Genomic DNA, 115,343 nt, shown 5'->3' on the forward strand with positions numbered 1-115,343 from the left:
CACCGACGTAGGCAAGCCCCCCATGATTCCGGCCAAAGCGATGGCACCTGAATCATCGGCAATTACCAAAGTACCGTCATTCAGAGTCAACTCCTTGTCATCCAGGGTCACCAGTTTCTCACCGGTTTTGGCTTTGCGAACTTGAATGCCGCCTTGCAATTTATCCAGATCAAAAGCATGCATCGGCTGGCCTAACTCAAGCAACACATAATTGGTAATGTCCACCACCAAGCCCAGTGTACGAATGCCACCGCGCTGCAATTTCTGCATCATCCACAATGGAGTTTTTGCTTGGGCATCATAGTCGGTGACCACGCAGCCCAAATATTTTGGACAGGCCTGTGATTCTGCAACCGTGACTTTTTGCGGACAAGTTCCTGCATACTCAATGTCGGCAGATTCAAACGGGCTTTTGATTTCAACTTCACTAATGGCTGCAACATCGCGAGCAATCCCTTCTATGCTTAAACAATCGGCACGGTTGGGCGTCAGGTCAACGTCAATCATGCTGTCGTTCAAATCGAGATAATCGCGTACATCCATGCCAATCGGTGCGTCGTCCGGCAAGACCAGTAATCCATCGACACCATCATCTTCCAGACCGATTTCAGTCGCACCACACAGCATGCCGTTAGAGGGTACGCCTCGCAACTTAGCCTTTTTGATTTTGAAATCACCGGGCAATACGGCACCCACTTTTGCGCAACACGCCTTCATGCCGCTTACCACGTTTTTAGCGCCACATACGATCTGTAAAAGATCCTGCTCGCCCACATCTACTTGTGTGACATTCAGCTTATCCGCATCCGGGTGTTTTTCAACCGAAACCACCTGCCCAACAACCACGTTGCTGAACTCACCGGCAACCGGCTCAACATTGTCCACTTCCAGACCCGCCAAACTTAGCGCTTCTGCTAATTCATTGGTAGACCAATCAGGATTAGCCCACTCTCTTAACCAATTTTCACTCAATTTCATAATATTTTCTCAACAGGCCTGGTCTATTTAAATTGCTTTAAGAAACGGAGGTCATTTTCAAAAAATTGACGTAAATCCTTCACGTTATAACGCAACATCGCCAAACGCTCTACGCCAAGACCAAACGCCAAGCCCGTGTATTCTTCCGGGTCAACACCGACATTTTTAAGCACATTAGGATGCACCATCCCACAGCCCAATACTTCAATCCAGCGTCCATCGCCAAATAGATTAGTGGCAATATCCACTTCCGCCGAAGGTTCGGTAAACGGAAAATAAGAGGGTCTGAAACGTACTTTGAGTTCATCGTCTTCAAAAAACTGTTTTAGGAATTCGATTAACAAAGCGCGTAACTGCGCAAAACTGGCTTCTTTTTCTATGATCAACCCTTCCACCTGATGAAACATCGGGGTATGGGTCTGATCGGAATCGCATCGATAAACACGTCCCGGCGCAATCACACGCATGGGCGGCTGCTTGGCTTCCATGGTACGAATCTGAACCCCGGAAGTATGGGTACGCAAAACGGTATTTTCATTGATGTAGAAGGTGTCGTGCATGGCACGAGCCGGATGCGTTTCGGGAATATTCAGCGCTTCGAAGTTGTGCCAATCGTCTTCGATTTCCGGCCCGGTCTCGACATCGAAGCCGGCTTTCGAAAACAGGGTCTCAATACGACGCAATGTACGCGTGACAGGATGCAAACCACCCAAATCCACGCCTCGACCCGGCAAAGTCACATCAATCGACTCTTCGGCCAACTGTTTGGCCAGCTTGGCGTCATCCAACTCTTTTTTCTTGGCATTCAGCAAACTTTGCACTTGTTGCTTAGCCTGATTGATCATCTGGCCAGCTTGGGGACGCTCTTCCGGGGTTAACTGCCCCATGGTTTTCATGATTTCGGTAAGCGAACCTTTTTTGCCCAGATACTCAACTCTGAGCTCATCAAGTTGCGCCAACTCACTGACTTCAGAAATCGCTTCCTGAGCCTGTGAAATAATAGCTTGAAGTTTTTGTTGCATAATCAGAAATGCCTTAATCGGATCGATTTAAAAAGAATCTTTATCACAGATTTTATCTATAAAACAGTCTACTTGTGTCGACTCATAAAAACCTTTAATCAAACGACAAATAGAATCTTTTATAGATAAAAAAATCAAAAAAATAGGGGACAAAAGTTAAATTTCTAACTCATGCCCCCTATTTTGGGATATTGCAGGCTGAAAAATCAGCCCAGCATACACAGCCTCAGCGATTAAGCGATGGCTGCTTTTGCTTTCTCAGCAATGGCGGTAAACGCAGCCGCATCATGGATAGCGATATCAGAAAGCACTTTACGGTCAACCGCAATGCCTGCCTTATTCATACCATCGATTAAACGGCTATAAGTCATTCCGTTCATGCGAGCCGCAGCATTGATACGTGCAATCCACAAACGACGGAATTGACGCTTACGCTGACGACGGTCACGATAGGCGTATTGACCTGCTTTGATTACAGCTTGCTTAGCAACGCGAAAAACCTTGCTACGTGCACCGTAATAACCTTTTGCTGCTTTTAATACTTTATTGTGTCTACGACGGGCGATGACACCTCTTTTAACTCTTGCCATTTTTCAATCTCTCCTTAAGCGTACGGTAACATACGGCGAACCATCGCCACATCGTGATCGTGAATCATACTAGCGGCACGTAACTGACGTTTACGCTTAGTCGATTTTTTAGTCAAAATGTGACGTAGGTGAGATTGTTTGCACTTAAAACGGCCAGAACCCGTCTTCTTGAAGCGCTTTGAAGCACTACTGTTTGTTTTCATTTTTGGCATTAGCCCAAACTCCGCATTTAAGTGATCTCTTAAACATTAAGAACCACTTCATTTTTAACAATAATAGCCAATGACTATCTTTCGGAACAACGAACAGCACTGAGGGAGCTGCACCGGTAACGCATTCGGCCACAATAAAGCGTCCAAAAACGTCCCAGTTGTTGTGTGGCAGCAATTACTAAATGAATTACTTACCTTTTTTTGAAGGAGCAACCATCATTTGCATCTGACGGCCTTCCATTTTCGGCATTTGTTCAACGGTCGCAACCTCTTGAATATCATCCCGAATACGCTCCAACATTTTCAATCCCAGTTCCTTATGGGTAATTTCACGGCCTCGGAACCAGATGGTTACCTTGACGCGATCTCCCTTATCTAGGAATTTCATCAGGTTGCGTAGTTTGACCTGATAATCTCCCTCCTCAGTTCCTGGGCGAAACTTCACTTCTTTTACTTGCACTTGCTTTTGCTTTTTCTTAGCTTCGTGCTGTTTTTTCTGTTGCTGGTAAAGATATTTACCGTAATCCATAATCCTACAAACAGGCGGTACGGTTTTTCCAGAAATTTCGACTAGGTCTAATTCTGCGTCCCTCGCAGCTTCAAGCGCCTCTTTTAGGGGAACAACACCAGCCTGTTCTCCATCTGCATCAATTAAACGAACTTCAGGAGCGGTAATGGCCCCGTTAATATTATCCTTAGGTGCTTCAGGTTGCTGTGGTCTTCCACGGCCTCTACGAATTGCGATAGCAATATCCTCCAGTTTTGTAATTTCTTAAATGCAGTCGGTCAAATCTCAACTTTCCACGATTCGTCCCAGATTGGCAATATCGGTTGTTAACAGCTCCACTAACTCTTCAAAGGCGAAGCTGCCCATATTTTTCCCACCTCTGGCACGAACATTGACAGTACCGTTTTCCATCTCTTGGTCACCTACGACCAAAATATACGGTACTCGCTGCATAGTGTGTTCGCGAATTTTAAACCCAACCTTCTCATTTCTCAAGTCTGTTTCGACTCTAAACCCATGTTTTTTCAATTTTTTAGCAAAATCGCCTACATATTCATTATGAACCTCGGAAATCGACGCGATTACTAATTGAACTGGAGACAACCAAGTTGGGAACTTGCCTTCATAGTGTTCGACCAGAATTCCTACGAATCGTTCGAGCGATCCGAGAATCGCACGGTGAATCATCACCGGATGATGTTTTTCATTATCCGCACCCACATAGACCGCATTAAGACGTTCAGACTGGGTCATTGAGAAGTCCAACTGAATGGTTCCGCACTGCCACACACGACCGATGCAATCTTTCAACTGAAACTCAATTTTAGGCCCGTAAAACGCACCCTCTCCTGGCTGCAAAGCATAATCCAAACCGGCGTTCTTTAAAGTTGCTTCAAGGGCCGTTTCCGCCAAATCCCACACTTCGTCTGCCCCTACACGTTGCTCGGGTCGGGTTGAAAACTTAACGGCGATATTATCAAAACCGAAATCAGCATAGGTTTCAAAGACCAAATCAATACAGGCCTGCACTTCTTGCTGGATCTGATCTTCGGTACAGAAAATATGGGCATCATCCTGTGTGAACGAGCGCACACGCATTAAACCATGCAGTGTTCCAGAGGGCTCGTTACGATGCACCAGACCAAACTCCGCAATACGGATTGGCAAATCACGATAACTGTGCAAGTGACGATTATAAACCTGAATATGCCCCGGACAGTTCATGGGTTTCACTGCATAATCACGGTTTTCGGTTTCCGTGGTGAACATATTGTCTTGGAATTTATCCCAATGCCCGGACTTTTCCCATAAAGAACGATCCATAATCAAGGGCGTGCGAATCTCTTCATAGTCATTCATGACCAATTGTTCACGCATATACTCTTCAACAACTCGGTATAAAGTCGTTCCTTTAGGATGCCAAAAAGCCATCCCCGGCGCCAGATCTTCCAGATGGAACAGATCCAATGTTTTACCTAATTTACGATGGTCGCGCTTTTCAGCCTCTTCCATCATATGCAAGTATTCTTTAAGTTCGTCCTTACTGGCAAAGGCCACGCCGTAAATACGCTGAAGCATCTTGTTGTCAGAATCTCCGCGCCAATAGGCACCGGCCACATGAGTCAGCTTAAACGCCTTGATGAATCCCATGTGTGGAACATGGGGCCCTACACACATATCGATGTATTCTTCATGGTGATAAAAACCGAACTCGGTCTCGTCCGGCAGGTCTTTGATCAACTCAAGTTTGTAATCCTCACCACGCTCTTCAAACATCTGAATTGCATCGGCCCGAGGCGTCATTTTCTTAATGACTGCATACTTGGTTTTAGCCAAAGCTTGCATGCGTTTCTCGATCACTTTTAAATCATCCGGACCGATCTTGGTCTCCATGTCGATGTCATAGTAAAACCCATTATCGATAACCGGACCAATCGCCATTTTCACATCCGGGTACAGCTGCTTAAGCGCATGCCCCAAAAGATGAGCGCAGGAGTGGCGCATAATATGCACACCATCATCGTCCTTTAAGGTCACGATTTCCAGAGAAGCATCATCCGTAATCACATCACTCGCATCTTTCAACTGACCATTAACACGACCAGCCACCGTGGCTTTTGCCAAACCGGTTCCAATACTCTCAGCCACTTGCATGACTGAAACTGCTTCATCAAATGTTTTGGTAGATCCGTCGGGTAACGTAATGATTGGCATCGATTTATTCTCTGTTGATATACAAATTAAAAAATAAGCCATATATTTTAGCATTTTCTAATTTGTTCTTGTAAAGATTGATGACTTTAAATTTAAAACTCACAAAGAGATGACGGCTAAATCAACAAACTGTTTTTGTGACTGGCCATCCATGCATAAATTAAGGGCACAGCTGTTCAAATCATCCCTGCATCTTGTGCCGTATCAAAAGCCTGACGAATAATTTCATCGAAATTCTCGTAGGCCAATCCGAAAAACTCAAGGGCGGCCAACAAACTCTCGGAAGGCTCTTCACGATGGGCTTCTGAAAGATCCGCCACACCATTATCGACATCTAAAAGGAAAGCGGCCTGTTCGGCCAGATACGTCAGGTAAGCATGAGCCTGAAAAGGTTCCGTCGCCTTGTGTGGCGAATGATGGTTGGCCACCCCCATCACCACTTCTTGTGGGAATTTCCATTGCTGAAGCAGGCGGGCACTCATCATCGCATGATGCGTTCCGAACACCTCCACCTCCGAAGGCGCTAAACGATCAATGTCATACTCGGTTAATTTCATGACCTGAAGATACTTATCCCGATCCTCCACAGCCAACAGATAGATACCAATATCATGCATCAGACCGCATAAAAAAGCCTCTCCCGTATTGACATGTAAAGCCTTCGCCAACTCCTGGGCGACAAAAGCGGACAAGATCGCATGTCGCAAAAAGTGCTTTTCACTGAATGGTGGCTTACTCTTAAAGGTGGATTTGTAGTTAATTGCATGCGCCATCAGACGCACATCCTGTGTCCCGATTCTGGTGACGGCCTCAGACAGATCTGTGACTTTGGTTCCCATCGAGTACTTGGCCGTGTTGACCACGCCAATCAGGCCTGCGGCCAACCTGGGATCCTGTGCGATCAATTTCACCAGATCATTGATATGGATATCTTCACCACTTGCCAACAGACGCTCCAGTTTCATCAGAGCATCGGGAAAGTGGGGCAAATCATCCAGCGCCTGTAGACGCTCGATAATGACCTTGCTCACATTTGGTTTTTTAACTTCTGTCGCTGACATCTCTCATCCTAAGTACGTTAAACGGCTTATCAAAAACACATTCAATTCAAAAACACACTCTAATTTTCACATAAAACGGAATAAAAATGAGATAAAATACTCCGTGTTTTAAAAACAGTGGCTGTCCATAACAGCAACAATCACTTTTACGCCAAGGGGTGGCAAATCGCCTGAGATCTTCGTCTGCCGAAGGAACCCTATGAACCTGATCCAGTTAATACTGGCGTAGGGACAGGCCGCAATACATTACCAGTTCAATGCAATTCTTTGCTCACCAGCAAAGGTTCATCACCAATGTTCGCCCTGTCCTTTTATTTACAATAAAAGGAATCTTAATGAAGCTTAAACCCAGCATTATTGCCATTAGCACATTAATCGCAAGCACATCAGCCGTTGCCGAAGAACTCAACACTATCGTTGTAGAAGCTGACTTTAGACCAACCCAAGTTGATGAGAGCACTTCAAGCGTTTCGGTCATCTCAGGCACCGAAGCAGAACAATTAGGTGCAACCCATATGGAGACCCTGATCAACCAAGTTCCCAATATGAATGCAGCGGCAGGCGCATCCCGCCAACAATTCTTCCAGATCAGAGGGATTGGAGAGCGTTCGCAGTATGAATACCCGGTCAACCCATCTGTCGGGTTAATGATTGACGGCATGAACTTTAGTCATACGGGAGCTGCAGCTACCCTATTTGACACGGAACAAGTAGAAGTATTAAGAGGTCCACAAGGGACACGTTTTGGTGCCAATGCATTGGCAGGCATCATAAACATCCAGAGCAAAGAAGCCACTGAAACACCAGAGCACGAAATTGAAATGACATACGGCAACTTCAATTCCAGTCGTCTCGGCGCGGTTTTAAGCGGGCCGATCATTGACAACAAAGTTCTCGGTCGCATCGCCATCCAGCAAAGTCGCTCAGATGGTTACATGGAAAATGACTACCTGGATAAAACTGACACACAAAACCAAGATGAAATTACTGCAAAAGCACATTTAAAAATCATGGCCAACGATAAGCATACTATCGATTTGCGAGCCACGCATCTTAACATCGACAATGGCTATGACGGCTTTAATATGGAAAATGATTTGACCACTATTACCGATGAGCCAGGCAAAGATAAACTAAAAGCAGATGCAGTTGCGCTTAAAAGTGAGTACAAACTGAATCCGAAAGTGAATATGGTCACCAAATTAAGTCACATGAGCTCTTCTTCTCTATATTCTTTCGACGCTGACTGGGCCTACCCTGACTACCAAGGTGGGTGGGATCAATACTTTGCTGAATATGACCGTTCCCGAACTGAAAACACCTTGGAGTTTAACTGGCTATCCTCTCCAGAAGGAAAAATCTTCAACAATTCGACTGACTGGGTTTTTGGCCTTTATGCGTCAAACTATAGTGAGGATATGATTTATGAAAAAAGCTGGTCAAGCAGTAATGAAGAGTTTGAATTGGATACCCAAAACAGAGCTGCATTTGGCCAGTTCGATATCGCTTTAAATGATAAAGCGACACTGACAACCGGTTTACGTGTTGAGCAATATACAGCAAACATCAGCACCAATACCGGCATTAAAGATAATCATAATGAAACACTTTTTGGTGGCAAAATTGGTCTTACTTACCAAGCTAATGACAACCATCAGGTATTTGGTAGCTTTTCACGTGGCTACAAAGCAGGAGGCTTAAATGTAGAACCAAACTTACTGGTAAGCCAACTACCTTACGATACCGAGTATATGTGGAGTTTAGAAGCAGGATTAAACTCCAAATTTGCTAATCGCTTATCAACTCGCCTGAATTTCTTTTATTCAAAACGAGTCGATCAACAAGTCAAAAGCTCGGTGCAAACCGACCCGAATGATCCGCAAACTTTTACTGATTATTTCACCAATGCGGCATTAGGTGAAACCTATGGTTTGGAGTTCATGGGTAACTGGCAAGCCACAAATAATTTACGCTTGATGTCGTCTTTGGGTTTATTAAAAAACAAATTCATTGATTACACTAATCCTGAAGCAGGAGAACTGGATGGTCGTGACCAAGCACACTCACCCAATTATCAGTTCAGCCTAACGGGAGAATATGAAATCAACAATAACTGGCTTTGGATGGCGAACATGCAACGTAAAGATGCTTTTTACTTTTCCAACAATCATGATTCACAATCTAAGTCCTATACTCTTTTCAACACCAGCTTAGAGTATAGTAACGACGATGTAAGCGTGAACTTCTGGATACGTAACCTCATGAACACTGAATATGATGTTAGAGGTTTTTTCTTTGCGGTTGATCAAAGCACTTGGGAACCAGCTGAGTATACACAGCTAGGCGAGCCTAGAACCTTTGGTGTGACAGCACGTTATTTCTTCTAAATCCATCAGGGCTCTTTGGAGCCCTGCCTAATAGGAATTAGACATGCAAATTTCTGTTGAAGTCAGCCTATACCCACTACAAGAATCGTATATAAAGCCCATCACACAGTTTATTGAACGCCTCGAAACACATTCTGACCTCATCGTGTCTCATGGCATCATGAGCTCAACCATTCTGGGAGATTATCAACAGATAATGGCGATATTAACGACAGAAATGGAACAGAGCCTAAAAGCGATTCCTGAAAGTGTTTTCATCATCAAACTTTCCGGTGGTTGCCGCTAAGAATGAACTTGCTCTAAAGGAACTTAACATGCCTAAAACAAAAGGATATGAAGCTCACGCCCAACACTATGATGCCTGGTTTGACAAGAATCCGGACATCTATCAAGCCGAAATAGCCGCAATCAAACAGCTTTTACCTTCAGGTAAAGGCATTGAAATCGGCGCTGGAAGTGGGCGCTTTACGCAACCCCTTGAAATTGATACCGGTGTTGAACCCGCTGAAAAAATGCGTGAAATCGCTCAACAACGTGGTCTAAATGTGATGGCTGGCGTTGCGGAAGCCCTGCCGGTTGACAATGACAGCTACGATTTTGCGATTTTTGTGACATCAACCTGCTTTTTGGACGACCCGCAACTGGCTTATGAAGAAGCGTTTCGTGTCGTCAAAAAGCAAGGGGCGATTGTGATCGCTTTTCTGGAAAAGAATTCAGAACTCGGCAAAGTTTACGAGGAACATAAACACAACGACCCTCTATTTTGTGATGCCACCTTCTACAGTTATGCCGAAATAGAATCCATGCTTAAAAAAGCCGGTTTCGACCATTTCAAATCGATGCAGACCATTCTGCCGGAATCCAAAGACCATAAACCCACCGACATTTTGGTGGGACACGATTCAGGCGCCTTTGTGGTGGTTCGAGCGGATAAAAAGTAAAAGGAAAAACAATGAATGTATCTATTGATATCAGCATGTACCCTCTTAATGAGCAATACTGCCAACCGATTTTGGACTTTATTAACCAAATCGAACAAAACCCGAAACTGAAAATTGAACGCAATGCCATGAGCACCCAGGTATTTGGAGACTATCGCACGGTGATGGCCGAAATCAGCGAAGAAATGTTGATTGCGCTGGAAAAACTGCCGACCACCGTCTTTGTTTTAAAACTGGTTGGTACCGACCGCTCCAACGCACGGATCCGTAGCTGTGAATGATAGCGATAGCAGTCTTTACCTGACCATCTGGCAAAGTTTTCTCAGCTTGTCTGGTTGGGAGGTGCTCGCCACCCTACTGGGCATCGCTTATGTGGTGCTCGCCACTCGCGAATCCATCTGGTGTTGGCCGGCTGCGTTTATCAGCACACTCATCTATACCTTTCTGTTCTGGGAAGGCCAGTTGCCGATGCAGGCGCTACTTAACGCCTATTATTTGCTGATGGCCGTTTATGGATGGTCATTATGGCGAAAACACCCTAATCATAAAAACGACCTAACCATCACCACCAGGCCTGTTCATTTTCATCTAACATTTATTGCAGTCGGAAGCTTGCTGACCCTGCTGACCGCTTATTATCTGGAAAATGTTATCGAATCCCGACTCCCCTATCTGGATGCGGCCGTGACCGTATTTTCAGTGATGAACACGGTTCTTATGGCTCGTAAAATCCTGGAAAACTGGCTTTACTGGCTGGTCATCGATGCGGCGGCCATCGCACTCTATTGGCAAACCGGATACTACGTGACCATCACCATGTTTGCGGTCTATCTTGTATTGGCGGTCATTGGCTATCTGAACTGGAAACAACACTACCTGGGTTTGCATGCGCCTATTAAGGCGAGCTGAGGCTTTTTGTTTGCAACAAAGCAAAAGACTCGGGAACCGCCATCCATTTCTCAAGGGAGAACTCTCCCAGCACCCCCATCAAAAACAACAACAAACGGTAAACTGTTCTGACTTCAGAAAGATCCGGCAACTGAAGATAACGTTGGTAAGAGATGGCGAAGACCTCCACCCAATCCGTCTCCAAAAGATATTCCAACAATACCAATTCGAGTTCACGGCGCCCCCAGACCATTGCATCCAAATCGACTAAAGCGTGTAGCCGTCCTGATTTCGATAAAAACTGATCCCAACGTAAATCCGGCATAATCGGCACAAAGCCCTCTGTCGAGGCTCTATCAATTCGTTTGAATTGATCCAATTGCTTTTCATAAGGCTGTAACGAAACCGCTTGCTGTTGAGCCAGCTCCGTGATCACTGAATGCACTCTTTGCCCCCACCCTTGCGCATCCAAGCCAGCGGCAAACAAAGAACCATAAGACTTGGAAGACTGCTGATGCAGACGCCCCAGATGACTCCCCAAATCCGCCGCCATGTCTGCGTTCACCTGACTCGATACCAAAGCATCGCCTTCAAGCTTTTGAGTAAGCAAAACACTGGCGTACTCCGGACCACCCGATTGCGCCAAATGCAGCTTGGGGATACTCAAAACACTCCAAGACTCAAGCAGGCGATAGACTTCTGGGTAGGCCTCGATTTCCTGAGGGTAACGCAATTCAAACAGGCGCTGCATCCCCTGCCAAAAAGGGGAACGACTGACATTAGACAGTGGACAAAGTTTCAATACCCCCTTTTCAAGCTTACCGGCATTCAACCAGCTGACTTGCCACAATTGATTGGTACTGTCCTCGAAAGCTTTCGGCAAAAACTCTACGGACTCAAATGCTGGCAATTCGGCCAATTGTGAAGCATTCAAATAATGTGAAATAGTCGTTCCATTCATAGGAACCATCATAACATCGAAAACTGGATGTCAATCGGCTGCGGACACCAAAATTAAACATAATCGTTACTCTTGGCGCCTCTCCTTCAATCGTAAACACCTTACTTTGAAATGTTCACCTAAAATCCCCTATGTCTTAATAGGGCATTTTAGATATAATGGTCTGCTGAACTATTTAAATTCATCTTAAAATTAACAAGACTACGGCAAGCCCTGAATTACAGATTGTCATAAAAATAGCTTAAAGGAACCCATTATGAATTTTGATCAAGCTCGATTTTTCATGGTAGAACAACAAATTCGTCCGTGGGATGTACTTGACCAAAAGGTTCTAGACCCGTTTCTTAATATTCCAAGACACCAGTTTGTGGAAGAGTCCAAACAAAGCCTGGCCTACAGCGACGTCGAACTGCCGATCGGGCACGACGAATTCATGATGGCACCCAAAATTGAAGCCAGACTCCTACAAGCTTTGGACATCGACGAAACCGATACGGTTTTAGAAATCGGAACTGGCAGTGGATTCCTGACCGCCGTCATGGCCACACTGGGTAAATCGATCACCACAGTTGAAATCCATGCCGATCTGCAAGAAGTCGCCAAAAAACGTCTGGCTAGTTACAACAACATCGAATTCAAACTTGGGGATGCCAGCCACGGATGGGAAGACGGTAAACAGTACGATGTCATTATCCTAACCGGTTCAGTTCCTGAGATTCCGCAGGCCTATAAAGAGCAATTAAACCTGGGTGGTCGCCTAGCAGTAATCGCTGGCCAGTCCCCGGCAATGACTGCGCAGATTTTAACCCGCATCAGTGAAGCCGAATGGGAAACAGAAACATTGTTTGAAACCGACCTCAAACCCCTGATGAATGCGCAATCATCTGAACCCTTTTCGCTATAAATTACGAACCTAAGCGTAAAAATCAAAGCCAGACTCACCTGGCTTTTTTTATTTTTGAGCCTTTCACCTGACCACACCGTAAACACAAACGCAGTCAACACACCAAACCCAATAAAACAGACCGTTTAGCCTCAATAAAATATTTATATTACCCATTCACCAAATAAGACTTTATACTTAAATATGGACATCATATTTTTGTCATAAATATTTTCATCAAAATCTGATAAAACATTTTAAATTCCAAATTTTTGGAAACTTCCTACAATACCCATAACCATAAGCCATGCTTATACTCCATAAACTACACTAATCATAAGGAAATTCATATGGACTTGATTAGCCTTTATCCCACCTGGTACGAACCCGCTGTTGGTTCCGGCTGGGTCGTTGCGCTGATTGCAACCTTCCATGTGTTGGCCTCCCACACCTCTGTGGGGGCTGCACTCTTGTTTGCCTACCTCTCCCATAAAGCCTACCGTGAAGATCGTGATGACCTGCTGGATTTCGTTAAGAAATACGGTCTGTTCCTACTTGTCTTCACTTATGTGGCCGGGTCAATCACCGGGCCGGGCATCTGGTATTCCACAACCGTGGCAAGTCCAAATGGAATCGGGGCGCTGATCCACTCGTTTGTGTGGAAGTGGGCGACCGAATGGGTTTTCTTTGTGATTGAAGTGGTCGGGGTATACATGATTGTTTACCTAGTCGGACGCGTGGACAAGAAAACCCACATGAAAATCTCAGTGATTTTCGGTATAGCCTCTTTGGCAACCATGGTCATCATTGTGGGAATCTTGTCCTTCATGATGGTGCCAGGTAAAGAAATTTGGTTTGAAGAAGGGGGTTACCTAAATGGTTTCTACGGAACCAACACCTTTATCCAAACCGGTATGCGCATGGCCTTCATGTTTACCATGACCGCCGTTGTGGGTGGCATTGTTGTCGCTGGTATCAAAGATGTAGCCTTTAAGAAAGAAATGGCGCGCAAACTGGGTTGGCTAGGGATCATCTCCACCTTGATCGGTGCCGCCATGTTGCAATGGTATCTGACATCGGTTCCAGATCAAGCTCTACTGGTAATGGAAAACCGTCTACCGGATTACTTTGTACCAAGTATCGTTGCCGTATTAGCGGGTACCTTGGCTTACTTCATCATCACTATGCTGCAGCCTAAAACACTGGTTGCCGGTTTTGCAGGCTTTATGACCATCACCATTTTGGTTGCTGGCCTTTGGCCAGAAGAAACCGCTCGTGAATCGATGCGTAAACCTTGGGTAGCGGGACAATACGTCTACTCTAACCAGGTCATCGGTCGTGACGTTCCGGGCATGGACATCAAGTCTCAACTTCCAACCATCGAAAAAGTCGGAATCCTGAAAGCTCACCCTTTCACTCCAGACGAATTGAAGGAAGTGAATGACAGCAACTTGATTCAAACCGGTGAATATATCGCCATGGTGTACTGTTCAAACTGTCACTCACCAAGTGAGACCGGTATTCGACCATTGCACCGTTACTTCCCGGATGGCGTCACTCAGGCGCGAATGGAGAAGTATGTAAAAGGCGCTTTGACAACCGGAAACATTGCTTATATGCCTAAAATGCCAATGCTTGATTCCGAAGTGAAAGCACTCTCTGCATTTTTGGTCATGAATAACGAAGGTGGACAACCTGCTGTGGTTGCTGCCATTAAACAAGAAGTGGATGCTCGTAACCGTGCTTTGGCTGAAAAACAAGCTCAAGACAAGGTTGCGTCTCTGACTCTTCCACAGGAGGTGAAATAATGGACGCTTCTCAAGTCTCTCAAGTTACCGAGATGATGTACGCCTTGCGCAACCCAGCAGGCGTACCCACCTACCCGATTATCTTCATCGGCCTAGGCGTACTGACCTTTGCCCTGCATATCCTGTTCGTACAGCTTATGCTGGGAACCTCGGCCATCACCCTTTACGGTGCGTTCAATAGCAACCCGTATTGGCGTCGTCTGGGTGCCGCCATGCTCGAAATTTCTAAGGTTTCGGTATCGGTCGCCATCGTAATCGGGGTAGCCCCGTTACTGTTTGTTCAGGTTATTTATGACCCACACTGGTACACCTCTAACGTGTTGTCGGCTAAATGGGTTATCGCGTTTATCTTTATCCTGATCTTAGCCTACTGGGCCATGTACTTTTACTATTTCCAAAATGGTAAGAATGCTGACAAAACGGTAACGCCAAAATCACGCTGGTCAATGATTGTGAGTCTGGCTTTAATGCTGGTTGTCGGTTTCATCATGCACAGCCTGACGACTCAGATCCTTCACCCTGAACTTTGGAAAGAGTGGTACATGCAAGATGGCGTTCTGGACTATTCCGGTTCTCAATTGCATGCCTATAATCCATGGAGATTTGCCTTCTTCATCAGCATGGCCATTCCCGTTGCTGGTGGGATGCTGGTCACCTACCGTCGCTTCAAGTCGGTGCGTGAAGATGCCGATCACGACTACCTGAACTGGGCCGCTGATTTAGGTAAAAAATGGATCAAAGTCGGTTCTGTTATCTCTGCAGCGCTTTATGTAGGTTGGATGATGAACCTTCCAGAAACGGCTGGTGATTTTGCAACCTCTTTCTGGGGGTACGCCGGCGGTATCGCGGTTATCTTCTATGCTTTGTGGGCGATGATTCGCTTGAAAGGTGAAGCACGTTTTTGCAGCTACATGGCTTTACCAATGGCTTTGGTGATTGGATTGATTGTGGCGATCTCTCGTGAAATGCTTCGTTATGGGATTTTGAATGACTTCTTCCACTACGACTTCATGGACTACAAAGTGGTAATGGACTGGTATTCAACCGGCCTGTTCTTCCTGACCTTTGCAATTGTGGGTGGATCGGTTCTGGCTTACTTCCTAACCATCGCATGGAAAACCGGACAAACCGTTGGCGTCTACACCCCTAGCGCGGCAGTCGATAAGATGGGAACCGTCGCTATCTGGATCATGGTACTTTGGATGATACAGTTCTTTGTCATCGGTTTCTGGATCTGGGCAAAATAAGGAGTCAAACATGAAATTACAAACTATATTCGCATCCGCCTTAGCTTTTGCCTTCATTCAACCTGCTGCGGCCGAAGGTCAAAACCCAATTGCCAGTGGCTCAGCCATGGCTTGGCAATGCGCCCCCTGTCACGGCACTAACGGACAGGAATTTTTGGAAGCTATGCCGCCATTGGCTGGCATGCCCGCTAAACAGTTCACGGAGGCGATGATTGCCTACCGTGAAGGGACTCGTCCAGCCATCATCATGGATCGAGTCGCTCGCGGCTTTAACGATGCCGAGATTGAAGCCATGGCAGTCTGGTTTGAAAAGCAGCCGGTCAAACAATGGGAAAACACCAGCCTGACAGAATCACAGAACGCTCAAAAGGCTAACTCGACAGGAGGTCAGAAATGAGCCAACTAGAAAACAAGACATTTGATCAAAAAATCACACGTCGAGATCTCATCAAGGTATTTGGCGCGACTGCCGTGGCCGGAACGGGTATTTTTGGCGCGAGCAGCAAAGCCTTCGCCAAAAACGCGCAACACGTTGTTGTGTTGGGTGGCGGTGTTGGGGGTTCCACTTTCGCAAAATACCTGCGTTTTGCCGACCCCGATGTCAAAATCACCATCATCGAGCAGTATCCGGAATACATCACCTGCTTGCGAAGCAACGATGTCATTGTGGGCATGCACACATTGGATGAACTGACCTTCAACCTCGACACCATCAAATCGAAATACAATGTTAATGTTGTGATCGACAAAGTGATTGGTGCTGATTATGACAAGAAAACCGTACGTACCGAAAAAGGTGAAACCTTCTCTTACGACAAACTGGTGGTCTCTCCGGGTATTGACTTCAAGTTTGAAGATTACGAAGGCTATGATGCGGAAATGGCCGAAGGCAAATTTCCACATGCCTACAAAGCCGGACCTCAGACGCTAGAATTGAGAAGACAGCTGTTGGCGGTACCGAAAGGCGGTACAGCGATTATCGCTCCGCCACAAAACCCGTTCCGTTGCCCTCCTGGGCCTTATGAACGTGCTTCATTCTTTGCTGAGCACTTCAAAAAGCATAATCCAACCGCTAAATTGATTGTGTTGGATCCGAAAGACCGCTTCACCAAAGACGGCCCTTTCAAAAAAGCTTGGGAACGTCTCTACGGTTATAAAACGGATAACGCCTTGATTGAATGGGTTTCCGGTTCGGATGGTGGACGTGTTGTTCGTCTGGATGCCGAAAACATGATGGTTGAAACCGATGGTGGAGACTACAAGGCTGACTTGATCAACATCATACCTAATCAGCGTGCCGGCGTTTTGGCACAAAAAATTGGGCTGACCAATGATTCTGGTTGGTGTCCGATTGAGCGCAACACCATGGAATCCTCTCTGCACAAAGACGTGTACGTTCTGGGTGACAGCAGCATTGCCGACGCTATGCCAAAATCAGGTTACTCTGCCAATTCCCAGGCCAAAGTTTGCGCCCGAGCGGTGGCGGACACCCTAAAAGGTGAGCAACCTGGTACGGCGATCTACTCTAACGTCTGCTACAGCCTGGCTGGAGAGAACTACGGAGTGTCGATTGCGGCTATCTATGAAGTACGCGACGGACTGATTCAGCCTAAAGGTGAATCCGCTGGAGTGTCGCCGATTACCGATAAAGTTACGCAACCCATTCTTGAAGCCGTTTATCAGAAAAACTGGCAAAGAGAATTTGTTAAAGACGTATTCTCTTAATGGCTAATGGTGAGGAAAACAAAATGCTTAGAAAAACAATATTAACCATCGCCATGGCAAGCGTTTCGACACTTGCGCTTGCCGGTCACGATAGCAAACCAACGGCGAACCCTTGGACAAATTTTGGACTTGAAAACAAGATTCAAAGCATGCCCAAAGGGGACCCGATCCGTGGAGAAGAAGTGCACACTCAAATGATGTGTAACGCTTGTCACGGTGAAAAAGGGGAATCTCCTTCCCGCAATTATGCTTCTTTGAACGGTCAACCTTCAGAATACACCATCAAAATGATGCTGGATTACCAGGATGGTCGCCGCTGGGAAGATTACAAGCAAGCCAATGTCATGGTTAAAATTTCGCGTGCTTTGGACGAACAGCAAATCGCCGATGTTGCCGCATTCTATGCACAACAACCGCTGAACAGCTGGAGTTACGCTAAAGAAGTCGATCAAGAGATGTTTGCAAAAATGGATCGCGTCGTTCGCAAAGGTGACGTCTCACGCATGATTGTTCCCTGCGCTTCCTGTCATGGAGCCAAAGGTGAAGGTAATGGCATTGTTCCGGCTTTAGCCGGTCAAGTACCTGAATACTTTATTCGTACCATGAAAGCTTACCAAGGGAAACACCGTAATAACGATGTCAACGAAGGTATGTCGCAATTCACCCACAAGCTGACCGATGCGGAAATTGAAGCCCTGGCCGAATATTATGCCGCGCTGGGTCAAGCACAATAAGGAGCTAAACATGAATGGAATCAAAGCAATCTTATGGGGTCTTGTTCTGACATTTGGCTCAATCGCACTGATGTGGTGGCTTAGCACCTTGACAGTGGTCTCATTGTAACCAAAAAACCTCTCCTAAAGCCCCTCCCAAAACCTTGTTTTGGGAGGTCCTTCACCTGAATTCTTTGCAAAACCAATTTCCACTTCTCACTCAATCGTTTTTGTAAAGCAGTCCGGTCAACCAACATTTATTGTTGAACAACGGTAACGGAATCACAAAAAATGACCTTTAAATACAAAATGGAAGCGCGCGACCACGAATGCGATGTTCAGGGTGTGGTCAACAATGCCCATTATCAGCACTACTTCGAACATGCTCGCCACGTATTTCTCAAACAGAACGAACTCGACTTTGCCGCCCTTGCGCGCCAACACATCAATCTGATGGTCAAAAAAATAGAAATTGAATATCTACACTCGCTGTCAGCCCACGATCAGTTTTACATTACGGTCCACGTAAACAAACTGTCGAAAATTCAATATCGCTTTAGTCAGTCACTCCATCTGCAGAACAACCATACACTGATGGCACGCGCCAATACCGATGTGGTGACGGTAGGAGAAAGACATAAACTTCTTAGGCACTCGCCGCTGGAATCGCTAATTCATGCAACCCAGACGCCCTAGCAAGACAAAAACCCAATGGAATTATTATGAAAATTGCACTCACCAGCCCAAACGCTCGCACCCTGTCCGGACATGCCGGAAAATGCCCAGGATTTTTAGTATTTGAAATCACAGATCGCCAAATCATCCAGCAGAGCCATATCAAACTAAACAAGGAACAGGTGCTTCGCAACCTGAAAGGGGCTTTATCCAACCAGGCCGACCACCCCTTATCTGACATCAACGTTTTTGTGACCCAAAGCCTAGGAGAGGGCTTGCAAAGACGCCTGACCGAGCAAAACATTGAAGTATTCCAGACCCAGGAAAACGACCCGATCAACGCACTTAAGACACTCAATCTGGTCGACTGATAGCCTGTTTAAAATCAACAGGCCTGTCCAAACCTGATATACCGAACAGTCAAAGGTAGGCACAGCGACTTTCTATTTACTTTGAAAATTCACCCTCTTCCAGCTTCTGTTTTGATTTCGTTTTTGCAAAGCCCGCCCCTTTTTTGGTTTTGGCTTTTAATTGCAGCGCCTCAACAATTTCAACATAATCCAGACCAGCCTGATGCATACTGACAAAACAGACTACGATTACGGCAATCGTATTCGGAACCTCACCTTTTTTCTTGTAGGACTGCAGGTTCTTTTCACTTACTTTAATCAACTTGCTGAACTTCGGTAACGAGATACCCGCATCCAGCAAGTGTTTTTTGAACTCAATAAACGTCATAGCCTTTTCCTTATCCGATTTAAGCATTATATCCCCTGAACCAAAGTCAAACTTGCATTCCTAACACCAATTCATTACCATTAGTAATAATTTATTACTAAATAAGATAATATTCAGTAATAAATTACCCACTCATTTCAAAGGAACAAAAAAAATGGCAAAAGCAATTAAGAAAAAATCAGTCAAAAAATCAGCTACCAAAGCCACCATGAAGTTGGTTGCCAAAAAAGACCTGAAAAAGAAAGACGCTAAGTCTGTCATCAACAAAGCCAGCAAGAAAGTGATTAAAAAAGGCTTTTCAAATAAGAAGAAAATGAAAGCCGCCGTCAAAAAAGCGGTCAAGAAAGCGGCCTAACCCCAGATTAGCCCGGTAATCCCCCCATTTAAAGCCAGCAAGATGCTGGCTTTTTTATGCTAGATCCCCAGGTGTTGACACAGGCAGACCAGGCCTGTTCAGATTTTATGCCGTTTTTTTCAAATCGGCCTCCAGGGCCTTACGCTCATCAATCCATGCCTTTTGCTCAAAATCTACGTTCATACAGTTATAACAATGCTCTTTAAAAAGACCCATTTTTACCAGCAACCAGTGGAGTTTGCAGCCTAAACAAAGCCCAAATACCGCTTCTAACCACATGAATACAAAACATACCCCCACCAGCATTGGAATAAAATCAGGCATCCAATTCCGATCAGTTGGCAAGAGTTCCATGAAAAACACGTTATTTATGAAACGTGCGACACTGTCTGGATTAAAAAACATCAGGCAGGAGACAATTAATGTTGCGCCAATCAACCAAGCAAAACGTTTAGGCTTTAAAGGCTCCCATTTAGGGCGAATATTGCGTGTTAAAAAGGTGGCAAGATGAACGCTGGGCGAAAGATAAGCGGTTTTAACAAACATTCCCGCCAGCATTTCAAACAGGCCATATAACAGCACTAAACTGGGAAGGGTGTACTCAAAGGCGGTGCGATGGGCCTGTACGTTAAAAATGGTGCGCCACTCTTCGGTCATATCAAACGTCTCTTCCACAAATGTGTTGGGTAATACCGTCCAAGTTGGCGCCAATACGGTTGTGAACAGCACAATCACCATATAAATGGGCAATATCAACATGAGACCCGCACGCATTTGTACTGCATATTTATTAATAAAAACAATCTCTTCGGATTGATTCCTAAACCACAAATGCTTTAAATGATAACGCAACATTACATCTATCCTCCGTCAAAATTTTTATTTAATAAAACACTTTTAGCTTAAGAAGTGTAGTGAACATTATCAATTAGTGTAAACCCTAAAAAAACCTAGGGTTATGACAAACCAGAATAAAATAAGTGTAATTTTAGATAAAAAATAGAGAATACGGCGAATGTCACTCACCTTTTAAACGCAAAAGCCAGCAAAAGCTGGCTTTGATGCGATCTCTTAAACGATTGTTTTGTAAGTGAACAGGCCTGCTCTTTTAGACTACTATTACTGAGCAAGATTCTGTTTTTTTCGAATCGTATTAATATTAATGAGCATGGCAATGGAGATCACCAAGGCCACAACAAAGAACCCGGAAAACACATACAGAGTTTCCGCATAAGAGCCGGTTGCATCTTTAACCATCGAAATAATCAGCGGCCCTACCAGGCCTGCTGCGGCCCAAGCGGTTAATATATAACCATGAATCGCGCCCAATTCTTTGGTTCCGAAAATATCTCCAATGTAGGCTGGAATCGACGCAAAGCCGCCTCCATAACAAGACATGATGAAATATAAAACAAATTGAAAAAGGATAATCTCGGCAATGGATGGCAAAGCGTAAAACGCAACGGCCTGGGTGGCAAAGAAAATAATATAGACAACGGGTCTGGTTAAATAATCAGATAACGACGCCCAGAAGATTCGGCCCGCACCGTTGAAAATCCCCATCAAACCGACGGCCGCCGCGGCCACCAACGCGGATACACCCAACACCTCTTGCAATAATGGTGATGCCACACCAATAATCGCAATACCGCAGGTGACGTTAATAAACAACATCAACCACAATCCATAGAACCGCGGAGTTTTGACGGCTTCATGAACCCCCAACATAGCCAGATCTTGTTTAATTGTCTTATGGCCGGACTCAACCTTTTTCTTGAAGCCTTCGGGCATATACCCCTCTTCCGGTTTTTCTAAATAAAGTGCCGAGGCGAACATAATGACGAAGTAAGTCACCCCCAAGACAATGAAGGTTGAAGCAACGCCAATTTCTGAAATTAAGACTTTGATGGTTGGCCCCCATACGGCAGAGGCAAAACCAAAACCCATGATCGCCAGTCCCGTCGCCAAACCCCTTTTATCAGGGAACCACTTAACCAAGGTGGATACTGGAGCGATATAACCAATCCCCAGGCCACAGCCACCCAATACGCCATAAAAGAAGTATAGAAGCATTTTGGATTCCATTAAGATGGCCAGACCCGAACCTATCGTACCTAAACCGAATAACACCGCGGCAATAATCGCGGATACTTTCGGGCCATTCTTCTCAACGAACTTACCCATTAAAGCGGCGGACAAACCCAAAAAGAAAATCGCGATACTGAAGGCGATCGTCACATCGGTCAAGGTCCAATTCATCTCTTCTTTAATCGGATTAACGTACACGCTCCACGCATAAACAGAACCGATACAAATATGAACCCCAACCGCAGCTAAGGCCATCAACCACCTATTTTTTCCCATATAAAACCCCTCCAATAATTTATCGCAAACTCTTTAATATTAACTCAAGCCAATATCGTGGAAAACCGGCGGCGTGTCTATATATAAGACCCACTATCAGAACCAAAGATTCTTACACCCTTATAAAAAATCACAATCCACCCCAATCAACTCTAAAAATGCTCTGTCCAAAACCAAAAAAGCCGAGTCATTTCTGACTCGGCTTTCTAACAACGTCTATGTTTTAGGAAGCGTTTTTTTCAAGTTCAAGGCGTTTAAAGGTGACGCTTAGCACACTAAGCGAGCCTTTAAACAAGCAGAAATTGTAAAAACAAGCTCCTAAAAATTAGTTTTTGTCTTGGTCGACGATCTTGTTGCTGGCAATCCAAGGCATCATTGCACGCAGTTTCTTACCAACCACTTCGATACCGTGCTCTTCGTTGTTACGACGTGCAGCGGTCATGGATGGGTAACCCGCTTGACCTTCAAGAATGAACTGCTTAGCGTACTCACCAGACTGGATGTTTTTCAAGGCTTGACGCATTGCCGCACGTGACTCGTCGTTGATAACGCGAGGACCGGTGACGTATTCACCGTACTCTGCGTTATTGGAGATCGAGTAGTTCATGTCGGCGATCCCACCTTCGAACATTAGGTCAACGATCAATTTAAGCTCGTGCAAACATTCAAAGTAAGCCATTTCCGGCTCGTAACCCGCTTCAACCAAAGTGTCGAAACCGGCTTTAACAAGTTCAACCGCACCACCACACAGAACAGCCTGCTCACCGAATAGGTCAGTTTCACACTCGTCGCGGAACGTGGTTTCGATGATACCGGTACGACCACCCCCTACACCCGAAGCGTAAGATAAAGCGATTTCTTTAGCGTTACCAGAAGCGTCTTGCTCAACCGCAATCAGGTCAGGAATCCCGCCGCCGCGAACGAATTCGGAACGAACAGTGTGACCCGGTGCCTTAGGAGCGATCATGATGACGTCTAGATCTTTACGTGGCTGGATTTGGTTATAGATGATGGCGAAACCGTGTGCGAATGCAAGTGTCGCACCCTGCTTGATGTTCGGCTCGATCTCTTCTTTATATAGAACAGACTGGAACTCATCCGGAGTTAGAATCATTACAACATCAGCACCGGCAACCGCAGTCGCAACGTCAGCTGTCTTTAGGCCGTAACCTTCGGCCTTTTTGATGGAAGAAGAACCAGGACGCAGACCAACGGTTACGTCAACACCCGAATCCTGAAGGTTGGCTGCATGAGCGTGACCTTGAGAACCGAAACCGATGATGGCTACTTTCTTACCCTGGATGATTGAAAGGTCACAATCTTTATCGTAATAAACTTGCATTTATCTATTCCTATCTTTATTTTTTGAATTCTTAATGATTGACGACTGAGAAGACCTATCCGATCTTTTGGTTTCAGCCGTCAAATTAACCACTTAAATTAATTGTGGGAATTATCTACAAACCCGTTACAGGTGTAAACACTTTTCTCCACGCATCACGCCAACAGTACCGGAACGCACGGTTTCCAAAATAAGGCCCGGATCCAACGCGTCGATAAACGCATCCAGCTTCTTACTTTCTCCCACCATCTGCACAGTATAGGTGCTTGCGGTAACATCAATGATGTCACCGCGGAAGATATCCGCCAAACGCTTATACTCTTCACGCGCCTCACCGATGGCATTGAGTTTGATTAACATGAGTTCACGCTCAATATGCGCGCCTTCGGTTAAATCCAATACCTTAACCACATCAATCAGACGATTCAGGTGTTTGACGATCTGCTCGATCTGTTGCTCGGTACCACTGGTGACCAAGGTCAGGCGAGACAAGGATTCATCTTCAGTCGGCGCGACCGTTAAGGCATGAATGTTATAGCCTCTGGCAGAGAACAATCCCGACACACGCGACAAGGCACCCGATTCATTTTCTATTAACATTGAAATTACATGTTTCATCGAGACACCCCTACACCAAAATCATTTCGTTCAAGCCTGCACCGGCCGGAATCATCGGATAGACGTTTTCCTGCTGATCGGTAATGATATCGATAAACACGAAACGATCTTTATTTTTGTCCGAAAACGCTTCTTCCAACTGAGCCTTCATGGTTTTAGGGTCTTCGATACGCATGCCAACGTGACCATAGGATTCCGCCAACTTCACAAAGTCTGGCAAAGACTCCATGTAAGACATGGAATAACGACGCTCATAGAAGAACTCCTGCCACTGACGAACCATGCCCAAGAAACCATTGTTCAGACAGACCACCTTAACCGGCAACCCATACTGCAGACAGGTCGAAAGTTCCTGAATGTTCATCTGGATTGAACCTTCACCGGTCACGCAGATAACGGTGGCATCCGGGAAGGCCATTTGCGCCCCCATGGCTGCCGGCAAACCGAAGCCCATGGTGCCTAAGCCGCCTGAATTGATCCAGCGACGTGGCTTGTCAAACGGATAGTACTGCGCGGCAAACATCTGGTGTTGCCCGACATCGGAAGCCACATAAGCGTCACCATTAGTGACTTCCCATACTGCTTCCATCGCCGCCTGAGGCTTGATTTTTGAACCTGCGGTATCGTAACGCAGACATTTGGTGGCACGCCACTGTTCAATCTGTTGCCACCACTCCGCCAAGGCTTCTTCGTCAACCTTCTGCTTGGTCTTGTCCAAAATAGCATTCATTTCGGTCAACACTTGCTTAACCGGTCCGACGATCGGAATGTCGACGATCACGTTTTTAGAAATCGACGCAGGGTCGATGTCGACATGAACAATTTTTGCATCCGGGCAGAACTTTTCCAAATTACCGGTCACACGATCGTCAAAACGCGCACCGATGGCAATAATCACATCACTATGATGCATCGATAAGTTCGCTTCATAGGTTCCGTGCATGCCCAGCATGCCTACCGACTGTTTGTCGGAAGCCGGAAATGCCCCCAAGCCCATCAAGGTCTGGGTAATCGGAAATCCTAACTTATGCGTCAACTTGATTAATTCCTCAGAAGCGTCACCCAAGATTACACCGCCACCGGTGTATAAAATAGGTCGCTTAGCGGAAAGCATCATTTCCACAGCTTTTTTAATTTGTCCACTATGGCCCTTAGTTACAGGTAAATAGGAGCGCATCTCAACTTCTTGTGGATAAACATAGGTGCTTTTGGCGTTTTGGATATCTTTTGGAATGTCGATCACAACTGGGCCTGGTCGGCCCGTTGTTGCCAAATAAAACGCTTTTTTGAGCGTACTGGCAAGCTCATCAACACTCTTGACCAAGAAGTTGTGTTTTACGATTGGTCTTGTAATCCCTACGGTATCAATCTCCTGGAATGCATCCAAGCCGATCAGTGCGGTTGGCACCTGACCGGTAATGCATACCATCGGAATCGAATCCATATAGGCGGTTGCGATTCCGGTCACGGCATTGGTTGCACCGGGACCCGACGTTACAAGCACCACTCCTGGTTTACCTGTAGAGCGCGCATAGCCGTCTGCAGCATGCACTGCAGCCTGTTCGTGACGCACCAAAATATGGCTTAATTTTTTAGCGTCCGTATCCAGGGCATCGTAGATAGGCAAAACTGCTCCACCCGGATACCCCCATATATGCTCTACTCCCTCGTCCTCGAGATAATTTACGAGGATCTGGGCACCAGTCATTTCCACAACAATGGTCCTCCAAATAAAACTTAACAAACCCAACCCGACAAAACCCTTTAAAAACAAAGGGAAAACGAATTGAATCGCAAGCTATAAACGTTTCAAATACCCGCCCAAGTTTGATGACGGGAAAAGGCGTAATTATATAAAATTTTGAGTTGCTTTAGAACTCTAAGGGGCGCTTTTTTAGACATTTTTGCCAAAATAAACCCCACGGAGCGACCCTAAAGAGAAACTTTACGAAAAAAGTAAAATTCCTACAGGCGAGATGGAAGGTTAAATTTCCGATTTGAATAGATGCTCACGATAATGTTTGAGTTCACCGATGGATTCCAAGATGTCGGCCAACGCCAAGTGCGCGCCGCTTTTTTGATGCCCTTGATAAACTTTCGGTGCCCAGCGTCTCGCGAGCTCTTTCAAGGTGCTGACATCCAGATTACGGTAATGGAAAAAAGCCTCCAGAGCCGGCATCTGCTCGACCATGAAGCGTCGATCCTGACAGATGCTGTTGCCACACATCGGCGATTTTCCGGCAGGTACGTACTGTTTCAAAAAATCGAGGGTTTGCTGTTCGGCTTGTTGCATCGTGATGCCACTTTCCTGGACGCGTTTGGTCAAACCGGAATTCCCATGATGCGTGGTACACCACTCATCCATCGAATCCAGATCAGTCTGTTCGGTTTGCACCGCAATGACCGGCCCCTCTGCCAAGATGTTCAATTCGCTGTCGGTCACGACTGTGGCGATTTCGATAATTCGATGAGTCTTGGGGTCCAAACCGGTCATTTCCAGATCAATCCAAATTAAATTTTTATCCGACTTCATAAATCTTTCTCTTTTCACTTACAATATCGGCTATCTTAACCCATAAAAGACTCAACCAAAAACAAGAAAGGGAACCATGAACTGGATTACGCAACTGTTTCTGACCGCCTTGATTTTAAACCTGCTGATTGAAGCCTGGCTAAACATCAAAAACCAATTTCACATTGGCAAACACCGTGACAAAGTCCCCGAGGAATTTGAGCAAGCGGTCACGCTAGAGGCTCATCAAAAGGCGGCCGATTACAGTCGAGCCAAACTTCAACTTGGTCGTTTTGGCCTGTTTTACGATGCGGCCATCCTGGTTTTCATGACGATTGGCGGCGGCTTTCAGGATCTCTACAATCTCTGGTTGAACACCCAACTCGACCCTATCTGGCGCGATACCGGTTTTCTGCTGTCGACCTTGTGGTTCCTGTCGTTATTGCACCTGCCATTTTCGATCATCAGCACGTTCAAAATCGAATCCGACTTTGGTTTCAACAAAACCACCGCCGGCAAGTTCATCAGCGACCTGGTCAAGCAATGGTTACTGATGCTGGCTTTAGGCTTGCCGCTCATCTGGGTGATTCTATCAATCATGAACGCCTATTTTGAACAGGCCTGGTGGTTTTACACCTGGGTGGTGTGGATGGCTTTCCAATTGGTGATCATGTGGGCCTACCCAAAGTGGATTGCGCCAATTTTCAACAAATTCACCCCCCTAGAAGATGAGGCTATGCAAACCCGCATCAATAACCTGCTGGAGCGCACCGGATTTGAATCAAACGGCATCTTCGTGATGGACGGCTCGTCGCGTTCAGGTCACGGCAACGCCTACTTTACCGGTTTCGGTAAAAACAAACGCATCGTCTTTTTTGACACTCTTTTAGAAAAGCTCTCACCAGAAGAAGTCGAGGCTGTGTTGGCTCACGAGCTTGGCCACTTCAAACACGGACACATCAAACAACGCCTGCTTGAAAGCACCCTGCTGAGTTTAGCCGGCTTGGCATTACTGGGCTGGCTGGCGCAACAGCCGGAATTTTATGCGGGGCTTGGAATGGCCACGCAAACACCAGCCGCGGCACTGTTACTGTTTATGACTGCCGTGCCCACCCTGTTTTTCTTTTTAGGACCACTTAGCGCCATCAAAAGCCGCAAACATGAATTTGAAGCCGATGCTTTCGCCGCTAAACACGTCGGAGCGCACCATTTGGTTTCGGCACTGCTTAAGATGTACCGTGACAACGCCAGCACCCTGACTCCAGATCCAAATTATTCGGCCTATCATGACAGTCACCCGCCGGCTAAGATCCGCATCGACCACTTGAATTCATTACCCGTCAACGCCCAAGAAGTTTCATTGGAGGTTAAAAAATGACAACGGCTAACAACGTAATCCACGAACTGGTGAACCAACATTGTGAAGAGATTCCTAAAGGCAGCAAAGCACTGATCATTCCCAGCATCGAAAGTAACCTAAGCCAATTACATGAATGGGAAGCCCCGCTTGATTATTCCAAAATCAGCAAGACTTACAGCTTTAAAAACTACCACCAGACCATTGCCTTTGTAAATGCCGTGACCTGGATTTCAAATCGAGAAGACCATCACCCCGAAGTCTGTTTTGGCTACAACCAATGCACCGTGACCCTGACGACACATAATGCCAAAGGGCTGACCATGAACGATATGATCATGGCCGCTAAAATCGACGCCTTGCTGGACTAACTGAATCCATATGGCCAAGCGCAAACTCACCACCCAACAAAAACGCCGCGTCAGTGGCAAACGCCAGAAATCATCTCTGGAACAGAATCGTGCCAGAGAGCTGGATGATAAAAGCCTGCTGGGTGAAGAACAGACAGGCCTGGTCATTACCAGTTTCGGTAAACGCGTGCTTGTTGAAGGTGAAGACGGTGAAAAGCATAACTGTGCCATACGCCAACACCTAGGCAAACTGGTGGCCGGCGACCGCGTCATCTGGCAAAGCGATATGGAAGCCAACAGTGGTGTAGTGGTGAGTGTGTTACCACGTTCGCACGAACTAAGCCGTCCGGGGTTTCGTGGTCAAACCCGCATGGTGGCCGCCAATATCGATTTTATCGGCGTGGTCACTCCAGTGGTACCGGGAATCCATCCCGATATGATTGACCGCTATCTAGTGGCGGCCCAACAGCTTGACATTCCCGTTGTGATTATCATCAACAAAGTCGATTTATTGCAATCCGATGACGAATGGGAAGCCGTTGCCGAGCTGCTTGAACCTTATGATGAGATGGGAATTGAACTGGTGGCCGCGTCCTGCGTCTCACAGGAAGGCTTAAACGACCTAAGAGCGATCATGTCGAACAAAAACTCAGTTTTCGTCGGCCCTTCCGGTGCCGGAAAGTCGTCTCTGATCAACGCATTGATTCCCGATTTGGACATCCGCACCGGAGAGCTTTCAGACGCTTCCGGTTTAGGCAAGCACACCACAACCAACAGTATCTTGTACCATCTTCCAGAATCGACTCCCGGGCTGGACGACGGCGGGAATCTGATCGACTCACCGGGCGTACGTCAATTCAGTCCCATGCCTTGCAGCCTGGCGGAATTGGAATCGATGTACCCTGATTTTGCACCGTTTCTTGGACAGTGTAAGTTCAATAACTGCACACACACGATCGAACCTCAATGCGCCATTAAAGCGGCGGTTGAAAACGGTGACATTGCCTATTCACGTTACCAAAGCTTCCAACGCCTTAGAGAGGAGTTTAAAGCGCAAATCCAGGCGGATTCCAACTAAATCGACTTGATTTAGGCCAAACACAAAATGAACAGGCCTGTCCCGAGCCGACAACATAAGCTGGAAAGGACTGATTCTCTGTTTTATTTCGACCCTTTAAGTTTGTTGACTGGTGAACCACACCGACACACCATAAAGCAACAAGGTCGCCCCCATGATGGCCGCCACCCAAAACAGAAACACCCAAGCGATGTGCGTGGGTTTGTTAACCAGGCGTAATACGAACCAACTGATGATCGTCATCACAACGACTAAAATCCATAATCGAAACAAATCATTCTCCCAATGCGTTATTTATCGTAGCTATAAAAACCTAGCTTTTGTGCCGCAAAACTTTCCGGCTTGACACTCTCCTAAACATTAAACGTCACTTTATCAAAGGTTGAGTCAAAAGCTTATGGTTTTATTCACAATTCCGCCCTTTTTTAAGGATTACTCAAGGTTTCTATCTTGACTAAACAGGGCTTTTCGTTTGTAATTGCACCCAGGGTTAAACCCGAGTTTTTTATCAAGTGCTTTAGGAGAGTACATTATGAAAAAAGTAATCATTGCACTAGCGACTGCTGGTCTAGTTTCTTTCGGTGCTGCGGCACAAGCTGGTGATGCAGCTGCAGGTCAAGGTGCTTATGCAACTTGTGTTGGTTGTCACGGTGCTGCCGGTGAAGGCGGAGTAGGTCCTAAACTAGCTGGTCAGCCAGCTGCGGACATCGCTGCTAAACTGCACAAGTACAAAGCGGGTGAGCAAGTAGGTCCTATGACTTCTATGATGGCTCCAATGGCTGCTGGTCTTTCTGACGCAGACATCGAAAACATCGCTGCTTACACTGCTTCTCTATAATTTAACATAGAGTTTCAGCGACATGCCGCCCACAGGTTCTACCTTGGGCGGTTTTTTTTTGTAAATTTCCCAAGCTTAGGCAAGCTCGCACTTGACCCTAACGCCATCTTCGATTTTAATGATGGGCGATTAACTAAATAACTCACGGGTACAGAATAATGAAAAAATTACTTGTTGCAGCAATGACTACTGGTGTATTGATGAGCGCCTCAGCACATGCCATTGAAGAGCCTGCTAAGGCCAAAACCTGCGTTGGTTGCCACGGTGCCGATGGTAACAGCATGGTTCCGAACTTTCCTAAACTGGCCGGACAACACGCCAGCTACCTTGAAAAACAACTGAAAGATTTCCGTGATGGCTTCCGTAAGGATGCAACCATGGTGCCTTTTGCCAAAGGCCTAAGCGACCAGGAAATCAAAGACCTGGCCGCCTATTACGCAGCGCAAACGGCCAAGTAATCTTGCTTTCAGGCTTCAGCAAAACGGGCAGGCCTGCTTAGGAAGCTCTGATTGAATCATAGGTTCCTTAGTTTGATGCAATAAAAAAGGCACTCAATTGAGTGCCTTTTTTATATCTGTTGTCCCGTCCTGAAATAGGTTGACACATTGGAGACCTATCCATGGACATTCCGCATAGAAAAAGAACCCAACGTGATTACACTCTAGGCTTTAAATTATCCGTTGTAGAACAAGTAGAAAAAGGCACGTTTACCTACAAGCAAGCTCAAAAACATTACGGCATCCAAGGCCGTAGTACTGTATTAACCTGGTTGAGAAAACATGGTAATCTGGACTGGACAAAACTCCATAAGGAACCGACCGTGTCAAAACCCCAATCCAAGACTGCCCCCGAAACCCCAGCACAAGCCATCAAACGTCTAGAGCGCCAGCTATCAGACGAACAGCTCAAAAATAGCATTCTAAATGAAATGGTCGATCTTCTGGATAGTCAGTACGGAACGCAGCTCAGAAAAAAGCACTTAGCCAAACAATTGAAAAAAGACGGCAACAAAAAAGAGTCAGTCTAACGCACCTGTGCCAATTGTTTGGCTTATCAAGACAAGCCTATTACCAAGCTAAGACTCGAGATGAAAAGCGCTATGAGCAATGGCAACGCATAGAAAGTATTGTGCTGGATATTAGAAGAAAACTACCACGACTCGGCACGAGAAAGCTTTATCATCATATTAAAGACACACTGGAATCACTCGATATTAAAATAGGCCGAGATGGCCTATTTAGCTGCTTACGCAGCTTGGGTCTGTTAGTGAAACCCACAAAGAGTTACATCAAAACAACCTATAGTAAACACTGGATGAAAAAGCATCCCAACCTTTACGTTGAGCCAAACTTAACGCAACCTGAACAAGTGTTTGTCAGCGACATCACCTATGTAGAAAGTGAACAAGGCATTCACTACCTGTCATTAGTAACGGATGCCTACTCACGCAAGATCGTTGGACATAAGCTCAGCCACGATATGAAAGCTGACAATATGGTTCAAGCCTTTGAACAATCCGTAAAAGGTAAAGACTATAAAAACCAGCTCATCCACCACTCAGACAGAGGCTCACAATACTGCTCAGAGCGTTATCAATCGAGCTTAAGAAAACATGGTGTCAGGCCATCGATGACCGATGGCTATGACTGCTATCAAAATGCACTTGCCGAGCGAGTGAACGGAATTTTAAAGCAAGAGTTTTTACTGTATAAATGTAAAACCTTTAACGAACTTAAAATCCTGATTGACGAATCAGTAAGGCTTTATAATGAATACAGACCGCACCTGAGTCTTGGAATGAAAACGCCAGAAGAAGTGCACAAAAAAGGCCAGTTACTTACGTAACTGACCTTATTTAAAACCGTCAACGTATTTTAGGACGGGACATGTTACTAAAACCGTTTACAGTAACACCTTCTCAATACCGCCCGCTTCGAGCTTGGCTAGGAATTCTTTATTCCATTTGTCGCCGTAACGGTTTTTCATTAGCTCCACCACGATGTAATCGGTATCCATCCCGGTATTGTCGGCATAACGCCCCAGCCCTTGCTGGCAAGCAGGACAGGAGGTCAACACCTTGACGCTGCCATCTGAAATCTTGTCTTTTCCAGTCAGATCAATCAAACCCTGTTTGAGTTCGGCTTCTTTCCTAAAACGCAACTGACGGGCAATATCTGGACGTGCCGTGGCCATGGTTCCCGCCTCGCTGCAACAGCGGTCACTAAACTGAACTTCCGACTGCAACAGATCCTTGGCCACTTGCGTGCCATCCATCTGCTTCATAGGATCATGACACGGCGCATGATAAAGGTATTGCTTGCCAGTCGCCCCTTCCAGCCCCATGCCCTTTTCAGTCAAGAACTCATGAATATCCAGCAGACGACAACCTGGGAAAATACGCTCGAACTCATATTTGGTCAACTGATCGTAACAGGTACCGCAAGAGACGATCACCGTTTTAATATCCATGTAGTTCAATGTATTGGCGACACGATGGAACAAGGCACGGTTCTCCGTCGTGATTTGCGAGCTGGTTTGCGCCAGACCCGCTGCCGCTTGAGGATAACCACAGCAAAGATAACCTGGTGGCAATATGGTTTGCACCCCTGCATCGTACAACGATGAAATGGTCGCCAGGCCAATGTCGCTGAACAGACGCTCAGAACCACACCCAGGGAAATAAAAGACCGCTTCGGAATCTTCGGTAGTTTTCGCCGGATCGCGCACAATCGGAATCTGGGTCGCATCTTCCAGACCCAGTACATTGCGGTAACTGCTTTGGTTTGGACCGGTATCCAAAGGTTTGCGTACAAAGTTGATTACCTGCAATTGTACCGAAGCCGGTTGACTGGAACTGGCTGGCAAGACTTTTTTGCGGCCAACCAGGCCTGTCCATTTTGCCAATTTGTGCCCCAAGGTAATGGCTATTGAGCCCCAACCAATCATGGTTTTGCGTAACACTTTGATGGTCATGGGATTTTTGGTGTTCAGGAACAGTAGCGCGGCTTTCACCATCAGGCTGTTCTTTTTCTGTCCCATATTGGTCAGAATCGTCCGCATGCGGATCGACACGTCGCCGAAATCGATGTCCACCGGACATGGCGCTTCGCACTTGTGACAAGTGGTACAGTGGTCAGCCACATCGTTCATGGCATCGAAATGATGCAAGGAGATACCACGCCGTGTCTGCTCTTCATACAGGAAAGCCTCGATGACCTGACCCGTCGCCAAAATCTTATTGCGTGGCGAGTACAGCAAGTTTGCCCGTGGGATATGCGTCTGACAGACCGGTTTACACTTACCGCAACGTAAACAATCCTTGATGTCATTATTCAGCTCATCCAGCTCGGTCGCTTCCAGAATCAACGCCTCTTGCTGAACCAATTGCAATGACGGCGTATAGGCCTTCTGCAAACCGGAACCGGGCATCAACTTACCTCGGTTGAAATGGCCTTGAGGATCGATTTTTTGCTTATACTGAACAAAATCGGCGATTTTGTCGGCTTCCAGGTATTGGAATTTGGTCAAACCGATTCCGTGTTCACCGGAAATGACCCCACCCAGTCGGTGCGCGATATCCATAATACGATCCACTACCTTATCGGCAAGGTGGATCATTTCATAGTTATTGGAATGCACCGGAATATTGGTATGGATATTACCGTCGCCGGCATGCATATGCAGTGCCACAAACAAACGTGCGTTGCGCAGTTCAAAATGCAACTCCTTAAGTTTCTTGTGCAAAGGCTCAAAATCATGACCCATGAACGTTTCTTTAAGGAACTCCAACACTTCCTGACGATAAGAAACCGTCAAATCGCGGCGCAGCAGCAGGTTGATCACTTGGTCACCTTCACGGACTTTGTCGGCCACACCAGCAGGGTACAGATTCAAATGCTGCTCGGCTGGCGTGTCCAAATGTGCCAAAATGGATGACCAACGCTGCTTGACCTGACTGAGGTGGCTTTTAGTCGCCTCAACCTTGCCCTTAAAGTAACTGGTCGGTCCTTTACTGTCCTCAAAATCGTCTTCCTGACTGAACTCCTTGATCGGTGATGAGAAGTAATCACTCAGTGAATCCAGAATATCCAATTTATTTTGAATCGACAATTCGATATTGATGCGTTCAATCTCATTGTTGTAATCATTCAAACGCTCAAGCGGAATCACCACATCTTCATTGATTTTAAAGGCGTTGGTATGTGCAGAGATGGCAGCGGTGCGCGAACGATCCGACCAGAAACGTTTACGCGCCTCTTCGGAAACGGCAATAAACCCCTCTGCATCGCGTTTATTGGCAAGTTCGACAATCTCACTACAGGTATTGGCGACTTCAAAACCGTTTTCACCACAAATATCGGCGAGCAGAATCATTTTCGGCAAACCTTTACGGTTGGCCTTAGTGTTGTATTTCACCGCCTTGATGTAACGCTCATCCAAGTGTTCGAGACCGGCCAAAAGGATGCCTTGCTGCTTTTTGCTTTCAATGAAATCGGTAATTTCAACAATCGCCGGCACGGCTAGACTCAGATCGGTACCGAAAAACTCCAGACAGACGGTACGTGTATGGCTCGGCATGCGATGCACAACAAAACGCGCCGACGTGATAATACCGTCACAGCCCTCTTTTTGAACCCCTGGCAAACCGCTTAAAAACTTGTCCGTTACATCCTTACCCAATCCCGCTTTACGGAAAGCGGAGCCAGGCATATCCAGGCGAACCGGCGAATCAATTTTGGTTACGCCATCCATCTCATAGCGTTGCATCTCAAAGCTGACCAGTTTCTGGTCTTGAAGTTTGCCTAAATTGTGATTGATGCGGCTTATTTCCAACCAGGTGGCATCCGGCATGACCATTTTCCAGGAAGCCAGATTATCCAAAGTCGTCCCCCACAACACCGCCTTTTTACCGCCGGCATTCATGGCGATGTTACCGCCAATGCAAGAAGCATCCTGTGAAGTGGGATCCACCGCAAACACATAACCAAAACGTTCGGCCTGTTCGGAAACTCGTCGAGTCACAACCCCCGCGCCGGTTTGAATGGTCGGCACCTTGCCGATTCCGGGCAGTTCAGCCTGCTCAACCAGACTCATATACTCGAGCTTTTCAGTATTGATGACCACCGAATCCTGATGCAATGGAATCGCGCCACCGGTATAGCCGGTGCCCCCACCGCGTGGAATCATCGTCAACCCGAGTTCAATGCAGGCATTGACGATATAGGCAATTTCTTCCTCTTTGTCGGGCGACACCACCACCAAGGGCAACTCCACACGCCAGTCGGTGGCATCAGTGGCATGCGACACTCGAGCCAGTCCGCCAAAATCGATATTGTCATTACGCGTGAATTTCGAGAGTTTTTTCTTAACTTGCGATCTAAGCTCAATCTGTCTTGGAAACCACTCGGAAAACGAGATCACCGCATCGCGAACCGACAGCAACAGATCCTCGGCCAGCTCATTGCCGTTAAGACGCTGCTCTACCTGTTTCAAACGGTGATTCAAAGCTTTAACCAAAGCATCACGACGTTTTGGGTTTTCAATCAAATCGTCTTGAATATAAGGGTTGCGTGTCACGACCCACATATCCCCCAAGACTTCAAACAGCATGCGTGCAGAACGGCCGGTATTTCTCGAATCACGCAAGGATTCAATGGTTCGCCAACCTGATTCCCCCAGAAATCTCAGCACGATCTCTTTATCTGAAAAAGAGGTGTAGTTATAGGGAATTTCTCGAATGCGTTTAGCCGGATTTGGACTCATAATGCTGTCTAAACTCTTAGTATTGTCAGAATGATGCTTAATTAAATTGGAAACTCAGTGTCTCAAATCAAGAGCCGACTAAGTCCTGCTTTTTTGGGTACGCTTTTTCTTTTTCTTGAACGCAACCGGCTCTCCTTCTTTACGCCGAATACGTTCAGACAATTTATTCTTACGACCCTCAAAGGGGTTAGCCGTGACTTTGTATTCGATGGTCACTGGCGTGCCGACCCATTTGAAGGCTTTACGAAAGACATTGGTCAAATATTTCGTATAAGCTTGAGGCAAGCGATCGACTTGAGTCCCATGGATAATGACTCTCGGTGGATTAAGTCCGCCCAAGTGAGCATAACGTAACTTGACTCGTCTGCCGGAAATCAGCGGCGGCTGATGCTCCAATACCGCCTGCTCAAGAACACGATTCAGGTCGGAGGTAGAAACCCGCTTCATCGCCGCCAGATAGACACTCTTAACGGTCTTGAATAGATCTCCCACGCCAGTACCATGTAAAGCCGAAATCAAATGCTGTTTGGCATAGTCAGCAAACTGCAAGCGGAAACTGAGTTCATGCTTCACTTTCTGGCGCTGATCGGCATCCAAATTGTCCCACTTATTGACCGCCAAAACCAAACCTCGCCCGGATTCAATCGCCAAACCAAGCAGCGTCAAATCCTGATCAGTCAGCCCTTCAGAGCCGTCAATCACCAGAATAACCACATGCGAATCTTCCATCGCCTCAATGGCTTTGACAATACTGAACTTCTCGACTTTTTCCGAGATATTCTTACGTCGGCGCACCCCGGCGGTATCAATCAGTGTATATTCCTGTCCGTCACGCTCAAAAGGCACATAAATACTGTCTCGCGTGGTGCCCGGCATATCAAATGCAACCACCCTCTGCTCACCGATCATACGGTTGATGAGCGTTGATTTACCCACATTGGGACGTCCGATCACGGCCACACGAATGCCTGGATGGTCGTCCAACTCCTGTTCGTTTTCTCCCTCTTTTTGAGGAATCTGATCGAGTACATGGTTGATGCAATTGGCTACATTATCGCCGTGCGCCGAAGAAATCGGCAAAGGATCACCCAGTCCCAACTGATAGAAATCTGATTTTGCCAGATCATGGTCATAACCTTCGGTCTTATTGACCAAAATCTGAACCGTTTTATCAAACTGGCGAATGTATTTAGCGATGACCTCGTCACCATGGGTCAATCCTTGGCGGCCATCCACCAAAAACAAAACTGCATCCGCTTCTTCCAGAGCAGCTTGAACCTGACCGGCCATCAAAGGATCCACGCCCTCTGTCTCGCCGCTCAAGCCACCGGTATCAACAACAATATAGTCAGACTGCCCCACTCGCCCTGTTCCGTACTGGCGATCACGTGTCAACCCGGGATAGTCTGCCACTATGGCGTCCCTTGAGCGAGTCAACCGGTTGAATAATGTTGACTTACCAACATTTGGACGCCCTACCAGGGCGATGACAGGTTTACTCATTATTTATTGGCCTTGCTCAGCGGCGGTCGGTTCCGCTGCGGTTTGAAAAGTGGATAAATCAGAAGGTTCGACCTGATAGCTATTGATGGTGCCGGCATTATCCAACAAGTAGAGTCTATCTCCCTCGACTAATGCTTGAACAACCTGATCTTCGTCACCGTACGCATTACTGTGTTTGACCCGTGCTGAAATGGTGCCATGGGTCTTATTCAACCAATGTAAATACCCAAGCCCATCAATCGCCAAAAGCATATCTTTGTAAACTTTTAAGTCTCTTAAGCTGCGGTATTTCAGACCAACCTGGCTCCATAGCTTGGTACCGTTGGAAAGGTCGTATGCATGCACAATATCATCTTCATCGACCACATAAATCGCCTGATCATCAACAACAAAGTCACGATAACCGGACACATCCTTGGCATAGTAGAGGTTGCCATTCTCAAGGTTCATTGCCACCAACTTGCCGTGATAGCCCAATGCAAACAGGCGATCTTGCTTAATCACCAAGGAAGCCTGAACATCGACCATACGTTCCAAGTCAGTGCGCCCTCTAGGTATGGCAATACGGCTTTCCCACAGAGATTTCCCAGAATCCGCTGACACCGCCTCTACCTTACCGGTCTCCCATCCAATGTAGAGACGAGCCTGATGATAAAGCACGGGGGCTACGCCCCTGAGAGAAAGATTAGGGATTTGATTCTCCGTAACCCAGATAATGCGCCCGTTTGTCGCACTCAAGGCATAGAGGCGGCCGTCCACAGTGCGAGTGAAGAGTTTCTGTTCAGCAACCACAGCTCGACCCACCACCTCACTAGATAGCTGCGTCTGCCAGACTACGTCTCCCGACTCACTGGAAAGTGCAATCACTTTCCCCTTGGCCGTACCGATAATCAGGTGATTCTGATCAAGAACAGGGCCGGAAACAATCTTTTCAGAAAGCTGAATTTGCCACAGTACCTGATCTGTCCAGCGTGACTGGTTCTCCTTGGCAAAGGCCGAGACCAAGCCCTGAACATCGGCCGCAAAAACCATTTCTTTGTTTTGTGCGATATTCAAGCCTTTCTCTTCAAAGGCACGCATCTCATTGAGTTGTACCTGCCAATTTCTCTCAATCTGCAACGGAGAATCCAGCGGTGTCAAACTGGCTGGCACTCTGACCACTTTTGAAGAGGAACACGCGGTCAAACCGAGTGCCAAGAAAATCAATGAAGCGCCGCGTAAAAAATTCACTGCATGCATCCTATATAAAAACTAAAACCATCAATCCGTAAAAATTGATTTAGTGAGGTAAATCATCCAATTGAATCTGAGCAATCCCTTGTAAGGTCTTGGATGCATCAGGATTATTGACCACCTTTCGAAACCCGTCTGCCGCGTCAGACAGATTGGCCTGACCCAGTGCAATTAATCCAGAGACATAATCCATACCGGCCTTTTCTGCGGGTAAAAGAGATTCCTTGTTCACCTGATTAAGTACACCTTGTGCGCTTGAAAACTCTTGTTTGTCGGCCAACAATCTTGCCAAACGTAGAGTCGCTACTTGCTTGATTGAATCGTCCTGTGCATGGCTACGAACCCATTCAAGATGCTGTTTAGCCGTATCAAACTCACCTTTTTCATAACTGTACTTCGCCAGCATCATCGCAGCGGCTGCGGCGTAAGGACTCTCGGGCTGTTCTTGAATCAGCTTCAACCCTTCTCGGGAAACCTCACCATACGTACCCTGCTGTAAATTCATCTGCATCACTTCAAACAGTGCGGAAGCATTCATGGACTTGACTTGATTTTGATGATTCCAATAACGCCAACCGGAGAAAGCCACCGCAATAACCAAAAGCCCCGTTAATAACTGAGTGCCGTTCTTTTTCCACCAAGATTTGATTGCTTCAACCTGTTCTTCTTCCGTTTCATAACGACTCATAATTATGAATTCCCTATTCGATTGTTAAATTCTGTTCAATGATTATAATTCGTTTCAAATTAATGAATTAATCGAAACGAGCCTGCAAATAAGCGGCCAGCCCATCCCATGACACCAAGGTTTGTTCGGCATCCTCTCTGAGCGGTTTTACGGCAACTTGTTGGTTCTCGACTTCCTGATCACCTAAAACGATTGCATAGCGCGCATCGGATTTGTCGGCTTTCTTAAACTGGCTTTTGAAACTTCCGCCACCGCAATTCATCTGCACCTTCAAATCCGGCAAAGCTTCTCGTAGCATTTCAGAAATGACCAGGCCTGGTCTATGTACCTTATCACCCACCAACACCACGTAAATATCCGCTAAGGCTTGTGAAGGAACCAAGGCTTTATCTTGCAACAAAGCCGTTAAACGCTCGATTCCCATCGCAAATCCAACCGCCGGTGTCGGCTTGCCGCCAATTTGCTCGACCAAACTATCATAACGTCCACCCGCACAGACGGTTCCTTGTGCACCAAGCTCTGTGGTAATCCATTCAAAGACCGTACGATTATAATAATCCAAGCCTCGTACCAGGTTGGGATTAACAACATATTCTATGCCTAAATCATCCAAATACGCCTTTAAATTTGCAAAGTGCTCGGCGGATTCGGTGTCCAGATGCTCAATCAATTTTGGAGCCTTGTCGACCACACTCTTCATATCTGGATTTTTAGTATCCAGAATCCTCAAAGGGTTCGATTCCAGGCGTCTTAGACTATCCTCATCCAACTGATCTTTATGCTCGGTAAGATACGCAACCAGCTTGTCTCTATAGGCGCTTCGAGCTTCTTGACTTCCCAGGGAATTAATCTGCAGTTCCAGCTTGTCCAGACCCAGTTTATCCCATAGACGCGCACTCAAGGCAATCAGCTCTGCATCAATGTCCACATCATTTACGCCAAACACTTCAACGCCAAACTGATGAAACTGACGGTACCGACCTTTTTGAGGACGCTCATAACGGAACATTGGGCCACTGTAGTACAGCTTCTGAATCTGATTATGGATCAAACCGTTTTGGATCATGGCGCGTACACATCCGGCCGTTCCTTCGGGACGCAAAGTGAGGCTGTCTCCATTACGATCTTCGAAGGTATACATTTCCTTCTCAACGATGTCGGTCACCTCACCGATGGAACGCGCAAAAAGCTCTGTTTTTTCAACAATCGGTAAGCGGATAGATTGAAAACCATACTGTTGTAAAGTCTGTTGAGCTTGGGTGAGCAAGTAATCAAACGCTTCTACTTCTGAACCATAAAGGTCATTCATACCACGAATGGCTGAAATCTGTTTTCCCATAAGTTTTTAAACTCTTTGTAATTTTTAATAGCAGGTGAAATGGCTGATCACAATGTTCAAACAGGCGAAAAATCGACCCTAAAACGACATCCAGACCGCAATACCGGCCGCTGCCAGTATGACCAAAATTAATATAAATCGCCCAACACTCATAAAGAGTGCAGGCTTGGGCTCCACAAACTGAAAACGTTTCATCGATTTCAGTTGACTGCCCACTGGCTGTGCGCTGGGGAAATAGGTCTCATAAAGACTCTCATCAAGTTCCAACAAGCCCATGTAATTACGTAGATAGCCTCTTTCAAAAGGGCTCAGCTCAGCCAGATTCAATTCCGCATCTTCAAGGTTTTCCAATTGTTCGACTGACAAGTTGAGGCTTTTCGCCGCTTCTTCCACACTGAGATGCCTGGCTTTTCGAGTTTTGCTCAGCAACTCATTCAATGGCACTTCGACATTCTCTTGTTCAGTCATTCTCAATCCTTGTTAATTGCAGTCAGGGCTAATCTTTGAAGTCTACCCGGTGAACGGTTCGTTTAGTACGGTCCTTAACCTTTCCGGCCAACTGACCGCAAGCCGCATCAATGTCCTCTCCACGGGTTTTTCGAACAGTGCAGTTTAGACCGGCATCGGTCAATTTCTGTTGAAAGCGATGAATGGCATTATTGGAGGAACGCACATACTCGGTATTTGGAAACGGATTAAAGGGAATCAAGTTGATTTTGCAAGGCAGATCCCCAAGCAGCTCAATCAACTGATCAGCATGTTCCGGCAGGTCATTGACCTTATCCAACATCACATACTCAACCGTTACATGTTTTTTACTGTGTCCGCCTTCGACAAAACGTTGCAAAGCCGGCATCAACTCCTCAAGGGGATACTTTTGGTTGAGCGGCACTAAAATATCCCGCAAAGGATTATTGGGCGCATGCAATGAAATCGCCAGGCTGACATCCACCTCTTCCTTGATTTTATCAATCGCAGGAACCACACCGGCCGTACTGATTGTGACTCGACGTTTTGAAAGGCCATATGCATAATCATCCATCAAAATACGGGCAACCGGGAAAACATGCGTGACATTGAGCAATGGTTCTCCCATACCCATAAACACCACATTGGAAATCTTGCGTTCCTCTTTGGGTTTGCAACCCAAAGCTTTATTGGCGACCCACATCTGAGCGATGATTTCCCAGTTTTCAAGATTGCGATTAAAGCCTTGTTGACCAGTAGAGCAAAAACGACACTCCAAGGCACACCCAACTTGGGATGAGATACACAAAGTACCTCGACTCTTTTCCGGGATAAAAACAGTTTCAATGCAATTATGGTTATCGACTTCCAATAACCATTTGATGGTGCCGTCATCCGAATGTTGTTCCGAGACAATTTTTGGTGTCCTTACCTGAGCAACCGCTTTCAAATTCTCACGAAGCGCTTTGCTCAAATTCGTCATTTCATCAAACTCACTGACACCGTGCTGATGAATCCATTTCATCACTTGGGAAGCGCGAAAAGGCTTTTCACCAATCTGCGTAAAAAACGCCTCCATAGCAGCCCTGTCCATTCCGAGCAGGTCGACCTTTTCCGTTATTTCCATTGTCACTCTTAACTTACTCTTTTATTTTGCGCGGACACAGTTCTGTCTGGCTGAAAAAAAAGCCTATTTCTCTAGCGGCGCTCTCTGACGAATCCGAACCATGCACCGAATTTTCGCGCACGCAATTGGCAAAATCGGCGCGAATGCTTCCTTCAGCCGCTTTCTTAGGATCCGTTACCCCCATGATCTCACGATTCTTCAAAATCGCATTCTCACCTTCCAGCACTTGCACCACCAAAGGTCCGGAAATCATAAAGCCAATCAAAGGCTCGTAAAATTCGCGGCCTTTATGTTCCTGATAAAATGCTTCCGCCTGTTCTCGAGTCAACTGCAGCATTTTACAGGCGACAATACGTAACCCGTTATCTTCAAAGCGTTTCTGAATCACACCAATTAGATTTCGAGATACGGCATCCGGCTTAATAATTGAAAAAGTCCGTTCCATTTGCTTTCCCTTTAAAAACAGTCGCATTATTCTATCAATTATTCAAACAGACTGCATAAAAACAAAACCCCGGCATTGGCCGGGGTCTCAGTTGTGTACTGTCTTTTCTTGAGAGATCGAATTAGACAGTAAAGGATTCACCACAACCACAACTATCCTTGACTTTCGGATTCTTAAAATCAAACCCTTCATTTAAAAGACTTTCTTTTACATAATCAACTTCCATGCCGTCAATATTCTCTAAACTTTTGGGATCGACAACCACTTTGACGCCAAAACTTTCAAAAACAACATCGTCAGGACCTATCTCATCAGCATAATCCACCACGTAGGAAAAACCGGCACATCCGCTGACTTTGGTCGCCACTCTTAAACCTAGACCAGAACCTCGTTTAGAGATCATTGTTTTAACACGTTGCGCTGCTGCTTCCGTTAAAGTAACGGCCATATTCACTCCTTTACCTTTTAACCGAATTTCACTTCTTTTAGAACATCACGTTCCCTGTCCATCAGGGATTGCAAATTAATGTCCTTTAAAAAAGAATCAATTAAAACACTTAAATCATTCCAAAGCTCATGCGAAAGGCATTGCTCCCCACCATGGCAATTGGCTTTACCGGCACATTTTCGGGCATCAATAATCTCGTCCACAGCATGAATGATTTGACTGATTGAAATCTCTTCGGCAGGCCTGCTCAATCGGTACCCGCCACCCGGGCCTCTCGCGCTGGACACCAAATCGGCCTTCTTGAGTTTGGCAAACAATTGCTCAAGATAAGACAGCGAAATCCCCTGGCGCTCTGAAATCAGAGCGAGTGTAATTGGACCATTACTTTGGTTCAAAGCAATGTCAATCATGGCAGTTACCGCGTAACGTCCTTTCGAAGTCAGTTTCATTATTTTATTCCCATTCTAAACGGATGGATAAAGTATATAATAACCAACCAAATAACTCAACTATTGAAATAAACTCATCTTATCCCGCTATCCACTTTTATTATTTCCATCATTTTCAGGGTTCAAACCTGACTTCAAGTGTGCCGCCTGTTCAGGGTCATCCGGCTCAAGGACGGCATCATCCAATTTCGGCATATGCATATCTATAGACTCCCCACCCAGCTTTTGAAGCTCTAAAGCCATTTTTTCCAGCTTTTCATCCTGCACCTGAATATGATCCAACAAACTGTAGATCGCTTTCTCAACCGGATCTGCCGCGTCCTGCTTCATGCCGTAAGCATCAAACCCTATTTTCTGAGCCATCTTAGCCCGTCGCTGCTGGGCTTCGCTCTTGTCCTGCTCCACAATTCTGCCAGGTATGCCCACAACCGTGCGGCCATTCGGAACTGCCTTGAGAACCACGGCATTTGAACCGATACGCGCATCACTGCCAATCTTAATCGGCCCTAGAACTTTTGCACCGGCGCCAACCACAACCCTATCTCCCAGGGTTGGATGGCGTTGACCTTTTTGCCACGTAGTTCCCCCCAAAGTCACACCATGATACAAAGTACAGTCATCACCGATGACGGCCGTTTCACCAATCACCACCCCCATGCCATGATCGATAAAAAAACGTTCACCGATTTTACAGGCGGGATGGATTTCAATACCCGTAAACCAACGTGATAAACTTGAAATAAATCGAGCCAGCCATTTCAGACCCTTACCCCAGAACCAGTGGGCAACCCGATACCACAAAATAGCATGTAAACCGGGGTAAGTCGTCAACACCTCAAAGGTATTTCTCGCGGCTGGATCACGCTCGAACACACAATTAATATCCGATCTCAATCGTTTGAACACACTCATTCCTCTCGTTGATTGGCATAAGCCTGGCGTTGCGCGGCGGTTAAAATTCCTCGCAAAATATCTATCTCTTTCACATCCAGCTGCGTGCGGTTAAACAACCTGCGCATGCGCCTCATAAAACGTGCGTTTTTGGCTGGATCCAAAAACTCAATATCCTGTAATGCCTGATAAAGATGATCATAAAAACCCTCTAACTGCTCGGTCGAAGCCAATTTATGACGATAACCTTTGCTGTGAAGACGTTCAATATCCGTTGCCATTAAACACTCATAAGCAAAAACCTGAACCGCCGCACCCAAATTCAAAGAGCTGTATTCGGGGTTGGTCGGGATGTGCGCCAGATAATGGCATTTATCGAGTTCGGAGTTACTCAATCCGGAGTCCTCGCGTCCAAACACCAGAGCCACATCCCCTTCATCCGAAGTGGTTATGGCCAATTCTGCAGTTTGACGAACATCCAGCTGCGGCCAGGCCACCTTTCTCAAGCGTGCACTGGCTCCAACCACCAGTTTTGCTCCATGCACCGCCTCGTCAAGTGTCTCCACCACCTTGGCGGAATTGAGTACATCGGCAGCGCTCGACGCCCTTACCGAAGCAATCTGACTGGGGAATTCTTTAGGGCTGACCAGTACCAAACGTGTCAGCCCCATGTTTTTCATGGCCCTTGCCACACTGCCGATATTACCCGGGTGCGAGGTCTCAATCAGTACAATCCGGATTTTTGACAAGTTTTTGTGTGACGCATAATCTTCAATCATTGTGTTTTTCCGTTATAATTCTCTTTCTTTTCCATGGGTATTTTAGCGTTTTGCTAACCACTTTTTGGCTCTAACCGATTTTAACGATTAAACCCGCACCAACACAGGAATTCACTATGCACCCGTTACTCAATATTGCAAGCATTGCCGCTCGACAGGCCGGCAGCAAAATCCTTCACCATTTAGAGAATATTGATCGTCTTAATATTGAACACAAAGGCAAGAATGACTATGTGAGCGAGGTGGACAAAGAAGCCGAAGAAATTATTATACAGACGATTAAAAAATATTATCCGGATCATGCCATCTTAGCCGAAGAGAGCGGTAAAACCGTTGTAAAATCAAAAAAATCGGATTATGAATGGATCATCGACCCTCTTGACGGCACCACCAATTTCCTACATCAGTTTCCCCAATTTAGTGTTTCTATCGCCGTAAAAGAAAAAGGGCGATTGATGCATGGCGTGATTTTTGACCCAGTTCGCGACGAAATGTTTTCCGCTACCCGAGGCAGCGGCGCCAAACTCAACAATTACCGCATCCGCACCAGCGAGCAAAAAACACTCGACAATGCCCTATTGGCCACCGGCTTCCCCTACCATGACTTCAGTTATTTGGATAGCTATCTCAACAGCCTGAAAAGCTTCATGCAATCCACCGCCGGAGTTCGTAGAGCCGGCTCAGCCGCATTGGATCTGGCTTATGTCGCATGTGGCCGGGTTGACGGATTCTGGGAGTTTAATCTCAAACCTTGGGACATTGCAGCAGGCGCACTGATCGCCCAGGAAGCCGGCGCGTTGGTGACCGACTTCATGGGCTCCGAACACTATCTGGAAAGCGGCAACATACTGGTTGCCAACCCCAAACTTTACAAAGAAATGGCGCAAACCATCTCCAAAACCATTCCAGAAGAACTTCGTAAATAAACCTGACTAAAAACTTAAATTCTAAGTAGCCGAATCAGAGGGTGCAGGACATTAAAACCGCATCCTCTTTAGCTTCGACAAGTTCTCCGCTGACCTCATCCCACTCCTGGCATCGGTAATAATTGACACGCACGCCATCACGATTGAAGCCGAAAGATTCATACAAAGAAATGGCCGGTTGGTTCGACACCCTCACTTCCAATAGCAACAACGTAAAGCCACTTTCTTTCAATTTGGATTGCAAGCTATGCAACGCCATTCTCGCAACGCCCTGCTTTTGATATTTTGGAGCAACACATAAGTTTAGAATATGCGCTTCATCCAGCACCGTGAGAACACAAACATAGCCCAAAGCAGTACCTTCGGCATCGCAAAAAACATAATTCAATCCTTGATCCAGACTGTTTTCAAAGCCTTTTTTGCTCCACGGGAAATCGTAGGCTTGTTGTTCAACGTCCAGAACCCAGTTCAAATCGCCTTCATGCATGGCGCGCAGATAACTAAAGACTGTCATAAAATCAACGCTACGGAGAAACGGCCAACTTCAAAGCGGCTTGATAAAAGGATTTTTTGGCATAAGGATCGGACAGCATGTTTTCCAGAGAATCCACTTCCAGAAGCTGAACACCTTCGGAAAGCATCTCCGACAAAGGGTGATCCGCAACCTGCATACTCAAAACCGATTCGGCCCCCAAACCAATGATCTCCTCTACAATCGCAAATAAAGCCTCATCCGAAATCAGGGTATCGGTATCAAAAAAATGAACCTGCTCTTCGGACCAATTAAGCGCCTGACAGATATTCCGCCAGAGCTGCCATTCCATTCGGGAATCATCCTCCCAAATCGCATTTAAACCACTGCCAAGCAACACAACCTGCAAGGTGCCGTGCTCGACAAGACTCGAAGCACCAGTGTGAAGAACCTTGGATTCGGTTAAGGTCCCACCTTCGGATGAAGCCGAGGATTCAACGAACTCAGACACGGTCTCTTGGTTAGGAAGCTGCACCGGTTGAACTTCAACGGATTTATCAAGGTTTGATGCATCGCCCCCTTGAAGAGCATCGTAAGATGCGGCCTTTTTAAAATAAGCAGACCTGCTTGCCCACTGAGTTACACCCAACTGTGTAAGCAGGTCGGCTGAAAGTCTTGGCGCTGTCATTGCATGCTTATCCGACACCCCAATCAAACCGGCGATTGGGGATGGGCCTTGGTACTTGACTGGAGCTTATTGAGCGCATTGATATAGGCTCTGGCCGAAGCCGTGACAATATCCGTATCCGCGCCCTGCCCATTGACGATACGACCTGCCAATTCCAAACGTACCGTGGTTTCACCCATTGAATCGGTGCCATTGGTCACGTTGCTTACAGAATACAACTCCAACGTCACGCCGGAATGAACCAACTTTTCAATGGCCTTAAAGGTAGCGTCCACCACCCCACCACCATCGGCAACCGCAGTGACTTCGTTCCCATTCATCCACAGGGTCACTTCGGCATGGGGCTTTTCACCCGTTTCGGTCGAAACCTTCAGCGAAACAAGACGATACGTTTCGTTTTCAACACGCTGAGCGGAATTATCCGTCACCAGGGCTTGCAAATCTTCATCGTAAATTTCGTGTTTTCGATCCGCCAGCTCCTTAAAACCGACAAAGGCATCGTTCAGCTCCTGCTCGGTCTCAAAGGTAATACCGAGTTCTTCCAAACGCGAGCGGAAAGCATTTCGCCCGGAGTGTTTGCCCAACACCATCTTATTGGTGGTCCAGCCCACATCCTCGGCACGCATAATTTCATAAGTTTCCCGATGTTTGAGAACCCCATCTTGGTGGATGCCCGACTCGTGCGAGAAGGCATTTGCCCCAACGATCGCTTTATTGGGCTGAACCGCGAAACCGGTAATATTGGACACCAGTCTAGAGGAGGCCAAAATCTCACGGGTATTGATGCGCGTGTCCACATCAAAAATATCCTGTCGGGTTTTCACCGCCATGACCACCTCTTCCAAAGCCGTGTTACCGGCGCGTTCTCCCAAGCCATTGATGGTGCATTCGATTTGGCGCGCGCCATTGCGCACGGCGGCCAAAGAGTTTGCCGCCGCCAAACCAAGGTCGTTATGACAATGGGCAGAAAAAATCGCCTTATCTGAATTTGGAATACGCTCAATCAAACTCTTGAACAACTGACCAAACTGATGCGGCACATTGTAACCGACGGTATCCGGGATATTAATAGTGGTGGCACCGGCGTCGATCGCCGCTTCAATGACACGGCATAAGAAATCAACATCAGAACGCCCCGCATCCTCCGGTGAAAACTCGACATCATCGGTGAAGTTGCGCGCTTTTTTAATGGCCCAGACGGCTCTCTCCACCACCTGGTCCGGCGTCATTCGCAGCTTTTTTTCCATATGAATCGGAGAAGTGGCGATAAAGGTATGAATTCGCCCTGAATTGGCGGGTTTGATCGCCTCACCGGCACGAACGATGTCACTTTCCACCGCACGCGCAAGACCACAAATGGTACTGTCCTTGATCACGGACGCAACTGCCTTGACCGATTCAAAATCTCCTTCGCTGGCAGCAGGAAAACCCGCCTCAATAACATCCACCTGCAGCTTCTCTAGCTGCTTGGCGATGCGAACCTTTTCTTCCTTGGTCATTGAAGCGCCGGGGCTTTGCTCACCATCACGCAAGGTGGTATCAAAAATAACTAAATGATCTTTCATGACTTTTCTCTATCTTGCTTGTTAAAAGCCGTTTCATCGACCTCTTTAACGGTAGAAACCGTCTCTTCTTTTTTATGCTGTTTACGCAGGCTTCGCGTTTTACGCAGACCAATCAAAGTCAGAACCGGACCGGAGAGCGCATAAAACAAAAATATCAGAAATAAAATCATGGCTGGCTTAAGGGTGATCACCACCAACACCAAAACCACCAACAATAGGGTTACGAAAGGCACCTTATCTTTCAGATTCAGCTCTTTAAATGAGCTGAAACGCACATTGCTCACCATCAGAATACCGGTTGCCAGGGTAAGCAACATGGCCACCATTGATTCCAAGCCGGTCTGAATTTGATTGCTTTCCACCATCCAGACCAGGCCTGCCAATAAGGCCGCCGCCGCCGGGCTGGGCAATCCTTGAAAATAACGTTTATCGGCAATGCCCACCTGCGTGTTAAAACGCGCCAAGCGCAAAGCGGCCGCTACGGTATAAATAAAGGCCACCAGCCAGCCCAGCTTTTCAAAGTCTTGCAACGCCCATTGATAAACCAGCAAAGCGGGCGCCAGACCAAAAGACACCATATCGGCCAAGCTATCGTATTCTGCGCCAAATGCACTACAGGAATTGGTCATGCGCGCCACACGACCATCCAACCCATCAAAAATCATAGCCACAAAAATCGCAATGGCTCCGGCTTCGAAATGGCCTTGCATTCCCGCTATTACCGCATAAAATCCGGCAAACAGCGCGGCCGTTGTCATTAAGTTTGGCAGCAGGTAAATGCCGCGTTCAAATGGTTTCATACAACTCACTTTTAAATATTAGGCTGAATTTCACTGAGTATTTTAGCAATATGCGCTTTGCATAAACATCTTTCTCACTTCAGCACTTCAAAAACGGCTTAAACATTCTTGTTAATACACGGTCATGCACTTGATAAAGCCTTAAAAACAAAAGCAGCAGGCCTGATCCAACAGGCCTGCTGCTTTTCAAAACGCCGTCAAAATTAAATAACTTCGCCGCGCCCGACTCCAAAATAACGGAATCCCTGCTCCATCACTACATCAGGATCATAAATATTTCGTCCATCAAAAATCACCAAATTATCCATCTGCTTTTTCATACGTTTGAAATCCGGGTTCCAAAAGGCTTTCCACTCGGTCAGAATCACCAAAGCATCCGCCCCCTCCAAGGCTTCATACATATCCCCCACCATATTGATTGAATGTGGGTTTGTCCAATGTTCAGAAAAATCGTTCATCGCCTGCGGGTCATAAGCCCTTACTTCGGCACCCTGCTCAACAAAGGCTCGAATGGTATTGATACTCGGTGCATTCTCTACTGTTGAGGTATTCGGCTTAAACGACAACCCCCAAACGGCGATGGTTTTGTTTTTAAGATCCGTATTAAAAAAGCGCCAAGCTTTACGAAACAGCACTTCCTTTTGTGACTCATTGTTGCTCAAGACGGCTTTTAACAAATCCGCGTCATACCCTTTACTCTGCAAGGTGCCTACCAAGTTTTTCACATCCGCTGCAAAACTGGGCCCACCAAAGCCGCATCCGGGATAAAGGTAATTAAAGCCTATACGATGGTCGGAGCCCAATCCCTGTCGAACCTCTTCCATATCAATATCAAAATGCTCAGCGTTATTTGCCAATTCATTCACCAGACTGATGCGCGTCGCCAAAAGGGCGTTCACGGCATACTTGGTATATTCCGCTGCCCGGGTACTCATGACCTTAACCTGATCGGTTACTCGATTATAAGGACGCATCAAGTCTTTAACCAACTTAATAGCCTTCAGGTCGTGACTTCCCAGCACAATGCGATCAGGTTTCACAAAATCATTGATTGCAGAACCTTCACTGATGAACTCTGGCATGGCCACGACCGAAACATTGGCCACTAAACCGCGCTCCGCAAAGGCCAACTTGAGTTGCGCCTCAAAGCGATCGGCGGTGCCAATCGGAAATGAACTCTGATTCACAACCAGTACATCCCCTTTGGCGCATTCGCCAATGACCTTAATGATCTCTTCCGCTCGCTCCAAACGCCAAGACGGCATACTCAAGATTAAAACCTCTCCATGCGCCACCCCCGCTTTCCAGTCATCTTCAAAATGCAAGCGCCCTTCTTGCATTTGCAAGGTGACTAAGGCTTCCAACCCGGGTTCGTTTCTAGGAAGAATGCCCTGCCTGAGATCCTCCACTTTGGCAATGCCAATCGGCAAGGCGACAATCTCATTCCCGGTTTGAGCCAAGGCGCCAGCGGTCACTAAACCGCTCAACTCACAACCATAAACAGATACCTTCATTTTACAATCCTCTTAATCAAGTTCTGAGTAGACGAATCAAAGCTGTCAGCGCGTGATTCATCTTTGATGGCCGCATGCGTTTCTTTGGCAATTAACTTACCAAGCTCAACCCCCCACTGATCAAATGGGTTGATTTCCCAAATCACCGACTCTACAAATGTTTTATGTTCGTACAAAGCCACCAGCATCCCCAAGGTTTTGGGGGAGATCGTTTTCAGCAGGATTGTATTGGAAGGTTGGTTTCCCGGGTAATGCTTAAACGGAGAATCGAACTGCTGCTTAATCGATTCAGGAATCGCTGCGTCGCCAAGCATCAGCACCCGTGACTGAGCAAAACAATTCGCCATGGCCAACTCATGCTGGTAGTGCAGGCTTTCATCCGTACCAAAAGTCCGGCTTCTGTCAAAATCATCACGTTCAACCGGCGCGATAAAATCGCACATCACCGCTTGAGTCCCTTGGTGTAAAAGCTGATAAAACGCATGCTGGGCATTAGGCCCGACCTCTCCCCATAGAATCGGGCAGGTTTTATAGGTCACCGCCTCACCCTCTCGGTTTACAGACTTACCGTTACTCTCCATCACCAACTGTTCAAAATAGGACGGTAAATATTTCAAACGTGCGTCATAAGGCAAGATAGCCTTGGCCTGTATATCCAAAAAGTTGATATTCCAGACATCAATCAAACCCATCAATACCGGAATGTTTTGATCCAAAGGGGCGTGACCAAAATGGCTGTCCATAATATTGGCACCCTGTAACATCTCCCTAAACCCGTCCATTCCAACCTTCAGAGCAATCGGCAATCCAATCGTAGACCACAAAGAGTAACGTCCACCCACCCAGTCCCAAAAAACCAACTGGTTGTCGTGTGGAATTCCCCACTGAGTCATCATCTCCGGTTTGGTCGACACACCGACAAAATGTTGCGACAGCAAAGTTTGCGGGTCTTCTATTTTTTCTTCCAACCAATCCTTGGCCGTTTCAGCATTGGACAAGGTATCAATCGTAGTGAAAGACTTAGACGCCAACACAAAAAGTGTCGTTTCCTGATTGAGTTTTTTAAGCAAGTTTGATGTTTGCGTGCCGTCAATTGAAGAAATGAAGTGTAAATCGATTGGGGATTTGATGTTCTGCAATGCATGCGTCATCATTAAAGGCCCAAGATCCGAACCGCCAACCCCGATATTAACCACGTCGGTAATGGGTTTTCCGCTAAAGCCGCGCCATTGGCCGGCACGGATTTTACTGACCATTCCCGCCATTTTTTCGAACTCAAGCTCAATGTCTTTCTGGACACTCAAAGCTTCGCCTTTGACGCCCTGCCCGCCAGCACGCAGAGCCGCATGCATGGCCGGACGCTCTTCGGTATCATTGACTTGCTCACCATCCAGAAGACGTTGAATCCAAGAAGGCAGAGCCTGCTGTTCTGCTAAATCAATCAACAGTTTCAGCGTCTCTTCTGTTACCCGGTTTTTTGAGTAGTCCAAAAACAGATCGTCAAGTTCAACAGAAAACACCTCCGCCCGGTTCTTCTGATCAAACAAGGTCTTTAAATGAACCTCACCGGCCCCCTGCTGACAATGTTGCTTCAATGCCCGCCATGCACTAGAACTTTCCACACCCATTTCTTGCCCTTTTTTGTATTCAGTCACACACCCAATCAAACTGCTTGCACATTATTTTTCTAATTCCAATGTTTGCAAATAGGCCTTGAAGTCATCACCCAAAATCGAATCGCGCAAAGCATACTCAACATTGGCTTGCAGGTAACCCTGCTTATCCCCGCAATCGTAACTTTTACCATCTTTGAACTCAAAGCCAAACATGACCTCTTCCTCCAGCAAGGTGTCCATGGCATCCGTCAGCTGAATCTCTCCACCGGCTCCTGGCTTGGTATCTTTCAGAATATTCATCAATCTTGGCGTAAAAATATAACGCCCGACAACCGACAGGTTTGACGGGGCCTCTTCTACACTCGGTTTCTCGACCAGTTCTGTGATTCTCAAATCAGGGCCATTGACCGCAGCAATACCATACTTTTCAACCTGATCATTTGGCACTTCCTCTAATGCGACTACACTGGTATGCATCTTTTTATAAGCTTCGACCATTTGCGCCAAGCAACCTTTTTCTGGATGGTGCATCAGTACATCCGGCAACAACACCGCAAAAGGTTCATTGTCGGCAATAACCGGAGCGGCGCATAAAATCGCATGCCCCAAACCCAGTGCTTCAGGCTGACGCACACTCACCAAACGCACACCTTCAGGGGTAATTTCCTTTAAGGGCTGCATGCGATCTTGCTTGCCTCGCAACTTAAGCTCCGTCTCCAGCTCGTAATGCTTGTCAAAGTGGTTTTCAATCGCAGACTTGCTTGAGTGCGTCACCAAAATAATATCGGTAATGCCGGCCTCAGCGGCCTCATGCACAATATATTGAATCAGAGGTTTGTCGACAACGGTCAGCATCTCTTTAGGAATGGCTTTGGTCGCCGGCAAAAAGCGGGTTCCAAGTCCGGCCACTGGTAAAATGGCTTTTGTTAAAGGTTTATAAGACATATTATCTCTCTCTTTTTTTGGATCAAATTCGAGGGGGCATTAAATAAACAAACTCTGCGTATCGGGTGTCTGTGCAAAATAACTTGGCGCTCCGGCGAACTCAACACCGTCAATAAAATCATCCTTTTGCAGTCCCATCATGTCAACCGTCATCTGACAGGCGGTCATCTTCACGCCCAATTCAAGACAAGTTTCTCTCAGAGCCTCAACAGACATCTGCCCCTGCTGCTTCATCTGCTGCTTAAACCCCAGCGTAGCTAAGTTTGACATGCCTGGCAAGCTCCAAACCAGGCCGGGCAATTTTTGATTCCAATCGACTTTGCGAAACCACTCCGGGCCAACGGGACTTTTAACAATCATTTCCGGCCGACCCAAAGGTGAGACTTTCAGACCAGAGGTATCCTTTAGAAGACATTTGAGACCGTAAAAAGTGAAAAACAACTCCACCTCCTTATCCATCACCGAGGCGGTACTTGCGAGTATAAAAGAGGCATACGCCCAGTCCAAGGTACCCTTAGACTGGATCAGACTGAACTGAGGAGACGCATGAACCGGAGACAAGTCAGACATCCGCACCTCTTTGAACCTGAAATTCAATATTGGGTTGAGACTGCCTGAGCTCACAATTGAGTTTTTGTTGCTGACAAAAAGCGGGAATATCCTTCAGGGCTCCGGAATCGGACACTTCTACAATAAAGGGATCTTGTAGAGCAGGGTTCTGACTTAAGAACTTTTTAAGCTTGATGATCGGCATAGGACAAGCCAAGCCGGTTAAATCCAATCGTTGCATATTTCACTTTGCCAGTGGCACTATTTATAAAATGGTACATTTAATATATAGGTAAACCTTATAATACTTAAAAAACAGCCCGCTCGGTAAAATTATTTGCGAAATCGAAAAGCCATGCCAACCCTACTGCTAAACCAGAAAAACGCACCACCAGGCCTGCTGACTTTGGTCATCATCGTCGGCTTCTGCCTTTATCTAATCTCAATAAATAACGTTTATGCAAATAACCTGCCTAACTTAGGTTCTTCTGATTTAATCGAATACACCCAGGAGAAGGAACAGGCACTAGGCAGAGCCTTCAAAAATGCCCTACACTCCGAACACCACACACTTTCAGATCCAGACATATCCAGCTACATTCAACGCATTGGACATAAAATTGCACAACAAAGCGGCGATCACAGAAACTTTTCTTTCTATGTCATCCAGCACCCGGACATTAACGCCTTCGCCGGGCCGGATGGCGTAATCGGCATCCATACTGGGTTAATTCGAGCGGTCAACAGCGAAGATGAACTCGCTTCGGTCGTGGCGCACGAGATCGCGCACGTCACGCAAAACCATCTTTCCAGAACCTATGAATTACGTTCCGGAAGCAGCCTCACCCACCTTGCGTCTTTCATTGCCGCGATCTTGATAGGCATGCATGACTCATCCGCTGGCATGGCCACACTCATGGGAGGCATGGGGGCCAGTATGCAGCAGCAACTGAAATACTCACGAACCCATGAATCTGAAGCCGACTATGCTGGCATCGAATACTTATATAAAAGTGGTTATTCTCCGTTTGCCATGAGCGACTTTTTTGGTCGCCTGTCACTTGAATACCAGAACCGAGAATTCAAACCCACTGAAATACTCTCCACCCACCCGGTCACAGAGCGCCGACTGGCAGAGTCGAAAAGCCGAGCCGAAAGCTATCCTCCGCTCATCATGAAAATAGACAATGAAAGCCTGACCCTCATCAAACTCAAACTACAGGCAATCAGCCAACAGAAAGATGAGACACTTCGCCCCGCGACCTTAACCCTTGAAGAGCAATGCTACCGGCAAGCACTCGAGACCTTGAACAGCAACTCCAACAACATTCAAGAAAGCACTCAATGTTTAAGAAAAGCCATAAAAAACAATCCACAGCAACGACTCTACCCTTCACTACTGTTTGACCTATATCTCAACGCAAATGAGACACAAACAAACAGGACATTCGAGAACTGGATTAAAGAAGCCAAATTTGCGCATGAACTGTTTCCACAAGACCCGGCAATCTTCCAAAAATACATGCGGATCTTAATCAAGGACAAACAAACCTCAACAGCAATAGAGGCACTCGAAAAGGAAACACCGAACTACACCTACCAGTTTGAACTCTATAAATTACTCAGTTCACTTTATGCACAAAGCGGTCAGACCGCTTATGCTTACTATTTTGAAGCACTTGCCCACTTCAATATTGGAAACCTGCAAAGAACCCAGATATACCTAAATAAAGCGAACGAACAAAGCAACCCCAAAGACATCCGACTACAAGGCAAAATCAGAGACTTCAAACGAACTCATGCCAACTTATTGAAAGAAAAGAACAAAAAAGATTGAAATAAAACCGTCATAAGATTTTATTAAGGAGTGATCAAATAAAACTATACGGAATTGAACCCAAAAAACTTGCGTTTAGGATTTTAGTGAGTAAGCTTAGTCTCCAAGAGCAAGTTTTGTTCAAATAATAAAAACCCAATTAAATATAAAATGGGAACGTTATAAAAGACTCTTTAGGAGGAGAAGAATGTTTAGTTCTAACATGAAGAAGTTGTTGACTGCTTTGGCGATCTCGTCTGCTGTATTGGTATCACCAGTAACATCTAATGCTGCTGATAAAGGTGCCTCTTCAGTAGAAGAAGGAAAAAAGCTCGCTTTTAGCCGTTCAAAAGGTAACTGCCTTGCATGTCACATGGCTGGAGATGGCGCTATGCCAGGAAACATCGGTCCTGCGTTAATTGCAATGAAACTTCGTTACCCTGATAAGCAAAAGCTTTTCGACAAAATTTGGGGCACACCTGAAGCTCAGAATGTTCCAAATAGCATGATGCCTCCATTTGGACAAAATGGAATACTTACAGATGCAGAAATCAGCAAAATCGTTGATTATATTTATACACTGTAATTTTATTGTTTATTAAACCTTAACCGGGAGTTTAAAACCTTATGAAACGTAGATCTTTCCTTAAAGGTACCCTTGCAACTGGCGCGGCAGCTGTAGCTGTAAACGCTGGTCTATTAACGCCAAGCACTGTTTTGGCTGATTGGAACAAAAACGCATTCTCAGCTAAAAGCTCTGACGATGCTCTAAACAGTGTTTTTGGTTCAGCTTCTGCAACGGCAGAAGGTGATGTAAAACTTAAAGCACCTGCTATCGCAGAAAACGGTGCTGTTACCCCTGTAACTGTTGATGCAACTGGCATGAGCGGTGTTGAATCAATCGCTATCCTAGCGAGCAAAAACCCAATGCCATTAGTTTGTACTTATGACTTTGCTGATTCTGCACTTGGTTATGTTTCTACTCGTATCAAAATGGGTGAGACAATGAATGTTGTTGCCGTTGTTAAAGCTGGCGGAAAACTATTCAAAGCTGAACAAGAAGTTAAAGTAACTATCGGTGGATGTGGCGGTTAATCCCCCATCTCTAAACTTCAAGTTTATAAAGCACTGAATAATTATTAAAAGGAAATAACATGTCAATTAAAATCAGAATGCGTGGAAAATCTAAAGGTGGCGTTGCAGAAGTTAAAGCGCTTATCAAGCACCCAATGGAATCTGGTGTACGTATGAACAAAAAAACTGGTAAGCCATATCCAGCTAAGTTCATCGACTCTGTCAAAGTATCTGTAAACGGTGCTGAAGCAGTAAATGCACAGTGGTCTGGGGCTGTATCTGCAAACCCATACATGGCTGTACAAGTAAAAGCAAACGCTGGTGACGAAGTTAAACTAGCGATTACTGATAACACTGGTGAAACTGGTGAAGAAACTCTTAAATTAAAATAATTTAAAGAGATCGTGCCTACTTTCGGGTAGGCACACCCCATAATAATAATAGAAATAAAACAGAGCTCTCGGACGGAGGATTGGAATGAAAAAAACACTACTAATCGCCTTAACATTAGGTGTATCAGTAGCTGCCACCTCAACAATGGCAAATACTGTGGACCCAGAAACTGATCGCCAGCAATTGGTTGATTATTTCAAAGCAAAAAGTCCAAACATCGAATTTCAGGAGTATGCCAACGGTGCATACATTTACTCAGCAGACAAATACGCTCAATGGGAAGCAGCTGAAGAATTCCCTCCATATTTAGACGCAATCGATGCCGGTGAAGCGGCATGGAACAAGGATCAAGCTGTTTTTGAAAAATGCTTTGGCTCTGACGTTTCCAAGATTCGTCCACAATACCCTTATTTTGACGAATCGACCCAACAAGTTGTTACACTTGAAGGCGCCATCAACAAGTGTCGCACTGATGCTGGTTTGAAACCATACAAGTGGAAGAAAGGAACCCTGGCTCAGGTCAGCGCATTCCTAGCTTACAACTCACGTGGACAGAAAATCGACGTCAAAATTGACAGCGAAGGTGCTAAGCAGGCCTTTAACGAAGGTAGAGAACTGTACATCACTCCGCGTGGTCAGTTAAACCTTTCTTGTGCCAAATGTCACACCTACAACTCCGGTCGTATGGCGCGTGCTAACACTTTATCGCCAAACCTTGGTCACACTAGCCACTTCCCAGTTTTCCGTGCGAAATGGCAGAACCTAGGAACTTTACACCGTCGTTATGGTGGATGCCACAAAAACATGCGTGCCACTCCATTTAAAGCACAGAGTAAAGAGTATCGTAACCTAGAGTTTTTCCAGGCTTATATGTCTAACGGCATTGAGATCAACGGACCTGGTTACCGTGAATAATATTCACGAAATCTAAAAAAACCCGGCAATAGCCGGGTTTTTTTATGTCTACTGACTTGGTATTTTATCTACCTTGATTACAAATAAACATTCATAAAACAATTCTCCTGAAACTTATCTGTTTCCCCCTCACTCTAGATACAAAAAAGCCAGCTTACTACGCTGGCTTTTTATTGAAACGAAACACCTCTAATTCGCTCTTAAATTTCAAGCATCTGCTCACCTTCGTATATCCAGTCAAAACCTTGTCGGACCCAACGCTCGATGCGCATCATCAACTCAGGGTCGTTCAAACCCATCTTCTGGGCGATCAGAAATACCTTATCCTGCTCTTCCTTACCAAAATGACCATCTTTATATGATATTTTGATAATCTCCTGCAGGGTGATGATGCGAGAAATCTTATTGTCCAGCAACTTGATATGCTCATCAATATCAATACCTGCTTTATCAAGGCTGTACTCAATGCCATAAGCTTCACTAAAATCTTTCAAATACTGAACTTCTTCTTCAGACACATCATTGTCCGCTGCGGCGATGTGAGCGGCCAAATCAAATACAACCTGACGTTGCTGCTGAGTTAATCGATCTGCAAACATATTTCACGCTCTCCTAGTTGGCGATATTATCGGTGTTCAATCTGATCTACGTCACGTACAGCACCAAATGCCGCACTGGTAGTCATTGCTGCATAAGCTCTCAGTGCGGCACTGACTTTACGAGGACGGTCTTCAACGGGCTTCCAGGCATCTCGGCCTTTTGCAACCATGGTTTGACGTCTCTCTGCCAACTCCTCATCGCTCAGCGCCACATTGATAGTTCGATTAGGAATATCAATTTCAATGACGTCACCGTCTTCAACCAAACCGATATTACCGCCTTCTGCGGCTTCCGGTGAGGCGTGACCGATTGAAAGGCCGGAGGTTCCACCTGAGAATCGACCATCCGTCAACAAGGCACACTCTTTGCCCAATCCTTTCGACTTCAAATAACTGGTTGGGTACAGCATCTCTTGCATACCCGGTCCACCCTTCGGCCCTTCATAACGGATTATGACCACATCACCAGATTTAACTTCATCACCCAGAATTCCGGCGACGGCCGCATCCTGACTTTCATAAATACGCGCCTTACCGGTAAACTTAAAAATCTCCTCATCAACACCGGCGGTTTTAACCACACAACCGTCCAATGCGATGTTTCCGTACAGTACCGCTAAGCCGCCATCTTTGGTATAGGCATGTTCAACACTGCGAATACAACCATTTTCAGGATCCGCATCAAGTGTTTTCCAACGCTTATCCTGACTAAATGCCTGGGTGGTGCGGACATTACCAGGTGCCGCTCTGAAAAAGGTTTCAACCGCCGGATCATCGGTTCGGCGAATATCCCAAAGCTCCAAAGCGGCAGCCATCGTCGAAGCGTGTACGGTAGAAACATCAGAGTGCAGCAAACCGCCGCGCTCCAACTCTCCCAGTATGCGCATAATGCCGCCGGCACGGTGTACATCTTCCATATGATAGATTTTAGAGTTCGGCGCGACTTTTGACAAACACGGTACTCTACGAGAAACATGGTCAATATCCGCCATGGTAAATTTCACTTCCGCCTCTTTGGCGATCGCCAGAAGATGCAAAATCGTGTTGGTTGATCCGCCCATCGCCACATCCAGTGACATTGCATTTTCAAACGCTTCAAAGGTGGCGATGGAGCGTGGAAGTACAGAATCATCATCCTGTTCATAGTATTGTTTTGCAATTTCAACTATACGACGACCCGCCTCTTCAAACAAATGTCTACGGTCTGCATGTGTCGCCAAAGTTGTTCCGTTACCGGGCAATGCAATACCTAATGCTTCAGCCAAACAATTCATCGAATTTGCGGTAAACATGCCCGAACAAGAGCCGCAAGTCGGACAAGCGGAAATTTCAACATCGTTGACATCCGAATCTGAACATTTATCATCCGCCGCCATCACCATCGCATCGACCAGATCCAGCTTGATCTCGGTGCCGCCCAATACGGTTTTACCCGACTCCATTGGACCGCCCGTCACGAAAATGGTCGGAATATTCAGGCGCATGGCCGCCATCATCATACCCGGAGTGATTTTGTCGCAGTTCGAAATACACACCAAAGCGTCGGCACAGTGCGCATTGCACATATACTCAACCGAATCCGCAATTAAATCACGAGACGGCAAAGAGTACAGCATACCGTCATGCCCCATGGCAATACCGTCATCCACCGCAATGGTATTGAACTCTTTGGCAATGCCTCCGTGCTCTTCAATCACGCCAGCGACCAACTGCCCCATGTCCTTCAAGTGAACATGCCCCGGCACAAACTGCGTAAACGAGTTGGCAATCGCAATAATCGGCTTACCAAAATCTTCAGTCTGCATACCGGTTGCACGCCACAAAGCTCGGGCTCCGGCCATGTTGCGGCCATGCGTACTGGTTCTTGAACGATACTGAGGCATCTAAAACTCCTTGAAACGTTGCAATGATTCAACAATCATTGATTGGCTGTTATACTTAAATATGTTTTATTATTTTCTCACATCTGCCAATCAGATATGACAAAATCCAGACGCTTTTTGTCAAATCCATCGGATTAACCCTTTTAGACTCTTGACAAACCACAAGCTTAAAAAGGTTATGATGGATTTGATGGGTGTGTGTAACCTTAAATGGATATTTCTAATTACTAAACGGCCATTGAATGCAGCAATCAGAACTTGATTTTATAAACAGCCTACGTCAATCGTCTCGTTATATTGAAGAGCATCGCGGTAAAACTTGCGTGATCTATCTTCCCGGAGAACTTTTACTCAAGGAAGCCAGCCGCAAACAACTCGCCCAAGATGTAGGCCTACTGCATAATCTAGGCCTCAAATTGGTTTTGGTCATGGGGGCCACCCCCCAGATTGACGCAGCGTTGAAACTGTATGGCGAGGAGTGGCAAACACATCAACAGTTTCGTATCACCACCACGGAGATGCTTCCGGTTTTCCAACAAGCCATCGGCACGGTAAAAACTCAGCTTGAAGCCAGCTTCAGTCAGGCCAACTGCATGCAGCCGACCCCAATAACCATCACATCCGGGAACTGGGTCATTGCACAACCCAAAGGGGTCATCGAAGGCATTGACTACCAGCACACCGGAAAACTGCGGAAAATCAATCACCAGGCCATCGCAGCCAATCTGGATGCCGGGCAAATTGCCCTGCTCACGCCTTTGGCGTATTCACTCACCGGAGAGGTATTCAACCTCAACACGCTGGAACAAGCCTGTGAAGTCGCATCGGCCATTAAAGCCGACAAACTGATGGTATTCACCACGCCGGCAGAAATGCAACAACTCCCCAAACAGTTAAGCATTCCCGAACTGGATGGCGTATTACTTACGCCCAGCACAGCGGACCAACAGCGGCTGCTCACTCAAATTCGCAAAACCAGTCAAAATGTCAAACGTGTACACTTGATGGACAAACAGGATCCGAGCGCCATCCTGATTGAGCTCTTTACCCGCGACGGTTCCGGAACCTTGATTTTCAGCGACCGTTACCACCAGGTTCGCGATGCACAAATCGAAGACGTCGGCGGCATTCTCGACCTCATCAGCCCGCTTGAACAACAAGGGGTACTGGTGAAACGCTCAAGAGAGTTGCTTGAACTTGAAATCGGTAATTTCATCGTGCTTGAACGCGATCAGCACATTATTGGTTGCGCCGCCCTCTATCAACATGAAAATGATTTTGGAGAACTTGCCTGCCTGGCGGTTCATCCACAATACCAAGGTCAGGAGCTCGGCAGCGAACTGCTGGCAGCGGTTGAGAACAAAGCGAAAGCCTTATCCCTAAAAACCCTGTTTTTACTGACCACCCATACACAGCACTGGTTTATAGAGCACGGTTTTCAAGCCGATGAAAAAGAAAAACTGCCCGAAAAAAGACAGTCACTCTATAACTTTCAACGCAACTCCAAAGTGCTGTTTAAACCCTTATATTGATTTCCTCTTCACCCCAACCAAAGCCGGCAAAATAGCCGACTAAAGAGAACTATGTCACGAGTTACCCAAATTAAAGATCGATTCCGCGGCTTCCTGCCAATTGTAGTAGATGTCGAAACCGCTGGCTTTAACGCCGACACCGACGCCCTCATCGAAATGGCGGTTGTTACCTTAAGAATGAACAGCCGTGGAACGCTGGAGCGCGATACCACCTATTCCAGAAACATTCTCCCTTTTGAAGGCGCTAATCTCGACCCTTCGGCACTGAAGTTTATCGGTGTCGATGACCCTTTCCACCCTTTTAGGAGAGCGGTCTCTGAAACAGAGGCACTTAAAGCGCTGTTTGCCCCGATCAATCAGCAAATAAACGAGAGTGGATGCAGTCGCGCAATACTGGTTGGCCATAACGCATTTTTCGATTTAGGCTTTGTCAAAAAAGCGGCCGAGCGCACGCAAATTAAATCCCCATTTCATGAATTCAGCACCTTCGATACGGTGTCCTTGGCAGGTTTGGTTCATGGTCAGACGGTATTGGCCAAAGCGGTGGAAAAAGCGGGCATGAGCTGGGATAACCAACAAGCCCATTCCGCCGTTTACGACACCGAAAAAACAGCGGATCTGTTCTGTCAGATCGTCAATCAATGGCCACTTTATACCGGCTAAACCTGCTAATTTTCTGAATGGGTGAAAACCAGCAGGCCTGGTCAAAACGTCCATTCCTAGAAACAAAAACAGCCGGACAAAACTAAATTTGTCCGGCTGTTTTAAGGCCTGCGCAGGAAGCAAGGATTAAGCTACAAAGCTACCTGTTCGATTCGATTACGTTTCAGCAATCAAGCTTCGCTTGGCTGCTTGGCATTGGCTTCCGCCATCATTTTCTTGAGCTCGCCGGATTCTGCCAGTTCCAATGTAATGTCACAGCCGCCCTGCAACTCGCCGCCGATATAAAGCTGCGGAAAGGTCGGCCAATCCTGATATTTTGGTAAATGCTCAAAAATGGTCGCATCCGCCAGAATATTTACAAAAGCAAACTTTTCTCCTGTCTCAACCAACGCTTGGGCAGCTCGACTGGAAAATCCGCAAGAAGGCATCTGCGGCGTCCCTTTCATGTAGATAACCACCGGATTATTGGTGACTTGCTCATGAATGCGTTCCAATGTCTCTTTTTCAAGTGAATCTTGTTCTGACATATCTCTATCCTCTCGAAGACTAAAATTAAAATACCAGAGTACTTTACTAGGTTATCAATAAAAAATCAAAATTATAGATATCCCTTATGCCAGATCAAAGCGTTTTATCAACGTTTTTTTGCAACCAGAATTCAAGCAAGGCGGCATGCCAAAGCTTACTGCCCTGAATAGCAGTAAAATTCTCGGGCGCCTCAGGATCATCCAATAGCTTCTGTAATGCCTGCTCATTAAACAATCCCCGCGCCTTGGCTTGAGGAGAGGTCAATATTTTTTTCATAAACTCATAAAACTCGCCCCGTACATATTTCAACGCCGGCATCGGAAAAGCTACTTTAGGCCGGTCAATGATCTCATCGGGCACCAAGCCACGCGCAATTTTCTTTAAGATGAACTTGCCGCCATCAATCAGTTTCAACTCATCCGGTGCTGACATGGCCAGTTCAACCAATTGATGGTCCAGAAAAGGCACTCGTGCTTCCAGCCCCCACGCCATAGTCATGTTATCCACCCGCTTGACCGGATCATCGACAATCAAGGTGGTCACATCCAGACGCAAAACCTGATCCAAAAAGGTATCCGCACCCGGTTCTGTCAAACGATGCCCCACATAATCAGAGGTCACATCATGAACATGGTATTGCGGATTGATCACAGACAGCCACTCCTCATGCGAGCGGTCAAAATAAAAAGGTCTGAACGCATTCAAAACCGATTCCATATCTTGCAAATCAATCTGCCTGCCGGCTTCGGCCATTTTTCCGTACCAGAAATACCCGCCAAACACTTCATCGGCACCTTGCCCAGACATCACCACCTTGACGTCCTGAGCAACCTGCTCGGATAGCAGATAAAACGCAATCGCATCCTGCCCTACCATGGGTTCGGACATGGCTTCGACCGCTTCATGCAATCTAGGCAAAACATCATCATTAGAGATCAGGTATTGCTTGTGATCGGTATTGAAACGCTCGACCACCTTATCGGAAAACTCGAACTCGCTGCCTTTCTCCTCCGGAGCGTCTTCAAAACCAATCGAAAAGGTCTTGATGTTCTCAACCCCAGCTTCGTGCAAAAGACCCACTATCAGACTCGAATCCAGACCACCCGAGAGAAGCACTCCTACTGGCACATCGGCCGCAGTCAAACGTTTATGAACGGCGTCTTTCAAGCTTTCATGAATGGCATCAACCCAGGCCTGCTGAGTTTTGGGAGTCGATTCCTCGTTCAGCGCAGGACGCTGCGCTTCCAAAAACCAGTAACGTTTCTTGAATATCTGACCATCGGGATTGACGATCATCCAATGGCCCGGTTCCAATTTCCGCACCCCTTTTAGAATGGTGTGTGGAGCAGGAATCACAGCATGCAAAGTCAACTGATGGTGAAGCCCAATTGGATCGACTGAGGTATCCACATCCCCCTCGGCCAGCAAGGCCTGAGTATTGGAGGCAAAACGCACCCCTCCTTTCACCGGCGCATAATAAAGAGGCTTGATTCCCATTCGGTCACGGGCCAACAAAAGCTGGTGATTATCATCATCCCAAATGGCAAACGCAAACATGCCTTCAAAACGGCTGACGCAATCCATTCCCCACTGCCGGTAAGCTTTAAGAATCACCTCCGTATCAGAATGTGAAGCAAATTCATGACCCAATTCCTGCAGTTCGACCTTCAACGCCTGATAGTTATAGATACAGCCGTTAAACACCAATGAAAGCGCTTGGTCTCGCATGGGCTGATGCCCGGCATCAGTCAAGTCGATAATAGAAAGTCGGCGATGCCCCAATCCCACATGATCCTGAACCCATGTCCCGCCATCATCCGGACCACGCTTCTCCAGCGCCGCCAACATAGGTTTTAAACGTGATTCTGTCGCAAGCTGACCGTCCCAATAAATTTCACCACAAATTCCACACATAGTCCTGATTGCCACTTGGTTGCTTAATAATGGAGTTATTGTATCAACTAAACGATGTTAAATAACGTCCTAAGCAGAACCGGTTGATGTTAAATTACCCATTAAAATGACAAATCGTTGAATGATTTTATAGCTGCCATTAAAATCTTAATCCTTGTTAGAACTACTTATCATTTACCAAGCAATCATCTTTTGGTACTCTTAAGTGGTGATTTAGCGGTAAATTCTGCAATAATTTCCCGGAGTGTGGGCTAATGCAAAAAATATTTAAAACGTTATGCCTAAGCATAAGCTTGATGTTCACGCATTCAATCGCCTTTGCTGAAGTCGTCACCCAGCACATCCCTGAACTGAAGCTGACAGCCGAAGCCGAATATTCAAAAGGTATGCCAAACAAACCGGCGGTACTGATGTTGCACGGTTTTCTAACGACCAACCAGTTCCATACGGTCAGATCCATGGCCCAAGCCTACAATGAAGCTGGCTATACAACCCTTGCCCCCACCCTCACGCTCAACATCAGCCAAAGAAAACAGTCGGTCAAATGCAATGCCATCCATACCCACACACTCGAAAACGATGTGCTGGAAGTAAAACATTGGATTCAATGGCTAAAAGATCAGGGAGTTCAGGAAATCGTCTTGCTAGGACACTCTAGCGGCAGCCCCGAACTGATGCATTTTCTGGCCCACAATGAAGAGCCAACCATCAAACTGGCCATCTTCACCAGCCTGTTTTTCCTCAGCGGCCCGGAACTCGGCACATTGCAATCCGAAATTGACCATGCCCGGAATGCATTAAAAAACAACAATATGCAGCCACACAAATACAGCTTTTTATTTTGCAAAAACAACTACTTTGCCACACCGGAAAGTTTTCTTTCATACCAAAAACTGGATCGCGCCTATTTACTCGACAACTTAAAAAACCTCAAAGTACCCAGCTACACGATCATGGGTGGTGAAGACAAACGTTACCAAAGCGTCGGTCATAAATGGCTTGACGAATTGGAACAGACCGGCACACATTTAATTGTTGTTGAAGGTGCCAACCACTTCTTTTCGAGTGAATATGAGTTCGATCTCCAAGACCAGCTCATCAAAATCACAGACGCTCAGTTCGAATGATCTTTTTCAATCTCACCCCAGCAGGGAGGGTGTTACATGAAAACACCTGAAAAGATCGTTCAACCCGTACAATTTTATTTTGCATTGTTTCTTGGCATTGGATTCCTGCTGTTAGCCATCATGATCTGGTCGTTCTATACAGAAGGCAACAAACTCCAGAAGACGGTTGAAGAACAAACTTACCAGGAAGCTAAAAAAGAACTGATTTCGGCCATCAACCACACACTGGAAGTCACCCGAGATCAACTTAAATCGCTCTCCGAATGGGATGAGGTGCATCAGCAATTCCATGATCCAAGTTACTATTTTTTCTGGCATGACAACCGTCTGATTGAAAGCAGTTACTATCAACCCTACTATCTGCAACTGGAACTTTACACCACGCAACGTAAGCTACTTATGCCCGCCTCTCCAGAAAACCATCATGAAGACAGCCTGCCGGAAAGCTTTGCAGTCTCAAGTGCCGTGGTAGGCAAAACCCCCAACGGAAAGAGTTTTTTAAACTTATCTCAACCTATTTATGACCGAGCAAACCGGATTCTGATGGGCTATATCGGTCTGTCACTCGATTTGCATAAAGCCTTATTGGCTCAGAATCAGTTCTACTACCTGAACAAGCATGCCATTCAATTCAACAACGTCCACACTGTCTCAATCGAAGAGCTGGTTGATTTCATTGATTTCAGCCCCGTATCCAATCCGGTCAACAACTACCTCTGGGAACTCACACAAAAGTTTATTTTTGAACTGATTGCGATATTACTGACAGTATCTTTACTTTTAATGTTGTTTTTCAACAAATTAATACGTTCGCCTCTGACGAGTTTGTCTCATTATTTGCAACGTCTGAAAAGTAATCCGCACCAATCCCACACCCCACCCGAAGAAACATACTGGGTCAGAGAATTTGAGGAGTTCAAGAGCACCATTCACGACTTCCACCGCAACCTGCACTCGGCCCAAATCGAACTCGACCAACAAAACCTGTTGGTCTGGGAACAGGCCAGGCGAGATGCCCTGACCAACACCTTTAACCGCCGCGCGTTTGACGAGATGTGGAATGACATTTTCATCAACTTCCAAACACAGCCGAAGCCGACGGCTTTCATGCTGTTCGACTGTGACTTCTTCAAGGCCCTTAATGACACCTACGGCCACGAAGTGGGGGACGAAATGATCAAGGCGTCGGCCAAAGTCATTCAGCAGAGTCTGCCGATGGAATGCCCGGTCTATCGCATAGGGGGGGATGAATTTGCCCTCATTATCCAAAATCGCACCCAATCCGAAATATTGGAAATCGCGCAAACCTGCCTGGATGCGCTCAATCAATACCCGTACCAATCACTTGGCATAAAAGAAAAAATCAGTTTCAGTATCGGGATCAGCAGTATTGCAAGCAGTGCAAACGACTATCTCACCAGCCTACCAAGACAGGCGGACATCGCCATGTACAAAGCCAAACAGTCACACCATTCCAAAATTCAGATTTACCACCGCTCGCTTGAAAAAGAGTCCAGCGCTTTAGTATCAAACCAAATCATCAGCCGTGTTGTCGATAGCATCCACACGGGTGAGCACATTCAAATGCATTTTCAACCGATTGTCGCCGTTGACCAGTCCAACTGTTACTATGAAGCCTTAATCCGCATACAAGGACAAGAAGGACTCATCAACCCGGTTGAGATTTTCAGCGTTGTCGAACGCCGTCGACTGGAGGTGGAGCTCGACCAACAAGTTATTCGCGCTACCCTGACCTTATTGCAACAAAACAAAATACCTAAAGATTCTGGTCTCTCCGTCAATATTTCCGGAAAAACCCTATTGCATCCCGACCTGATTGAATTATTTACCCCCTTTAGACCTTGGATCGAGCACTACAAGATCGTCATTGAAGTCACCGAGAACTTTCTGATCGACCATATTGAATACGCCCAGAAGGTCTTGAATGAATTACGTCAACAAGGCTTTTTGATTGCGCTGGATGACTTTGGCAGCGGCTACTCATCAATACGTTATCTAGCCCACATGCCGGTCGACATTATCAAATTTGACATGTCGATGATCCAAGCACTGAACTCGGACAGCAAAACCCGTCAAATTATCCTGACCACGGCCGACATGATCCGTAAATCCGGATTCGACCTGGTTATGGAAGGAATTGAGGATGAGGCCATGCTGGAGCAGGCCAAAGCCGCGGGCGCGACCCATATTCAAGGCTACTTGCTAGGCAAACCGGTGCCTCATTTCGACCAGCCCTGCGAGTGCCAATAAAAGATGCACACATGCAATTCCAGCAAGACTCCAAGAATCATCGGCCTCACGGGAGGGATTGGCTCGGGAAAAACCACTGTTTGCAAACTTCTGGCTCAACATGGCTTTCCAATCATTGATGCCGATGAAATCGCCCGTCAAATAGTGGCGCCCGGCTCCCCTGGACTGCAATCGGTCATTCGTCTGTTCGGCCAACAATATCTGCAGAAAGATGGCCACTTGAACCGCACTAAATTACGCGACTACATCTTCAATGACCCTCAACAAAAAGACCGGCTTGAGTCGCTTCTGCACCCGCTGATTCGACAACAGATACTTAAAGAAATCCAGTTTTACCGCGAAAAAGAAAATGAGCAGGCCTGTCCAAAATGGGTCTTCGTAGCCATTCCGCTATTGATAGAAAGCATCCATGACGGTCAAAAACCCGACTATCTCGACGAAATCTGGGTAGTGGATAGTTCCGAAGAGGATCAGATGAGACGAGCCAGTAAACGTGACGGGCAAAGCACGGAACAGATTAAAAAGATCATGAATCAGCAAGCCTCTCGAAAGCAGCGTCTGCAATGGGCGGACAGGGTCATTCACAACCATGGTGATTTGAAAAATTTACAGGATCAAATCTCAACCCTGCTCGAAAACGCCTAAAAGCACAGCGACATAAAGACTATTTCGACTTCATCCCCCATTCCAACTTCCTGTTTTCACAAAATGATTTCGAATTTAATCGGGCCAAACACCCCGGGTCAACATCACACCTTGCGCACCACTGGCCGTGGCCTTTTGCATATCTTCCAGACCCATCCCGCCTAAAGCGTAAACAGGTACCGGTATCTCCTTTAGCCATTCGTTCAACCGCGACCAACCAATCGCTTGCAAATCCGGATGAGCTTTGGTGAACTGGATCGGTGACAGCAATATCAAATCCGCCCCTATGGCGAGCGCATGACGCATGCCAGACAAATCATGGGTTGATACCGCCAGTAAATGGTTCAAGTCAATCGGCCGTGCAGAATACTGTTCGGCTTGCGATGCGGACAGCTGAATACCATCCAGGCCTTCATATTTTTGGAGCACCTCAGGGGATGCATTCAAAAGCAGGATGGCCTGGTATTCCGTGCTCAACGCCCTGAAAGCCTCGACCACCGCATCCCTATCGGAAGGTGCGATTTTGGCCAGTTTCAACTGCGCCAACCGCACTCCATTCTCAAGCGCCAAACGTAAACGACGCAAACCGTCTTCGAGTGAATCAAAATTTCCGATGCTCATAAATACTTTGGGCAAGGCCAGAGCCATCAAAATGCCGGCATTCGCCTCTGGAAAGCGTTTATCCGTTAAATCGCAAATCTCACACCATTCAACCAACTGCCCCTCTTTGCCTTCCGGCTCACCGTCAAAGCATTCACTCACATAGACATGCAGGCGCACTGCAATCTCCCCATAATCCCATGGCACGCTGATCAAAGGCTGCCATTGATGGGTCCTTACCCCTAGTTCTTCCAGGAACTCTCTTTGCAAAGCCTGTTCAACGGTTTCCCCGGATTCGATCTTGCCACCGGGAAACTCCCAGTGACCGCCCAGATGCTGGTGTTTCTGACGTAAACTGATGCAAACCTGCTGGTCACGTTTCAATACGCCAATTGCGATATCCACCCATTTACCTTGCTGTGACTGTGTACTCACCAATTTCTCCTTTTTGAGAATGAGCAGGCCTGCCCAATTTGTTTTGCATTATTTTAACGTTTCTTAAAATGACCTTAAGGTAAAATAGTTCCATTACGGTTAATCACAACGGATGAAATCTTTATGAGCCAATTCTGGAGCCCAATCGTTCACTCTTTGACCCCCTATGTACCGGGCGAACAACCTAAAGTGACCAATCTTCTCAAACTCAACACTAATGAGAGTCCCTACCCGCCATCCCCTAAAGTATTGCAGGCGATCGCGCAGGCCAATAGCGAAAACCTAAGACTCTATCCGGATCCCAATGCCGACCAACTCAAGCGGACTTTGGCGGATTACCATCACCTTGAAACCGACCAGGTCTTTGTTGGCAATGGCTCGGACGAAGTGCTGGCGCACGTGTTTCAAGGCCTGTTGAAACATGACAAACCCCTGTTGTTCCCGGAGATCACTTACAGTTTTTATCCGGTCTATTGTGGTTTATATGAAATCGAATACCGCAAGGTGCCACTCAGCGAGTCCTTTGAGATCAAAGTCGAAGATTATCAACAGGCCTGCGGCGGCATCATTTTCCCCAACCCCAACGCGCCAACCGGCCGCCTGCTGGCTCTGGATGCGATTGAAATTCTGCTCAAATCGCAACCCGATGTGGTGGTGGTGGTGGATGAAGCATACATCGATTTTGGTGGACAAAGCGCGGCAAGCCTCATCAACCGATATCCCAACTTACTGGTGGTTCAAACCTTGTCTAAATCACGCGCCCTGGCGGGAATCCGTGTTGGCTTCGCGCTTGGACAAGCCCACCTGATTGAAGCTTTGGAGCGGGTCAAAAACAGCTTCAACTCCTACCCGCTAGACCGTTTGGCTATCCCCGCAGCGGTGGCGGCCTTTGAGGATGAAGCTTATTTTCAAAGTTGCTGCCAAAAGGTCATTCACACCCGTAACCAATTGACTCAAACTCTTGAAGAACTTGGCTTTACGGTACTGCCGTCTGCCGCAAACTTTGTATTTGCCAGCCACCCGCATCGGGAAGCGCAACAACTGGCTCAGAAACTTCGGGACGAGGCGATCATTGTACGCCACTTCAAACAACCCAAAATTGACCAGTTCCTGCGCATCACGATAGGAACCGATGAGCAAAATGCACGCTTGTGCGAGGCGTTAAAACGCATCGTCGCCATGGGGTAAACGTCACTCACTCCATAATAGGTCTTTGTACCTGACCTACAAAAAAGCCCCCGTTTTTCAGACGGGGGCTTTTATCAAACCAAGAATCACGACAAGAAATTGATTTAACTGCGATATTCGGCATTGATTTTCACATAGTCATACGAAAAATCGGTCGTCCATACAGTTTCCGAAACCGCGCCACGGTGTAACTTGATGGTGATATCGATATCGGTTTCATTCATCACCGCCTGGCCAGCTTCCTCAGTATAGGAATCTGCTCTGCCGCCATGTTCAACAATGCAGACATCCCCCAGATAAATTTCAATGGCGTCAATATCCAACGATGCAACACCCGCACGACCAACGGCTGCCAGGATGCGCCCCCAATTTGGATCCGAAGCGAATAACGCCGTTTTAACCAAAGGCGATAAAGCCACCGCATGGGCAACCTGCAGACACTCTTGTTCGTTTTGCCCGCCGTCTACTTGCACTGTGACAAACTTGGTCGCGCCTTCACCATCGCGGACAATCATTTGCGCAAGCTCGACCATGACCTCCTTCACCGCTGTTGCGAATAGCTGGTAAGTCGCAGAATTCACCGAATCAATCACCGGCATGTCCGCCTGCTGGGTCGCCGTCAGCGTGCAGGCATCATTTGTGGAAGTGTCACCATCCACCGTAATACGATTAAAGGAGACCTTAACCGCATCCGACAAACAAGCCTGCAGACAGGCCTGCGTAATCTTCGCATCGGTTGCGACAAAGCCAAGCATGGTCGCCATATTTGGATGAATCATGCCCGAACCTTTAGAAATACCTGTCAGGCTGATGCTGTGGCCTTCTATCTCCAAGCGTCTACTGATCATCTTGGGCACCGTATCGGTGGTCATGATGCCTGCACAAGCCTCTTCCCAACCGGTAACCGCCAGATTTGAACAGGCCTGCGCAATACCAAGGTGAATTTTTTCCATCGGCAAGTTCTCACCAATCACCCCTGTTGAAAAAGGCAGAACCTCTTCCTTTGAACACCCAAGCTCACTGGCCACCCACTCACAACTCTGCAAGGCGTCTTGCAAACCCTGTTCACCAGTTCCGGCATTAGCGTTACCGCTATTAATCAAGAGCGCGCGCGGCTGAGAATCTTGCAAATGCTGTTTTGCTACCGTTACCGGAGCCGCACAGAAAGCGTTTTGTGTGAAGGTGGCGGCGGTCAGTGCCTCCGGACATAACTCGATCACCACCAGATCGGTTTTACCGTTCTTTTTAATTTTTGCTTGGGTCGCTCCCAGATAAAAACCGGCAACGGGGTGAATCGGGTTTGCTTGTGACATGAATCGCTTCCTCATGAATCTAATAACATAAAGAGAGCTTTGCACGAGATAGATACACGAGTAAAAATGGCTAAAACTCGTCTGATTTTTGTTGAAAAACTTGCTAATAGCGAGCTATTAGCTGCCTTTTCCGCCTCAATCAGCCAAATTTTCTCTCATTTTTCCTTCGCGTCCTACTCGTGCAAAGCTCTCATAAAACAATAAACGCATCATAACGCGAATTGCTGTTCCTGCAAATCAAAAAAGCCCACTTTAAAGTGGGCTTTTAGGTACATAAAATTAAAACAGGTTTAGGACAATTTACCACAACACTGCTTGTATTTTTTACCCGAGCCACAAGGGCAAGGGTCATTGCGCCCCACCTTAGGCATCTCACGTCGGTAGGTGCCCTCTTGTTCATCCTCTTCATGGCGATCGGATTCTGCGGCCATCGCATCGGCAATGCCTTGAGCGCTGGGGTGCGTCGCTTCCAATTGGGTCGGACGTTCTGCCACCTGCTGCTCTTCATAATCCTGAACGTCCTGGGAGCCTTCAATCTGCACCAGAGACAAGACCTTAACCGTCTCATGCATGACCTCATCCAAGAAAGTGCGGAACAAATCACCGGATTCACGTCGGTATTCCTGAAAAGGATCTTTTTGTGCGTAACCACGAAGATGGATCCCTCTTCTGAGGTAGTCCATTTCCGCCAAATGCTCACGCCACTGTTTATCAATGGTTCGAAGCAGCACCTCTTTCTCGAAATGGTGTCGGGTCGTCGGATCCACCACGGACATTTTAGTCTGGTACTGCTGACTGATTTCCTCTACCAGTTTTTCACGTAACTTCTCTTCATAAAGGTTTTTATCCTCATCCAGCCAAGACTGAATCGGCAGTTGTGCACCCAACTCCTCATGCAACGCTTTTTCGAGCCCGGGCACATCCCACTGCTCTTCCAGCGAACCACGTGGGATATACATGTCGGTAATGCCGTTAATCACTTCTTCACGCAAGGAGTCGATGGTTTCGGTGACATCATCAGATTCCATCAGCTCATTACGCTGCGCATACACTACCTTGCGCTGCTCATTGGAGATGTCGTCAAACTTCAACAGGTTGGCACGTTCATCCTGATGCATGCGCTCCACCTGCTTCTGGGCGCGCTCGATCGATTTAGTGACCATCTTGTGTTCAATCGCTTCGTCCGATTTCATGCCCAAACGCTTCATCATCGATTTGACTTTGTCCGATGCGAAACGGCGCATCAAGTCGTCGTCGAGCGACAAATAGAAACGCGTGACCCCAACATCACCCTGACGTCCTGAACGGCCGCGCAACTGATTGTCGATACGACGCGATTCATGACGTTCTGAACCAATCACTTTCAAACCGCCAACGCTGAGGATGAAGTTATGGCGTTCCTGCCACTCGGCTTTCACCTTCTCAATTTTTTCCGGGGTCGAGTTCTCAAGGTTCTGAATTTCTAATTCCAGATTGCCCCCGAGAACGATATCGGTTCCGCGCCCCGCCATATTAGTGGCTATGGTCACCGCACTCGGCATCCCTGCCATGGCAATAATCGTTGCCTCTTTTTCGTGCTGTTTGGCATTCAACACACTGTGCTTTATGCCTTCTTTAGTCAACAGACGCGACAGCAATTCCGACATTTCAATCGAAGCCGTCCCCACCAGGACGGGCTGTTGACGCTTCTGGGTCTCACGAATGTCTTCCACAATGGCCGCAAATTTTCCTTCCATATCCAAAAAAATCAAATCGGGCAGATCTTGACGCATAGGTGGTTTGTTAGGCGGCACCACCACCACTTCCAGCTTATAGGTCGAAAGGAATTCGCCCGCTTCGGTATCCGCTGTCCCGGTCATTCCGGACAGTTTTTCATATTGACGGAAATAGTTCTGGAAGGTGATGGAGGCAAACGTCTGGCTTTCCTGTTGGATCTTGACATCTTCTTTGGCTTCTACGGCTTGATGCAAACCATCCCCCCAGCGGCGGCCTTCCATCTTGCGCCCGGTAAACTCGTCAATGATGATGACTTGATTGTCCTGGACGATGTAGTCACGATCTTTTTCAAACAGAAGGTTGGCTCTTAAAGCGGCATTGATATGAATCATCAAACCAATATGCGTTGCGTCATACAAGCTTTCATCTTCACCAATCAAGCCGACTTCTGTCAGCATCTGCTCAACTTTCTCGTGTCCCTGGTCGGTTAGGTAAACCTGCTTGGCCTTTTCATCAATGGTGAAGTCCCCCGTAGAGGTTTTGGTTTCATGATCCTCTTCGCCCTGCTCCAACTCTTTAATCAACGGGTTGATCGTGCGGTAAAGTTCGGATTTGTCTTCGGCAGGACCGGAGATGATCAACGGCGTTCTGGCCTCATCAATCAGAATCGAGTCAACCTCATCCACCACGGCAAAATGTTGACCACGCATCACCTTTTCGGATGAGAAAATCGCCATATTGTCACGCAGGTAATCGAAACCAAACTCATTGTTGGTGCCGTAGGTGATGTCCATCGCATAAGCAAGCTGCTTCTCTTGCTGGGATTGGCCACTCAAAATCACGCCGGTGGACAGTCCCAAAAACTCAAACAACTGACCCATCCATTCCGCATCACGTTTTGCCAAATAATCATTGACCGTAATAACGTGCACCCCTTTACCTAATAACGCATTCAGGTAAACCGGCAATGTCGCAACCAGTGTTTTCCCCTCACCGGTACGCATCTCGGGAATCTTGCCGTCATGCAACGCCATGCCGCCTATCAACTGCACGTCATAATGGCGCATGCCAAAAACGCGCTTGCCGGCCTCACGCACCACCGCAAAGGCCTCAGGCAAAATGTCATCTAAAGAGCTTCCATTGGCAAGCGCCGCTTTAAATTCTTCGGTCTTAATCTGAATTTGCTCATCACTGAGCTCCGCGAAAGAGGCTTCTAATTCATTGATTTTTTGGACATTCTTTTGATAGCGCTTCAAGATGCGTTCATTACGACTACCAAATAATTTTTTGAAGATATTTAAGGCCATTTAGAGTGGTTTCCGATTTAAACTTTTAGCTAAGTGATATTTCATATTTAAGAATGAGAAAAACGATTGCTGCAAATTCTCAAGCCATAAATAAGAATGCTGTAAAATGGCAAATATTCTAACACATCTGCCGGTTATAACATTATGAAACCCTTATTAAATAAACAAAGCGGTCTCTTAGAAAACTTAATGCAGGAAGTACAATTATTTCAAGCGCTTCTGGAAGTTGGCCAAGACTGTCTGCCTGACGAGTTAAAACCCCATCTGATTGGCGTTACCTTTGAAGACAAGTGTTTAATTTTACAGATCGACGACAACATCTGGTCAACCCAGCTGCGCTTTTACGAGCCCAATCTACTGGGCATCTACCAGTCGCACTTTCCGCATCTGCAATTGAACAAAACCCGAATCCGAGTGATTCCTATCAGCGTCCCGCCCACCAAGAAAAGAAAGGTATCCACATGTCCGACCCAACAGGATGCCGAAGAAATGCGTCTTTTAGGGGAAAAAGTTGAGTCGGAAGGACTCAAGGCGGCGCTCAACAAACTGAGCCAGAGAAGCCAACATACCGATTAGTCGTTGTGACCGTTCAGGAAAAGAATAAAGGTTGTTTGGAGCCTTAAGCAAATCCAACAGGCCTGCTTAAAATGACTCCGAAATCCAAAACACAATTACACCAGAATCTTGCTGCTGCCGTATTGGATCGGTGAAGGTTCTTTGTCAAAACTCACGATTTCATAAGCTTCAGGACAGCTTTGCAAAGCGCGCAACAACTGATTATTCAGGGCATGGCCGGATTTATGAGCGGTGAATTCACCAATGATCGGATGCCCGATCATATATAAATCACCCACTGCATCCAGAATTTTATGGCGCACAAACTCGTCCTTGTCTCTCAAACCTTCGACATTCATGACACCCTGGTCATCCAATCCAATGGCATTTTCAAGGCTTGCACCCAAAGCCAAATTCCTTTGGCGCAACATCTCCATGTCCTTCATAAAACCAAAAGTCCTGGCGCGGCTCACCTCTTTGAAATAAGAAGTAGAGGAAAACTCCAGGGTCATTTTTTCAGCTGTCGTGCTGAAGGCCGGATGGTCGAATTCGATTGAAAAATTCAAACGGAATCCATTATAGGGATTAAATTCGGCTGACCCGCCTTTGTCATTTTCGACGCGGATCGATTTCAGAATGCGAATGAACCGTTTTGCAACAGGCTGTATTTCGACCCCAGCGGATTGCAGCAAAAAGATAAAGTGTGACGAACTGCCGTCCATGATCGGAACTTCGTCCGAGGTGATATCGATAAAGACGTTATCGATTCCCACCCCGGCCAAAGCCGACATCAAGTGCTCAATAGTGGCAATCTTAACGCGCCCTTGAGGCTGATCTTTGACGATTGTCGTACAAAGCATGGTTTCCCCGACGATTTCCGGAGAGACTTTAAATTCAATGACGGGATCACAATCTACACGACGGAAGACAATTCCGGTATTCGGTGGGGCCGGGCGAAGTGTCATGATCGATTCATGACCGGTGTGTAATCCAATGCCTTTGGCTTTAATTGGATTCGCTAGAGTTCTTTGATTCACTGACAACTCGTTTTTTTGACTAAATTACCAACAAGACACTTGCTGGCAAGAGTCATTTAAATATTCTCTGCTGGGCAAAAGAGTAGGTTCATAAAAATTTGTGTAATTTTAACACAAGAGTCACTTTTGACACCTTGATTTTTTCTGGAATCGGAGCACCATCCGAATATGAAAGAAATGCAAAAAGGCATCACAATAAAAATGCGAATGCCTCTTTCAAAGGAGAATCAGAAGCTTTTCTTGAACCAGTTTTTCATGCGGTTGAAGACATCTTCCGCACCGATACCCGACTTGGAGGATTGCTCTTCAAAAGCGGAATCGCCGACATGTTCTTTTGCGTACATCAACAAGCCAACCGTAGTCGCGTATGAAGGGCTGTTCACCTCTTCAATCAGCCCGGTAACCCCTTGCGGATATCCCAATCTAACCGGCATATGAAAGACCTCTTCGGCCAATTCAACTGCCCCTTCCACCAAGGCACTTCCACCTGTTAACACGACACCAGCGGCCAGCATATCTTCAAAACCTGAGCGACGCAATTCCGCTTGAATCAACTGAAACAGCTCTTCATATCGAGGTTCAATGACTTCCACTAAAGTTCTTCTAGACAAACAGCGCGAAGGTCGATCTCCGACACTGGCGACTTCAATTTCTTCGTCCTGGTCGATTAACTGCGGAAGCGCGCAAGCGTATTGACGTTTAATGCTTTCTGCCGCCTGAGTTGGGGTTCTCAGAGCGACTGCAATATCATTGGTTACCTGGTCTCCTGCGACGGAAATCACGGCCGTATGGCGGATCGCGCCATTATGGAAAATGGCGATGTCGGTGGTTCCCCCACCGATATCCACCAGGCAGACGCCAAGTTCTTTCTCATCTTCCGAAAGCACGGATTCACTGGAGGCGAGTTGCTCGAGAATAATGTCAGACACCCCCAGGTTGCAGCGTTCAACACACTTGATGATATTCTGAGCCGCACTGACGGATGCCGTCACCATATGCACTTTGGCCTCAAGTCGCACACCCGACATGCCCACAGGCTCGCGAATGCCGCCTTGGTTGTCAATCATGTACTCCTGGGAAAGAATATGAAGAACACGCTGATCACCGGGAATGGCAATGGTCTGAGCCGCATCCATGACACGCTCGATGTCTTCCGATTGCACGTCCTGATTGCGAATGGCGACCATTCCGTTAGAGTTAAAGCTCTTGATATGGCTTCCGGCGATTCCAACATAGACCGATTCGGCAGTAAAACCCGACATCCGTTCCGCTTCATCAATCGCCCTCTGGATTGATTCAACCGTGGCATCGATATTGACGACCACGCCTTTTTTCAACCCTCTGGATGGATAAGTTCCCATGCCAACAACTTCAATTTCACCATCCGACTTAATTTTGCCGATGATGGCGGCTATTTTTGAAGTACCAATATCCAAACCCACGACCGTGTTTGAAGCTTGTTGTTTACGAGCCATGCTTTACTTTACCTTTCCCACTTAACGATTGTTATCTGACAGCGTAGAAGCCTTAGCTTCTTTAAGCTTTATTGCAAAACCATTACTATAGCGTAAATCATAAACTTGTGCTGATTTTCTAAAGCCATTCTTTAAATCGGGGTAGGCGGCCAAAAACCGTTGAAATTTATGATGCTGATCTTGTTGGTCGAGAATCAGGGTCGGCCCATCCAGAATATGAATTTCCCACACGCCGTTTGCCGTTTCTTGCAAACGCTCAACGGTCCAACCGATCTCATTCAACTTCTGCTGAAATTCCGCCAGCTTTGCCAACAGGCCTGCCGAATTTTCAATCCGTCCCTCCAGCCTGACGAAATGCTCAAACCTTTGCAAGTTATTGGGAAAAAACACTTCCCCCTTGTGGTTGACCAACCCGTCATTTCCCCAGCGCGCTACCGGATTCTGCTCGACGATACTGATTTTGAGCTGATCAGGCCAACTTCTTTTGACCACTGCCTGACTCACCCAATCCAAACGGACCAGATCGGCTTGAATCTTATTCAGCTCAACATCCCAAAAAGACTTCCCTAAATAGGGTTCAAGCACCTCATCCACCTGCGCCCTATCGAGTTCTTTAAGCTCCATGCTCAAATGAAACTCTTCTATCGGTCGCTTACTGCTGAGCTCCTGATGAAATAACAGCCAGATCGCAATGCCGAATAAAACCAACCCGAGACCACTCATCCACAAGAACCTGCGCCCCTTCATCTCAGTTTTTCCGTCCAAACATGTTTCTCACCTCCGCAAACCCAACTAATCGCACGTGCTTGCCAAAATCTCAACAACCAACTGTTCAAAGCTCAAGCCTTGCTGTTTGGCGGCCATCGGCACCAAGCTGTGGTCGGTCATCCCCGGCACGGAATTCAACTCGATCAGCCACGGTTGATTTTTCGCATCAAGCATCACGTCCACTCGTCCCCACACACGAGCCCCCATTACCGAAAACGCCTGCATACACAAACGTTGAATATTTGCCTGCAGAGCTGAATCCAATTCACAGGGACAAATGTACTGGGTATCATTGGATTGGTATTTGGCCTCAAAATCGTAAAAATCATGCGTAGTCTTCAACTCAATCAACGGCAAGGCCTCTCCGTTCAAGATTCCCACCGTGAACTCGCGTCCGTGAACCCATTGTTCAATCAGCACTTCGGAATCAAATTGCTGGGCAAAACTTACCGCCTCCTGCAACTTTTCCATTGAATCCACCTTGCGCATGCCAATACTGGAGCCCTCGTGACAAGGTTTGACAATGACCGGAAACGGAATTGAAAACTGGCTTGCATCAAAAGGCAGATCAGCGCTCACCCATACAAACTCCGGTGTCGGCAGACCGGCTCCACGCCACATCCACTTGCTTCGCAATTTATCCATCGCCACGCTGGAAGCGGCCATGCCACTGCCCGTGTATGGCAGCCCCAAGTCTTCCAAAATGGCTTGAACCGTGCCGTCTTCCCCCCAACGGCCATGTAGGGCGATAAAGGCACGGTCGTATTCCCGGGCAACGGCTTGCAAGCCTTCAATATCCGTCACATCACAGGCGGTCGCATCAATGCCCTGATGCTGCAACGCTTTGCATACGGCCTGGCCGCTTCTCAAAGAAATCTCCCTTTCTGCGGCCTTGCCTCCCATCAACACTGCAACTCTACCGAACTCCACTACGCTTTACCCTCTTCTGACACCTGCCAACTCTTGGCCAATTGCCCAATATTTCCAGCCCCCATGATCAACACCACATCATCGTCCTGAAGCACATCAGCGGCAATCTCTTCAAGTTGATCAAAGTGCTCGGCGTAAATTCCCTGCTGCCCACCTCGTAAACGCATCGCCTGAAGCAGTGCTTTGGTATCAAAACTCGGAATTACAGCCTCTCCTGCCGCATACACTTCAGTCAAAATCACCACATCCGGTTCCAATAAAGCCTGTACAAAATCGTCAAACAAATCGCGGGTTCGGGAATAACGGTGCGGCTGAAACACCAATACCAGACGTTTACCGGGAAAGGCCTCTTTTGCGGTCTGAATGGTGGCCGTCAACTCAGTCGGATGATGCCCGTAATCGTCCACCAAAGTCACTTTATGGCCGGCGATGATTCGGTTAGGGTAGACCTCAAAACGGCGTCCAACGCCGCCAAATTCCGCTAATGCCTGCTGAATGGCCTCAATCTCGACCCCCAGTTCCAAACCGACTGCAATAGCGGCCAGTGCATTTTGTACATTATGCAAACCGGGAATATTCAGGGTGATTTCAAAACTTTTTTCTCGCCCCACCAATACCTGAAAAAACATCTGCAAACCCACCGTACGAACATTAATTGCACGTATGTCAGCCTCCTCATCAAAACCGTAAGTCAGGGATTTACGGGTTAATTTGGGAAGCATGTTTCTGACATTGGGGTCGTCCAGACAAACAATCGCCAAACCGTAAAAAGGCAGCTGCTGAATGAAATCTATGAAGGTATTTTCAAGATTTTGATAATCCCCTTGATAGGTGTCCATATGGTCTTCATCAATATTGGTGATAACCGACATCATGGGTGACAAATGCAAAAAAGAGGCATCGGACTCATCGGCTTCGGCCAATAGATAATGACTGGATCCCAGGCGTGCATTGGCTCCAACCTGATTGAGCTGACCGCCGATTACAAAAGTCGGATCCAGCTCTCCCTGGGTTAAAACCGCCGCGGTGAGACTGGTGGTCGTGGTCTTGCCATGCGTTCCGGCAATGGCGATGCCAAAACGCATGCGCATCAACTCGGCCAACATTTCCGCACGCGGGATCACCGGAACACGGGCTTCTTTGGCCCAGGCGACTTCCTGATTGTCTTTTGGAATCGCGGTTGAGATCACCACAACATCGGACTGTTGAACATGTTCGGCATTGTGTCCGAGCTGTATCAAAGCGCCCAGTTCTATTAAGCGGGCCACGGTGGGATTATGCTTCAAATCCGATCCGCTGACCACATAGCCTAAGTTTAAGCAAACCTCTGCGATGCCAGCCATACCGACACCGCCAATACCAACAAAATGAATCTGCTTAACTTTCTCTTTCATTCAAAACCACTTCTGTAAAACCAATCGTAAAATGCGTGTTAATTTATGACAATATGATACCGTGCTTTTCTCGCACAGACGTAGCATTCTTGGGGTTAATGGAATAAATCGACGATATCAAAGATTTTTTAGAGAGCAATGACTTCACCTCACTGCAGATTTCGTGAATCTTTATCAGAAAATTCGGAATCAGGCAGGCCTGGTGACTTTACCGGTTGGGGAATTACCCAAAAATATTGCGCCAGAATCGCAGCCAATTCAGAAGGTTTGGCAAGAGGATCCGTCAATTCGACATGATTGAAACGCGAATCATTAATACGCTTTAACGCCATGGCATCATCGATCAATTGCAAAATCGATTCTGCTCCCTGGCCCTCCAGACGTTTTTCATCGGGGTTCCACCATAAAAGCAGTTCAGGGAATTTCGGCTCACTGGAAGGCAGTGGAATCAATTCCAGTTGAATCCAGTGCAAAGGTTGCGGTTCGGTTGTCATAAAGCAACCTTACACCAAATTTTCTAAAGAAGCATCTCTTTTGCATCGAGAATGGAGGCCACCAAACGGTCAATATCCTCGCGATTATTGTACACGCCTAAGGAGGCACGAATCGTCGCAGGCACTTTGAAGTGCTGCATGACCGGCATGGCACAATGATGGCTAGCACGTACCGCCAAACCATCTTGATCCATTAAGGTGGCCATATCATGCGGATGAACCCCCTCCAGCACAAAGGAAATCACTCCCCCTTTGTTTTCAGCCTCACCGATAATGCGTACGCCCTCAATTTCTTTAAGGCGCTCGGTTGCATAAGCCAACAGCTCTGCCTCATAAGCCGCAATCCGATCCAACCCAATGGATTGCATAAACTGCATTGCCGCTCCCAAACCGATTGCGCCGGCAATATTCGGGGTACCCGCCTCGAACTTATAAGGCAGAACGTTATATTCGGTTTTCTCAAAAGTTACCGAATAAATCATATCCCCACCGCCTTGGTAAGGCGGCATGACTTCCAGAAGCGCCTCTTTGGCATAGAGCACTCCTATTCCGGTCGGGCCATACATTTTATGCCCTGACAAGGCATAAAAATCGCAATCCAGGTCTTGAACATCAACCTGCATATGCGGTGTGGCCTGGGCACCGTCCACTAAGACTTTAGCCCCGACTGAATGGGCGATTTCAGCCATCTCCTTAACCGGATTGATGGTTCCCAAAGCATTGGACATGTGAGTGACAGCCAAGAGTTTGGTTTTTTCGGAAACCAGTCCTTTCAGGGCGTTCATACAGACCTCACCCAGGTCGTTCATACGCAACACCGTCAAACGAATTCCAAGTTGGTCACGCAACAATTGCCAAGGCACGATATTCGAGTGATGCTCCATCTCCGTGACAATCACCTCATCCCCGGCTTGAAGATTCATACGCCCCCAACTATGCGCCACTAGATTAATGGCTTCTGTGGTTCCCCGCACAAACACAATCTCTTTGGTTGAGCGGGCATTCAGAAAGCCGCGGCTAATCTCACGTGCACCTTCATACAATTCGGTGGCACGCTCACTCAAACCATAAACACCACGATGCACATTGGCATTTTGTTTCCGATAATAGGTGTCGATTGCCTCAATCACCTGAAGGGGTTTTTGCGAGGTTGCTCCGCCATCCAAATACACCAGTGGGTGGCCGTTTTCAGTCTGCTCCAAAATCGGAAACTGCGCGCGAACTTGAGAAAAATCCAACAAGGTTTCAGCCATAGACGTTTACCCGTTCAACTTTTGTGAAAGCGCGCCCGCCAACCAGTCACGAATCGCCGGTTGACTCACCGTTTCCAAAGGCTCAAGCAAGAAGGCTTCGGTAATCATTCTGATCGCCTGTGGCTTGCGGATGCCGCGAGCCTGCAGATAGAAGATTTGATCCCGATTGATCTGACCGGTGGCCGAACCGTGCGAACACTTCACATCGTCCGCATAGATTTCCAACTTTGGCTTGGTGTCCATTTGAGCACTGTCCGACAACAGCAGGTTTTTGTTATCCATTTGCCCATCGGTTTTTTGAGCCGCTTGTGCGACCTTGATCATGCCATCAAAGACTCCGACAGCCTGACCCGACAAAACATATTTATGCAGCTGTCGACTTACACCATTGAACTCATTATGCTCGGTATAGGTGCGAGAATCCATAATCTGAGAATCCTCTGCATAACAAGCGCTGTTTTGACTGCTTTCGATATTCTTGCCATTCATTTTCAGATGGTTTTGATGGCGTGATGTCTGACCACCAATCCCGGCATACAAGGTATTCAACACACTGTTTTCTGCCTGCTCAATGAATTGATTATTGAAGTAATAACTGCGTGGTGCCAGAGCCTGAAGTACAACCTGTTTGCAACGTGCAGCCTGCCCAACCTCTATCTCGGTCACTACATTGGTGAACCCGGAGAATTCTGACTCAGAGGCATTAAGACTCACAAACGACTCCACCAGAGTAAGTTCGGCATTTTCTTCCAACAATACCCGGTTGCGAACATTGGAAACCTGATGATCTTGTGCCTGAACGTGCAGAACAAAAATCGGCATTTCCATACTGACATTTCGGGAAACTTGTAGGTAATACCCATCGTTTAACAACATCGTATTTAAAACACCAAAAGGCTCATCTTCGATCTGTTTCTCCTGATGAGTCACTCTATCTGTCAGCTCAGGCGTCTCCAATACATCACAAACGGATTCGATGGTCACGCCTTTCGGAAGACCAGACAAATCGTCAGACAGGCTTTCGCTGAACCAGCCATCGACCATCACAATGCGCACCGCCGGGTAATCTGGAAGATAGGCTTCGATGTCGTTATGGGTCACATGGATTCCGGCCTCAAGACGAAAAGGTTTTTGAATGAAGTCGGTTAATTTCGTATACCCCCAGTCCTCGTCACGACGGGTAGGGAAGCCCTGCAGTAGAAACTGCTGTTTAGCGGTTTCTCGCAACGAAGCAAGACCGGGATTTTCAGTTATTTTATTTAGGTCGTCCGTCAGCTGAGCATAATGCTCCATGGCAGCTTTGACGACTGGTGCGAACTTCTTGGCCAATGGCTTATTCCCCCAGGTACTGCTGGATAATGTTGTCATAACCATTTTCCTCCAACTCATGTACCAACTCAAAACCACCTGACTTGACAATTTTACCGTTGAACAAGACATGGACGTGATCCGGCTTGATGTAATCCAACAAACGCTGATAATGGGTGACGACAATAAAGCTACGCGCTTCAGAACGCAACGCATTCACCCCGTTTGCGACCACTCGCAAGGCATCGATATCCAAACCGGAGTCGGTCTCATCAAGAATGCATAACTTTGGTTCGAGCAATGCCATCTGGAAAATATCATTGCGTTTTTTCTCGCCACCTGAGAAACCGACATTGACGGAACGTTCCAGCAGGTCGGCACTCATACCCAACAGATCGATTTTGGCCTGGGCATACTCATCAAAGTCAAACATATCCAACGCCGGCAAGCCTTTTTCTTCTCGCACCGCATTGACTGCAGTTTGCATAAACAATTTATTACTGACACCGGGAATCTCGACCGGATACTGAAAGGCTAAAAACACACCTTTTCTGGCACGCTCTTCCGGGTCCATCTCCAATAAGTCTTCCCCGTCGAATTCAACATTTCCTTCGGTCACCTCATAGTCATCTCTGCCGGCCAGTACGTTGGCAAAGGTACTTTTCCCCGATCCGTTCGGTCCCATGATGGCGTGGACCTCACCTGGCTTCACTTCGATGTTGAGCCCTTTTAAAATCTGTTTTTCGTCAATTTGAGCTTGGAGATTTTCAACTTTTAGTAACATAGCTTTAAATTCTTTTAATTGATGTAATGTAATTCATCCGTTGCAGATCTGTTTTCAGATTTACCCTACGGATCCTTCCAGGCTGATGGCGAGCAACTCTTCGGCCTCTTGCGCGAATTCGAGAGGCAACTCACTGAATACCTCTTTACAGAAACCGTTCACGATCATTGAAATCGCATCCTGCTCACTGATTCCTCGCTGCTGACAATAAAACAACTGGTCTTCACCGATTCGCGAAGTGGTTGCCTCATGCTCGATCTGAGCAGTCGAATTTTCGACCTCGATGTAGGGAAAAGTATGGGCTCCACACTGGTCGCCAATCAGCATCGAATCACACTGTGTGAAATTACGCGCTCCCTCGGCCGTGGGGGTAATCTTGACCATGCCTCGGTAGGTGTTATCACTTTTTCCCGCCGACAACCCCTTGGAGATAATCGTGCTTCGTGTGTTTTTTCCGATGTGAATCATTTTGGTTCCGGTATCGGCCTGCTGACGACGATTGGTCAGCGCTACGGAATAGAACTCGCCGATGGAGTTATCTCCTTTGAGCACACAACTCGGATACTTCCAGGTAATAGCCGATCCTGTTTCCGCCTGAGTCCACGAAAGCTTTGAGTTTTTACCTTCACAAATACCGCGTTTGGTCACGAAATTTAAAATTCCACCTTCACAATCTTCATCACCTGGATACCAGTTTTGCACCGTTGAATATTTGACCTCGGCATCCTCATGAACAATGACCTCAACCACCGCCGCATGCAATTGGTAGGTGTCACGAACCGGGGCTGAACACCCTTCCAGATAACTCACATAACTGCCTTTATCTGCAATCAAGATGGTACGCTCGAACTGTCCGGTTTTGGCCTCATTAATCCGGAAGTAGGTGGAGAGGTCAATCGGACTGCGTACACCTTCAGGAATGTATACAAAGGTACCATCGGAAGCCACCGCTGAATTCAAAGCGGCAAAATAGTTGTCATGATAAGGCACCACCGTGCCTAGATATTTCTGCACCAACTCCGGATAATCCTGGACCGCTTCCGAAAAAGAGCAAAATATGATTCCCAACTTGGCGAGTTCTTCACGTTTGGTGGTGGAGACGGAAATAGAGTCGAAAATGGCATCAACCGCCACATTTGAGTTTTCATCTTCTATCGGTACGCCTAAGGCGGCAAACGCTTTCGCCACTTCCGGATCAATGCCCTCTTGTTGGGCTTCAGTACCGCAGGCGTCTCCGCAAGCACTGCATTCCGGTGCAGAGTAATAGCTGTAATCCTGATAGTCTAACGGCTCATATACTGCTTTAGCCCAATGAGGCTCTTCCAGGCTTTTCCAGTGTTCAAAAGCCTTTAAACGAAAATCCAACATCCATTGAGGTTCGTTCTTTTTTGCGGATATGGCGCGCACCACCGTCTCATTCAAGCCTTTTTCAAAGGTCTCGACATTGGCAGTGGTCACAAAGCCTTCTTTGTAATGCTTATTCTTACTCAGCAGATCGTTAATCTCTTGGTACTGAGTCAATTCGGCGTTATTTTGCACTTCAGACATGGATATTATTCACTTAAGATTTAATTTCATAGTATTTTAGTTGGTTATTCTATAAATGTCTACATCAAGGCCATTAAAGAATTATATACGTGCGGCTTTTATTCTTACTTTTCAAGCACCTACACCCTAAAGGAACTTGCCTTAACAATCTCATCCAACCAGTCTTTTTGCAGACCGACTCCCTCAATTCTTAAATAACCTTCTTGCTGTCTTGAATCGGCCGCGTAAGTATCCCAACCAAATGGCGTACCCTCAATGGCCACCAAATTCTCATACTCATAGGTCGCCAACACCGCCTGGACACGCCAGATCTGCATGCCTAAATTCTCTCTGGAATTGTCCAATCCCATCAACAGATGATCCAGACTCACCTTGTCGAGCCTAAACTCAAGCGTTTCAAATGAATGTTCCAGGTTCGAGAGCGCTGAATCTCGGCACTTAGCTACCGTAAACTGCGGAACCTTCTCAAAGCCTGACCAAGATCTGGGGAAGTCGTTCTGGTTGAGACGCACCACCGGCAATCCCGGCCTTTGTCGCTTAACCCACTGTACCCAGGCACTTTGCCTATCCAATTCAGCCGCTTCTGAAAAACTAAACACAACACCCGTTGCGTTGTGAAGCATCGTTTCCAGTTGCTTGAATGCCAAACTGGTCTCATCCAACAGAAATCGTGCCCGCATATCAATCACACACCAGGCCTGCTCATATTGAGATAAGTCTTGGCAAGACCAGTCTGAGGCGACAGAAATTGCCTCCTGTGGCAGCTCGAATCGAGTCATCAAGGCCTGTTTGACAGTATTTTTACCGCTTCCGGGCAATCCCAACAACAACACGTTTGAAATATTCAGACATTCCGTCATGGCTTTTCCATTGAACCCGCCAGGCATGCATCGAACGCCTGTGCCATATTGATCAACAGTTCGTCATAAGGACGGTACCTTACCTCAATTGTTTGTGTTCCTGGCTGATAAACCCCCATCGGATCCAAACTTCCGACCTTTACCTGAAGGCCTGAAATCACCGCCAAAACCCTTTTTTCAGGAAACTGGGGCTCCTTGAAAACGCAATGGACATTGTGCTGGGATATTTTTTTCCTCAGGCTTTGAATGCGTTTTAGGCTGGGGGACAAAGCGGGATTAAGTCGAATCGAACCAACACCGTTCAAGCCATAATACCGCTCAAAATACTGATAGGCATCATGCAGCACGATAAAAGGCTTATCCTTCAACAAAGCCATTTGTTGCCTAAGTGCCTGATCGACCCTTTCAAGTTCTGCCAGCCAAATCTCGGTTTTACGCTCTATCGCATGCTTCCGTTCGGGTTTCAGGCTTTGCAAATGCAAGCTGACGGCCTGAATCAAAAGCTTGGCATTATGCAGGCTCAACCACAGATGCCCATCATAATTCTTAAGCGCATCGCTCACCTTGTCTTCATCGTGATCACGTTCTCGCTCATGATCATGATCATGACTGGCTTGATCCGCTTTTTCCCAAACGCCGCCCCGACGAATCGGCAACAACTCAACACCATTCAAATCGCGCATTTTCAACACTGGCATTGAATCATGCGCCAAAGACTTATCCAACCAAGCATCCACCGGAGTGCCCACCGTCAAAACCAAATCACTTTTCTGCAGTGCCCACAAATGAGAAGGCTTTAACTGAAACCCGTGTGGCGAAACGCCTGGGTCCAGCAACACATTCAAACGATCGTCATCCTCCAACAAGGGGGCAACAATCCCCGCCAATGGCGGAATACTGACTGTCACTTCAACGGCATAAAGAGGCCAAACCCATAAAATCGATAGCAAACCCACTATTTTTTGCATTTTTCGTGTCATCCGTCCGTTCCCACCCCGATTAATTTACGCAATCGGCTGAAATTATCTATAAAATAGAGGGCATTATATTACCGAATCGACAACCGACCCTAACCTCTATGTCCCTACTGATTAAAGCGACTCAAATCTCACACAGCTTTGACGAAAACCAAGTTCTGCAAAACATCTCCTTAGAAATTCACGCAGGAGAGATCGTGACCCTGATTGGACCCAACGGTGCAGGCAAGTCGACTCTATTAAAAATATTACTTAAATTGATACGCCCGACCTCGGGTGATGTTTGGCAAAAATCCAATCTGCGCATCGGCTTTATGCCGCAAAAAATCCAGATTGATCCAACTTTGCCAATGACCGTCAAACATTTTTTAAATCTCGGGCGCACCAAATCATCCACCCAACCTAAAAGCTGGAAAAACCACTTCAATTTCAGCGCGCATGATACCACAGAGATACAATCCGTAGTCGAGGAACTCAATATCGCACACCTGCTCGAACAACCGATTCAAAACGTTTCCGGCGGTGAAATGCAACGCATTCTGCTGGCACGTGCACTGATTCGCAATCCAGAGCTGTTAGTATTGGATGAACCGGTACAGGGCGTCGACCTACAAGGCCAGACGGAACTTTATCATTTCATCAATGAATTGCGAAGAGAGCGAAATTTGGGCATCCTCATGGTCAGCCACGACCTGCACATAGTCATGAAAAATACCGACCAGGTTTTGTGCCTTAACCAACATCTATGCTGTTCGGGCACACCACAAAGTGTCAGCAAATCGCCGGAGTTTCTTGCCATTTTCGGCCAAGGAGCGGAAGAACTGGCCCTATACGAACACCATCATGATTCTTCGCAATGCGGACACACGCACGGTTCGGCCTCCCAAGCGACTCAAGACAAGGAGGGGCATTAATGGAGTGGTTCCCCAACTTTCTGGTTTTTGCGCTCTTGGGTGGTTTGGGCATCGCGGTTATTGCTGCCCCTTTAGGCGTTTTCATGGTTTGGCAACGACAATCTTATTTCGGGGCTACCTTGGCGCACTCCGCACTACTTGGCGTCAGCCTAGGGTTGTTCTGGGAAATTGACCTGACATTAAGCGTATTGATTTTCTCCATGCTGATTGCATTCGGAATCCACCAACTCGCACAAAAAACCCAGCTCTCCTCGGACACCTTGCTGGGCATTCTGGCTCACAGCAGTCTGGCTTTGGGGCTGGCAACCTTGAGTCTGCAAAATACCGTGCAAATTGACATTATGGGTTATTTGTTCGGTGACATACTCAGCGTCACCCCATCTGATCTGATTTTAATCTTTTCGGTAGGATTCATCACCTTGATATTTTATCTTTACCATTGGCGGGATCTTCTCAACATCACGCTGAATCCTGAATTGGCACAGGTTGAAGGCATTCGCGTCAAACCCATTCAATTGCAGTACGTACTGCTGTTAGCTTTGATGATTGCGCTGTCGATGAAAATTGTCGGCGTCCTGCTGGTGACTTCACTGCTGATCATTCCCGCAGCGGCCGCACGAAGACTTGCGAGAACACCCGAAGCGATGTTGCTATTCAGCATACTGCTGGGAATCTCTTCAGTCATTCTTGGGCTGCTGACCTCAATGAGCCTGGACATTCCGACCGGACCCGCCATTGTTCTGGTCGCCACCTTAATTTTTCTACTGCTCCTAATCAAAAAAGCCCCGGGCTGAAACCAGCTCGAGGCATGAGTTAGTTTGCCGCGTACAAAACACTTATGCGGCACAACACTTAATAGCGTTAAAGAGAATCAATTAATCCGTAGAGCAGTTCAACTACCTTCTCACTGTGCTTGTCGACTGCAGCCAGGCCGGCTTCAACGCTCTCCAGATCATCTATCTGCTTGGCATCCATGACCTGCTTGATGGCCTGATGCATTTCCATATGCTCATCACCCAAGGCCTGCATCAAAGGCAAATGCATATACGCCTGCCCTTCTCCGTAATACCACTGACCCAACGCACACGCAGTATGGTCGGTAGCGGTTTCATAAGTGACGCCAATATCCACTCCTTCAACGAAGCCACGGATTTTGGACTTCCAAGACTGGTGAGCTTCAATCATTTTTTCAAATTGACTGGCTTCATGATGGCGAACCAAACGTTGCATTCTGTTTTGATTGTCCTGATCGACGGTAAAGCTCGCCACCTGATCCCTCAGCATCTCGGCATCCGACAACAGCTCCCCACTGCTTTCAGCCGCTTTCTCGACCACGGAAGCATTGCGTTGCGTCATCTGATCCATGGAAGAAATAGTCTGGTTTACCTGCTCAATCCCCTGGGCCTGCTCAATACTGGCCTGGCTGATTTCTGAAATCATCTGTCCAACGGTCTGCATACTGTCATTGATTACGCCCATCACATCACTGGTTTGCTGAACATAATGCCCGGATGTCTGGCTGATTTTGACGCTGTTCTCAATCAAGCCTTTGATTTCGCCGGCGGCTTCCGCCGATTTGCCCGCTAAATTCCTGACTTCCCCGGCCACCACGGCAAAGCCTCGACCATGCTCACCCGCTCTGGCCGCTTCAACCGCCGCATTCAATGCCAGCAAGTTGGTCTGGAAGGCAATGCCGTCGATAATCGTGATGATATCGTTGATCTTCTGACTGGCCGCCGACATCTCCGTCATAGACTCCAAAGCTTCCTGCATGGTTTTCAAACCTTCCGCAAGTTGCTTCTGGGCATCACCGGTCACATGGTTGGCTTGCTGCGCGTTATCGGCGTTCTGACGTACGGTGGAAGTCATCTCTTCCATGGTCGCAGAAGTCTCTTCCAACGCAGCAGCCTGTTGCTGAATACTGTGTGAAATCTGCTCATTGCCCTTGGCCAAACCATCGGCTCCGTCGGCGACGCAACTGGCTATGGCGCCGACTTTCCCGACCATGATTTCGGTATTGGAGACCGAACTGTTCATCGAATCCTTAAGCACCGCCATCTTGCCTTTATAGGAGCCTTTGACTTTCTGCGTCAGATCACCTTCGCTGATTTTAGCCTGAACAGAAGCCACTTCATCCACAAACTGTTCCAAATCGTTCAGTGTTGTATTGATGGACTCTTTCAATGGGATGAAATCACCACGAGCATCCACTTCGGAACGCACCGAAAAATCACCCAAACTCAATGCATTAAGGGTTTGCGCAATGCTCTCCAAAGTGGCGCGCATCTGCACAGCGGATCGATCCAAATCATAAAGCACATCCGAGAAGGTCCCTTTCAGCTCAACCGTATCTGACTTGGCCACATCCAACTCTCCGGAACGGAAATTATTGGCCGTCTGTTGAAGCATCGACATCACCCCATCAATTTGATTCAAAGACTGATTGACCCCATCCTTTAACAGTAAAAACTGGCCTCTTTTGCCCACTTCAACTCGTCTCTCAAAACGGCCTTGGGCTATCTCCTGCATGACCTCCACTACATCGGCAATCGCACTATCCATGCGACTGAACAAATCATTCATCTCGATTGAGACTTGAGCCAATTCATCTTTACCGTAGACTTGCACGCGATGACTCAAATCACCGCTTTTAGAAATGGTATCTACGGTTGAGACAATTGCATTAATGGGTCTCAGGAAACTTCTGGCGACAAACCAGCCCACCAGGCTGAAGAGCACCACACTGATGGCCAACCAAGACCAGATAAGGATTTCACCGCTATTTTGCTCTTTATACAGCTTGGACACTGCCAAAGAATTTTGCGCCACCTCGTAATCGCGGAATTCCTTAACGATTTTAGTAAAACCTAAATATTTTTTCTGGAAGTCGTTCATGAGAATATCAATCGCTTCCTCGGTAAACTCTTCGTCCACCGCCATCATAAAGCTGCCGAATACGGCATTGGCACTTGAAACATTGGATTTCAAAGCTTCGTAGAGTTCACTCTCTTTCTTATCCAGCTTAATCTGATTCAAACGCTCAAAAATGTTGAAAATCTGTTTAGCGCTTTCATCCAGACCTTTTTTTACTTCCGCTTGACGTTCTGGATCTTCAACTAGAACCAGATTGCGTTGCAATACCGCACGTTCATCGGACACGCTTTTCAAATTATTCAGCAAGGAAAGTTTGACGCCATTGACTTTAATGATCTGGTCAACCGTCCGGTTGGTCTCGTTGATCAAAAACTGGGTGACAAGATTACTGGCCAGTAAGAAAAATATTGCACCGGCAATACCGATTATCATCCGAGTTTTTATAGTCATTTCCAATCCTCTGTATTTCTACTTATTCTATATTTTTATAACAAATGCCTTGTTTTACAAGGCTACGGGCCATTCTATAGAAGCGACAAGAGACACATCATCAATTTTTTTTAGTCAGACTTTATCCAATGTTATGAACTCAAACGCATAGGCGTGCCGTTCATCTTTATCATGTTTTGCCAGCTCGACTGTTTTCCATTCATATCCACGCCAATCGGGGAACAGGGTATCACCTTGAATTTCAGCATCTATCAGCGTTAGATACAGACGGTCGGCAAAAGGTAGCATCTGAGAATACAGTTGACCACCTCCCATGATAATAACCTCTTCATAGTCGTTAAGCGTCGCCAAGGCGGACTCAACGGAATCAAACACAGTCACGCCATTTAATTCCAATTCAGAGTTGCGACTGATAACAATATTCGGACGATTAGGCAAAGGTTTGGAACCAATCGATTCAAAGGTTTTACGTCCCATAATCACCGGTTTTCCGGTGGTTTTGGCTTTAAAAAACTTCAGGTCATCTGGCAGATGCCAGGGCATTTCGTTGTCCAAACCGATGACTCGGTTTTTAGCCATAGCGGCAATCATGGCGATCTTCATACCGACACCTTGGCCTTGATATGGGGATGGGATTCATAATTCACAATTTCAAAGTCATCGAACTGATAATCAAAAATACTCTCCGGCTTGCGCTTGATCAGCAACTTGGGCAAAGGATAAGGTTCTCGCTGTAACTGGGTTTTAGCCTGTTCCAAGGTATTGTTGTACAGGTGCACATCCCCTCCCGTCCAGATAAATTCCCCTACATCGTATCCGATCTGCTGTGCCATCATATGCACCAACAGCGCATAACTGGCGATATTGAAAGGCACTCCTAGAAAGGTGTCGGCACTGCGCTGATACAACTGGCAAGAGAGTCGTCCGTTGGCGACATAAAATTGAAAAAACGCGTGACAGGTCGCCAACGCCATGCGCCCCTGCTCCACATTTTGCTGCGGACTCATGGACTCATCAGGCAAATCGGCAGGATTCCAGGCAGTCACAATCATGCGGCGGCTGTTGGGGTTGTTTTTTAGTGTCTCGACCACTTCGGCAATCTGATTAATGGTTTCACCATTAGGCTTTTCCCAAGCAACCCACTGCTTGCCGTATAAAGGGCCTAAATCACCCGAATCGGTCGCCCATTCATCCCAAATACGCACTCCGTTGTCTTTGAGGTATTTGATATTGGTATCCCCCGACAGAAACCATAAAAGCTCATGGATAATGGAACGTAAATGCAGTTTTTTGGTGGTCACCAGGGGAAACCCTTGCTGAAGATCGAAGCGCATCTGATATCCGAATACGGAACGCGTTCCGGTGCCGGTTCGATCGCCTTTATCGGTGCCGTTTTCAATAATGTGGTTAAGAAGCTCTAAATACTGTTTCATAAAACTCAAATCTTTAGTTGTTTGAAAAAACGATCTGTTTTTTGGCATTGGAGTAACGCCAAACCATCAATCCAATTCCTGCCAGAATCATCGGCAAGGACAACACCTGCCCCATCGTCAACCAATCCCAGGCTAAATAGCCGATGTGCGCATCCGGCATGCGATAGAACTCCACAAAAAAACGGAACACGCCATAGCCCAGCAAAAACAAACCGGCTATCGCGCCATCCGGTCTGGGTTTGTTGGCATACCAGGCCAACAGAATAAAGAGCACCGCCCCTTCCAATAAGGCTTCCAAAAGCTGGGTCGGGTATTTAACCACCACCTGCTGAAGCGATGGATCGTATACCGCCATGCCTAAAGGCGAATCGGTCACCTTTCCCCATAGTTCGCCATTGATGAAGTTGCCGATTCGACCGGTCAACAAGCCGATTGGAATCAAGGGTGCGACAAAGTCTGCGACCTGGAACAATGACAGATTGACTTTACGCGCAAACAGCCACATCGCAAGCGTGACCCCGATCAATCCGCCATGAAACGACATTCCCCCTTGCCAGACATGGAAGATGGCCATTGGTTGATCCAGATAGAAAGCCAAATCGTAAAACAGGATGTAGCCTATACGTCCGCCGAGAATCACGCCCATGGCGATATAGAATAGTAGATCGCCAACCCGCTCGGTTGTCCAGTCCACCAGTTTCCGCGCACGCCAGACACCGTACCACCAGCCCAGCAAAAAGGCCAAAAGATACATCAAACCATACCAGTGAATTTGAAAGAAACCCAAGTCCAGAGCGACCGGGTCGAGATTAGGATAATGCCACATAAGAATTCTCAGATATTAGGAACCTGAACATCATAACAGAAGCCCTTATGAGACGCATTAGACAGGCCTGCCGATTTTCATAAATTGGAATTAAGCGAGCAATCCAGTGGAAACGGACAGGCCTGTCGAGAATGACAGGCGGGTACAGACTAGATCTTGAACTGATGCACCAATGTCTCGAGCTTATCGGCCAAGGCCTGCATGTTATGCCCGGCGGACTCGGTGTTTTCGGTCCCCAAAGCGGCCTTTTCGCTTACCGCATGAATCTGGCTGATATTCAAATTGATCTCTTGCGCCAACTGGCTTTGTGAATGCGCGGCATTGAACATCTGCTCACTCATTTGATTGATGTCATCCATCAAAATGGTCACCGGATTCAACGCCTGCTCTGAAGCGTAAACCGCCTCACAACTGGCTTCGGTTGCCGATTGACTACGCTGCACCATCTCCACGGTGGACAACGTGGCCTGACGGATCTTGTCGATGATGTTCTCGATTTTAAGCGTCGATTCCTGGGTTCTTTGCGCCAAGCCACGAACTTCATCGGCCACGACCGCAAAGCCACGACCATGTTCGCCGGCACGGGCCGCCTCAATGGCCGCATTCAGAGAAAGCAGGTTGGTCTGTTCGGCAATTTCGCGAATCACATTGACCACGGTTCCAATCTGCTCGCTGTCGTTACGCAGCTGAGAAACCGCCTCGGTCATGGCCAGCATACCTTCAGACAAGTTCTGAATCTCGCTAGCGGTCCCCTTGACCATGCTGCCGCCCTCTTTCACTCTGGAGGCGGCCTGCTGTGTCGCTCTTGAGGTATTGTGTGAATGATCTTCTACACTTTTCGCCTTATTGGTCATATCCACCATTGCTTCAGACAGGTGACGTGAAGAAGCCAACTGCTGCTGCGTGCCCTCCTTGGTTTCATGAGTGATTTCCAGCAGGGCTTGAGATGAGACCTCCAACTCTTCGATGGTCTGCGACACCTCTTTCAACATGACCTGAATCTTTTCGATAAACTGGTTGAAATACCTCGACAGATCCGCCAGTTCGTCTTTGCCTTTTACCGGCAGACGCTGTGTTAAATCGCCGTCTTCCTCGGCAATCGCTTTCATCGCACCGGACGCCTGCTGAATCGGATCGACCACCGCATAGGTCACACGGCGCGACACCAACATGCCCAGAATCTGCCCCAGGATAGAAACCGTCAATACAAACACGATGTTATAAAAACTTGAATCCACCACCGATTGACTGACCTCGACCATCTCTTTAGTCGCGGCGTTGGAAATGGAAACCAACTCATTATCCAAAGTCTGGAAAATCGGCTCAATCTCATTCTTCATCAGCCAGGTGTCCATTCGCCATTTCTCACCCTGATGAATACTCTTAAGCTGCATGAAATGCTCTCGATAGGCCTGATACACTTCCCAGACTTTGATTAAACCATCCTCTTCTTCCAAAGTGAGTTCAACTCGTTCCTGGGAGTTCAGACGGTTGATCATCTGTTCCGTGGTATTCAAATAACCTTCCGTCAACTCAGCCATCTCTTCGGTTCTGAACGCCACATAACCACGGACATTGGAAACTACATTCAACCAGCTTTTCTGCATATTCAAAAGATCGGTCAACACCCCTTGACGTTCTGGCTCCAAAGACGCCAATTCCGATGCAACCATCATATTGATCTGATTCTGCATGCTATTCGCCAAACTCAACATATGTTCGTTCACATACTGAAAAGCCGGAAACTTCTTGCTGCGATCCTCTTGCAATTCCACAAGCTGGTCAACCAGACCCGGCAATTGATCCAACTTCTTCTCGATCAGGCCGTAGGCTTCAAGCACCTGTTGATCACTGTCTCCGTTGACGCGAATCGATACCGAGGCTTTTTGAACACCCTGAATCACTTGGGCAAATCCTGCCTGATAAGCGGCAAGCAACTCTTTGTCATGCGTCAACATATACATGCTCAAAGCGTTCATACTTTTCTCTAACGACAGAGCCAATTCGGACGCGCCAATGGCAACAGGCTGCTTCTCATTGACCACCACCGAAACATTCTGCCGAACCAGATAGAGGTTAATGACCGCCTGCAAGGTGATGATCGCCAAGACTGTCCAAATGACTCCAAAGCCGAAGCGCATTTTTTGCTTGATTGTTAGATTCTGTAAAAATGAACGCATAATGTATTCTTCACTATTTTGACAGTTAAAAGTATTTGGAATTTACAAGCAAATTAAATGCCAATTAAAAACTGACCTTACAATTCAGAAGAATGCCGCCTCATCAAATCCGTAAATCTGCAGAAGACAAAAAGAATAGTCAAAAATACCTATTATGGCAAAGAGTGCCGATCTGATGATCAGCGTAAAGGATAATTGCCCCGGGCAATCAGCCCGCCATCGATGGTCAGTATCGACCCGGTCATCCATGAGGTCACATCCGACAGCAGATAAGCGGTCGCTTCACCCATCTCTTCGACATTGCCGTATCGGCCTGCTGGCATTCGCTCAGACCAGTACTGCTCCATCTCGGGCTTCAGTAGAATATCAAAGGTGCGTTCTACCGGTACGACGCCCGGTGCCAAACCATTGACGCGAATTCCATGGCGCCCCCATTCAACCGCCTGAACCTTGGTAATCGCATCCAGACCGGCTTTAGATGCGGCGTAAGCGGAAAACCACTCACAGGTTGCCTGGCCGTGAATGCTGCTGTTATTGACGATAGCGCCTGGCTGATCGGCCCGAATGCAGGCCTGGGCAAATTCGGTACTGATTTGATAGGGAGCCTGTAAATTCACCGCCAAAGTTTCAGCAAACTGCTCACCAGAAGAGTCGTTGACTGCCGTCGTCTTGGTGACAACTCCAGCATTATTCACCAAACCGTCCAAACCATCGAACAATGACCAGGCCTGCTTGAAAAAACCGGCAATGGCTGACAGATCGCGGAAATCACACTGTACAACCTGCGCTTTGGCCCCCAGAGCTTCAACCTCTGCCAGCGTTTGCCGTATGCCCGAATCGTTTTGATTGTAATGCAGCACCAGCCGGCAGCCCTCTCTGGCCAGTACCTTGGCCATGCCAGCGCCAATACCACTGGAAGCACCTGTAATTAGAACTCGTTTACCTTGCAATCCCTGCATATCCAATCACCTTATCTGTATTACTTAAACTGTCAGCTCTGGGCCTTGATGATGGCCAATAATAGCTTGGCAATCTTCTGGGTGGCCTGGCTTGGAGCTCCGCTGCGAATATTCTGAGAGGCCGCCATGCGCTTTGTGGGGTTCTCACACCACTCTTTTAAAACCAACGCCAATCCGCTCGCCGTCAAGTCATTCTGCTGAATGATCTCTCCACCATCCAGATCCACCAACACCTGCGCATTGGCGGTTTGATGGTCATCTACTGCGTGAGGATACGGCACCATAATGGCCGGGCGCGCCGTGGCCATCAACTCACTGACGGTTAAGGCACCAGAACGACAAATTACCATATCTGCCGCTTCATAGGCTTGTCGCATGTCATCGATAAACGGCACCACTTCAGCCTTAACCCCTGACTCGCTATAGGCTTTCTGCGCTTGATTTAAAGTTTTTTCACCGGTTTGATGGATTACTTTCGGACGTATCTCCTCGGGCAATAAGGCCAAAGCCTTGGGAACGGTTTCGTTAAGAGCCAAGGCCCCTCGACTGCCACCCAATACAAGCAAACGACAAGGTGTATGCTCTGCAACCACTGAAAGCTCTTCGAGACCGGCACGCACCGGATTACCAAGCCTCTCTACGTGTTCGCCATGAATACGAGACTGTGGAAAAGCAGTGATGACCTTGGCCGCCAAGGGCGCCAATAATTTATTGGTCAATCCGGGTATGGCGTTCTGCTCATGCACCACCAAAGGAATGCCCAAGGTTTTCGCAGCCAAACCGCCGGGGCCGCAGACAAATCCCCCCATTCCCAATACCAAATCCGGTTTCTGTTCACGCAAAATAGTCCTTGCCTGCCAGCAAGCACGAGTCACATTGATTGGCGCCTTTAGCCAGCCAATCAGGCCGTTGCCACGCAAACCCTTAATGGAAATCGCCTTAAAAGGGATCATCGCGCGCTCCACCCAATCCCGTTCCATACCGCCTTGCGTTCCCATCCAGCAAACTTCCACGTCGTGATCTTGAAGCTCTTCCGCAATGGCAATGCCCGGAAACACATGACCGCCGGTACCGCCGGCCATAATACAGACTTTGGTTTTTTTGGACTTCATACAGCCTCCTTATCGGCAGCGGGTTCCGTTTGCGGGTTGCGATTGATGGTTCGACGGGTTTCGTAATCGACTCTAAATACAATCGCCATGGCGGCAATCAGCAGCAACAGACTGCTCCCCCCGTAACTCATAAACGGTAGGGTCAGCCCCTTGGTTGGAAAGGCGCCCATGTTAACGCCCATATTGATCATCGCCTGCAGAATAATCCAGATTCCAATTCCGTAAGCGACCATCCCGCCAAAAAAGGCTTCATTGTCAAACGCCTTACGACCGATTCGAAACAACCGGTAGAGGATCAATAAATAGAGCCCCACCAAAAAGACAACTCCGATAAAGCCGAACTCCTCGGCATAAATCGAAAACAGAAAATCGGTGTGCGCATCCGGCAAATAAAGCAATTTCTGCACACTTCCACCGATTCCGACTCCGCTCCACTCGCCGCGGCCTAATGCAATCAGGGCTTGTGTCAGCTGATAGCCACTGCCAAACGGATCCTGCCAAGGATCCAAAAAACTGCTGACACGGGCCATTCGATAAGGCGAGATGATGACCAAAACCGCTAGCAGACTGGCCATCGGCAACACGGTCAGCACAAAGTAACGCCACGGCGCGCCGGCAATCAACAACATTCCGGTAATCACCACGGCGATGACAAAGGTACTCCCGTAATCCGGCTCCATCAATAGCAAAATCGCCATGACCCCAAACGGAAGCGCCAAACGAATCACCGCCTCAAAACTCTCTTTGACCGCAGAGGCGTGGCGATCAAGATAACCCGCCATGAAAATGACGATGACCAATTTCATGAATTCGGAAGGCTGGAAGTTCATCACCACCAGCGGCAACCAGCGCTTACTGCCGTTGATTTCGCGTCCGAAAACCAGCACCATAATCAACAAGAACAAGGCAAAAAGAAACAGTTTACCGCGGTGCTTTTGCCAAAAAGAGAGGGGAATCTGAAACAGAACATAGGCGGCCGCCAAGCCCAATCCCAAGGAGATGAACTGACGGATAAAATAATGACTGGTATCCGCAAAACGTTTTTCACTGATGGCAACCGAACTGGATGCCACCATCATCAAGCCGATGACCATCAATACACTGATCAGCCCCAGTAACCAATAATCGATTGGCCAATCCTGACTAGACTGCCGCCAACGTTTGAGCATTCTTATGCCTTCTCCTGAGTCAGAATCCAGTCACGCAGGTAGGTTTCAAAAGCTTGGCCGCGCTGTGCATAGTTGTCAAACTGATCAAAACTGGCGCAAGCCGGCGACAACAGAACGCTGTCATGCAGCTGGGCCAATTCCGTGGCTTTTGTCACGGCTTCGGCCAGGGTTTCAACCTGGATTACCGCCTCGTGTGGTAAAGCCTCGGCCAGCTTCTGTCGATCACGTCCAAACAGAATCACCTGCCGGCAATACTGATGCACCGGCGGCTGCAGCGGGCTGAAATCAGCATCTTTTCCGACTCCGCCTGCCAGCAGAATCACCTTTCCGTGACGATGAGCCGCTTGCTGACCAATGCTTTCAATCGCGGTCAAAGTCGCCCCGACATTGGTCCCTTTGGAATCGTTAATCCACTCGATATCGCGATAATTAACCACCAATTGGGTACGATGCGGCAAGCCCTTAAATTCGCTCAACACGGTTGCAAATACCTGAGGCGGCAAATCAAAGGGTTCACATAACGCCATCATCGCCAAGGCATTCAATTGATGGTGTTTACCTTGCAAGGCCATATCCGAGACTTTTACCAACGGGGTTTGGCCCTTTGCCAACCAGGCCTGTTCATTTTGCCAGAGCAAACCATAATCGTTGGCACTGTGAATAAAGCCTTCACTCAACCCAAACCTTACCACCGGACAGTGATGAATCACCCCTTGCTCGGCAAAACCTTCAGGCAGGACCGCCCATTCGGTATGCTCAAATAGTTTGGTCTTGGCTTGGATATAATCTTCAAGTTCATCATAGCGGTCCATATGGTCTTCTGAAATATTCAACACGGCTGATGAGATCGTTTGCAGCGAATAAGTGGTTTCCAATTGAAAGCTCGACAGCTCCAGAACATAAACGTCGTATTCGGTTGCATCCATCAGCAGATCAAGTGCCGGCTCTCCCAGGTTTCCGCCTACCCCAACCTGATATCCCGCTTGCTCCAAAACCTTGCCTGTCAGCGTAGTGACACTGCTCTTGCCGTTTGACCCGGTAATGCCGATCACCGGCTTGCCTACTGCACGCGCAAACAGCTCAATGTCACCGACCACCTGTTTACCGAGTTTCAATAAATGCTGCACCCAAGGTTCAGACTTGGCAATTCCCGGACTCAGCACAATGGTTTCAAATTGACTGACCCACGCCGTGGGCACATGCCCGGTCGCAAACGCCACCGCGGGGAATTGAGCCGCCAATTGTTTGACGTCCAGCTCCGAGCGCGTGTCATACGCAAAGCACTTTTCTCCTTGCGCCTGAAAATATCTCAAAACGGATTGCCCGGTTATACCTAATCCTGCTACTAAATACATCTTCTGTCCGCTTCCTAACGTCTAACCCTAACGATTTTCCAATCTCGACCCAGCCCTTTCGGACGCTTGCTTTTTCGCCAATCAGCGAATTTTCAAACTGGCCAGGCCGATCAGAACTAAAATAATAGTGATCACCCAAAACCGCACGATCACCTGAGATTCATGCCAACCCTTCTGCTCAAAATGATGGTGCAAAGGCGCCATCAAAAAGATACGTTTTCCTCTGAGTTTGAAAGACCCCACTTGTAAAATCACCGACAGGGTTTCTGCCACAAAGATGCCTCCCATCACAAACAGTACCAACTCTTGTTTGACGGCAATCGCCATCCCGCCCAGAGCCGCACCGATCGCCAAAGAGCCGACATCCCCCATGAACACCTGCGCCGGGTGGGCATTGAACCATAAAAAGCCAAGCCCGGCGCCTACCAGCGCGGCCGCCAAAATGGTCATCTCACCCACACCCGGAATGTAGGGGATATTTAAATAATCAGCAAAATAGACGTGCCCTGACAGATAGGCAAAGACGCCCAGTGCCCCGGAAATCATGACCGTCGGCATAATGGCCAAACCATCCAGCCCGTCGGTCAGGTTCACCGCATTGGAAGTGCCGACAATCACAAAATAGCTCAACAGAATGGTCCAGGCGCCCAGCTCGATGACCGTGTCTTTCATATACGGAATCAGCAACTGCGTTTCGGCCGGCACCGTGGCCAACGAAAACAAGGCATAAGCCGTCAGCAACCCAATAATGGATTGCCACAGATATTTGGTTCGGGCGCGCATGCCGTTCGGGTCTTTGTAAACGACTTTTTTATAGTCATCAATAAACCCGATGATGCCAAAGCCCAACATCGACAAGGTCACCACCAACAGATAGTGGTTACTCAAATTACCCCACAGTAATACCGCAATGGAAATCGAGAACAGAATCAAGGTCCCGCCCATGGTGGGCGTACCGGACTTCACCAAATGGGTTTGCGGGCCATCGGAGCGGATGCTTTGCCCGACTTTAAGACGCGTCAACCAACGAATCATCGGAGGGCCGATCAAAAAAGAGATGATCAAGGCGGTCAACACACTCATGATGGCGCGCATGGTAATGTAGCTGAATACACCAAACCCTGAGACGTATTGCTGGAGGTACTCGGTCAAGTAAATTAACATTGATTATCCTTTGGTGTCTTCATCTTTTGTATGGCCGTGTCGACTCAGTCCTTGCTGAATCAACTCGACCACCTTCTCCATCTTTGCGCTGCGCGAACCTTTGACCAGGACATTATCGACCTCACCCGATAATATCCTCTGCAAAATCTGCTGTGCCATCCTTTCATGATCGGCAAACCATTCGCTCTTTTCGCCAAACAAAGACGGCATCTTCCGGGTCGCATCACCGGTTACAAATAAATACTTCAATCCCTGGCTGCGGGCGTACTTTGCAATCATGGCATGGGATGCGGCGCTCTCAAGACCCAACTCGGCCATAGTTCCCAAACAGAGCATGGATTCACCCGGCAGTGAGGACAAGGTCTGAATCGCGGCTTTAACCGATTCGGGATTGGCATTATAGCTGTCATCAATCAGCCAGCCTTGGCCAATTTGTCTTTTATGTAAACGCCCGGCCACGCCGCTGAAATTCTGCAGGCCTGTCAGAATGAACTTCCAGTCAAGTCCAGCAGCCAAAGCAACCGCTGCACAAGCGGCCGCATTGAGGGCATTGTGTTTTCCCAAAAGCGGCATTGTAACCGTTTGTTTCTGCTGATTCACAAGCAAATCGAAACCAATTCGATCCCCAAGACTTTGGTAATCACTGAGACAGACATCGGCCAGCTTGGATTCACCGAAACGCCATATCCGCTCCACCTCTAAGTGCTGCAATTGTGACAGCCAGTATTCAAATCCTGGCGAATCGGTATTAATGACAGCCACCCCGCCCTGATTCAAACGGTTCAGGCCAAGGAAAATCTCCCCTTTTGCCTCAATCACGCCCTGCAAACTGCCAAAGCCTTCCAAATGCGCACCGGAAGCATTATTGAGCAACGCAATATCCGGTTCCGCCATCAGACTCAAATATTCGATTTCCTTGAGATGGTTGGCTCCCATCTCGATAATGGCGTATTCATGCTCGGGGCGCAGCTCCAACAGGGTGCGAGGCACGCCAAAGTCGTTATTCAGGTTGCCCTGAGTGGCGAGCGTTCGGCCTACTTCGGAAAATATATTAAGCAGCATGCCCTTGACCGTGGTCTTACCGTTACTGCCGGTAATGGCGATCAACTTTTTCAATGGCATCCGGCGACGATGCCATTGCGCAAACTGCCCCAATGCCAGCCGGGTATCTTCCACCAATACGCCTGGCACAATGGTGTCAACGGCTTCGGACACCAATACGGCGGCGGCGCCTTGCTTGACAGCTTCGGACACAAAATCATGACCGTCAAAGTGTTCGCCTTTGATGGCAATATAGAGCGCGCCGGGCTGCAAGGTTCGCGTATCGGTGCTGATACTGTCAAAATGCACCTTGCCGAGCTCAGCCAACGTGCCCAGCAACGTGCCCTCCGCACCCTGCAACAGTTCTTCAAGCGTCCAATAAAAGCCCGCTTCGTCTGAATCTTGTCGTGCATTATCCATAGGATCTTGTTTTGATGAAAACTCCATATTCCTCAACTGCCTCTGCATAAACGCCAATACATTCTGTGGATGCTCTTTTTGCACTCAAACCCCATCCCGGTTCTGCCGCAACCAATCCATCACCACCTGTTCATCACTAAACGGTTGTTTGACACCCTCGATATCCTGATAGGCTTCATGCCCTTTGCCGGCAATCAATACCAAATCCTCAGGTTTTGCCGAGCGCATCACTTTCTGAATCGCCTGTTTGCGGTCAAGCAGCACCTTAATCTCTTGCGGTTTCACAAAGCCGGTCATGATTTGTTGTGCAATAGCCTGCGGATCTTCGTAACGGGGGTTATCACTGGTCAGCACCACCTTATCCGCACCGTCTTCGGCCACCTTGGCCATCAATGGACGCTTGCCTGTGTCACGATCGCCTCCGCAACCAAACACCACCCACAAATCGCCACCGCCGCTGCCAGCCTCTTCACCCCCTAAGTGCTGGCGAATCGCCGTTAGCACATGCTGCAAAGCTTCAGCCGTATGTGCAAAATCCACGATCACAGTCGGATGGCTGGCCACAATCTGCATTCGCCCCTTGACCGGCCTGAGTTTGCCAAGCGCTTGGCAACAGGTCGGCCAATCAAACCCGCAGGCCTTCATAATGCCGACAGCACACAAAACATTTTCAACATTGAACCGTCCCATCAAAGGCACGTCTGTTCGACAATGTGCGGTCTCAAAAACCAACTCCAGCTCCATGCCTTCCAGCTTCAAATCACTGCGTTGACACTGCAAATTGCCAGGCAATTCATCACGGCATTGCTCCTGCCCCTCTATGACAGTCTGCGAACAATCCTCATAAAGCAAGGCGTTGGGCAAAACTGCTTTTAATTTCTGCCCTAGAGAGTCACAGTTGTTCAACACCTGAAAACGACTGTCATAATCGGTAAAGAGCTTGGCTTTGGCCGCATGATAAGCTTGCTCACTGCCATGAAAGTCCAAATGATCACGTCCTATCTGTGTCAAGGCCACGCATTCAAAAGACAGCTTTTCAATACGGCCCAACTCCAAGGCATGGGAGGAAACCTCCATCACCACCCAATTGACACCTTGCTGCCTGAATTCAGACAGCAAACGCTGAACCATAATCGCATCCGGGGTAGTATTGGCAGTGGCCTTCAGTTCATCCAAACTGTATTGAATCACTCCATTGCCCAAAGTACCGATCAGAGCAGGCGTTTGACCGCTCGCCAATAACAGCTGCGCCACATAATGGGCGCTTGAGGTTTTGCCATTGGTTCCGGTAATCCCGATCACTTTGATAAAGCGACTGGGTGAGTCATAAAACCAATCTCCCAATTGCCCCAGAAACCTGCCCAGTCCGGCCACCACCATCACCACCGGTGGATTGGAACAAGCCTCACAGCAGGCCTGCTCATTTTCATTTAACGGTCGGTCACTGATGATACAGTGAACTCCCGCATCCAGCACGGACGGTAAATAATCAAGCCCATGCTGAACCTGCCCCTGAAGTGCAACAAACCCATCCCCCGCCTGTATACTCCTTGAATCCAGAGACAGATTGCTGACCCTTAAGGATCCACAAGCCTGTCCATAAAACCCAACCACCTCGGTTAAGGCATTTAAAAAATCGGCCATCGCTTGGGTTGTTTTCATCTACCTAACTCCATGCGGCTAAAGCGAATCCAGCGTCTGATCGTGTGGTACATTGCGCAATCTCAAAGCCTGCTGCATGACCTCTTTAAACACGGGGGCCGCCACCGAGCCGCCATAATAGATACCGCGGCCCGGTTCATCCACTACCGTCACCATCACCATATCCGGGTCCGACACCGGCACAATTCCGGCAAACACCGACAAATACTGGTTCTGTTCGTAACCGCCTTGTTTGGTCTTATGCACGGTTCCGGTCTTGCCCGCCACCCGGTAACCCGATATCTGTGCTTTTGGCGCGGTTCCGCCTCGAGCGACCACTTTCTCCATCATCGACAAGACCGCATCAGCCGCTTCAGCCTTGACCACCTGCTGTTTCTGCGGAGCCTGGTCCAGCTTAAACAGACTCAAAGGCATGATCTTTCCTTGATTGGCAAACATCAAATAGCCATGCGCCAGATTCAACAGGTTCACACTGAAACCATAGCCGAAAGACGCCGACACCTGATCAAGCTCCTGCCACTGCGAAACCGGCTTCAAATAACCGGAAGCTTCCCCTGGCAAATACAAACCGCTATCTCGGTTGAAGCCCACATCCTTCCATAACTGCCACTCCTGTTCGGTGGTCAATTTGAGAGCGATTTTGGACGCCCCGACATTACTCGATTTCTGAATAATCTCCACCGGTGTCAAGACCCCGTTATTATGCGTGTCGGTAATGCGATAGCCCTGCACCCTAATTGATCCGGGATGAGTGTCGATCTTTTCATCCACTTCGATTACGCCGGCATCCAGCGCTTTGGCCACGATAAAGGGCTTTACCGTAGAACCAGGCTCAATCAGATCGGACACCACGCGGTTTTTAATGGCTCTTCCGTGAAGCTGGGCGCGGTCATTGGGGTTATATCCTGGCAAACTCACCATCGCCAAAATCTCCCCGGTTTTAGCATCCAAGACCACCGAGCTCGCCGATTTGGCTTGATGTTCGACCATCACTGATTTCAAGGCACGATAAGCAAAAAACTGAATATTCTTATCCAAGCTCAAGGTAATGTCCGAACCGGATTTGGCTGGCACCACATCCTTAACGAAATCAATCACCCTTCCGGCACGATCCTTAATGACCTGTTTCTGACCCGGTTTTCCTTTTAGCCAATCTTCATAGGCCAGCTCCAAGCCTTCCTGACCATGATCATCGATATTGGTAAAACCCAATAAATGAGCACTGATCTCACCCGCTGGATAATAGCGTTTATATTCATCCTGAATGTATACGCCGTAGAGGTTCAAGTCTTCTATCTGTTTCGCCAATTGCGGTTCGATCGAACGTTTCAGGTAAACGAATCGACGTTTTGAAAACGCTTTGACTTTGTCTGCTATTCGGTTTGAAGGAATTTCCAGAAGAGTGGCCAACTTGGAATAGGCTTGCTGATAGCCCAACATCTGCTCACCATCCACCCATACGGATGGAGAGTCCGAGCTTATGGCAATGACTGCTCCGGCATCTTTAGGAGTGAGAGCCATCTCCACCTTTTTCAGATAAATCCCCGGTAACTCGAGACTTTCGACCGCCTCAACAAGCTTGGCATCCTGAATCTGGCGAATAAAACTCAGTCTTTTATGGCGGTTCCGTTGAGCTAAATTCCTCAACTCAGATTCTTGCAGGCCCATTAACTGCAAAAAACGTACATAGGACTGTTGATAATTGTACATCACCTTGGCGTCCACCCATACAGAGGCCATCGGCGTGCTTAAAGCCAGAAGATCCCCGTGGCGGTCGTAGACAGTACCTCGAGGTGCTGGTATATCAATTGTCCTGACCTGACGTTTACTGCCCTCCTCCTGAAGAAACGAAGATTGCAGAATTTGCACATAAAAAGCGCGCACAAGAACGGCCATAAAGCCTAAAACAATCAGTGCAAACACCACCTTATCACGGCGCAATTTAGAGTTCATCGGGCTTTTCTTGTAAATAAATAGTCTGCAAATTATGATTTTTCTGAGATTTCTCAAACACCATATTCAATTTGGATTGAGCAATCTGTTCAATTCGGGCGGGGGAACTCAGATGCGTTTTTTCCAACATCAAACGCCCCCATTCCTCTTTCGCTTCAATGTTTTTTTTCAACGCCAGATAATAGGCGGTTTCTGTATGACGGATTTCATGCTGCACCTGAACAATCGCCAACAGAGTCAGCAATATCACCAGCAGCAAGCTGAAAAGAAAAAACCCACGCCACCCGAATAAATTCAAGTGTGTGGGCTTGGGGAATCTTCTTAACATATCCGTTACCGGACTACAGACCGAACTTACCAGGCCTGCTCATTTTCAAAAAATATTCTTTTGAACAAAGCTGGCCGGATAAACTCTAGTCCGCCTGGCGTCTTAGGAACGCAGGGATATCAAGGTAGTTCGAATTCGGCAAGCTGCCGGCTAAACCACCGTTTGCAACCATCTTCGGACGCTCCACTTCGGTTTCCTGAACCGCTTTGGCTGCGCTTTCCAATTTAACGCTTTGCTGCACTGGCTGTGGCGCGGCCTCAGGCTGGACGGCCTCCGGCTTCGCAACCGGCTCAGCGGTTTCTTTATTGGCTTGCACTGCGGTTAAGTTCGGCTTGACCATTTCTGGTTTTTTAGCCACGGCACCCGCTTCTTCCAGCCCTGTTGCCACTACCGTAACACGAATTTCATCCTGCATGGTTTCATCGATTGAAGTCCCGATGATGACTTTGGCATCGCCGGCGGCGACCTGGTCAATCACATCACCCACTTCATTGAATTCACCCAAGGTAAAGTCCAAACCGCTGGTGATGTTGACCAACAGCCCTCGCGCACCGGAAACCGAAATGTCTTCCAGCAACGGATTGGCGATCGCCTTTTCTGCCGCTTTGATGGCTCGGTCTTCACCTGTGGCGTGACCCACGCCCATCATCGCCATACCGCGTTCGGTCATGACGGTACGCAAATCTTCAAAGTCGACGTTGATCATACCCGGACGCGTCACCAACTCAGAGATCCCTTGAACGGCACCGTGCAACACTTCATTGGCATAATCAAAAGCTTTAGCCAAAACAAAGTCACGCCCCAACACTTTCAACAACTTGTCGTTTGGAACGGTAATCAAAGAGTCCACATGTTGTGACAAGGCATCAATCCCCTCATCCGCAATCTTTTGGCGGCGCTCAAAACTGAATGGACGACTGACCACACCAACGGTCAAAATCCCCATTTCACGCGCCGCTTGCGCCACAACCGGTGCCGAACCGGTACCGGTTCCGCCACCCATGCCAGCGGTAATAAACACCATATCGGCATCTTTCAACTGTTCCTTTACTTGGTCGATGTCTTCTTTAGCCGCTTGTGCGCCGCGCTCCGGATCGGCACCCGCACCCAAGCCGCCCGAACCCAACTGGATACAAGTGGCCACCTGAGAGTTGGCCAAGGCTTGCGCATCGGTATTCGCACACATAAATTCGACACCCTCAACATTTGAGCGCACCATATAGTCGACAGCGTTGCCGCCGCCTCCGCCGAGACCAATCACTTTAATGACAGGCATGCCAGGTGTCCGGACTGGCGTGGTTTCTTTTCCTACAAATTTCATGACGACGATTCCCCTTAATCAGCATGATAATGATGGTGTTGTGTTTTGTGCCAAAAATTTAACCTCCCTGACACAAGCCCCAACCTTGACTACAAACGTTCCGCAATGCGCAATACAGCACTGCGTGACCGAGCATTCAACCGACACTCTTCTTCGGTTGGAAAAATGGGTTTGCCGACTTTTTTCAAAACCGGCTCAATCACTTCCAACTGTATCGGTGAATCTGGGAACAAATCCTTCATGGTGGACTGATCCCGAATAAACTGTTTTACAATTCGATCTTCCAAAGAGTGAAAACTGATGACGGCCAAGCGTCCTCCTGGTGCTAAAATCGCCACGGCGGCTTCAAGCACGGTCTTCAGCACATCCAACTCTTTATTCACTGCAATGCGTATGGCCTGGAAGGTACGCGTTGCAGGGTGTTTATTACGTTCTGTTTTAGGCGACACTTTTTTCACCAGCTCGGCCAAATCCAAAGTGGTCTGCAGTGCGTCCTTTTCACTGACTTCTTTAATCGCTCGTGCGATTCTTCCGGCGAAACGTTCTTCACCATACTGTCTGAGCACCTTCACCAAAGTTTGCTCGTCGACTTGTTTCAACCACTCTCTGGCGCTCAACCCATCTTGCGGATTCATGCGCATATCCAAAGGCCCTGAGCGCATAAAACTGAACCCACGCTCGGCCTCGTCCAGCTGCGGCGAAGAGACACCCAAATCCAACAGCAAGCCATCCACTTTTCCGTTCAAGCCTCGTGCTTCACAGTATTCCGCCACTTTCTCGAAACTGCCGTGCTGAATTTCAAACCTTGGATCCTGAAAATTCTGTTTCGCATACTCAACGGCTTGCGGATCCTGGTCGATGCCGATCAAATGGCCGTTTGGCCCCAACTGTTCCAAAATCGCCCGACTGTGTCCGCCGCGCCCAAAGGTTCCATCGATGTAAACCCCATCCGGCCGGATATCCAAACCTTCCACGGACTCTTTCAATAAAACCGAATAATGTATCTGCTGACTGTCTTCCATGGCTGTCCCTTTTTCGCCTTCAGACATTACAGACTCAAACTCGCAAGCGATTCGGATATCTCATTGGACAAAGCGGTATCCAACATATCCGGACGACTCGCATCCCAAGCCTCTTGCGACCAAAGTTCAAATTTATTCCCCTGCCCCAATAAGATTGCGGCTTTTTCCAGCTTGGCGTGCTCACGCAGCAGGCTAGGTAAAAGCACACGTCCTTGGGAATCCATCTCCATCTCCGAGGCATGCCCTAATAACAAACGCTGGTAAAGACGTGCTTGAGGATCCACATTGGGAAGCGACATCAGTTTTCGTTCGATGACTTCCCACTCATCCAGGGTGTAGACAAGAAGGCAAGGGCTGTGCAGGTCGATGGTGGCAATCAATTGATTTTCGCTGGCTTCGGAAATCGACTCACGATAGCGCTTCGGGATCGCTAAACGCCCCTTCGCATCGATATTGATTGAATTGATTCCCCGAAAAAACAACATTTAAATTTCCACTTTTCGCCACTTTTCCCCACTTGTCGCCACTATATTGTTCTTGCCCGCCACTGTCAACCCCGAGAGAGCGCTTAAAAACTAAAATTTCATTACAGGACAATAACTTACCGATACTTACAGAAAACCCAAGGCGCATATTAGACACCTCTAATAAAGACATTAATTCAATAAGTTAGGAGCATAAAGATAAGTATTATTTTAAGTATTTTATACAAGGGGTTAATTTAAAAAAGACAACTCATGAAAATGGGCAAAAAACCCTATAGACACAACATATAGTAATAGATGAAAATAAAAACACTACATAGGATGGGTAGGCTGGGTTGAACGGCCTGATTTAAGGCATTGGGGTGTTTTTTCCCTAATTTTTCAAAAAAATCAAAAAAACGCCATTGTTTTTTTTAATTGAAAGCGAAAAATCAGTAAAAAACATTAAAAAATGCACATCAAAACCATCAAAAGAGCATTCGGAAACAAAACGGCCAGCACTCAAACAGGTGGACTGAAAAACGCAGAACGCCAACTGACACAAGAATAAAAACAGGAGCTGGGCGCCTCGGCCAAAATGGTTGATAGGCAACCATAAAGAAGGGAAAATGGGCAAAAGTGGGTCTGTAAGCCGGGTTCTGTACTCCAAAGAGCGACAATCATTCATCTGGAAGAAACATCACTGCTCTCCTCAAGCGACCTACCCGGAAACTCGTGCGAGCCACACGATGTCACTGGCGAACCAGTGGCGTTGTTTCCCTATTTGGTCTTGCACCGGATGGGGTTTTCACTGCCACTTCTGTTACCAGAAGCGCGGTGCGCTCTTACCGCACCATTTCAACCTTACCTGTTCGTCCGAAGACGCCATCGGCGGTATATTTTCTGCTGCACTGTCCATCGGCTCACGCCGCCCAGCCGTTAGCTGGCATCCCGCTCTGCGGTGCCCGGACTTTCCTCCGAAGCCAAAAACTTCCGCGATTGTCCAACCCACTTTTGCGTGGCGTACAGTACCCGAATTCACACTTAAAGTCCATTAATTAGATAAAAATCCGAGCGACCATTCAAGCTTTCAAGATACTGGCCGATAACCTTGAAAGATTTCCTCAAATGAGTCACAAAACATGCAGATTTCAGCCAATGCCGCGGTTTCCGCCGCCCTACACCAACAACAGGTCAATACCCAAGAACAGGTTCAGGTTTCCGTGCTGAAAAAAGCCATCGACACCCAGGCAAGCAATGCCTTAAGCCTGATAGCCAGCCTGCCAACGCCAGCCGGCACGGCGACAAGCACTCAAGGCCTGCCGGACAACCTGGGCAACCATATCAACACCCAGGCTTAAAAATTCACGCCACTTCTTAAAACTTCTTAAATATGAGCAGGCCTGCTCACATTCAATTAATCGCCGTCATTGCCAGCCAATGACTTGCTTAAGGTGAGCGCCACCTTATTACGGTAATGATAATAAGGCACCTGCTGATTGATCATTAACACAAACGGGAGCCAATCCTGGCGATGCTCTATGTAGCCAGCCAAGGCGCTGACCCCGATCAGAGAGCCGGATTTAGCAAACACCTTCTCTTCCACTTCCGGTAAAAGATGCTTCCAAGGTCGAAACACCTCAAGCACCTCCACCAGCTGTTGCGGCGTTAGGCGGTTTTGGCGCGACAACCCGGCACCCTCTTCTATCAAAGCGCCGTTCCAATTGAAATGTTTGGCCAGTTGTTCAGCATACATAAGCGCCACCTTGCGCTCGGTCGCTGGTTCGCCATAAAACTCGACACTGAGCATCAACGCCAGCTGGTTGGCGATAAAATTGGTCGAATACCGCATCATCGGACGCACGATATCAGCCAGCGTGTGCTGGTTATAGTGCCGATAAAGCCTTGGCCACTGTGAATCCACCCCACCCCAGTCAATAGTTTGGCCAACCTGAACGCCTTGCTGACGAAGCAATGTGGCCAGCAGTTCCGCAAAATAGCGTTGCCCGGTCTTGGGATCATCGCCGGTATTGAAACGTAACTCATCTTTCACCTTATGCTGCCCCAACGTCCGCGCCAAAGGCGTCAAAGGCGTCTGCTCCTCCGCAGAAAGCACGCGCCCGTTGTCTTTACGTAAAAACAGCGTATTGAAGTTGGCCGCAATCGCTGAAGGGATTGCATCATAAGGGTTGTCGCTGTGCCCGGTACCCGGGAGCACCAGAGAATCGGCAAAATAGCCCGTGTCAAGGACGATGCCGTCAATCGACTTTATACCTTCACTGAAAAGCCTGTGCTTGATCTGTCTGACGGCCTCCGTCAGCTCCTCAGAAATCAAAAACGGGTCACCATAGCCTTTGACATATAGCATCGTTTTATTGTCATGCTGATGACCATCACCTAGCTTGCGCACAAAAAAATCGGTTTTGAAACGATGCTGCTCTCCCCAATGCGACAAGGCCAGAAATGCGGTCACCAGCTTGGTGGTCGAAGCGGGCACAAAGGCTTTCTGCGCATCTTTGACTTTAATGACTCGCCCCTGATGATCTAACAGAAGCAGCCCTGACTGGGCCATATCAGCCAATTCCGGCAAGGCCTCCAGCCCTATCACCGAACTCTCGCCCGCCTTGACCGGGGCCACCAAAAGGCCGCCCAGTAGCACACAAAACAGCCCCATCATTCGAATCGACACAATACCCTTCCATCCCTATCAGTCATGCTTAAATCAGACCTGTCTAAAATTGAAATTACAGCCCACTATCTTACTTGATAGCCCGGCCAATTTCGCAATCACTTCTAAAAAGCCCTCATTCATCGATCAAAAT

General features: G+C 47.4%; 110 protein-coding genes, 1 other RNA gene and 1 riboswitch (1 of these 112 running past the window's edge). Of the genes, 36 read left to right on the forward strand and 75 right to left on the reverse strand.

Translation table 11 applies throughout. From position 1 onward, the window contains the following. From pheT to B076_RS0108710, 7 genes are all read right to left on the reverse strand, one after another. Positions 1-978: the start of a phenylalanine--tRNA ligase subunit beta gene (pheT, locus tag B076_RS0108685; protein ID WP_028486960.1), read on the reverse strand. It extends 1,413 nt beyond the left edge of the window; 978 of the gene's 2,391 nt are visible here — the first part of the coding sequence; it begins with the start codon at positions 976-978; the stop codon falls past the left edge of the window. A 23-nt stretch (positions 979-1,001) separates the two neighbouring features. Further along, a complete protein-coding gene (gene pheS / locus B076_RS0108690) occupies positions 1,002-2,000 on the reverse strand; it encodes a phenylalanine--tRNA ligase subunit alpha (protein WP_028486961.1) in 999 nt (332 codons plus the stop codon). Between the two features lie 233 nt (positions 2,001-2,233). Continuing rightward, complete coding sequence (rplT, locus tag B076_RS0108695) at positions 2,234-2,590, reverse strand: 50S ribosomal protein L20 (protein ID WP_028486962.1); 357 nt, start codon at positions 2,588-2,590, stop codon at positions 2,234-2,236. 14 nt (positions 2,591-2,604) lie between these two features. Continuing rightward, positions 2,605-2,802, reverse strand: coding sequence for a 50S ribosomal protein L35 (rpmI, locus tag B076_RS13195; RefSeq protein ID WP_084205744.1), 198 nt, complete (start codon positions 2,800-2,802; stop codon positions 2,605-2,607). Between the two features lie 187 nt (positions 2,803-2,989). After that, entirely contained in the window at positions 2,990-3,541 is a 552-nt protein-coding gene (infC, locus tag B076_RS12555; RefSeq protein ID WP_096777346.1) for a translation initiation factor IF-3, read from the reverse strand. A 54-nt stretch (positions 3,542-3,595) separates the two neighbouring features. Beyond that, positions 3,596-5,524: a threonine--tRNA ligase gene (gene thrS, locus B076_RS0108705; protein ID WP_028486964.1), complete on the reverse strand. Its 1,929-nt coding sequence runs from the start codon at positions 5,522-5,524 to the stop codon at positions 3,596-3,598. Positions 5,525-5,700: 176 nt separating this feature from the next. Beyond that, the gene (locus B076_RS0108710; protein ID WP_028486965.1) at positions 5,701-6,585 is read right to left on the reverse strand and encodes an HDOD domain-containing protein; all 885 of its coding nucleotides are present in this window, start codon (positions 6,583-6,585) and stop codon (positions 5,701-5,703) included. A 144-nt stretch (positions 6,586-6,729) separates the two neighbouring features. Continuing rightward, positions 6,730-6,835: riboswitch (TPP riboswitch) on the forward strand. Positions 6,836-6,920: 85 nt separating this feature from the next. On the opposite strand from B076_RS0108710, the gene B076_RS0108715 reads away from it, so the two are divergent. The 5 genes from B076_RS0108715 to pnuC are packed head-to-tail and all read left to right on the forward strand — an operon-like array spanning position 6,921 to position 10,822. After that, positions 6,921-8,972: a TonB-dependent receptor gene (locus tag B076_RS0108715; protein ID WP_028486966.1), complete on the forward strand. Its 2,052-nt coding sequence runs from the start codon at positions 6,921-6,923 to the stop codon at positions 8,970-8,972. A 43-nt stretch (positions 8,973-9,015) separates the two neighbouring features. Next, positions 9,016-9,258, forward strand: a complete 243-nt coding sequence (locus tag B076_RS0108720) for a YkoF family thiamine/hydroxymethylpyrimidine-binding protein (protein ID WP_028486967.1) — start codon at positions 9,016-9,018, stop codon at positions 9,256-9,258. 28 nt (positions 9,259-9,286) lie between these two features. Beyond that, the gene (locus tag B076_RS0108725) at positions 9,287-9,913 is read left to right on the forward strand and encodes a class I SAM-dependent methyltransferase (protein WP_028486968.1); all 627 of its coding nucleotides are present in this window, start codon (positions 9,287-9,289) and stop codon (positions 9,911-9,913) included. 11 nt (positions 9,914-9,924) lie between these two features. After that, complete coding sequence (locus B076_RS0108730) at positions 9,925-10,194, forward strand: hypothetical protein (protein WP_028486969.1); 270 nt, start codon at positions 9,925-9,927, stop codon at positions 10,192-10,194. Beyond that, positions 10,187-10,822 (forward strand): nicotinamide riboside transporter PnuC, encoded by a 636-nt coding sequence (pnuC, locus tag B076_RS0108735; RefSeq protein ID WP_245566345.1) that lies wholly within the window; start codon positions 10,187-10,189, stop codon positions 10,820-10,822. The genes B076_RS0108730 and pnuC overlap by 8 nt, the downstream gene beginning before the upstream one ends. On the opposite strand, the gene B076_RS13065 is transcribed toward pnuC, so the two are convergent. Continuing rightward, on the reverse strand, positions 10,809-11,762 hold the full coding sequence (locus tag B076_RS13065; RefSeq protein WP_157753546.1) for a phosphotransferase: 954 nt from the start codon (positions 11,760-11,762) through the stop codon (positions 10,809-10,811). The genes pnuC and B076_RS13065 overlap by 14 nt on opposite strands. Positions 11,763-12,018: 256 nt before the next feature. On the opposite strand from B076_RS13065, the gene B076_RS0108745 reads away from it, so the two are divergent. The 8 genes from B076_RS0108745 to B076_RS12575 all read left to right on the forward strand — a co-directional run bounded on the left by B076_RS0108745 (position 12,019) and on the right by B076_RS12575 (position 19,184). Beyond that, entirely contained in the window at positions 12,019-12,666 is a 648-nt protein-coding gene (locus tag B076_RS0108745; RefSeq protein ID WP_028486972.1) for a protein-L-isoaspartate O-methyltransferase family protein, read from the forward strand. 329 nt (positions 12,667-12,995) lie between these two features. After that, entirely contained in the window at positions 12,996-14,453 is a 1,458-nt protein-coding gene (locus tag B076_RS0108750; RefSeq protein ID WP_028486973.1) for a c-type cytochrome, read from the forward strand. Beyond that, positions 14,453-15,700 carry a hypothetical protein gene (locus tag B076_RS0108755; protein ID WP_028486974.1) on the forward strand — a complete coding sequence of 416 codons (1,248 nt, stop codon included), beginning with the start codon at positions 14,453-14,455 and terminating at the stop codon, positions 15,698-15,700. Before B076_RS0108750 ends, B076_RS0108755 begins: the two co-directional genes overlap by 1 nt. A 10-nt stretch (positions 15,701-15,710) precedes the next feature. Beyond that, a complete protein-coding gene (locus B076_RS13070) occupies positions 15,711-16,097 on the forward strand; it encodes a c-type cytochrome (protein WP_051347270.1) in 387 nt (128 codons plus the stop codon). Next, positions 16,094-17,425: an NAD(P)/FAD-dependent oxidoreductase gene (locus B076_RS0108765; protein WP_028486975.1), complete on the forward strand. Its 1,332-nt coding sequence runs from the start codon at positions 16,094-16,096 to the stop codon at positions 17,423-17,425. The genes B076_RS13070 and B076_RS0108765 overlap by 4 nt, the downstream gene beginning before the upstream one ends. Positions 17,426-17,448: 23 nt before the next feature. Then, positions 17,449-18,159 carry a c-type cytochrome gene (locus B076_RS0108770; RefSeq protein WP_028486976.1) on the forward strand — a complete coding sequence of 237 codons (711 nt, stop codon included), beginning with the start codon at positions 17,449-17,451 and terminating at the stop codon, positions 18,157-18,159. A gap of 270 nt (positions 18,160-18,429) precedes the next feature. Further along, on the forward strand, positions 18,430-18,834 hold the full coding sequence (locus tag B076_RS12570; RefSeq protein ID WP_038150508.1) for an acyl-CoA thioesterase: 405 nt from the start codon (positions 18,430-18,432) through the stop codon (positions 18,832-18,834). A gap of 26 nt (positions 18,835-18,860) precedes the next feature. Next, a complete protein-coding gene (locus B076_RS12575; protein ID WP_051347272.1) occupies positions 18,861-19,184 on the forward strand; it encodes a NifB/NifX family molybdenum-iron cluster-binding protein in 324 nt (107 codons plus the stop codon). 76 nt (positions 19,185-19,260) lie between these two features. Here B076_RS12575 and B076_RS0108785 read toward each other — a convergent pair whose 3' ends face one another. Then, positions 19,261-19,551 carry a hypothetical protein gene (locus B076_RS0108785; RefSeq protein WP_028486977.1) on the reverse strand — a complete coding sequence of 97 codons (291 nt, stop codon included), beginning with the start codon at positions 19,549-19,551 and terminating at the stop codon, positions 19,261-19,263. Positions 19,552-19,705: 154 nt separating this feature from the next. On the opposite strand from B076_RS0108785, the gene B076_RS0108790 reads away from it, so the two are divergent. Then, entirely contained in the window at positions 19,706-19,906 is a 201-nt protein-coding gene (locus tag B076_RS0108790; RefSeq protein ID WP_028486978.1) for a hypothetical protein, read from the forward strand. Positions 19,907-20,011: 105 nt separating this feature from the next. On the opposite strand, the gene B076_RS0108795 is transcribed toward B076_RS0108790, so the two are convergent. The 6 genes from B076_RS0108795 to orn form a co-directional block, all read right to left on the reverse strand. After that, a complete protein-coding gene (locus tag B076_RS0108795) occupies positions 20,012-20,761 on the reverse strand; it encodes a DUF4395 family protein (protein WP_038150510.1) in 750 nt (249 codons plus the stop codon). A 264-nt stretch (positions 20,762-21,025) separates the two neighbouring features. Further along, positions 21,026-22,270, reverse strand: a complete 1,245-nt coding sequence (locus B076_RS0108800; protein ID WP_028486980.1) for an L-lactate MFS transporter — start codon at positions 22,268-22,270, stop codon at positions 21,026-21,028. A 325-nt stretch (positions 22,271-22,595) separates the two neighbouring features. Next, positions 22,596-23,612, reverse strand: a complete 1,017-nt coding sequence (ilvC, locus tag B076_RS0108805; RefSeq protein WP_028486981.1) for a ketol-acid reductoisomerase — start codon at positions 23,610-23,612, stop codon at positions 22,596-22,598. 126 nt (positions 23,613-23,738) lie between these two features. Beyond that, the gene (gene ilvN, locus B076_RS0108810) at positions 23,739-24,230 is read right to left on the reverse strand and encodes an acetolactate synthase small subunit (RefSeq protein ID WP_028486982.1); all 492 of its coding nucleotides are present in this window, start codon (positions 24,228-24,230) and stop codon (positions 23,739-23,741) included. A 10-nt stretch (positions 24,231-24,240) separates the two neighbouring features. After that, positions 24,241-25,944, reverse strand: coding sequence for an acetolactate synthase 3 large subunit (locus B076_RS0108815; RefSeq protein WP_028486983.1), 1,704 nt, complete (start codon positions 25,942-25,944; stop codon positions 24,241-24,243). Positions 25,945-26,214: 270 nt separating this feature from the next. Then, a complete protein-coding gene (gene orn / locus B076_RS0108820; protein WP_028486984.1) occupies positions 26,215-26,763 on the reverse strand; it encodes an oligoribonuclease in 549 nt (182 codons plus the stop codon). 76 nt (positions 26,764-26,839) lie between these two features. On the opposite strand from orn, the gene B076_RS12580 reads away from it, so the two are divergent. The 3 genes from B076_RS12580 to rsgA are packed head-to-tail and all read left to right on the forward strand — an operon-like array spanning position 26,840 to position 29,527. After that, positions 26,840-28,120: a M48 family metallopeptidase gene (locus tag B076_RS12580; protein WP_051347273.1), complete on the forward strand. Its 1,281-nt coding sequence runs from the start codon at positions 26,840-26,842 to the stop codon at positions 28,118-28,120. After that, a complete protein-coding gene (locus tag B076_RS0108830) occupies positions 28,117-28,470 on the forward strand; it encodes a 4a-hydroxytetrahydrobiopterin dehydratase (protein WP_028486985.1) in 354 nt (117 codons plus the stop codon). The genes B076_RS12580 and B076_RS0108830 overlap by 4 nt, the downstream gene beginning before the upstream one ends. Positions 28,471-28,480: 10 nt before the next feature. After that, on the forward strand, positions 28,481-29,527 hold the full coding sequence (rsgA, locus tag B076_RS0108835; protein ID WP_028486986.1) for a small ribosomal subunit biogenesis GTPase RsgA: 1,047 nt from the start codon (positions 28,481-28,483) through the stop codon (positions 29,525-29,527). A gap of 96 nt (positions 29,528-29,623) precedes the next feature. Here rsgA and B076_RS13310 read toward each other — a convergent pair whose 3' ends face one another. Then, the gene (locus tag B076_RS13310; protein ID WP_157753547.1) at positions 29,624-29,800 is read right to left on the reverse strand and encodes a hypothetical protein; all 177 of its coding nucleotides are present in this window, start codon (positions 29,798-29,800) and stop codon (positions 29,624-29,626) included. Between the two features lie 259 nt (positions 29,801-30,059). Here B076_RS13310 and B076_RS0108845 point away from each other — a divergent pair, with 259 nt between their 5' ends. The 3 genes from B076_RS0108845 (at position 30,060) to B076_RS13200 (ending at position 32,210) form a co-directional block, all read left to right on the forward strand. Continuing rightward, positions 30,060-30,365 (forward strand): c-type cytochrome, encoded by a 306-nt coding sequence (locus tag B076_RS0108845; protein ID WP_028486988.1) that lies wholly within the window; start codon positions 30,060-30,062, stop codon positions 30,363-30,365. A gap of 158 nt (positions 30,366-30,523) precedes the next feature. Further along, positions 30,524-30,823, forward strand: coding sequence for a c-type cytochrome (locus B076_RS0108850; protein WP_028486989.1), 300 nt, complete (start codon positions 30,524-30,526; stop codon positions 30,821-30,823). 161 nt (positions 30,824-30,984) lie between these two features. Continuing rightward, a protein-coding gene (locus B076_RS13200; protein ID WP_245566346.1) for an IS3 family transposase occupies positions 30,985-32,210 on the forward strand; the annotation gives its coding sequence in 2 pieces (ribosomal slippage) (positions 30,985-31,342 and positions 31,342-32,210; 1,227 coding nt in all). A 57-nt stretch (positions 32,211-32,267) separates the two neighbouring features. Here B076_RS13200 and B076_RS0108865 read toward each other — a convergent pair. The 12 genes from B076_RS0108865 to B076_RS0108920 form a co-directional block, all read right to left on the reverse strand. Next, positions 32,268-36,128: a DUF3683 domain-containing protein gene (locus B076_RS0108865; RefSeq protein WP_028486991.1), complete on the reverse strand. Its 3,861-nt coding sequence runs from the start codon at positions 36,126-36,128 to the stop codon at positions 32,268-32,270. A gap of 78 nt (positions 36,129-36,206) precedes the next feature. Then, a complete protein-coding gene (der, locus tag B076_RS0108870; protein WP_028486992.1) occupies positions 36,207-37,631 on the reverse strand; it encodes a ribosome biogenesis GTPase Der in 1,425 nt (474 codons plus the stop codon). 3 nt (positions 37,632-37,634) lie between these two features. Further along, on the reverse strand, positions 37,635-38,861 hold the full coding sequence (gene bamB / locus B076_RS0108875; RefSeq protein ID WP_028486993.1) for an outer membrane protein assembly factor BamB: 1,227 nt from the start codon (positions 38,859-38,861) through the stop codon (positions 37,635-37,637). A gap of 49 nt (positions 38,862-38,910) precedes the next feature. Continuing rightward, the gene (locus B076_RS0108880; protein WP_028486994.1) at positions 38,911-39,552 is read right to left on the reverse strand and encodes a YfgM family protein; all 642 of its coding nucleotides are present in this window, start codon (positions 39,550-39,552) and stop codon (positions 38,911-38,913) included. A 67-nt stretch (positions 39,553-39,619) separates the two neighbouring features. Then, positions 39,620-40,891 (reverse strand): histidine--tRNA ligase, encoded by a 1,272-nt coding sequence (gene hisS, locus B076_RS0108885; RefSeq protein ID WP_028486995.1) that lies wholly within the window; start codon positions 40,889-40,891, stop codon positions 39,620-39,622. Positions 40,892-40,969: 78 nt separating this feature from the next. After that, positions 40,970-41,359 (reverse strand): helix-turn-helix domain-containing protein, encoded by a 390-nt coding sequence (locus B076_RS0108890; RefSeq protein ID WP_028486996.1) that lies wholly within the window; start codon positions 41,357-41,359, stop codon positions 40,970-40,972. A 28-nt stretch (positions 41,360-41,387) separates the two neighbouring features. Then, positions 41,388-42,485 (reverse strand): 23S rRNA (adenine(2503)-C(2))-methyltransferase RlmN, encoded by a 1,098-nt coding sequence (gene rlmN, locus B076_RS0108895; RefSeq protein WP_038150515.1) that lies wholly within the window; start codon positions 42,483-42,485, stop codon positions 41,388-41,390. Positions 42,486-42,498: 13 nt separating this feature from the next. Next, positions 42,499-42,930 carry a nucleoside-diphosphate kinase gene (ndk, locus tag B076_RS0108900; protein ID WP_028486998.1) on the reverse strand — a complete coding sequence of 144 codons (432 nt, stop codon included), beginning with the start codon at positions 42,928-42,930 and terminating at the stop codon, positions 42,499-42,501. Between the two features lie 121 nt (positions 42,931-43,051). Next, the gene (locus tag B076_RS0108905; protein ID WP_028486999.1) at positions 43,052-43,378 is read right to left on the reverse strand and encodes a HesB/IscA family protein; all 327 of its coding nucleotides are present in this window, start codon (positions 43,376-43,378) and stop codon (positions 43,052-43,054) included. Between the two features lie 17 nt (positions 43,379-43,395). Beyond that, complete coding sequence (locus tag B076_RS0108910; RefSeq protein WP_028487000.1) at positions 43,396-43,827, reverse strand: Rrf2 family transcriptional regulator; 432 nt, start codon at positions 43,825-43,827, stop codon at positions 43,396-43,398. Positions 43,828-43,914: 87 nt separating this feature from the next. After that, entirely contained in the window at positions 43,915-44,733 is an 819-nt protein-coding gene (gene cysE, locus B076_RS0108915) for a serine O-acetyltransferase (protein WP_028487001.1), read from the reverse strand. A gap of 2 nt (positions 44,734-44,735) precedes the next feature. Next, the gene (locus tag B076_RS0108920) at positions 44,736-45,497 is read right to left on the reverse strand and encodes an RNA methyltransferase (protein ID WP_028487002.1); all 762 of its coding nucleotides are present in this window, start codon (positions 45,495-45,497) and stop codon (positions 44,736-44,738) included. A gap of 116 nt (positions 45,498-45,613) precedes the next feature. Between B076_RS0108920 and B076_RS0108925 the strand changes: the two genes are divergently transcribed. Then, entirely contained in the window at positions 45,614-46,423 is an 810-nt protein-coding gene (locus B076_RS0108925) for an inositol monophosphatase family protein (protein ID WP_028487003.1), read from the forward strand. 34 nt (positions 46,424-46,457) lie between these two features. On the opposite strand, the gene rimI is transcribed toward B076_RS0108925, so the two are convergent. The 9 genes from rimI to B076_RS0108970 all read right to left on the reverse strand — a co-directional run bounded on the left by rimI (position 46,458) and on the right by B076_RS0108970 (position 54,813). Beyond that, a complete protein-coding gene (gene rimI, locus B076_RS12585) occupies positions 46,458-46,937 on the reverse strand; it encodes a ribosomal protein S18-alanine N-acetyltransferase (protein ID WP_051347274.1) in 480 nt (159 codons plus the stop codon). Between the two features lie 10 nt (positions 46,938-46,947). Next, positions 46,948-47,583: a hypothetical protein gene (locus B076_RS0108935; protein ID WP_028487005.1), complete on the reverse strand. Its 636-nt coding sequence runs from the start codon at positions 47,581-47,583 to the stop codon at positions 46,948-46,950. A 23-nt stretch (positions 47,584-47,606) separates the two neighbouring features. Then, positions 47,607-49,148 carry a 2-isopropylmalate synthase gene (locus B076_RS0108940; RefSeq protein ID WP_028487006.1) on the reverse strand — a complete coding sequence of 514 codons (1,542 nt, stop codon included), beginning with the start codon at positions 49,146-49,148 and terminating at the stop codon, positions 47,607-47,609. Continuing rightward, complete coding sequence (gene pssA, locus B076_RS0108945) at positions 49,145-49,948, reverse strand: CDP-diacylglycerol--serine O-phosphatidyltransferase (protein ID WP_028487007.1); 804 nt, start codon at positions 49,946-49,948, stop codon at positions 49,145-49,147. Before pssA ends, B076_RS0108940 begins: the two co-directional genes overlap by 4 nt. Before the next feature lie 203 nt (positions 49,949-50,151). Next, positions 50,152-51,462 carry a UDP-glucose dehydrogenase family protein gene (locus B076_RS0108950; RefSeq protein ID WP_028487008.1) on the reverse strand — a complete coding sequence of 437 codons (1,311 nt, stop codon included), beginning with the start codon at positions 51,460-51,462 and terminating at the stop codon, positions 50,152-50,154. After that, positions 51,459-53,090 (reverse strand): glucose-6-phosphate isomerase, encoded by a 1,632-nt coding sequence (gene pgi / locus B076_RS0108955; protein WP_028487009.1) that lies wholly within the window; start codon positions 53,088-53,090, stop codon positions 51,459-51,461. The genes B076_RS0108950 and pgi overlap by 4 nt, the downstream gene beginning before the upstream one ends. A 51-nt stretch (positions 53,091-53,141) precedes the next feature. Beyond that, positions 53,142-54,023, reverse strand: a complete 882-nt coding sequence (gene galU, locus B076_RS0108960) for a UTP--glucose-1-phosphate uridylyltransferase GalU (protein ID WP_028487010.1) — start codon at positions 54,021-54,023, stop codon at positions 53,142-53,144. A gap of 39 nt (positions 54,024-54,062) precedes the next feature. Next, positions 54,063-54,593: a DsrE/DsrF/DrsH-like family protein gene (locus tag B076_RS0108965; protein ID WP_028487011.1), complete on the reverse strand. Its 531-nt coding sequence runs from the start codon at positions 54,591-54,593 to the stop codon at positions 54,063-54,065. Then, positions 54,586-54,813, reverse strand: coding sequence for a sulfurtransferase TusA family protein (locus B076_RS0108970; protein ID WP_028487012.1), 228 nt, complete (start codon positions 54,811-54,813; stop codon positions 54,586-54,588). The genes B076_RS0108965 and B076_RS0108970 overlap by 8 nt, the downstream gene beginning before the upstream one ends. A 114-nt stretch (positions 54,814-54,927) precedes the next feature. On the opposite strand from B076_RS0108970, the gene B076_RS12590 reads away from it, so the two are divergent. From B076_RS12590 to soxA, 5 genes are all read left to right on the forward strand, one after another. Next, complete coding sequence (locus B076_RS12590; protein WP_051347275.1) at positions 54,928-56,409, forward strand: M48 family metalloprotease; 1,482 nt, start codon at positions 54,928-54,930, stop codon at positions 56,407-56,409. 187 nt (positions 56,410-56,596) lie between these two features. Next, a complete protein-coding gene (gene soxX / locus B076_RS0108980; protein WP_028487013.1) occupies positions 56,597-56,974 on the forward strand; it encodes a sulfur oxidation c-type cytochrome SoxX in 378 nt (125 codons plus the stop codon). Between the two features lie 41 nt (positions 56,975-57,015). Next, entirely contained in the window at positions 57,016-57,483 is a 468-nt protein-coding gene (gene soxY, locus B076_RS0108985; RefSeq protein ID WP_028487014.1) for a thiosulfate oxidation carrier protein SoxY, read from the forward strand. 59 nt (positions 57,484-57,542) lie between these two features. Next, on the forward strand, positions 57,543-57,854 hold the full coding sequence (soxZ, locus tag B076_RS0108990; protein WP_028487015.1) for a thiosulfate oxidation carrier complex protein SoxZ: 312 nt from the start codon (positions 57,543-57,545) through the stop codon (positions 57,852-57,854). 85 nt (positions 57,855-57,939) lie between these two features. After that, complete coding sequence (gene soxA / locus B076_RS0108995; RefSeq protein ID WP_028487016.1) at positions 57,940-58,770, forward strand: sulfur oxidation c-type cytochrome SoxA; 831 nt, start codon at positions 57,940-57,942, stop codon at positions 58,768-58,770. A 200-nt stretch (positions 58,771-58,970) separates the two neighbouring features. Here the strand turns inward: soxA and B076_RS0109000 are convergent, their stop codons facing one another. Together B076_RS0109000 and ilvD are read right to left on the reverse strand one after the other, a co-directional pair. Further along, positions 58,971-59,369 (reverse strand): tellurite resistance TerB family protein, encoded by a 399-nt coding sequence (locus B076_RS0109000; protein WP_028487017.1) that lies wholly within the window; start codon positions 59,367-59,369, stop codon positions 58,971-58,973. A 26-nt stretch (positions 59,370-59,395) separates the two neighbouring features. Beyond that, complete coding sequence (gene ilvD, locus B076_RS0109005; protein ID WP_028487018.1) at positions 59,396-61,252, reverse strand: dihydroxy-acid dehydratase; 1,857 nt, start codon at positions 61,250-61,252, stop codon at positions 59,396-59,398. A 242-nt stretch (positions 61,253-61,494) separates the two neighbouring features. Between ilvD and argA the strand changes: the two genes are divergently transcribed. Together argA and rnt are read left to right on the forward strand one after the other, a co-directional pair. After that, positions 61,495-62,784 carry an amino-acid N-acetyltransferase gene (argA, locus tag B076_RS0109010; protein WP_028487019.1) on the forward strand — a complete coding sequence of 430 codons (1,290 nt, stop codon included), beginning with the start codon at positions 61,495-61,497 and terminating at the stop codon, positions 62,782-62,784. A gap of 51 nt (positions 62,785-62,835) precedes the next feature. Further along, complete coding sequence (gene rnt, locus B076_RS0109015; RefSeq protein ID WP_028487020.1) at positions 62,836-63,447, forward strand: ribonuclease T; 612 nt, start codon at positions 62,836-62,838, stop codon at positions 63,445-63,447. A 170-nt stretch (positions 63,448-63,617) separates the two neighbouring features. Here rnt and grxD read toward each other — a convergent pair whose 3' ends face one another. Together grxD and B076_RS0109025 are read right to left on the reverse strand one after the other, a co-directional pair. Next, a complete protein-coding gene (gene grxD, locus B076_RS0109020; protein WP_028487021.1) occupies positions 63,618-63,974 on the reverse strand; it encodes a Grx4 family monothiol glutaredoxin in 357 nt (118 codons plus the stop codon). A 94-nt stretch (positions 63,975-64,068) separates the two neighbouring features. After that, entirely contained in the window at positions 64,069-65,889 is a 1,821-nt protein-coding gene (locus B076_RS0109025; protein ID WP_028487022.1) for an N-acetylglutaminylglutamine amidotransferase, read from the reverse strand. Positions 65,890-66,185: 296 nt separating this feature from the next. On the opposite strand from B076_RS0109025, the gene B076_RS0109030 reads away from it, so the two are divergent. From B076_RS0109030 to coaE, 3 genes are read left to right on the forward strand one after another with little or no spacing between them, the layout of a single operon-like run. Further along, positions 66,186-67,016, forward strand: a complete 831-nt coding sequence (locus B076_RS0109030; RefSeq protein WP_028487023.1) for an alpha/beta hydrolase — start codon at positions 66,186-66,188, stop codon at positions 67,014-67,016. 36 nt (positions 67,017-67,052) lie between these two features. Beyond that, on the forward strand, positions 67,053-69,287 hold the full coding sequence (locus tag B076_RS0109035; protein WP_028487024.1) for a bifunctional diguanylate cyclase/phosphodiesterase: 2,235 nt from the start codon (positions 67,053-67,055) through the stop codon (positions 69,285-69,287). 3 nt (positions 69,288-69,290) lie between these two features. Then, on the forward strand, positions 69,291-69,932 hold the full coding sequence (gene coaE, locus B076_RS0109040; protein ID WP_028487025.1) for a dephospho-CoA kinase: 642 nt from the start codon (positions 69,291-69,293) through the stop codon (positions 69,930-69,932). Between the two features lie 75 nt (positions 69,933-70,007). Here the strand turns inward: coaE and B076_RS0109045 are convergent, their stop codons facing one another. Beyond that, positions 70,008-70,967: a Nudix family hydrolase gene (locus B076_RS0109045; RefSeq protein WP_051347276.1), complete on the reverse strand. Its 960-nt coding sequence runs from the start codon at positions 70,965-70,967 to the stop codon at positions 70,008-70,010. 123 nt (positions 70,968-71,090) lie between these two features. On the opposite strand from B076_RS0109045, the gene hisC reads away from it, so the two are divergent. Continuing rightward, positions 71,091-72,155, forward strand: coding sequence for a histidinol-phosphate transaminase (gene hisC, locus B076_RS0109050; RefSeq protein ID WP_028487027.1), 1,065 nt, complete (start codon positions 71,091-71,093; stop codon positions 72,153-72,155). A gap of 104 nt (positions 72,156-72,259) precedes the next feature. Here hisC and argJ read toward each other — a convergent pair whose 3' ends face one another. Both argJ and secA read right to left on the reverse strand, forming a co-directional pair. Next, positions 72,260-73,468, reverse strand: a complete 1,209-nt coding sequence (argJ, locus tag B076_RS0109055) for a bifunctional glutamate N-acetyltransferase/amino-acid acetyltransferase ArgJ (RefSeq protein WP_028487028.1) — start codon at positions 73,466-73,468, stop codon at positions 72,260-72,262. 290 nt (positions 73,469-73,758) lie between these two features. Beyond that, entirely contained in the window at positions 73,759-76,491 is a 2,733-nt protein-coding gene (secA, locus tag B076_RS0109060) for a preprotein translocase subunit SecA (protein WP_028487029.1), read from the reverse strand. A 189-nt stretch (positions 76,492-76,680) separates the two neighbouring features. Here secA and B076_RS0109065 point away from each other — a divergent pair, with 189 nt between their 5' ends. Beyond that, positions 76,681-77,067 carry a DciA family protein gene (locus B076_RS0109065; RefSeq protein ID WP_028487030.1) on the forward strand — a complete coding sequence of 129 codons (387 nt, stop codon included), beginning with the start codon at positions 76,681-76,683 and terminating at the stop codon, positions 77,065-77,067. A 95-nt stretch (positions 77,068-77,162) separates the two neighbouring features. On the opposite strand, the gene lpxC is transcribed toward B076_RS0109065, so the two are convergent. The 12 genes from lpxC to B076_RS12595 all read right to left on the reverse strand — a co-directional run bounded on the left by lpxC (position 77,163) and on the right by B076_RS12595 (position 89,877). Next, positions 77,163-78,083 carry a UDP-3-O-acyl-N-acetylglucosamine deacetylase gene (lpxC, locus tag B076_RS0109070; protein WP_028487031.1) on the reverse strand — a complete coding sequence of 307 codons (921 nt, stop codon included), beginning with the start codon at positions 78,081-78,083 and terminating at the stop codon, positions 77,163-77,165. A 227-nt stretch (positions 78,084-78,310) separates the two neighbouring features. Continuing rightward, complete coding sequence (ftsA, locus tag B076_RS0109075) at positions 78,311-79,558, reverse strand: cell division protein FtsA (protein ID WP_028487032.1); 1,248 nt, start codon at positions 79,556-79,558, stop codon at positions 78,311-78,313. 21 nt (positions 79,559-79,579) lie between these two features. Then, positions 79,580-80,305 carry a cell division protein FtsQ/DivIB gene (locus tag B076_RS0109080; RefSeq protein ID WP_084205749.1) on the reverse strand — a complete coding sequence of 242 codons (726 nt, stop codon included), beginning with the start codon at positions 80,303-80,305 and terminating at the stop codon, positions 79,580-79,582. Positions 80,306-80,350: 45 nt separating this feature from the next. Further along, positions 80,351-81,256 carry a D-alanine--D-alanine ligase gene (locus B076_RS0109085; protein ID WP_028487034.1) on the reverse strand — a complete coding sequence of 302 codons (906 nt, stop codon included), beginning with the start codon at positions 81,254-81,256 and terminating at the stop codon, positions 80,351-80,353. After that, positions 81,256-82,650, reverse strand: a complete 1,395-nt coding sequence (gene murC / locus B076_RS0109090; RefSeq protein WP_028487035.1) for a UDP-N-acetylmuramate--L-alanine ligase — start codon at positions 82,648-82,650, stop codon at positions 81,256-81,258. The genes B076_RS0109085 and murC overlap by 1 nt, the downstream gene beginning before the upstream one ends. A 149-nt stretch (positions 82,651-82,799) precedes the next feature. Next, the gene (locus B076_RS0109095; RefSeq protein WP_028487036.1) at positions 82,800-83,144 is read right to left on the reverse strand and encodes a hypothetical protein; all 345 of its coding nucleotides are present in this window, start codon (positions 83,142-83,144) and stop codon (positions 82,800-82,802) included. Positions 83,145-83,167: 23 nt separating this feature from the next. Then, positions 83,168-84,397 (reverse strand): aminotransferase class V-fold PLP-dependent enzyme, encoded by a 1,230-nt coding sequence (locus B076_RS0109100; RefSeq protein WP_038150516.1) that lies wholly within the window; start codon positions 84,395-84,397, stop codon positions 83,168-83,170. Between the two features lie 6 nt (positions 84,398-84,403). Continuing rightward, positions 84,404-85,765, reverse strand: a complete 1,362-nt coding sequence (gene sufD / locus B076_RS0109105; RefSeq protein WP_028487038.1) for a Fe-S cluster assembly protein SufD — start codon at positions 85,763-85,765, stop codon at positions 84,404-84,406. Then, positions 85,731-86,489 (reverse strand): Fe-S cluster assembly ATPase SufC, encoded by a 759-nt coding sequence (sufC, locus tag B076_RS0109110; RefSeq protein ID WP_028487039.1) that lies wholly within the window; start codon positions 86,487-86,489, stop codon positions 85,731-85,733. The genes sufD and sufC overlap by 35 nt, the downstream gene beginning before the upstream one ends. A 60-nt stretch (positions 86,490-86,549) precedes the next feature. Beyond that, positions 86,550-88,037 carry a Fe-S cluster assembly protein SufB gene (gene sufB / locus B076_RS0109115; RefSeq protein ID WP_038150517.1) on the reverse strand — a complete coding sequence of 496 codons (1,488 nt, stop codon included), beginning with the start codon at positions 88,035-88,037 and terminating at the stop codon, positions 86,550-86,552. Between the two features lie 119 nt (positions 88,038-88,156). Beyond that, positions 88,157-88,897, reverse strand: coding sequence for a hypothetical protein (locus tag B076_RS0109120; protein ID WP_028487041.1), 741 nt, complete (start codon positions 88,895-88,897; stop codon positions 88,157-88,159). Continuing rightward, positions 88,894-89,877 (reverse strand): zinc ABC transporter substrate-binding protein, encoded by a 984-nt coding sequence (locus tag B076_RS12595; RefSeq protein ID WP_051347278.1) that lies wholly within the window; start codon positions 89,875-89,877, stop codon positions 88,894-88,896. Before B076_RS12595 ends, B076_RS0109120 begins: the two co-directional genes overlap by 4 nt. Positions 89,878-89,975: 98 nt before the next feature. Here B076_RS12595 and B076_RS12600 point away from each other — a divergent pair, with 98 nt between their 5' ends. Beyond that, entirely contained in the window at positions 89,976-90,788 is an 813-nt protein-coding gene (locus B076_RS12600; protein WP_038150518.1) for an ATP-binding cassette domain-containing protein, read from the forward strand. Next, a complete protein-coding gene (locus B076_RS0109135; RefSeq protein WP_028487042.1) occupies positions 90,788-91,582 on the forward strand; it encodes a metal ABC transporter permease in 795 nt (264 codons plus the stop codon). Before B076_RS12600 ends, B076_RS0109135 begins: the two co-directional genes overlap by 1 nt. 67 nt (positions 91,583-91,649) lie before the next feature. Here the strand turns inward: B076_RS0109135 and B076_RS0109140 are convergent, their stop codons facing one another. The 18 genes from B076_RS0109140 to rnpB all read right to left on the reverse strand — a co-directional run bounded on the left by B076_RS0109140 (position 91,650) and on the right by rnpB (position 113,536). Then, positions 91,650-94,112 (reverse strand): methyl-accepting chemotaxis protein, encoded by a 2,463-nt coding sequence (locus B076_RS0109140; protein WP_038150519.1) that lies wholly within the window; start codon positions 94,110-94,112, stop codon positions 91,650-91,652. A 114-nt stretch (positions 94,113-94,226) separates the two neighbouring features. Further along, positions 94,227-94,715 (reverse strand): type 3 dihydrofolate reductase, encoded by a 489-nt coding sequence (gene folA, locus B076_RS0109145; protein WP_028487044.1) that lies wholly within the window; start codon positions 94,713-94,715, stop codon positions 94,227-94,229. Beyond that, positions 94,712-95,545 carry a thymidylate synthase gene (locus B076_RS0109150; protein WP_028487045.1) on the reverse strand — a complete coding sequence of 278 codons (834 nt, stop codon included), beginning with the start codon at positions 95,543-95,545 and terminating at the stop codon, positions 94,712-94,714. The genes folA and B076_RS0109150 overlap by 4 nt, the downstream gene beginning before the upstream one ends. Before the next feature lie 13 nt (positions 95,546-95,558). Then, positions 95,559-96,371, reverse strand: a complete 813-nt coding sequence (gene lgt, locus B076_RS0109155) for a prolipoprotein diacylglyceryl transferase (protein ID WP_028487046.1) — start codon at positions 96,369-96,371, stop codon at positions 95,559-95,561. Positions 96,372-96,520: 149 nt separating this feature from the next. Beyond that, positions 96,521-98,551: a methyl-accepting chemotaxis protein gene (locus B076_RS0109160; protein WP_028487047.1), complete on the reverse strand. Its 2,031-nt coding sequence runs from the start codon at positions 98,549-98,551 to the stop codon at positions 96,521-96,523. A gap of 179 nt (positions 98,552-98,730) precedes the next feature. Beyond that, complete coding sequence (locus B076_RS0109165) at positions 98,731-99,510, reverse strand: SDR family NAD(P)-dependent oxidoreductase (RefSeq protein ID WP_038150520.1); 780 nt, start codon at positions 99,508-99,510, stop codon at positions 98,731-98,733. Between the two features lie 32 nt (positions 99,511-99,542). Then, positions 99,543-100,622: an undecaprenyldiphospho-muramoylpentapeptide beta-N-acetylglucosaminyltransferase gene (gene murG / locus B076_RS0109170; RefSeq protein WP_028487049.1), complete on the reverse strand. Its 1,080-nt coding sequence runs from the start codon at positions 100,620-100,622 to the stop codon at positions 99,543-99,545. Then, complete coding sequence (gene ftsW / locus B076_RS0109175) at positions 100,619-101,791, reverse strand: putative lipid II flippase FtsW (RefSeq protein ID WP_028487050.1); 1,173 nt, start codon at positions 101,789-101,791, stop codon at positions 100,619-100,621. The genes murG and ftsW overlap by 4 nt, the downstream gene beginning before the upstream one ends. A gap of 2 nt (positions 101,792-101,793) precedes the next feature. Continuing rightward, positions 101,794-103,146: a UDP-N-acetylmuramoyl-L-alanine--D-glutamate ligase gene (gene murD / locus B076_RS0109180; protein ID WP_028487051.1), complete on the reverse strand. Its 1,353-nt coding sequence runs from the start codon at positions 103,144-103,146 to the stop codon at positions 101,794-101,796. Between the two features lie 81 nt (positions 103,147-103,227). Beyond that, a complete protein-coding gene (gene mraY, locus B076_RS0109185) occupies positions 103,228-104,310 on the reverse strand; it encodes a phospho-N-acetylmuramoyl-pentapeptide-transferase (protein WP_028487052.1) in 1,083 nt (360 codons plus the stop codon). Positions 104,311-104,313: 3 nt separating this feature from the next. Beyond that, the gene (locus B076_RS12605; protein WP_245566347.1) at positions 104,314-105,855 is read right to left on the reverse strand and encodes a UDP-N-acetylmuramoyl-tripeptide--D-alanyl-D-alanine ligase; all 1,542 of its coding nucleotides are present in this window, start codon (positions 105,853-105,855) and stop codon (positions 104,314-104,316) included. Beyond that, the gene (locus tag B076_RS12610; protein ID WP_051347280.1) at positions 105,856-107,433 is read right to left on the reverse strand and encodes a UDP-N-acetylmuramoyl-L-alanyl-D-glutamate--2,6-diaminopimelate ligase; all 1,578 of its coding nucleotides are present in this window, start codon (positions 107,431-107,433) and stop codon (positions 105,856-105,858) included. Between the two features lie 18 nt (positions 107,434-107,451). Continuing rightward, positions 107,452-109,386: a peptidoglycan D,D-transpeptidase FtsI family protein gene (locus B076_RS0109200; RefSeq protein ID WP_038150521.1), complete on the reverse strand. Its 1,935-nt coding sequence runs from the start codon at positions 109,384-109,386 to the stop codon at positions 107,452-107,454. Next, on the reverse strand, positions 109,376-109,714 hold the full coding sequence (ftsL, locus tag B076_RS12615) for a cell division protein FtsL (RefSeq protein ID WP_084205750.1): 339 nt from the start codon (positions 109,712-109,714) through the stop codon (positions 109,376-109,378). The genes B076_RS0109200 and ftsL overlap by 11 nt, the downstream gene beginning before the upstream one ends. Before the next feature lie 85 nt (positions 109,715-109,799). After that, on the reverse strand, positions 109,800-111,035 hold the full coding sequence (gene ftsZ / locus B076_RS0109210; protein ID WP_028487054.1) for a cell division protein FtsZ: 1,236 nt from the start codon (positions 111,033-111,035) through the stop codon (positions 109,800-109,802). A gap of 89 nt (positions 111,036-111,124) precedes the next feature. Then, positions 111,125-112,084, reverse strand: a complete 960-nt coding sequence (gene rsmH, locus B076_RS0109215) for a 16S rRNA (cytosine(1402)-N(4))-methyltransferase RsmH (protein WP_084205751.1) — start codon at positions 112,082-112,084, stop codon at positions 111,125-111,127. After that, entirely contained in the window at positions 112,084-112,542 is a 459-nt protein-coding gene (mraZ, locus tag B076_RS0109220; RefSeq protein ID WP_028487056.1) for a division/cell wall cluster transcriptional repressor MraZ, read from the reverse strand. Before mraZ ends, rsmH begins: the two co-directional genes overlap by 1 nt. A 611-nt stretch (positions 112,543-113,153) precedes the next feature. After that, positions 113,154-113,536, reverse strand: an RNA gene (gene rnpB, locus B076_RS13120) — RNase P RNA component class A. Positions 113,537-113,663: 127 nt separating this feature from the next. On the opposite strand from rnpB, the gene B076_RS0109230 reads away from it, so the two are divergent. Then, a complete protein-coding gene (locus B076_RS0109230; protein ID WP_028487058.1) occupies positions 113,664-113,882 on the forward strand; it encodes a YjfB family protein in 219 nt (72 codons plus the stop codon). Positions 113,883-113,938: 56 nt separating this feature from the next. On the opposite strand, the gene B076_RS0109235 is transcribed toward B076_RS0109230, so the two are convergent. Beyond that, on the reverse strand, positions 113,939-115,210 hold the full coding sequence (locus tag B076_RS0109235; protein ID WP_157753548.1) for a D-alanyl-D-alanine carboxypeptidase/D-alanyl-D-alanine-endopeptidase: 1,272 nt from the start codon (positions 115,208-115,210) through the stop codon (positions 113,939-113,941). Positions 115,211-115,343: the final 133 nt, after the last annotated feature.

The sequence above is a fragment of the Thiomicrorhabdus chilensis DSM 12352 genome, from assembly GCF_000483485.1.
GTDB lineage: Bacteria > Pseudomonadota > Gammaproteobacteria > Thiomicrospirales > Thiomicrospiraceae > Thiomicrorhabdus > Thiomicrorhabdus chilensis.

What these genes read in the sequence shown, in the direction of transcription:
- thrS (WP_028486964.1), bottom strand. Translation starts at nt 5,524, where the DNA reads ATGCCAATCATTACGTTACCCGACGGATCTACCAAAACATTTGATGAA.
- soxZ (WP_028487015.1), top strand. Translation starts at nt 57,543, where the DNA reads ATGTCAATTAAAATCAGAATGCGTGGAAAATCTAAAGGTGGCGTTGCA.
- sufC (WP_028487039.1), bottom strand. Translation starts at nt 86,489, where the DNA reads ATGTTACTAAAAGTTGAAAATCTCCAAGCTCAAATTGACGAAAAACAG.
- B076_RS0108910 (WP_028487000.1), bottom strand. Translation starts at nt 43,827, where the DNA reads ATGAAACTGACTTCGAAAGGACGTTACGCGGTAACTGCCATGATTGAC.
- B076_RS0108845 (WP_028486988.1), top strand. Translation starts at nt 30,060, where the DNA reads ATGAAAAAAGTAATCATTGCACTAGCGACTGCTGGTCTAGTTTCTTTC.
- B076_RS12610 (WP_051347280.1), bottom strand. Translation starts at nt 107,433, where the DNA reads ATGAAAACAACCCAAGCGATGGCCGATTTTTTAAATGCCTTAACCGAG.
- rplT (WP_028486962.1), bottom strand. Translation starts at nt 2,590, where the DNA reads ATGGCAAGAGTTAAAAGAGGTGTCATCGCCCGTCGTAGACACAATAAA.
- B076_RS0108795 (WP_038150510.1), bottom strand. Translation starts at nt 20,761, where the DNA reads ATGTTGCGTTATCATTTAAAGCATTTGTGGTTTAGGAATCAATCCGAA.
- der (WP_028486992.1), bottom strand. Translation starts at nt 37,631, where the DNA reads ATGAGTAAACCTGTCATCGCCCTGGTAGGGCGTCCAAATGTTGGTAAG.
- B076_RS0108850 (WP_028486989.1), top strand. Translation starts at nt 30,524, where the DNA reads ATGAAAAAATTACTTGTTGCAGCAATGACTACTGGTGTATTGATGAGC.
- B076_RS0108730 (WP_028486969.1), top strand. Translation starts at nt 9,925, where the DNA reads ATGAATGTATCTATTGATATCAGCATGTACCCTCTTAATGAGCAATAC.
- ftsW (WP_028487050.1), bottom strand. Translation starts at nt 101,791, where the DNA reads ATGCTCAAACGTTGGCGGCAGTCTAGTCAGGATTGGCCAATCGATTAT.
- B076_RS12575 (WP_051347272.1), top strand. Translation starts at nt 18,861, where the DNA reads ATGAAAATTGCACTCACCAGCCCAAACGCTCGCACCCTGTCCGGACAT.
- B076_RS0108935 (WP_028487005.1), bottom strand. Translation starts at nt 47,583, where the DNA reads ATGACAGCGCCAAGACTTTCAGCCGACCTGCTTACACAGTTGGGTGTA.
- B076_RS0108770 (WP_028486976.1), top strand. Translation starts at nt 17,449, where the DNA reads ATGCTTAGAAAAACAATATTAACCATCGCCATGGCAAGCGTTTCGACA.
- B076_RS0108865 (WP_028486991.1), bottom strand. Translation starts at nt 36,128, where the DNA reads ATGAGTCCAAATCCGGCTAAACGCATTCGAGAAATTCCCTATAACTAC.
- B076_RS0108790 (WP_028486978.1), top strand. Translation starts at nt 19,706, where the DNA reads ATGGCAAAAGCAATTAAGAAAAAATCAGTCAAAAAATCAGCTACCAAA.
- B076_RS12580 (WP_051347273.1), top strand. Translation starts at nt 26,840, where the DNA reads ATGAACTGGATTACGCAACTGTTTCTGACCGCCTTGATTTTAAACCTG.
- B076_RS0109065 (WP_028487030.1), top strand. Translation starts at nt 76,681, where the DNA reads ATGCAGGAAGTACAATTATTTCAAGCGCTTCTGGAAGTTGGCCAAGAC.
- rpmI (WP_084205744.1), bottom strand. Translation starts at nt 2,802, where the DNA reads ATGCCAAAAATGAAAACAAACAGTAGTGCTTCAAAGCGCTTCAAGAAG.
- ndk (WP_028486998.1), bottom strand. Translation starts at nt 42,930, where the DNA reads ATGGAACGGACTTTTTCAATTATTAAGCCGGATGCCGTATCTCGAAAT.
- B076_RS0109025 (WP_028487022.1), bottom strand. Translation starts at nt 65,889, where the DNA reads ATGTGTGGAATTTGTGGTGAAATTTATTGGGACGGTCAGCTTGCGACA.
- ilvC (WP_028486981.1), bottom strand. Translation starts at nt 23,612, where the DNA reads ATGCAAGTTTATTACGATAAAGATTGTGACCTTTCAATCATCCAGGGT.
- B076_RS0108965 (WP_028487011.1), bottom strand. Translation starts at nt 54,593, where the DNA reads ATGTCTGACTTGTCTCCGGTTCATGCGTCTCCTCAGTTCAGTCTGATC.
- folA (WP_028487044.1), bottom strand. Translation starts at nt 94,715, where the DNA reads ATGAAGATCGCCATGATTGCCGCTATGGCTAAAAACCGAGTCATCGGT.
- B076_RS0108710 (WP_028486965.1), bottom strand. Translation starts at nt 6,585, where the DNA reads ATGTCAGCGACAGAAGTTAAAAAACCAAATGTGAGCAAGGTCATTATC.
- B076_RS13065 (WP_157753546.1), bottom strand. Translation starts at nt 11,762, where the DNA reads ATGAATGGAACGACTATTTCACATTATTTGAATGCTTCACAATTGGCC.
- mraZ (WP_028487056.1), bottom strand. Translation starts at nt 112,542, where the DNA reads ATGTTGTTTTTTCGGGGAATCAATTCAATCAATATCGATGCGAAGGGG.
- B076_RS0109150 (WP_028487045.1), bottom strand. Translation starts at nt 95,545, where the DNA reads ATGAAACAGTATTTAGAGCTTCTTAACCACATTATTGAAAACGGCACC.
- B076_RS12570 (WP_038150508.1), top strand. Translation starts at nt 18,430, where the DNA reads ATGACCTTTAAATACAAAATGGAAGCGCGCGACCACGAATGCGATGTT.
- B076_RS0109080 (WP_084205749.1), bottom strand. Translation starts at nt 80,305, where the DNA reads ATGAAGGGGCGCAGGTTCTTGTGGATGAGTGGTCTCGGGTTGGTTTTA.
- rimI (WP_051347274.1), bottom strand. Translation starts at nt 46,937, where the DNA reads ATGACAGTCTTTAGTTATCTGCGCGCCATGCATGAAGGCGATTTGAAC.
- B076_RS0108720 (WP_028486967.1), top strand. Translation starts at nt 9,016, where the DNA reads ATGCAAATTTCTGTTGAAGTCAGCCTATACCCACTACAAGAATCGTAT.
- B076_RS0108765 (WP_028486975.1), top strand. Translation starts at nt 16,094, where the DNA reads ATGAGCCAACTAGAAAACAAGACATTTGATCAAAAAATCACACGTCGA.
- ftsZ (WP_028487054.1), bottom strand. Translation starts at nt 111,035, where the DNA reads ATGAAATTTGTAGGAAAAGAAACCACGCCAGTCCGGACACCTGGCATG.
- B076_RS0108750 (WP_028486973.1), top strand. Translation starts at nt 12,996, where the DNA reads ATGGACTTGATTAGCCTTTATCCCACCTGGTACGAACCCGCTGTTGGT.
- B076_RS0108890 (WP_028486996.1), bottom strand. Translation starts at nt 41,359, where the DNA reads ATGACTGAACAAGAGAATGTCGAAGTGCCATTGAATGAGTTGCTGAGC.
- sufD (WP_028487038.1), bottom strand. Translation starts at nt 85,765, where the DNA reads ATGACAACATTATCCAGCAGTACCTGGGGGAATAAGCCATTGGCCAAG.
- galU (WP_028487010.1), bottom strand. Translation starts at nt 54,023, where the DNA reads ATGTCTTATAAACCTTTAACAAAAGCCATTTTACCAGTGGCCGGACTT.
- soxA (WP_028487016.1), top strand. Translation starts at nt 57,940, where the DNA reads ATGAAAAAAACACTACTAATCGCCTTAACATTAGGTGTATCAGTAGCT.
- argA (WP_028487019.1), top strand. Translation starts at nt 61,495, where the DNA reads ATGCAGCAATCAGAACTTGATTTTATAAACAGCCTACGTCAATCGTCT.
- B076_RS12595 (WP_051347278.1), bottom strand. Translation starts at nt 89,877, where the DNA reads ATGACACGAAAAATGCAAAAAATAGTGGGTTTGCTATCGATTTTATGG.
- B076_RS0108905 (WP_028486999.1), bottom strand. Translation starts at nt 43,378, where the DNA reads ATGGCCGTTACTTTAACGGAAGCAGCAGCGCAACGTGTTAAAACAATG.
- B076_RS0108725 (WP_028486968.1), top strand. Translation starts at nt 9,287, where the DNA reads ATGCCTAAAACAAAAGGATATGAAGCTCACGCCCAACACTATGATGCC.
- B076_RS12600 (WP_038150518.1), top strand. Translation starts at nt 89,976, where the DNA reads ATGTCCCTACTGATTAAAGCGACTCAAATCTCACACAGCTTTGACGAA.
- soxY (WP_028487014.1), top strand. Translation starts at nt 57,016, where the DNA reads ATGAAACGTAGATCTTTCCTTAAAGGTACCCTTGCAACTGGCGCGGCA.
- ilvD (WP_028487018.1), bottom strand. Translation starts at nt 61,252, where the DNA reads ATGCCTCAGTATCGTTCAAGAACCAGTACGCATGGCCGCAACATGGCC.
- lgt (WP_028487046.1), bottom strand. Translation starts at nt 96,371, where the DNA reads ATGTGGCATTATCCTAATCTCGACCCGGTCGCTCTGGACTTGGGTTTC.
- B076_RS0108940 (WP_028487006.1), bottom strand. Translation starts at nt 49,148, where the DNA reads ATGAAAGATCATTTAGTTATTTTTGATACCACCTTGCGTGATGGTGAG.
- B076_RS0109160 (WP_028487047.1), bottom strand. Translation starts at nt 98,551, where the DNA reads ATGCGTTCATTTTTACAGAATCTAACAATCAAGCAAAAAATGCGCTTC.
- B076_RS0109000 (WP_028487017.1), bottom strand. Translation starts at nt 59,369, where the DNA reads ATGTTTGCAGATCGATTAACTCAGCAGCAACGTCAGGTTGTATTTGAT.
- ftsL (WP_084205750.1), bottom strand. Translation starts at nt 109,714, where the DNA reads ATGTTAAGAAGATTCCCCAAGCCCACACACTTGAATTTATTCGGGTGG.
- murG (WP_028487049.1), bottom strand. Translation starts at nt 100,622, where the DNA reads ATGAAGTCCAAAAAAACCAAAGTCTGTATTATGGCCGGCGGTACCGGC.
- argJ (WP_028487028.1), bottom strand. Translation starts at nt 73,468, where the DNA reads ATGTCACAAGCAAACCCGATTCACCCCGTTGCCGGTTTTTATCTGGGA.
- pssA (WP_028487007.1), bottom strand. Translation starts at nt 49,948, where the DNA reads ATGAAACCATTTGAACGCGGCATTTACCTGCTGCCAAACTTAATGACA.
- B076_RS0108785 (WP_028486977.1), bottom strand. Translation starts at nt 19,551, where the DNA reads ATGACGTTTATTGAGTTCAAAAAACACTTGCTGGATGCGGGTATCTCG.
- coaE (WP_028487025.1), top strand. Translation starts at nt 69,291, where the DNA reads ATGCACACATGCAATTCCAGCAAGACTCCAAGAATCATCGGCCTCACG.
- rsgA (WP_028486986.1), top strand. Translation starts at nt 28,481, where the DNA reads ATGGCCAAGCGCAAACTCACCACCCAACAAAAACGCCGCGTCAGTGGC.
- B076_RS0109230 (WP_028487058.1), top strand. Translation starts at nt 113,664, where the DNA reads ATGCAGATTTCAGCCAATGCCGCGGTTTCCGCCGCCCTACACCAACAA.
- B076_RS0109135 (WP_028487042.1), top strand. Translation starts at nt 90,788, where the DNA reads ATGGAGTGGTTCCCCAACTTTCTGGTTTTTGCGCTCTTGGGTGGTTTG.
- soxX (WP_028487013.1), top strand. Translation starts at nt 56,597, where the DNA reads ATGTTTAGTTCTAACATGAAGAAGTTGTTGACTGCTTTGGCGATCTCG.
- murC (WP_028487035.1), bottom strand. Translation starts at nt 82,650, where the DNA reads ATGAAAGAGAAAGTTAAGCAGATTCATTTTGTTGGTATTGGCGGTGTC.
- B076_RS0109120 (WP_028487041.1), bottom strand. Translation starts at nt 88,897, where the DNA reads ATGACGGAATGTCTGAATATTTCAAACGTGTTGTTGTTGGGATTGCCC.
- B076_RS0108950 (WP_028487008.1), bottom strand. Translation starts at nt 51,462, where the DNA reads ATGAAGGTATCTGTTTATGGTTGTGAGTTGAGCGGTTTAGTGACCGCT.
- pheS (WP_028486961.1), bottom strand. Translation starts at nt 2,000, where the DNA reads ATGCAACAAAAACTTCAAGCTATTATTTCACAGGCTCAGGAAGCGATT.
- pgi (WP_028487009.1), bottom strand. Translation starts at nt 53,090, where the DNA reads ATGGGTGTGGAAAGTTCTAGTGCATGGCGGGCATTGAAGCAACATTGT.
- B076_RS0108970 (WP_028487012.1), bottom strand. Translation starts at nt 54,813, where the DNA reads ATGCAACGATTGGATTTAACCGGCTTGGCTTGTCCTATGCCGATCATC.
- B076_RS0109165 (WP_038150520.1), bottom strand. Translation starts at nt 99,510, where the DNA reads ATGCAGGGATTGCAAGGTAAACGAGTTCTAATTACAGGTGCTTCCAGT.
- secA (WP_028487029.1), bottom strand. Translation starts at nt 76,491, where the DNA reads ATGGCCTTAAATATCTTCAAAAAATTATTTGGTAGTCGTAATGAACGC.
- B076_RS0109095 (WP_028487036.1), bottom strand. Translation starts at nt 83,144, where the DNA reads ATGACAACCGAACCGCAACCTTTGCACTGGATTCAACTGGAATTGATT.
- rsmH (WP_084205751.1), bottom strand. Translation starts at nt 112,084, where the DNA reads ATGTCTGAAGGCGAAAAAGGGACAGCCATGGAAGACAGTCAGCAGATA.
- B076_RS0109140 (WP_038150519.1), bottom strand. Translation starts at nt 94,112, where the DNA reads ATGACTATAAAAACTCGGATGATAATCGGTATTGCCGGTGCAATATTT.
- B076_RS0109200 (WP_038150521.1), bottom strand. Translation starts at nt 109,386, where the DNA reads ATGAACTCTAAATTGCGCCGTGATAAGGTGGTGTTTGCACTGATTGTT.
- B076_RS12590 (WP_051347275.1), top strand. Translation starts at nt 54,928, where the DNA reads ATGCCAACCCTACTGCTAAACCAGAAAAACGCACCACCAGGCCTGCTG.
- ilvN (WP_028486982.1), bottom strand. Translation starts at nt 24,230, where the DNA reads ATGAAACATGTAATTTCAATGTTAATAGAAAATGAATCGGGTGCCTTG.
- B076_RS0108800 (WP_028486980.1), bottom strand. Translation starts at nt 22,270, where the DNA reads ATGGGAAAAAATAGGTGGTTGATGGCCTTAGCTGCGGTTGGGGTTCAT.
- B076_RS0108715 (WP_028486966.1), top strand. Translation starts at nt 6,921, where the DNA reads ATGAAGCTTAAACCCAGCATTATTGCCATTAGCACATTAATCGCAAGC.
- rnt (WP_028487020.1), top strand. Translation starts at nt 62,836, where the DNA reads ATGTCACGAGTTACCCAAATTAAAGATCGATTCCGCGGCTTCCTGCCA.
- B076_RS0108830 (WP_028486985.1), top strand. Translation starts at nt 28,117, where the DNA reads ATGACAACGGCTAACAACGTAATCCACGAACTGGTGAACCAACATTGT.
- B076_RS0108920 (WP_028487002.1), bottom strand. Translation starts at nt 45,497, where the DNA reads ATGATTGAAGATTATGCGTCACACAAAAACTTGTCAAAAATCCGGATT.
- murD (WP_028487051.1), bottom strand. Translation starts at nt 103,146, where the DNA reads ATGTATTTAGTAGCAGGATTAGGTATAACCGGGCAATCCGTTTTGAGA.
- rlmN (WP_038150515.1), bottom strand. Translation starts at nt 42,485, where the DNA reads ATGGAAATAACGGAAAAGGTCGACCTGCTCGGAATGGACAGGGCTGCT.
- grxD (WP_028487021.1), bottom strand. Translation starts at nt 63,974, where the DNA reads ATGTCAGAACAAGATTCACTTGAAAAAGAGACATTGGAACGCATTCAT.
- hisC (WP_028487027.1), top strand. Translation starts at nt 71,091, where the DNA reads ATGAGCCAATTCTGGAGCCCAATCGTTCACTCTTTGACCCCCTATGTA.
- B076_RS0108880 (WP_028486994.1), bottom strand. Translation starts at nt 39,552, where the DNA reads ATGAGTCGTTATGAAACGGAAGAAGAACAGGTTGAAGCAATCAAATCT.
- B076_RS0109100 (WP_038150516.1), bottom strand. Translation starts at nt 84,397, where the DNA reads ATGGCTGAAACCTTGTTGGATTTTTCTCAAGTTCGCGCGCAGTTTCCG.
- B076_RS0109035 (WP_028487024.1), top strand. Translation starts at nt 67,053, where the DNA reads ATGAAAACACCTGAAAAGATCGTTCAACCCGTACAATTTTATTTTGCA.
- B076_RS13070 (WP_051347270.1), top strand. Translation starts at nt 15,711, where the DNA reads ATGAAATTACAAACTATATTCGCATCCGCCTTAGCTTTTGCCTTCATT.
- sufB (WP_038150517.1), bottom strand. Translation starts at nt 88,037, where the DNA reads ATGTCTGAAGTGCAAAATAACGCCGAATTGACTCAGTACCAAGAGATT.
- B076_RS0108755 (WP_028486974.1), top strand. Translation starts at nt 14,453, where the DNA reads ATGGACGCTTCTCAAGTCTCTCAAGTTACCGAGATGATGTACGCCTTG.
- B076_RS0108745 (WP_028486972.1), top strand. Translation starts at nt 12,019, where the DNA reads ATGAATTTTGATCAAGCTCGATTTTTCATGGTAGAACAACAAATTCGT.
- ftsA (WP_028487032.1), bottom strand. Translation starts at nt 79,558, where the DNA reads ATGGCTCGTAAACAACAAGCTTCAAACACGGTCGTGGGTTTGGATATT.
- mraY (WP_028487052.1), bottom strand. Translation starts at nt 104,310, where the DNA reads ATGTTAATTTACTTGACCGAGTACCTCCAGCAATACGTCTCAGGGTTT.
- orn (WP_028486984.1), bottom strand. Translation starts at nt 26,763, where the DNA reads ATGAAGTCGGATAAAAATTTAATTTGGATTGATCTGGAAATGACCGGT.
- B076_RS0108925 (WP_028487003.1), top strand. Translation starts at nt 45,614, where the DNA reads ATGCACCCGTTACTCAATATTGCAAGCATTGCCGCTCGACAGGCCGGC.
- hisS (WP_028486995.1), bottom strand. Translation starts at nt 40,891, where the DNA reads ATGGGAAAACAGATTTCAGCCATTCGTGGTATGAATGACCTTTATGGT.
- B076_RS0109030 (WP_028487023.1), top strand. Translation starts at nt 66,186, where the DNA reads ATGTTCACGCATTCAATCGCCTTTGCTGAAGTCGTCACCCAGCACATC.